Origin of the sequence: Mesorhizobium sp. LSHC412B00, assembly GCF_000503035.1 — a bacterium.
Classification (GTDB): domain Bacteria; phylum Pseudomonadota; class Alphaproteobacteria; order Rhizobiales; family Rhizobiaceae; genus Mesorhizobium.
This window is the reverse complement of record NZ_AYWB01000006.1, coordinates 230687-346029: the sequence shown is the minus strand read 5'-3', so window position 1 is coordinate 346029 and position 115343 is coordinate 230687. Positions and strand designations below refer to the sequence as shown.

Genomic DNA, 115343 nt, shown 5'->3' with positions numbered 1-115343 from the left:
ATTCCCCCGGGCTTCAACGTCATCACCGGCGCGCTCTATGAAAAGGACACCGCGCAGGTCTACGACGACATCCTGTCCGGCAAATAACCCAGACCTTCAACAGTCGCGGCCGCAGCCGCGGTCGCGACTGTCTTTTCGCCGAACCTTTCGCACGACGTGCGAGGTTTCAGCCTTTCCCTTCCTGTCGCGGGTTATCAGTGGAAAACCGTTCGCTCATCCAACGCCTGATCGCGAGGCCGGAATTCGGGCCCTTCGTTCTGCTCATCGTCGAAATCGCGGTGTTCTGGAGCATCAACCACGATTTCCTGTCGCCGCAGAACATCTCCAACACGCTGGCCTTCACCGTCGAGCTCGGGCTGATCGCGCTGGCGATGACGCTGTTGATGACATCGGGTGAATTCGATCTGTCGGTCGGCTCGCTGTTCGGCTTTTCGCCGGTGCTGATGTGGACGCTGTTCAACAGCGGCCTGACCTCGCTGGAGGTCGGCTTCCTCGCGGCGCTGCTGATCGCCGCCTTCATCGGCCTGGTCAATGGCTGGTTCGTCACGCAGTTGAAAATCCCATCCTTCCTGGTGACGCTCGGCATGCTGCTGGTGGTGCGCGGCACCGCGCTGTTCGTCACCGACGGCTTTCCGCAGCGGACGTGGAGCGCCGAGGGCAGCTGGCTGGCCGAAGCGCTGGTCGGTGATTTCTTCATCGGCCCGTTCCGCATCTACATGTCGCTCTTCTGGTTCATCGCGGCGGCCATCGCACTGGGCTACGTGCTGACGCAAAGCCGGACCGGCAACTGGATCCAGGCAGCCGGCGGCAATCCAGGCGCCGCAAGGGCGCGCGGCGTCAACGTCAGCGGCGTCAAGATCGGCCTGTTCGTGCTGTCGTCGGTGATGGCTTCGCTTGCCGGCGTCATCTCGTCGCTGCGCACGTCGGCCGCCAACCCCAACAGCGGCACCGGCTACGAGCTGGAAGTCATCGCCATGGTGGTGATCGGCGGCACGGCGCTGACCGGTGGGCGCGGCACCATCATCGGCACCGTGCTCGGCATCCTCATCCTGCGCGTCATGCGCAACGGCATCGTGCTGATCGGCGTGCCCGGGCTGGCCTACAACATCTTCATCGGCGCCATCATCCTCGGCATGATGGCGCTGCATTCATGGCTGGAACGCCGGCATCAGGCAGGGACCTAGAACCATGGCTGAACCGCTCATCCGCATGACCAACATCAAAAAGTCCTACGGGCGCGTGCAGGCGCTCGAAGACGCCAATTTTCATGTCAACGAAAGGGAGATCGTCGGCCTGCTCGGTGACAATGGCGCCGGCAAATCAACGCTGATCAAGGTGTTGTCGGGGGCGGTGCCGCTGACCAGCGGCGACATTTTCATCCGCGGCAAGAAGGTCAATCTGCGCAGCACCAGCGACGCCATCGCGCACGGCATCGAGACGATCTACCAGGATTCGGCACTGGTGACGCAGCTGTCGATCGCGCGCAACCTGTTCCTCGGCCGCGAGCCGGTCAAGCCGCCGCGCTTTTTGAACCGCATGGACCAGGAGGCGATGAACAATGTCGCCCGCGACCTGTTGAAACAGGTCGGCATCTCCAAGAACATCCCGCCGACGACGCCGATCGGCTCCCTGTCCGGCGGCGAGCGGCAGGCCGTCGCCATCGCGCGCGCCATGCACTTCGACAGCGACCTGATCATCCTCGACGAGCCGACCAACAATCTCGGCGTCGCCGAGACGCAAGGCGTGCTGAGCTTCGTGCGCAACGCGCGCGATTCCGGGCATTCCTGCATCTTCATCGCCCACAACATCCATCACGTCTTCCAGGTGGTTGACCGCATCGTCGTCATGCGCCGGGGCAAGGTGGTGGCCGACGACATCGACCCGAAGAAGACCAGCGTGGCCGAGGTCGAACGCATCATCACCGGGATGTCGGACAAGGAGATCCGCGACGCCATCATCGAAGGCGGGCCATCGCACGGCTGAACCGTCTTCGCGCCGTCTGGCACGGAAACGCATCCGCTCTAACTCGTTGTAGAGCATGACCTTTTGACAAAACGGTTCCCGTTTGTCCGAGAAAACCGGTTCCCACTTTTCGGGATCATGCTCTATGACTGCAGCCATGAAAGCCACCGTTGCCGACATAGCCAGGAGCTGCGGCCTGTCGACCGCGACCGTCGACCGGGTTCTGAACAACCGGGCCGGCGCGAGCGCCGCCAACCGCCAACGGGTGATGGAGGCGGCCAAGCAGCTCGGCTATTTGCCGGTGGTCGATCAGGTGACGCTGCCGTCGCGGCCGGCGCATCTTGAATTCTTCCTGCCGATCGGCGCCAACGGTTTCATGATCGACCTCGCCGGGCACATCGAGGACTATGCGGGGCGCCTGCCGCTGGTCGCCTCGTGCCGGATCCACAATCTCGGCGGCATCTCGCCGGCAGCGCTGCAGGCGGCGGTTGAAAATCTGTCGCTGAAGGCCAATGGCGTCGGCGTCATTGCCGTCGATCATCCGCGAACGCGCAACATATTGCGCGATGTGGTCGAGGCAGGCATCCGCCTTGTCACGCTGGTCTCCGACGTTCCAGCCGCCCCGCGTTCGGCCTATGTCGGCATCGACAACCGGGTTGCCGGACGCACGGCGGCGCTGTTGATGGGGCGCTTCCTCAACGGCCGCCAGGGTCATCTGGCGATGGTCGTCGGCTCGCGTTCCTATCGCGGGCACGAGGAGCGCGAAATGGGTTTTCGGTCGGTACTGACAGAGGAGTTCCCCAATCTCACCGTCTCGAGTGCGGTCGAGATCAATGACGAACCCGAGGGCAGCTACACCGCAACGATGCAGGCGCTGCACAACGAGCCGGAACTGCTCGGCATCTATTGCGTCGGCGCCGGGCGCTCAGGTGTGGCGAGAGCGCTGCTCGAGGCCAAGCCAAAGAAGAAGCCGGTCTTCATCTGCCACGACCTGACCAAGGAAACGCGCGGCTATCTCGTTGACGACCTCGCCGATGTCGTCATCGACCAGAATGCGCGGCTGATCGCGGAGCAATCTGTGATCCGCCTGCTCGGCTCGATCGCGTCCGCCGCGCCCTACCTGACGAAGAAGTTCATCGAGCCACGGCTGATCTTCAAGGAAAACGTACCGGTGCAGTGATTTCGCGCCGTGGCGGTTTTTCCGATTTGTATGACAAGTCGGGCAGATGCCGCAAATCTGCACAGCAGCCATGCAACTTTCATTGTTGCCGAATCATTGGGCAACCCTTACTCATCTGGGTGTCGGCCATCTACTCCTCCCAGATGCGATGCCGACGCTGAGCGCGGTGCACCTCCTCCCGCATCTCGTTCGAAATCGAGCCCGCTGCCACCTCCTCCCGGCAGCGGGCTTTTTTCATTCTCAAATGAATCTAAATTAGAGTTGACGGGCAAGTTCGGAGAATAGCCAGGAGCCCCGCCGGATGATGGGGACTCCTCAACTCCGAAAGCTGGAATTCAGCGCGCCCTGAAAGAGCTGATCAGGCCTTCAGCCATGCGCACGAACTGCGTGCTGGGGCCCTGGCAGCCCATGGTCTGCACGCTGACGCGCGCCCCTTCGAACAGCAGCGACAGCGTATCGGCCAGAAGCTCGGCCTGACCGATGCCCGCATCCCGGCACAGCGCAACGAGGCGATCGCGCTGAGCGCTCTTGAGCTCCTTGATCACGCTCCTGGCGGGATGGTCCGGCTCGGTCAATTCGGCGGCGGCATTGGCCATGTCGCAGCCGCGACCGTCAGCCGCCAGGCAAGCAGCGGCCATGCGAATCCAGGCATGCAACTGGGCGAGCTTGTCGCCGGGATGCTCAGCCTCGAATTGGTCCCACATCGCGGCGCCTTTAGCCGCCGACGCGCGCAGGCATTGAACGATCAGTTCGTCCTTCGACTCAAAATGACGGTAGAGCGTCATCTTGTTGGTGCCGGCGGCTTCCGTGATTGCGTCGACACCGACGCCCTTGATGCCATGCTTGTGAAACATGTCCTGCGCCGTCTCCAGGATTCGGTCCCGGGGGCGCACGCGATCGGTAATGCCGTCTGCCATCGCAGTCTCCTTGTCTCCCTAAAAATTCGGTTCACCTCTTGACTAGGGTGTTACCGGTCTGTAACTATCCGAATGTTACTTACTGGTAACACCTATGTGGCCTTCCGTCAATAACAAGGCCGTGAACTGGTCCTGCCAGATCACAAAGGGTGAAAATTGCAGGTCATGCGGCTCCGGCCGGTGAAGAGATGAAAACCGGTTCGCGATCATCCGATGCGGGCCGCTGGAATGGAGACGCTCCAATGTCGCAGCGCAAGGATTTGACCATCGATGAAGCCATCCGGGATCCGATGATCCGGCTGGTGATGAAAGCGGACCGCGTCAACCCGCGCGCCTTCGAAGCGATGCTGAGGACCGTTGCCGATGAGCAGGGCCTCAGCGGCGCGGCGCCGTCTTCGTATTTTTTGCAGGACCCGGGTTCGGTGCGCAGCAGGCGGCTGTCCCGGTCTGCCCATTCATTTAACGAGGCCAGTTCTTTTAAAGAGGCCCGTTCTTCTAAAGAGGCATGCGTGTCGTGGTAAATTATTTCATCCATCGTCCGATCTTCGCCTCGGCCATCGCCATCATCATGGTGCTCGCCGGGACGATTTGTTATTTCCTTTTGCCGGTTTCGCAGTTTCCCGACATCACGCCGCCGCAGGTCGTGGTCAGCGCCCATTATCCGGGCGCCAGCGCGCAAGTGGTCGCCGATACGGTGACGACGCCGCTGGAGCAGCAGATCAACGGCGTCGAAGGTATGACCTACATGTCGTCGTCGAGCTCCAATGACGGCTCCTCGACCATCACCATCACCTTCGATGTCGGCTATTCCTTGAGCACCGCGGCCGTCGACGTCCAGAACCGCGTCTCGCAAGCGGCCTCGTCGCTGCCGGCGATCGTCAACCAGGGCGGCGTGACGATCAAGAAGCAGAACCCGAATTTCGTCCTCATCGTCAACCTGACCTCGCCCGACAGTTCGGTCGATCCGGTGGCGCTGAGCAACCTCGCCTATCTGCAGGTCGTCGATCCGCTGAAGCGGCTGCCTGGCGTCGGCGACGTCCAGATATTCGGCGAGCGCCGCTACTCGATGCGCGTCTGGCTCGACCCGGACAAGCTCGCCAATCTCGGCATCACCGCTGTCGACGTCCAGAACGCCATCTCAGAGCAGAACGTCCAGGTGGCGGCCGGCAAGATCGGCCAGTCGCCGGCGCCCGCCGGCACCGCCTTCGAGATGCAGGTCAACGCCGTCGGCCGCCTGAGCGACCCCAAGGAGTTCGGCGACATCGTCGTGCGCGCCAACACCGGCACCGGCTCGCTGGTGCGACTGCGCGACGTCGCCCGCATCGAGCTCGGCGCGCTGCAATATTCGTCGTCGGCCTTCTTCGGCAAGGACCCGACGGTGGTGCTCGCCGTTTACCAGATGCCCGGTTCCAACGCGCTCGATCTGCAGCAGCACGTCAAGGACAAGATGCAGGAACTGTCGGCCCGTTTCCCCAAGGGCGTCAGCTACGCCATGCACTACGACACCACGCGCTTCGTGTCGGCATCGATGCATGACGTGCTGATCACGCTTGGCGAAGCGCTGGTGCTGGTCGTGGCCGTGGTGTTCATCTTCCTGCAGAGCTGGCGCACGACGATCATCCCGACCATCGCCATTCCGGTGTCGCTGGTGGCGACGATGGTCGTCATGGAAATGATGGGCTTCTCGCTCAACATGCTCTCCCTGCTCGGCATGGTGCTGGCCATCGGCCTCGTCGTCGACGACGCCATCGTGGTGGTCGAAAATGTCGAGCGACAATTGGAGGCGGGCCTCAAACCGCTGGCGGCGACCAAGGCCGCGATGGCCGAGGTCACCGGACCGATCATCGCCACCACCGCGGTGCTGATGGCCGTCTTCGTGCCCGTCGCCTTCATTCCCGGCGTCTCCGGCAAGCTCTACAATCAGTTCGCGTTGACGGTGGCGATTTCGGTCGGCATATCCGCCTTCAACTCGCTGACGCTCAGCCCGGCGCTGAGCGCCGCCTTCCTGCGCCATCGCGGCGAGACGCAGTTCGCCCCGTTCCGCTGGTTCAACACGGGCTTCGACAGACTGTCGCATGCCTATGCCCATGGCGTGCGCATCCTCATCCGGCTGCGCTGGATCATGCTCGGTCTGTTCGCGGCCGGCCTGGTCGCCACCTACTTCGTCTGGCAGAAGCTGCCCTCGACCTTCCTTCCGGTCGAGGACCAGGGTTACTTCTTCGTCGTCATCCAGCTGCCTGACGGCGCCTCGCTGGAACGCACTGACGCGGTGGCCCAGAAGGCGCGCGACATCCTCCAAGCTACGCCCGGCGTCGAGATTGTCGGCTCGATCAGCGGCCTGAACTTCCTGACCAGTGCCGCGCAGTCGAACTCGGCTGTCGAGTTCGCCATCCTGAAGCCGTGGGAAGAGCGCGGCCCCGACCAGAGCGCGTCGAAGCTCGTCGCCGACGTGCGCGGCAAGCTGATGCAGATTCCGGAAGCCTTCGCGCTGTCCTTCGATCCGCCTTCGATCCCGGGTATCGGCACCACGGGCGGCTTCGAATTCGTCGTCGAGGATCTCACCGGGCGCGGCAGTTCAGCCCTCAACGACGCGACGCAAGCCGTGATCGCCGAGGCGCGCAAGCAGCCGGAAATCAATCCGCAGCAGCTGTTCTCGCCGTTCTCGACCTCGACGCCGCAGTTCAACTACGACCTCGACCGCAGCAAGGCCAAACTGCTCGGCCTCAACCTGCCCGACGTCTTCAACACGCTGCAGATCTATCTCGGCTCGCTCTACGTCAACGACTTCAACCTGTTCGGCCGCACCTTCCGGGTGACCATCCAGGCCGACAAGGATGCACGTGCCGACGCAGGCGACCTTTCGCGGCTCTATGTGCGCAACGCCTCCGGCGGCATGGTGCCGCTGAGCACACTGGGCAAACTGGTGCCGTTCGTCGGCCCGGAAACCGTGCCGCACTACAACAACAACGCCTCGGCCACGATCAATGGCGGCGCAGCCCCCGGCTTCTCGTCGGGCCAGGCGGTTGCCGCGATGGAACGGGCCGCCGCCACCGCTTTGCCCAGGGATTTCGGTTTCGAATGGACCGGCATCACCTTCCAGGAGCTCAAGGCAGGATCGATAGCGTCGGTCGTCTTCGGCCTCGCCATCGTCTTCGTCTTCCTGATCCTGGCGATGCAGTATGAGAGCTGGGCGATGCCGTTCATGGTGCTGCTGGCGGTGCCACTGGCCCTGTTCGGCGCCTTCGCAGCCCTGTTCTTGCGCGGCATGCAGATCGACGTCTACTCGCAGATCGGCTTCGTCATGCTGATCGGCCTCGCCGCCAAGAACGCGATCCTGATCGTCGAGTTTGCAAGGCGGCGGCGCGAGGAGGGACTGAGCATTGTCGACGCGGCAATGGAAGCCGCGCGGCTGAGGCTGCGGCCGATCCTGATGACGGCCTTCGCCTTCATCCTCGGCGTGCTGCCGCTGATGTTTGCGACGGGTGCGGGTGCGGCAAGCCGGCAGTCGATCGGCACCACCGTGTTTGGCGGCATGGTCGCGGCGACCATCCTGTCGCTGGTGTTCGTGCCAGTCTTCTACGCGGTCATCGAACAGCTGCGCGAAGGCCGCGTGCGCAGCGAACCGAACGCTGCTCATGACCAGGACAATAATGAACCGACTGCCGAACCAGCGCCGATGCGCCTGGCCGAAGCAGCCGAATAGAATTGGAGACCAAAATGCGTAAATGGAAAATAGCTTTGGGAACGGCCGTCGCCCTGGGAGCGATCTCGGTGGCAAGCGTCCACTTCCTCGACATGGGCAATCTCAGCCTCAATGCCGGCACGGCGGCAGCGACGGCAGCACCTGCGGCATTCGTTATGCCGGTGCCGGTGACGAGCGTGGTCAAGAAGACGATCCCGATCTATCTCGACTACGCCGCCCGCATCGAGGCGATCCGCAGCGTCACCTTGCAGGCCCGCGTGCCCGGTTATCTGCAGGAGCAGACGGCTGAGGACGGCGCGGATGTGCGCCAGGGTGATCTGCTCTACAAGATCTCGCCCGACGACTTCAAGGCGGCTCTCGACCAGGCCAAGGCCGAAGTGCAGCGCGACCAGGCGAGCCTCGACTATGCACGCTCCAATCTCGGCCGCGGCTCCGAACTCGCCAAGAGCGGTTATCTGGCCAAGGATGGGTTCGACCAGCGCACGAGCACCTTGCGTCAGGCCGAAGCGTCGCTTGCCGTCAACCAGGCGGCGGTGCGGACGGCCGAGCTCAATTTGAGCTACGCCGAAATCCACGCTCCGTTTGCCGGCCGCGTCGGCCGCAACCAGGCTTCGGTCGGCACGCTGGTCAGCGTCGCCGGGACGGTGCTGAACACGCTGGTGCAGCTCGACCCGATCTACGTCACCTTCAATCCGAGCGAGACGGACCTGGCCGAAATCGAACGGGCCCGGGCCGCCGGCCCGATCGAGGTCGAGGTGCTGCTGCCCGGCGAGACCGAAGCCAGCCAGAAGGGCGAACTCACCTTCATCGACAACACGGTCGACCACTCGACCGGCACGATTACGGCGCGCGCCACCATCGGCAATGCGAAGTTCTCGCTGCTGCCGGGCCAGTATGTCCGCGTGCGGCTGCACATCAAGCAGCTGCCCGACGCGCTGATGGTGCCGCAGGTGGCGCTGGGTTCGAGCCAGCTCGGCAAATATGTCTATGTCGTCGGCAAGGGCAACACGGTCGACCAGCGCATCGTCTCGCTTGGCGCGACCAGCGGCGACCTTGTGGCGGTCCTCAGCGGCGTTGCCGAAGGCGACCAGGTGATAACGGGCAATCTGCAGAAGATCGGACCAGGAATGCCGATCTCGCCGTTGCCCCAGGAGAAACCGGCCAGCTGATAACCCCCATCAGCCCCGGTCCTGCGGCGCCTTCGGCTTCCACGCCGAGGGCGCCGTTTTTTTATGGAGCGCCGCACGCCGTTTTTGGAGTAACCGCAAGGCACAAGAATCCGGAACAGACATATTGTAGGATTGTCGACAATCTGCTTGTCTGTTTCCGGCTCTCACTGGAGTGACGGAATGGCCAAGCTGGACTTCAATCCGATCGCGGATACGACACGCCGAGCCGAGATCGTTGCGCTGTTGCGGCGGGCGATCCTGATCGGCCAGCTGGAACCCGGCCAAAAGCTGAGCGAGCTGAGGATCGCCGAGCAGATGCGGGTCAGCCGCGCGCCTTTGCGCGAAGCTATGCGCGAGCTGGTGCAGGAAGGCATCCTGACCAGCATTCCCTATGCCGGCACCTTCGTCATCGATGTCACCGCCAAGGACATTGACGACGCCTACTCGCTGAACAAGGTGCTCGATGAATTCGCCATCGAGCGGACATGGAAGCTGCGCGACCAGCGCTTCTTCGATGAACTCGACCGCCGCCACGAAGCGGTGAAGCAGGCAACGCGCGCGCGCGACACCACCCGCCAGATCGAGACCGCACTGCAATTGCACGGGCTGATCTATGAATGGGCCGACAATTCGGTGCTGCTGGAAACCTGGCAGCGGCTGACCAGCCGGCTGCAGATGTACTTTGCCCTGCACCAGCAGGCCCGCAACGAGCCGGTGCCGGCCGAAGATCTCCACGAAACCTATGTGCGGCTCTTGAAGGGCGCCGACATGCGCGCTGCCCAGCGCCATGCGCGCGAGCATATCGACCTCGATTTCGAAGAGCTGCTTGCCTATGCGCGTGGCCTCGATCAGCGGAACATCGAAGGGCTGACCCTCCTCAACGCCTAGAGACAACGGACAGACAAGTGCAGATCAAAACCATCAAGGCCTATCGCGTCGTGCAGCCCTTCGTGGACGGGCCCTACCGCATGTCCAAGGGGCGGGTTGCAGACTGCTTCGATGCGGTGATCGTCGCAATCACCTCCGACAGCGGCGTAACCGGCTGGGGCGAGATGGCGCCGCTCGGCAATTTCTATTCGGCCGCCTTTCCGGCGGGAACGCGCGCGGGCGTGGTCGAGATCGCGCCGCACCTGATCGGCCAGGACCCGCGTGGCCTCGCCGGCATCGGCCGATTGATGGATACGGTGTTCAAGGGCCATCCCTACATCAAGTCGGCGCTCGACATGGCCTGCTGGGATCTGGCGGCCCGGGCCGCCGACGTGCCGCTGGTGACCATGCTTGGCGGCCGCGAGAGCGACATGGCGGAGACCTACCGCGTCGTCACCCACGGCACGCTCGACCAGATGGCGGCACTGGCCAAAAGGATCATCGCGGAAGGCTGCCGGCGGCTGCAGGTCAAGGTGGGCGGCAATGTGCATGACGACATCGACCGGGTGAGCGCAGTCGCTTCGGCCGTGCCGAAAGGCACGGTGATTTTCTGCGACGCCAATGCCGGCTGGACACCCTACCAGGCGCGGCAGTTCGCCGATGCCACGCGCGGCATCGACTACACGTTCGAGCAGCCCTGCACGACGATCGAGGAGAACATGTCGGTGCGCCGCATGCTCGACAAGCCGATGGTGCTGGACGAGAGCGTCATCTCGCTCGAGGCGATGCTGGAAATCCATCGCCTCGGCGCCGCCGATGGGCTGACGCTGAAGATTTCGCGGCTGGGCGGCGTAACCAGGACAAGGCAAATCCGCGACGTCGCCGTCGATCTCGGTTTCATGATCACCGTCGAGGATACGGGCGGCGCCGAGATCGACACGGCGGCGATGGCGCATCTGTCGCTGTCGACGCCGGAAGAACGCCGGCTGCACGCCATCGCCTTCCATGAGTGGGTGACGGTGCGCACGGCCTCCAACGCCCCACCGGTCACCGGCAGCCACATGGGCATTCCCGACGGGCCCGGCCTCGGCATCGATGTCGTGCCCGACCTGCTCGGCAAGCCTTTCCTAGAGATCGGCTGAGATCAAGCGCAGCATGAAGCTGTCACCCCACGAATCCTCCGTGGGAGATTTGGTCCTGCAGCCATTCTCCGATTTGTGGGTTGAAATATTTTTCAGATGGAAATAGGAATGTTCAAAATGATGATTTGACGCTGCGGCGCGTCGTGACTGGAGGAAGCGATATGGCCCATCCGCAATTTGCAGCGGAACTTCTGCAGCGCGCTGAAGCCCAAGGGCCCATCACCATCGGACTCGCCGGCGCCGGGCAGATGGGCACCGACATCGTCGTCCAGGTGGCGCTGATGCCGGGCATGCGGATCGGTGCCATTTCCGAGGTGCGGCCGCAAGCGGCGATCGATGCCGCACTGCTCGCCGGCCATGACCGCTCCGACATCGTCCAGGCTGCGAACGCCTCTGCCATCGACCGCGCCATCGAGGCCGGCAAGATCGCTGTCACCGAAGATCTGCATGCGCTGGCCGCGGCCGGCCGCATTGATGTCATCATCGACGCGACAGGCAATCCCAACATCGGCACGCTGTTTGCGCTCGAAGTGATGAAGAACGGCAAGCACATCGTTATGCTCAATGTCGAGGCGGACATTACGATCGGCCGCTTCCTCAAGGAGGAAGCGCGCAAGGCCGGCGTGGTCTACACCGGTGCGGCCGGCGACGAACCCGCCTGCACGCTGGAGATCATCGGCTTCGCCAAGAGCCTCGGCTTCAACATCATCGCCGCCGGCAAGGGCAAAAACAACCCGCTCAAGATCGACGCCATGCCCGCCGACTACGAGAAGGAAGCGGCCGAGCGCAACATGAATGCGCGCATGCTGGTCGAGTTCGTCGACGGTTCCAAGACGGCGATCGAGATGGTGGCTATCGCCAACGCCACCGGGCTGGTGCCCGACGTGCCGGGCATGCACGGCCCGACGGCGACGCTGGAGGAACTGGCCAGCGTGCTTTGCCCGCGCGAGGATGGCGGCGTGCTGCACCGCAAGGGCGTGGTGGACTATTCTATCGGCAAGGGCGTGGCGCCCGGCGTGTTCTGCATCATCGAAACGAGGCATCCGCGCGTGCTGGAGCGCATGGTCGACCTCAAGGTCGGCAAGGGCCCCTATTTCACGATCTACCGTCCCTATCACCTGACAAGCCTTGAAGTGCCACTGTCGGCGGCGCGCGCCGTTGTCTACAAACGCGCCGACATGGAGCCCCTCGACCATCCGGTCGCCGAAGCGGTGGCGGTGGCCAAGAGCGATCTCGGCGCGGGCCAATCGCTCGGCATGATCGGCGAGAACGACTATCGCGGCTTCGCCATGACCTGGGAGGACGCCCGCGCCAAGGGCGCGCTGCCGCTCGGGATTGCCGAACGCGCCAAGGTGGTCAAGCCGGTCAAGACCGGCGACTTCCTTACCTATGAAAATTGTGTACCCGACGATTCGATGGTGATAACGCAGATCCGCCGCCGTCTAGACCAGTCGGATGGACAGTTTGTGACCAACGCCGCCTGAACCTTCGGGATCTCCCTGTGATGGACGATGTCGTTATCGGGATCGATGCCTCGACGACGGCGGTGAAGGCGATCGCCTTCACCGGCGACGGCGCGGAGCTGTTCCAGGCGCGCGAGGCCTATCCGCTGGCCAATCCTAAGCCCGGCCATTTCGAGCAGGATGCCGAACATTGGTGGGCAGCCCTTATCAGTGCGCTGAAGCAGGTTGCCGACAAGGTCGGCGCCGCGCGCGTGGCGGCAATTGCCATAGCCCATCAGCGCGAGACCTTCACCCTGATCGATCAGGCCGGCACGCCGCTCATCCCGGCGATCCTGTGGCTTGACGAGCGCGCCCGGCCTCAAGTCGCCAAGCTGTCGGCCGAGCTTGGCCGCGAGACGATCCGCGACTGGAGCGGCAAGCCGCCGGATCCGACGCCGGCGCTCTATGCCATCGCCTGGCTGGCGGAACACCAGCCGCAGGTGCTGGCCAACGCCGCCGCCCTGGTCGATGTTCATGGCTTCTTCGTTCACCGGCTGACCGCACGGCTGGTAACCAGCACGGCAAGTGCCGACCCGCTCGGCTTGCTCGATGTCACGACAGGCGAATGGCACCCTGAGCTTGTCTCGGCTGCAGGGTTGCAGCCACGGCAGTTGCCGGCGCTGATCGGCCCAGGCGAAATCTGCGGCGGCCTTGCCGAAAGCATTGCCCAGCTGACTGGCCTCAAAGCGGGCACGCCAATTGTCGCCGGCGCCGGCGATGGCCAGGCCATGGGTCTCGGCATGGGCGTCTATGGTGCCGGCAGGAGCTATCTCTCGCTCGGCTCCGGCGTCGTCAGCGGCTGCTATTCCGGCACGGTCACCACTTCGGATGCGTTTCGCACGCTGGTCTCGCCGACCGGCTCCGGCTTCATGCTGGAAACCGTGCTGCGCTCGGGCATGCAACTGGTCGACTGGATCGTGCGCACCACCGGCGCGTCTTCCGCGGCAGAACTGGAGAAGGGTGCGGTCGATGTTGCGGCCGGCGGCGACGGTCTTTTGGTCATGCCCTATTGGGCCGGCGTCATGAGCCCCTATTGGGATGGCGCGGCGCGCGGCGCCGTTGTTGGCCTGTCGCTCGACCATGAGCCCAGGCATCTCTTCCGCGCCACGCTGGAAGGCATCGCTTTGGAGCAGGCCATCGCCAGCGAGGCGATGGAGGCCGAAAGCGGCGGCAAGTCGGGAGAGATGATTTCCGCCGGCGGCGGCACCAATTCGGCGCTGCTGATGAAGATCATGGCCAGCGTGCTGGAGCGGCCGCTGTTCGTGTCGCCGGTCAACGAGGCGGCGGCCCTTGGCGCGGCCATGCTGGCTGCTTCGGCGATCGGCTGGTTCGCCTCGGCGGAAGACGCCGCCAAGGCAATGGCGGCGGCGCCGGCCAGGCGTGTCGATCCGGATATGACGCTGGTGCCGGCTTACCGGGCGCGCAAGGCGATCTACCGCGACCTCTATCACGCGACACGCGACATCCACGCGCGGCTCGGTGCGATCTGAGTTCAAGCGCAGCTTGCCTGCGTGAGGCTCCCATGCCCAACCTGCCCAGCTTGCCGATTTTGCGTCCTGCCCGGCCAATGCTAGACTCATCGGGCTCATGAAAGCAGTATTTCACCTTGCCGCCCTGCCCTGGATTGTCGCGCTTGCGGCAGCTCCGATGACGGCGCGTGCGCAGGACGAGCCGCCCTTCGAGGTCACGCTCGACATGGACAATGACGGCAGGATGGATCGGGCCGCGATCGCGGCGGATTCCGACACCGGGCTGGCGGATCTCTCGATCTATCTGGCTGCCGGCGAAGGAAAGCTCGATCCTTCGCGCAAGCCTGACTTTGTCAAAAAGGCGCTGACGCAGGACCGTATTCTCGGGCTCGAAAGCAAGGGCAAGGGATCGCTTGTCGTCACCTCGTGCTTCGGCTGCGGCGCCAACAAATCATGGGATACAACGCTGACCATCGTCTGGCGCGGCGGTAAATTCCTTGTCGCCGGCTACAGTCGCGACTGGGACTGGAATGTGCAGAAAGCCGACGGCTCGGTCGAGACGACGCTGGGCGGTTGCGACATCAATTTTCTCACCGGCAGAGGCGTTGCCTCAAAGGACCTGGACGACGGCAAACCGGTCGCGGGAAAATTCGTGCCGATCGCACTGGCCGACTGGTCGGACGACAATCGTCCGGAGCCCTGCGAATTCTGACCGACGCCGGACAGCGCTCAACGGTTGAGCAGGCCTTTGGCCGCATCTTCATCGGTAATGAGCACCGAAATCCTGGTGTTGGCGAGCGCCGCGCGCATGACGGCGACCTTCTCCTGACCGCCTGACACCAGGATGATGCTCGGAATATCGGACAGATCCTGCAGCGGATAGGCGCAGACGCGGCGGTTGACCTCATGGTCGACAGGGTGGCCCTCGGCGTCGATGAAATGGCACAAGAGGTCGCCGACCGCGCCGGCCGCCTGCAATTCCTCGAGTTCGCTCGGTTTGATGAAGCCGTAATTGGCGATCGGGCTGTCCTTGGAAAACGAGCCGACGCTGAGCACGGCGATGTTGGCGCGGCGCGCGCGGAAGACCACATCCTGAACGCTGCGCTGGCTCATGAAGGCATCGCGCTGTTCCGGCTTGTCGGCATAGACCGGCACCGGCAGGAGGAAACATTCAGCGCCGATCTTTTCGGCGAACTCCCAGGCGCTTTCGGTCGGGTTGAGCGGCTGCGCGTGGGTGAGGCCGCCGAGCATCGAGACGACCGTCGTCCTGGCGATCGGCCGCCTCGGCAATTCGTTGATGGCGAATTTCAGCGTGCGGCCCCAGCCCAGCGCAATGACGTCGCCGGCATTCACATTGTCGGCGAGATAGGCGGCAGCCGCGTGGCCGATCATCAGCGGCGCGTTGCTGCGGTCGGCGGCCGACGGCACCACGACCGCCTGGCTTAGCCCAAAGCGCTGCTTCAGGCTCTCCTCGAGCTGCACGCATTCGACGACACTGTCGCGAATTCGGAACTGCACGATGCCCTCCTCGCGGGCAGCGGAGAGAATGCGGTGCACCTTGATGCGGCCGACGCCGAGGATCTCGGAGATGCGCTCCTGCGTCAGACCCTCGACATAGTAGTGCCAGGCGGCGCGGGCCTTGAGCTCGGCATCGGGGAAGCGCGAAGCCTTCTCGTTTTCGACGGTCGCCATCTTTTGCCCTCCCGCGGCAGATTTCGGAAATCTTTTCCGCAAAGCGCCGCCCCCTGGCCTTCCCTAGGACAAACCGCCCGGTGGCGCAAACCACCGCCGAATGGCGCAACGGCTCTTGACAATTTTCTAATGAACAGTTTAGCTGAACAAAATTGCATATCAAAGATAAATTGTTCACAGGGAGGTGCCTGGTGAACAAGAGCGGACGGCAGGCCATCGCCGTTTCGCTGACGGAGGAGACGAAGTGGCCGTGAGTAATGATGCAAGCGAGTCGAAGGCTGGCGAGTTGAAAGCCGCGCCCGGCACTCAAGGTGCGACGGCCGCGAAGCTTTCGGCACTGTTTGCCGGAACCATGGGACCGCTGATCGGACTGCTGCTGCTCTGCCTGGCGCTGACACTGACCACCGACACGTTCCTCACCGTGCGCAACATCCTCAACGTGCTCGACCAGATCACCGTGCTCGGCATCATGTCAATCGGCATGACGCTGGTGATCCTGATCGGCGGCATCGATCTCTCGGTCGGCTCGGTGCTGGCGCTGGCCGCCATGGTGATGGGCTTTGTCTCCCACCCCGACTATCTCAATCTCGGCCTTGCGGCCGGCGTCGTTGCAGCACTGGTCGTCGCCGGCCTTTGCGGACTGGTGTCCGGCCTGCTGGTGACCGTCACCCGGCTGCCGCCGTTCATCGCGACGCTGGCGATGATGTCGGTGGCGCGCGGTCTTGCCAATATGATCACCGACGGTTCGCAGATCGTCGGCTTTCCCGACTGGTTCACCAGCCTGTCGATCATCCGCCATTTCGGCTTCCTGTCGGTCACAGTCGGGGTGATGATGGTGCTGGCGATCGTCTTCGCCATCTTCCTCAACTACCGCGCCACCGGCCGCAGCCTTTACGCCATCGGCGGCAGCGCCGAGGTGGCGCGGCTCTCCGGCATTCCGGTGAAGTCACTGACCAACTGGGTCTACGCCATCTGCGGCGTACTTGCGGGTCTTGCCGGCATCGTGCTCGCCGCGCGGCTGGATTCGGTGCAGCCGAGTTCCGGCCTCGGCTATGAGCTCGACACCATCGCGGCGGTGGTGATCGGCGGCGCCAGCCTGTCGGGCGGCATCGGCTCGATCGGCGGCACCGCGGTCGGCGTACTCATCATCGGCGTGCTGCGCAACGGGCTCAATCTGCTCGGCGTCTCGCCCTTCATCCAGCAGGTGGTGATCGGCGTGGTGATCGCGCTGGCGGTCGCCAGCGATACCTGGCGGCGCAGGGCGCGATAGAGAACGGGCACAATTGAGAATTCGCCCGGAACGTCCGGGCGATAGACGGATCGGTCGATCCGAAACTGGGATGTTCCAAGGGGCGCGATGCGCTGGCGGGACAGTTTGACTATCAACGGAGGAAACACATGCTCACCAAACGTTCACTGCTGCTCGCCGCTGCCGCAATCATTCCTATGCTCGGGCTGACCGACATGGCCTCGGCCAAGGAGGCCAAGAAACTCGGCCTCGCCGTGGCCAATTTGCAGGCCGACTTCTTCAACCAGATCAAGCAGTCGGTCGAAGCCTACGGCAAGGAGAAGGGCATCGAGATCGTCACCGTCGACGCCAAGGGCGATTCAGCGACCCAGGTCAGCCAGGTGCAGGATCTGATCACGCAGAACATCGACGCGCTGATCTACATTCCGGCCGGCGCCACAGCCGCCACCGTGCCGACCAAGACCGCCAAGGCTGCCGGCATCCCGGTCGTCAATGTCGACCGCAACGCCGACGGCGCGCCCGGCGACACCTTCATCGCCACCAACAGTGTCGCCTCGGCGCAGGCGGTGTGCGACTACATCGCCAAGCAGGCCGGCGGCAAAGGCGAACTGATCATCATCCACGGCCAGAAGGGCACCACGCCGGAAGTGGATCGCTCGAAGGGCTGCGGCGAAGCGCTCAAGGCCTATCCCGATATCAAGGTGGTCGGCGAATTGTGGAGCGAAGGCTGGCACCAGGACGAAGGCTTCAAGCTGACGCAGGACCTGCTGCAGTCGCATCCCGATGTCTCCATCGTCATCGGCCAGGCCGATGCGCTGGCGCTGGGCGCGGCACAGGCGGTCAAGGTCGCCAATCCCGGCCACAAGGTCTGGGTCGCCGGCTTCGATGGCGACGTGGCCGCGCTCAAGGCGCTGAAGGACGGCGTGTTCGACGTCACCGCGACGCAGCAGACGCAAGGCATGGGCCGTCTCGCCGTCGATGCGGCGATCAAGCTGGTGGCCGGCGAAAGCGTTCCGGCCGAGCAGCTGCAGGATGCGACGCTGACCACCAAGGACAATGTCGAGCAGTTCATCGCCAAGCATCCGTAACGACCGGCACCGCTTAAGAGAGCACCACGATGTCTCCTGATCCTCGCCACAGCGAAAGCCCGCACAACGGGCTCTTCGTCAACGGCCTTTGCAAGAGCTACGGACCGGTCCAGGTCCTGGCCGATGCAAGCTTTGAGGTGCGGCCGGGCGAGGTTGTGGCGCTGCTCGGCGAAAACGGCGCCGGCAAGTCGACGGTGTCCAATATCATCGCCGGCTCGACCCGGCCCGACGCGGGCACCATCATCTGGCGGGGGAAGCCCTATTCCCCCGCCTCGCCCGCCGCCGCCATCGATGCCGGTGTGGGCATGATCCATCAGGAACTGAAGCTGCTGCCGGATCTGTCGGTGGCGGAAAACGTCTATGTCGGGCGCCTGCCGATGCGCGGCGGCCGCATCGACCGCGCCGAGATGAACGCCAAGGCCTCGGCGCAGTTGAAGCGGCTTGGCCTCGACGTCTCGCCCGAGCGCAAGGTGGGCACGCTGCGCATCGCCGCCCAGCAACAGGTCGAGATCGCCAAGGCGTTGACGCTCAATGCCGAATTGCTGATCTTCGACGAACCCACCGCAGCGCTCGGCGGCGAGGAAACGGAGCTTTTGTTCCAGCAGATCCGCAAGCTCAAGGCGGAGGGCATGTCCTTCATCTACATCAGCCATCGTCTCGACGAGATCGCGCAGATTGCCGACCGCGTGGTTGTGATGCGCGACGGACGCATCGTCGCCCGCCACGAGCGCGCCGATATTCCCGTGCGCACAGTGGTGGAGCAGATGGTCGGCCGCTCGGTCGAACGGATGTTCCCGCATCTGTCGCCGCCGCGCGAGGAGACGCTGCTCGAGGTCGACAACCTGTCCTCGCCGGAGAAGAGCTTCAACAACGTTTCCTTCTCGGTCAAAGCAGGCGAGATCCTCGGCATTGCCGGGTTGATCGGCGCCGGCCGCACCGAACTGGTGCGGGCGATCGCCGGCGCCGATCCGATCTCGTCGGGCTCGGTGCGCGTTGCCGGCAAACCGGTGCATCTCAGCGGGCCGGCGGCAGCCATCAAGGCCGGCGTCGTGCTGGTGCCGGAAGACCGCAAGGCGCAAGGCGTCGTTCTCGACCAGACCATCGGCGAGAATTTGGCGTTCGGCAATTTCGACCATGTCGCGCCGAAAGGCTGGGTGTTTCCGAAAGCGGTGCAGAAATTCGCCGAAGCCGGCATCGCAAGGCTCGGGGTCAAGGGCAAACCTGGCCAGGCGGTCAGCAAGCTTTCCGGCGGCAACCAGCAGAAGGTGATCATCGCCAAATGGGTGTCGCGACCGCCGAAGGTGTTCATCCTCGATGAGCCGACGCGCGGCATCGATGTCGGTGCGCGTGCGGCAATCTACGACGTCATTGCCGACCTCGCCCGTTCCGGCATGGCGGTGGTGGTGGTGAGCTCCGACCTCGAGGAGGTGCTGGGTCTGTCGCACCGCGTGCTGGTGCTGAGCCGCGGCCGCCAGCGCGGCATTCTCGGCCGCAGCGAGGCCAGCAATGTCGCGGTGATGGAACTCGCCACGAGCTGAGGACAGGAGTCGGAACAAAGCGCAGCAGGTGGTATCCTCCCAAGGACCGGACCGCGCGGGGCGCCAGCAAAGACTGGCGCCCCTTCATTTCAGGCGGCCGGCAGTTGGAGCAGAGGGACCGACGATGAAACTATTCGATCTTCACGGAGACGTGGCACTGGTGACCGGCGCCGGCAGCGGCATCGGGCAAGCGATCGCCATTGGACTGGCCGAAGCCGGCGCCGATGTCGTGTGTTTCGGCCACACCTCAAAGGGCGGGCTGGACGAGACCGCGCACAGGATTTCGGCACTTGGCCGCAAGGCACTGGTGCTAACCGGCACGGTGACGTCTGAGGCTGACCTTGCAGCGGCGATCGAGCGCACCGAAAAAGAACTCGGCGCGCTGACCATCGCCGTCAACAATGCCGGCATTGCAGGAGCCGAGGCCGCCGAGACGCTGTCGCTGGAGAAGTGGCAGAAAATCTACGACGTGAATGTCAGCGGCGTGTTCCTGTCCTGCCAGGCCGAAGCGCGCGCCATGCTGACGCGGCGCAAGGGCTCGATCATCAACATCGCCTCCATGTCGGGTTCGATCGTCAATCGCGGCCTGACCCAGGCGCATTACAATTCGTCGAAGGCGGCGGTCATCCACATGTCGAAAAGCCTCGCCATGGAATGGGCCGATCGCGGCCTGCGCGTCAATGTGGTGAGCCCAGGCTACACGCTGACGCCGATGAACAAGCGGCCGGAGGTCGCCGAACAGATCAAGATCTTCGAACGCGACACGCCCATGGGGCGCATGGCGACGCCGGAAGAGATGGTCGGCCCGACCGTGTTCCTGGCCAGCCGCGCCGCGAGTTACGTCACCGGCATCGACCTGATCGTCGATGGCGGTTTTGTCTGCTGGTAAGGAGAAAAGATGCAGAAGCGTTTTGAAGGCAAGACTGCGGTCATCACCGGCGCGAGCGGTGGCATCGGCGCGGCGATGGCGAAGCGCTTCGCCGAGGAAGGTGCCGCGGTGGTGGTCAGCGCCATCGATACCCGCGTCGAGGACGTCGCCGCCGGCCTGAAAGCGGCAGGCGCCAAGGTCGCGTCGATGCGCATGGACGTTACCAGGAAGGATGAGGTCACCGCGCTTTACGACCTCGCCGAGAAGGAATTCGGCCGTGTCGACATTTCGGTGCAGAATGCCGGCGTCATCACCATCGCCCGGATCGAGGCGATGACCGAGGCCGAGTGGGACAAGGTGATGGCGGTCAACACCAAGGGCGTGTTCCTGTGCTGTCAGGAAGCGATCGCCCGCATCCGCAAGCATGGCGATGGCGGCCGGCTGATCAACACGGCATCGGGCCAGGCGCGGCAGGGTTTCATCTACACGCCGCATTATGCGGCGTCGAAGTTCGGCGTCGTCGGCATTACCCAGAGCCTGGCCAAGGAAGTGGCCAAGGAAAAGATCACCGTCAACGCCATCTGCCCCGGCATTATCGACACCGACATGTGGGCCTATAATGACGCAGCGTGGGGCAAGCTGATGGGTGACTACAAGCCCGGCGAGCTGATGGCCGAATGGGTGAAGAACATCCCGATGGGCCGCGCCGGCAGCGGCGAGGACGTGTCCGGCCTGGTCAGCTTTCTCGCCAGCGACGACGCCACCTACATCACCGGCCAAACCATCAATGTCGATGGCGGCCTGATCATGTCGTGAACGTCAGCTCTGGCGGTTGGCAATCGACCAGTCTGAAATTCCGCAGTGCACAGGGCATCAGCCGTTGCGCCGCATGAACGTTGGTATATATAATTTCAGCTCATGAAACGGCCTTGGCGGGGATGGGGCTCGCCGGCCGAGACCATGGGACCTTGATGGCTCGCACGTCTGAGAGCGCCGCTGGAGCGGCGATCGATCTGTTGACGATTGCTCACGCAGCAATCCATCCGATGCCATGACGCGGGCCCGCCCGGCATCACATAAACACCAAGTCGAGCAACCATTTCGCCTGCGCAAGTTGCGGCCGCGGCACTGGCTTGGTGCGAACGAGCTTGCGTAACGACCCGCCTTTCCAACACAATCAAGAAAAGACGCAAGAAGGGAACGATCAAGAAATTTCCACATGGTTTGACAGGAGAACAAGCATGTCATTTCGCAGTGTGATTTCGAACCTATCAATGGGAGCCCTTGCACTTGCCGCCGCAAGTGCGCTTACATCACCGGTCCACGCAGCAGCACCCGAATCCAACGACCCGATCAAGATCGCGCTCTTCGACTGGACCAGCGTCAACCTCAACGCCAAGATCCTTGGCGGTATCCTCGAAAAGCTCGGCTATACCGTCGAATATCCGACCGCCGACTACCTCTCCAGCCTGACCACCGGTCTCACCAATGGCGACCTCGATGTCGGCCTGGAGTTCTGGGACACGACGGCCGGCGAGGCGATGAAGGCTTCAGACGCCACCAGCCAGACCGAGCGGCTCGGCAAGCTCGGGCCGAAGGCCAAGGAGGAATGGTGGTTTCCCGAATATATGAAGGAGAAATGCCCCGGCCTGCCCAATTGGGAAGCGCTAAAGGACCCGAAATGCGCCGAGGCGTTCTCGACAGCGGAGACGGCGCCGAAGGGCCGCTATCTCGGCGGCCCGGTAACCTGGGAGGGTTTTGACGACGAGCGCGTCGAGGCGCTGAAGCTGCCCTTCACCGTCATCCATGCCGGCACCGACGCGGCGATGTTCGCCGAGTTGGACTCGGCCTATCAGCGCAAGGCGCCGATCATGCTGTGGATCTATTCGCCGCACTGGGCGCCGGCCAAGTACAAGGGCGAGTGGGTTGAATTCCCGGAGTATACGCCCGAATGCTACACCGATCCGAAATGGGGCACCAACCCGGATGCCAAATATGATTGCGGCAAGCCGCATGGCGAGATCTGGAAATACTCCTGGTCCGGCATGAAGGACAAATGGCCGATCGCCTACAAGGTGGCCAAGGCCTACACGATCNCCCGGCCGTAACGGCCGGGTCCATATCTTCATTTTCCAGAAGGGCCATTGGATGACGGAAGCGACTGAACCGCAGGCGGCTGGCACGCCCAAAGATGTGCGGCCGATAAAGCTTGCCTGCCGCAATGTCTGGAAATTGTTCGGATCGAACGCGGCCAGCTTCATCCGCGAGCGTGACGGCAAGGCCAGCATGGCCGATGTCGCTGCCGCAGGACTGGTCGGCGCGGTGCGCGCCGTCGATCTCGAAATACGCCAGGGCGAGATTTTCATCATCATGGGGCTATCCGGCTCCGGCAAGTCGACGCTGGTGCGCTGCATGTCGCGGCTGGTCGAGCCGACCCACGGCAAGGTCGAATTCGAAGGCAACGACCTGCTCAAGATTTCCGATGCGGCGCTGATCGAACTGCGGCGTCATCGCATGGGTATGGTGTTCCAGAATTTTGCGCTGCTGCCGCATCTTAACGTGCTCGACAACATTGCCTTTCCCCTGAGCATCCAGGGCCAGGACCGACCGACGCGCGAAACGAGAGCGCGGGAGGTGATCGATCTCGTGGGCTTACGCGGCCGCGAGCATTTCTATCCGCGCGAACTCTCCGGCGGCCAGCAGCAGCGCGTCGGCATTGCCCGCAGCCTCGCGACCAAGCCGGAGATCTGGTTCCTCGACGAGCCGTTCTCGGCGCTCGACCCGCTGATCCGCCGCGAGATGCAGGACGAACTGATGCGGCTGCAGACCATGCTGCACAAGACCATCGTCTTCATCACCCATGATTTCGACGAGGCGATAAGGCTTGCCGACCGCATCGCCATCATGAAGGATGGAGAGGTCATCCAGACCGGCACGCCGGAACAGCTGGTTGTCAACCCGGCGACCGACTATGTCGCCGAATTCACCCGCGATGTCGACCGCGCCAAGGTGATTTCGGCGCGCAGCCTGATGCGTGCCTGCGATGGCGCCGAGCACGGCGGCACGGTTTTGCCCGACGCCAGGATCGCCAGCTTCTCGGCCAGCATTGTCGCGTCGGGTAAGCCCTTCGCCGTGGTCAACGGCACCGGCAGGCCGATCGGCGAGGTGACGCCGCAATCGGTGATCGAGTTGCTGGCCGGTATCGAGCATACGAGAGCCGGCGCATGACGGTGACGGCAAGCGCCAGCCAAACGAGGCCACCGGTTCAGCGCTGGCTGCTGGTCTGGGCGCTCGCGCTGGCCGCCGTGCTGGTGGTATTCCTGCTGCAGGAGAGGCTGCCATGGGCGGTCGACTATCCGGCCGATGCGGTCGTTCCCGTCGCCGACTGGGTCAGTGCGCTGATGCGCTGGATCAAGTCGAACTTGTCCTGGCTGACCCGCTCGATCACCGCGGTGCTCGGCGTTCCCCTCGATTTCGCGCTCGACCTGCTGGCCAAGAATTTCAAGATTGGTCACGGTGCCGATGCCTATGTCCTGCCGCGCCTGTCCTGGATCGGCGTCTGCGTAGCCGCCTTCATCGCCGGGCACGCCGTGGGCGGTAGAAAACTCGGCATGCTGGTCGGCGGCTGCTTCCTCTACACCGCGCTGTTCGGCCAATGGACCAGCGCCATGCTGACACTGGCACTGATTTCCATCGCGGTGCCGTTCTGCATCGTCACCGGCCTGTTCGCCGGCATCTGGGCGTGGCGCAAGCCATGGGCCGAGCGGCTGATCATCTCCCCTGCCCTCGATTTGATGCAGACCATCCCGACCTTCGCCTATCTCATCCCGATGCTGCTCCTGTTCGGCAACAGCCCGGTCTCGGCGATGATCGCCACCGCCATCTTCGCCACGCCGCCCATGGTGCGAGCAACGATGCTGGGTCTGTCGCGGGTGCCCTCCGAGATCGACGATTTCTCAGAGATGGCCGGCTGCACGGCGCGGCAGAAATTGTGGCGCGTGCTGCTGCCGTCGGCGCGGCCGACACTGATGATCGGCGTCAACCAGGTGATCATGCTGGCGCTGAACATGGTGATCATCGCCTCGATGATCGGCGCCGGCGGCCTCGGCTATGATGTGCTGCTGGCGCTGCGTGCGCTGAAGGTCGGCGAAGCGATGGAAGCCGGGCTCGCCATTGTGGCGCTCGCAATCGCGCTCGACCGGCTGAGCCAGGCGATCGCGCATAAGCAGGCAAAAGGCCACGTTCAACGGCAGGCGAACCAGAGCGTTTGGCGGCGCTATCCCAATCTGTCGCTGGCCATCGCCATCCTGGTCGTGACGACGCTGCTCGGCCTGTTCGTACCGGCCTTCGCGGCGGTGCCGAAGGCGATCACCTTCACCACTGCGCCACTGTGGAAGGCGGCGGTGAGCTGGGTGACGATCAACTTCTTCGACGTGATCGAAGCGTTTCGCGTGGCGCTCATCCTCAATGTACTGAACCCGCTGCGCGCCTTCTGCGAAGGCTTTCCGTGGCTCGGCGCGGTGGCCCTGCTCGGCCTCGCCGGCTATCAGCTCAGTGGCCTGCGTTTGGCCGCCCTTGTCGCGGCGCTGACCGCCTTCTGCGCCGTCACCGGCCTTTGGGAAAAGACTATGGCCACAGTCTATCTCTGCGGCATCTCGGCCTTCATCGCCTGCCTGATCGGCATTCCGATCGGTCTCGCGGCCGCCCGCAGCGACCGCTTCGAAAAGATCGTCACGCCCATCATCGACACGCTGCAGGTGCTGCCGTCCTTCTGCTTCATCATTCCCGTGGTGATGCTGTTCCGGGTCGGCGACGTCACCGCCATGATCGCAACGGTCGCGTTCGCCGTGGTGCCAGCGATCCGCTACACCAATCACGGCATCCGGCAAGTGCCGCCGGCGCTGATCGAGGCGGCGAAGGTTTCCGGCTGCACGCCGCGCCAGACCTTCTTTCGCGTGCAATTGCCGCTGGCGCTTCCCGAAATCATGCTGGGCGTCAACCAGACGATCCTGATGGCGCTGGCGATGATCATCATCTGCGCCATGGTCGGCACACGCGACCTCGGCCAGGAAGTCTTCATCGCGCTGTCCAAGGCCGATTCCGGACGCGGCATTGTCGCGGGTCTCGCCATCGCTTTCATCGGCATCGTCGCAGACCGGCTGTTCAATGCCTGGACGGCGAAGGCGCGGGCAAGACTAGGATAATTGTTGAATGTCCAATCCCGGCGAACCGCCTTTTGCCGTACTCGTCTTCGACATGGCCAAGACCGGCGAGCCGGACGGGGAGCACGTAGTTTCGGGGTTTGAGACGCTGGAGGCGGCGACGTCCTACGCCATTGCGCGGGTTCGCGCCTCGGTGGAGGAGTTGCGCAAGCCCGGCATCGCCACTGCTGAGCTTCGCCAGCTCTGGCACCTCTATGGCGAAGACTGTTCGGTGCTGAACGCCGGAGTGCGCGGCAGCGATCTACTCGACGATTTCATTGCGACGCCGTCGATGCCGGCCGAATGCAACTGGCAAGTTCTCGCGCCAAGGCTGCGCCGCTTCCGCGCCTCGCTGCTGATTTCCAACGGCAACAACGAATCCGTCTGGGCGGGCGGCTTCTTTCGCTCGACCTACAGGCTGACGCGAGACGGCCTCCTCGAGCGCTTTGGCGACGACGCCATTGCCGCCTTCAAGGCCAAGGGGATCGAGCCGGCGGAGCCGACGAAGCTCATGGTCGCCAATTACTTCGAGCTTCCCGACCCGCCCTACCCGCCGCCAGGCGTGACGCTGCGATCCTGGAAGGTCGAGGTCGGTTTTGTCTGCCATGACGTGAAGTTCGGCGGCGACGCCGCCGGAATCTTCGCCTGGCCGCAAGAGCCCACCGACTGGGCGCTCAGAACCATGCAGTTCCTGCTGATGGCCGACATGATGGCCATGCGCGGCGATGGCCCCGACTGGGCCAACGACTGCGAGATACTAACCGCCAAGGTGACCGAGACGGAGGCGCCTCCCGACTATCCGCTGGATTGAAGTGATGATCATCACCTGCCCCGTGGCCGGCACACGCGATCTCGGCCAGGAAGTGTTGGTCGCACTGTCCAAAGTCGCGGCATTGTCGCGGGCTGGCAACAACCTGCCATCGACATCATCGCGGTCGGTCTTCGACCCCTGAGCCGCGAAAGCTCAAGCACGGCTCGGATAGACGGTTTCGCCTCTTCTGGAGTTCGCCTCTTCTGGAAATGGCAGGCCGCGCTCCAGCTCTTGACTTTGACGCATTTTCGCGCGGAAAGCTGCTTCATCCTCGACCAGCCTGAGCTTGCTGCCGAATGCCCGATCAGCGCAAACCGCCTTTTACTGTCGTCGTCTTCGACATGGCCAAAACCAGCGAGCATGTGGTTTCGGGGTTTGAGACGTTGGATGCGGCTACGTCCTACGCGATTGCTCGGGTTCGCGCCTCGGTGGAAGAGCTGCGCAAGCCTGGCATCGCAGCAGCCGAGCTCCGGCGGCACTGGCATATCCATGGTGAGGATTGCACGGTGCTGAACGCCAATGTGCGCGGCAGCGATCTGCTTAACGATTTCATCGCGACGCCGGGGACACCGGCCGAATGCGACTGGCGGGCGCTGGCGCCACGACTGCGCCGTTTCTACGCCGCTGTGAACGTCTTCAACAACGATGGCAAATCTATCCGGGTCAGCGGCTTTTTCCGCGCGACCTACCGGTTATGGCACGCTGGCCTGCTCGCACGATTTGGCGACGACGCCATCGCCTCCTTCAAAGCCAAAGGCATCACGCCGGCAGTGCCGACGAGAGTCTCGGTCGACCATCACTTCGAGCAGCCCGATCCGCCGCGCCCGCCGCTCAGCGATATCAGGCCGTTGCTGTCGTGGAAGGTCGAGATCGATTTCGGATGCACCGATGTGAGGTTCGGCGCCAAAACCGACGGCGTCTTCGCCTGGCCCGAGGAGCCGACCGGCCGGGCACTCAACGACATGACACATCTGCTGATGGCTGACAGGCTGTCTATGTACGGCACCGGCCCGGAGGGTGCCTATTATAGCGAATTGGTGTGGGTCAAGGTGACGGAGACCGATGCGGCTCCCGACTACCCTCTGAATTGAAACTGGGCCGGTGCCGGCGCATTGTTTTGCATCACGCCGACCTATTCCGCCGCCACGCCCTTCACCTGGAGATAGCTTTCCATCGAGTCGTCCAGCGCCTGCAGCCAGGGCGTATGGTGCAATGGCGCCATGGTGCCGGTCATCAGCGAGCGGTAGGCGTGGTCGCGAAAGCTCATAATGTCTTCCGCCTTGTGGTGCTCCCATTCCATGAAGGTCTGGTTGACCGCCTCGACGTCGAAGCCGGGATAGTCGGTCTGGTCCATCAGTTCCTTGGTGTAGTCGCCCTGGAACCAGATCATCTGCTCGGCGTCTTCCAGTGTCTCTTCGCGTGCCCGCCACTTGGCGCCGTGCTCGGCCATCGCCTGTCCCGACGGCAGCTTGATGCGGCCCATGATGACGTCACGGGCGAACCAGGCCTGGGCGTCGAACATGTTGAAAGTGTAGAACTGGTCCTGCATGCCGATATAGGACAGTTTCGGGTTCTTCTCCCACACGACGCCCTCATAGAGCCCGTCCGGCCACATGCGGTTGGCGGTCTTCAGCTTCAGCTCTTCCGTGAGGAACGGGAAGGAATGCAGATAGCCGGTGCACAGGATGATGGCGTCGACATCTTTTGTGGTGCCGTCCTTGAAGTGCGCCGTCTTGCCGACGACCTTCTGCAGCAGCGGCACTTCCTTCCAGTTCTCCGGCCATTTGAACCCCATCGGCTTGGAGCGGTAGCTGGAGGTGATCGATCTGGCGCCGTATTTGTAGCATTGCGAGCCGATGTCCTCGGCAGAATAGGAGCGGCCGATGATCAGTATGTCCTTGCCCTTGAACTCCATGGCGTCGCGAAAATCATGGCTGTGCAGGATACGGCCGTTGAAGGTCGAAAAGCCTTCGAAATAGGGAACGTTGGGAACCGAGAAATGCCCGGAAGCGACGACGACATTGTCGAACTCTTCGGAGTAGGTGACGTCGTTGGTGCGGTCATGCGCGGTGACAGTGAATTTCCTGCTCTCGTCCGAGAAGGTGACCATGCGCACCGGGCTGTTGAAGCGCACCCATTTGCGCAGGCCTGATTTCTCGACGCGACCCTTGATGTAATCCCACAAAACGGCGCGCGGCGGGTAGGATCCGATCGGGCGGCCGAAATGCTCCTCGAACGTATAGTCGGCGAATTCCAGGCATTCCTTCGGTCCGTTCGACCAGAGGTAGCGGTACATCGAGCCGTGGACGGGGTCGCCATGCTCGTCGAGGCCGGTGCGCCAGGTGTAGTTCCACAGGCCGCCCCAGTCCGACTGCTTTTCGAAGCAGACGATTTCGGGGATCTCGGCGCCCTTGTCGGCAGCCGACTTGAAGGCCCTGAGCTGGGCCAGACCGGATGGCCCCGCTCCAATGACGGCAACGCGCGTTTTCATGGCAGGCCTCCCGGTGTCATTCGATTTTTGGAATTGCTCTTACGAAACAAATTTCACTCACAGGACAGTAATTGCCTCTTGGATGCTGTCAACAGGCCTTGTGGAGAAACCGCGTTTCGCCCCAGCGGATTTCCGGAAAAACGGATGACGGCGTAAATCCTGTTCGGACACCATTCGACTTAAGGGGCTTGCTGCGCGGTTGCGTTTCTGTATCGGCACCGAATATGTTCACCTGGAGTGAAATAATCATGGGGATTCGGAGGCGAGATGGCGAAGACAAGTTCCGATTCCAAGACTGCTTCGACAAGGGCAAAGCCACCGGCAAAGGCCTCCGTGGACGGAAAAACCATCCGCGCGCCGCTGACGCAGAATCCGCACGCCATTCGCGACACGCGCGAAAAAGTGCTGGAGGTGGCGATCGGGCGCGAGGTGCGCGCCTTCCGCAAGAAGCTCGGCATCACCGTCGCCGATCTCGCCGTCGCCACCGATATTTCGCTGGGCATGCTGTCGAAGATCGAGAACGGCATCACCTCGCCGTCGCTGACCACACTGCAGGCGCTGTCGAGGGCGCTCGGCGTTCCCGTCACCGCCTTCTTCCGCCGATTCGAGGAAGAGCGCAGCGCCGTCTTCGTCAAGGCCGGCGAAGGGCTAGATGTCGAACGCCGCGGCACCCGCGCCGGCCATCAATACAATCTGCTCGGCCATATCGGCTCCAACACCAGCGGCGTCGTCGTCGAGCCCTATCTGATTACGCTGACCGAGGATTCGGATGTGTTCCCGACCTTCCAGCATGAGGGCATGGAATTCCTCTATATGCTGGAGGGCGAGGTGGTGTACCGGCACGGCAGCAACCTCTATCCGATGAAGCCGGGCGACAGCCTGTTCTTCGACGCCGACGCGCCGCACGGGCCGGAGCAACTGACGAAACTTCCGATGCGGTATCTGTCGATTATTTGCTATCCGCAGAGCGCGGGGTAGTCGGACCGCCGCAGCCCGCTCACCCGGATTGCCCCGAGGGGAGAGGAGTCTGGCGTCAGCGCTGGCGATCTCTTCTCCGCTCGGGGAGAAGGTGGCCGCGCAGCGGCCGGATGAGGGGGCCTTTAGTCCGGCCCGAACCCCGGTGACGTCGCACTGCCATCATCCAGCTTCGACAGCCATTCCACCAATGTCGGCCGATACCGCGTCAGGCCCTTGTAGGTGGCCAGCTCTTCCGGCAAATCCCGGATCACCCGGTGCAGTCGCCTTGCCCATTTCGGCTGTGTCACCAGTTCGTCCATCTTGATCAGATAGCAGCGGATCGGGAAGACGATGCCGTTCGAGCGCGGCAGGCGCCAGAAGCTTTGCAGTTCGACGCGCAGATGCACCTTGTCGCCGACATTTTCGGGCGTCACCGTCGCGCGGTCCGGGCCCCATTTGTGGTAATTCTCCGGACTGGTGTCGAGGCGCGGGTTGATGGTCATCGTCCAGTTGAGACGCCGCGCCGGCTTGCCCTGCTGGATGTTGGTGAGGAACTTCAGCGCCCTGACGAAAATCCCCTTCTCATGCGCCAGCGGCACCGGCGCGTGCCATTCGAAGAAATTCATGCCGATGTCGAAATCGAGCGACCAGTCGGCCTGAGTGGTGACCATGCCGGCGTCCATCCAAAGATTGCCGTCGCGCTGATCGAGAATGCAGAAATCACCCTGGCTCTGGCGGGTGATGTACTCCATCGGCCCGTAAGGCAGTGTCGAGGTGTCGCCGAAGGTGAAGGTGTCGTCGATGCCGAGCGGCCGGTTGATCCAGCGCCAGCGGTCGCCGTCGCGGGTCAGGGTGAAATGCTCGGGATAGCCAAGTGCCTGTTGCTCCATCAAAAGTTCGAGCAGGTCCCAGCCGGCCAGCGTCATATGCGGCAGCGACTGGCAGCGCAGCGGATCGTCGGCCAGCACCAGTGCACGGTCCTGCATCTCGGCGACATAGTGCTCGTCGACGTCGATCAGGTTTTCCAGAACGCTGCCCTTGGGGCCAACCACATGCGGCTCGATGTTGACCGCATACATGTAGGCGTCTTCGTGGAACGGGAACGGAAACCGCCTGATGTGTTCCGGGCTGTTCCTGAAGGTGAAATCGTCGCGAAACGTTTCCTTGCGAAAGGTGATGCCCAAGCTGGCCTCCTATCTTTCCAGGACCAGCGACTTGCCTTCGAAGCGCGACACGCACGGCATGATCTTGCAGCCGGAACGATGGTCTTCCTCGCTGAGCCAGTGGTCGTTGTGGATGAACTTGCCGTCATACGAGACGACGTTGGTCTCGCACTGGCCGCAGACACCGCCGCGGCAGAGATAGGGCGGATCGACGCCGGCGGCCTCGATCGCTTCGAGCAGGCTCTGCTGCTCGCCGACGCGGATGGTCTTGCCGCTAACGGCAAGTGTGACGTCGAACGGCAGGCCGGGCTGGGGTGCCGCGAAATGCTCGTAGTGCACGGTCTCCGCCGGCCAGCCGAGAGCCGCAGCGCGCTCGCGCACCCAGTTGATCATGCCGGCCGGGCCGCAGACATAGAGATGGGTGCCGAGCGGCTGCGAGGACAAGAGACGGTCGAGTTCGATGCGCTCGTCGCGGTCGTCGTGATAGAGCCGGACGCGACGGCCATAGCGCTCCTGCAGCACATCGGCATAGGTGCCGAGCGAGGCGGTGCGGCAGGTGTAGTGCAGCTCGAAATTGCCGCCGGACCCGGCGAGCTGCGCGGTCTGCGCCATGAACGGCGTGATCCCGATGCCGCCGGCAAGCATCAGATGCTTCTTTGCCCTGAGGTCGAGCGAGAACAGATTGACGGGGTAGCTGACCACCATCTCCAGGCCAGGCTTGACGCTCCGGTGCATGAACAACGAGCCGCCGCGGCCGACATCGTCGCGGCGCACCGAGATGGTGTATTCGCGGGTGTCGAGCGGCGATCCCATCAGCGAATAGGGATTGAGCCTTGTGCGGTCGCCATCGCGCATCTCGACCACGACATGGGCGCCGCCGGAAAAGGTCGGCAAAAGCTCACCGTCACGGCGGCGGAAATGGAAGCGCGTCACCAGTTCGTTGACCGGGACGACGTCGCTGACGACGACATCGAGCTTGGTGGTGCCGGTGCTCATGGGAAGACCTCCTCTATGGGAGGGATCTCCGAGCGATCCTCGGCATTTATGCAGACGCCCTGGAATGCTGCCAGCCGTCGCGAATAATGATCGCGCACCAGAAGCAGCAGGCCGCAATGCGCGCAGGTGGCCGGCTGCGTCGTCACATTTTCGGTGATGCCTTTGCAATGCACGCACTGCATGCGCCGCGCCAATGAGCCGCGATGCTCGGTCTGCGTGGAGGTATGATCGATGCCGGCTTCGAGCGCCACCTGCATGGCCTGGCCGATCAGCCCTTCGGTGCCGGCGAGATAGAGGCGCAGGCCCATATGCGCGTTGGCAAGCGTCTGCTTCAGCCGGGGCAGCAGGCTGGCGAAGGTTGGCGCGACATGAAATTGCGCGGACTTCAGTGCCTCAAGAGCGGCAACGTGCTTGCCGTCGGCCCCGGGAATGAAGACGATTTCGGCGCCGTCGAAGAAGCCGGGGGGCGCCGTCCTTGCCATATCGACGATCGCCAGCGCGCCTTCCGCATCCGCCACGAAAAGATGATGCTTGCCGGGCTGCGGGGACAGGGTTCCGTAAATGGGCCGGCTGATGATCGTTTTGGCTGCCATTCTCTACTTCGTACCTCGAAACCCCTCGCTGTCGATTGTGCCTCAGCCTTTCGCCGTGCGCTTGGTCTTTTTGGGATCGTCGAAGGGCAGAGGCTGCGCCGTCGCCCTGATCGAACCGCTCTTGTTGCGGATCTCGAGCTTGGTGTCCTTGACCGCGCAGTCGACGTCGAGGCGGGCGATGCCCATCGATTTCTCGACCAGCGGCGAATACATGGCGCAGGTGACCACGCCCACCTTTTTGCCGTCGCGATAGACCGGCGCGCCCTCATCCGCGGGTTGCTTGCCGTCGAGCAGCACGCCGTAGATCTTGAAGCGCTCCTTGCCCTTGAGGCGGTAATGCTCTTCGGCGCCGCGAAAGCCGGTCTTGCCGGGGCTGACGGTGAAGTCGAGGCCGAGCTCCCACAGCGTGTCGCCGGGGCCTTCGTTCTCGAACGGATATTTCTGCGAGTTGTCATAGGGATAAAACAGCAAATAACTTTCGACGCGCAGCATATCGAGCGTGGTGAAGCGGCACGGAATGATGCCGGCGCTCTTGCCCTCGTCGAGGATCCTGTCCCAGATCGTGCCGGCGTCCTGGCCGCGGCAGAATATCTCGTAGCCGCGCTCGCCGGTATAGCCGGTGCGCGAGATCATGACGGGAAAGCCGAACAGCTGCGTCTGCATATGATGGAAATAGTTGAGGTCGCGAATGCCCGGCACATGCTTTGAGAGATAGTCGACCGCGGTCGGTCCCTGCAGCGACAGGTCGTGCAGATTGTCGTCGAAGCGCAGCGATACGTCGCGGCCGACGGAAGCGCGCTGCAATTCCTCATGGCCGGTGCCGGAGCCGTGCACCACCATCCAGGCGTTCGGCCCGGTGCGGTAGAGGATGCAGTCGTCGGTGAATTTTCCGGCCTCGTTCAGCATGCAGGCATAGGCCGACTTGCCGGGATAGATCTTCTCCACGTCGCGCGTCGTTGCCAGGTCGATGAGGTGTGAGGCGTGCGGCCCGGTGATGTGAACCTTCTTCAGGCCCGACACATCCATCAGCCCGGCCCTGGTGCGGATGGCGGTGTATTCCTCGTCGGCGTCCTTGTCGTAGGTCCAGGCGGTGCCCATGCCGCTCCAGTCTTCGAGCTTCGAGCCTAACGCGCGATGGCGATCCGCCAGGGTCGAAAATCTCCAGGATGCCGTCATCCGCAAATCCTCCGTTCGAAAATTCTATTGTGTTCCCGGCTCCCTGCGCGAGGCGGGAGCATTTGGTCGAATATTGATCGCAAACGTCCTGATGCCGCAATCCCCGGAAGCAAATAATTTCATTGTCAGGCAAAATTCGCGGCTGGGGACAAACGGTTAACCCAACGTAAAATCGGCTTGACAATTGCTGGATTCGGCCCGAATTTATGAAAAAAATTTCACTCTGTTGAAAGAGGGCAGCGGGCGGCCAATTCGGGGTCGGGCGCTGGAAAAGGGGAAACCGATGTCAGACCTGCAGCAGCGCATCGAAGCGCTGTACCGTTCCGACCTGCGCGGATCCGCGCTCCTGATCATCTGCCTTTGGGCGACGATCCTCTTCGTGCTTGTCATGACATGGCCCTACATCCCGGACACCGGGATCAAGATCGTCGTCGCTATCGCTGCCGCCGCCGTGCTGATCTTCAATACGGCCGCCATCCTGGCGATGGTCAATCACTACAAGGAAGACAAGGACTTCATCTACGGTCTCGACATCAAGAACGCCGACGCGGCCCGCAACCGCAAGTCCTGAAAACAGAACGTCCTGAGGGGTAGAAGTCATGTCGCGCTACACGCCGCCGGAACAAGGCAAGGCCGGGCAGATTTTCGATATCGTGGTCGTCGTGGTCGCCATTTTCGTGGCGCTGTGGCTGCCATTGAAACTCGGCCTGGCGGGTGCGGCGAAATCCATCGACGCGCTCGATGCCAAAACCTGGGAAGCGTTGGGACAGAACCCGACCATGGCCTCGATCTGGGAAAAGCTCGGCTATACGCCGGAGACCGCGCACGACATCATCCAGAACCGCTTCCACTACATCATCGACTGGCCGACGCTGATCATCATGGCGGCGGTGCTGATCGGCTATTTCGTCTTCCTGTTCCGCGCCTCCGACCGCGAATATCGCGACGTCATCAACGAAAAGTTCGACGACAAGTAACGCCAGAGATTTTGGGGAAGCACGCTCATGTGGGTCGCACTCTCTTACGCATCGTGGGGCATCTCGGTCGTGCTTGCGCTGTGGATGCTCTACGACTGGTTCAAGATCGACACGACCTATTCCGAGGAGGTGCTGACTTCCTCGCGCGAAGGCGAGCTTGAAGCCGCTTCCGAAAAACACCGGATCTGAGTGGGGATTGAACAATGACGATCACGCTTGAACCGGCAATACACGGCGACAGGGTTTCACTGCTACGCGTGCTCGGCCCGGCCCATGTCTGGGCGCTTGGCGTCGGCATCGTGCTGGTCGGCGAATTCACCGGCTGGAATTTCTCGGCCGACAAGGGCGGCGCACTGGCGGCGCTGATCGTCTGCTGGGTGGTCGGGCTCTTGTACACTTCGGTCGCCATGATCGACTCCGAGGTGACATCGACGGTTGCCGCCGCCGGCGGCCAATACGCGCAGGCCAAGCACATTGTCGGGCCGCTGATGGCCTTCAACGTCGCGCTGTTCCTGGTCTTTGCCTACACCATGCTGGAGGTTTCGGACGCCATCCTGCTCGGCGACACCATCGTCGCCAAGGCCGGCGTCGAAGGGCTCACCCACAACTCCTTCATTGCCGCCACCATCGTCGTGCTGGCATGGCTGAACTATCGCGGCGTGCTGATGACGCTCAACGTCAACTTCGTCATCACGGCGATAGCCTATGTCTCGATCGTTATCCTGTTCTTCTCGGTCAGCCCCTGGACGCAGGGTGCTGTGCTGAAGCTCAACGAACTGGTCACCCCCGGCAATGCGCTGCCCTATGGCTGGATCGGCGTCATCGCGGCCTTCCAGTTCGGCATCTGGTACTATCTCGGCATCGAAGGCACCACGCAGGCCGCCGAGGAAGTGCGCTCGCCGGCGCGTTCGCTGCCTTACGGCACCATGGCCGGCATGATCACGCTTTTGATCGCCGCCGCCATGACCTGGTATGTCTGCGCCTCGCTGATGCCCTGGGAGTACCTCGGTATCACCTATTATCCCTTGTGGGACGCCGGCAAGCTGACCGGCAGCCCGCTGCTGGAAAACCTGTTGTTCGTCGCCACGCTGCTCGCGGCACTGGCGTCGGCCAATGGCTGTATCAACGATGCGGCCCGCGCGTGGTTCTCGCTTGGACGCGACCGCTATCTGCCGACATGGTTCTCGGCCGTGCACCCGAAATACCGCACGCCCTATCGCTCGATCCTGTTCCTGTTGCCGATCGCGCTCGCCTTCGCCTTCATCGCCGACCTCAACCAGGCGATCACCTTCTCAATCCTGTCGGGCGTGCTGCAATACACCTTCATGAGCATAAACATCATGATGTTCCGCAAAAAGTGGCCGCTGGGCACGATCCGCCGCGGCTATACGCACCCGTTCCACCCGATCCCGGCGATCGTGCTGTTTTGCCTCTGCGTGGTGACCTTCTTTGCGATCTTCCTCGGCTACGGCACGCAGCTGATCGCCATGGTCGCCTTCTACTTCCTGATCTCGCTGTGGTTCCACTTCTACCGTTACCGCTATGTGCGCCGCGGCGACCAGTTCACCATGCCGTGGCCGAAGCCGCAGGGCTATTGACAGGAGAGGGCCTGCCGGTCTGGGCGGGCATGGCGTGACGAGGTGTCTGACGTGACGACAGCATTGCTGGCCGGGGCGGTCGCCGTGGCTCTCGTCCTGCACCTCGCCTGGCATACGCGCGCCAGCCGCAAAAAGGCCAAGGCTGATCTTGCAGCCGAGGCAGCCAGCATCCGGACCGTCATCACAGATGCCGTTGATGTCTCCGATGGCACAGCCGGCGTTGTCACCTGGGCCGGCACATGGAACGGACAGCGCGTGCAGCTGCGCACCATCGTCGACACGCTGGCAACGCGAAAGCTGCCGGCGCGATGGTTGAGTGTCACGATCACAGAGCCGGTTGCGGTGCCGGCGACCTTCGACATGATGATGCGGCCGGGCTCGCCGACGACCTTCTCCAATTTCGATCATCTTCAGCATACGCTGCCGAAGGCTCCGGGATTTCCGGCTGAAGCCGTGCTGCGAACCGACCTCAGGGCGGCGCGCTTTCCGCAGAACCTGATCGCCAGCCATCTCGACATCTTTGCCGAAGGCCGCGCCAAGGAACTCTTGATCACCCCGAACGGCGTGCGCATCGTCTGGCTGCTGGCCGAGGCCGAGCGGGCGCGCTACGGCGTGTTCCGGCAGGCCGCATTCGGCGGCGCAAGGCTGGATCCAACGCTGGTCGAGAGACTGCTGACCTCGGCCTCAGTGCTGCGCGATGCCATCAACCGACAGGAAAGGCAGGTCGCATGAGCGCACCCGCACCGACAAACCCGTATCTGGTGCTCGGCGCTGCCATCGTCTTACCGGCCAGCGGCCACGTCATTCTGGGCGTGCCCGTGCGCGGCCTGCAGTTCCTGTTCTTCATGGTGATCCTCGCCTGGGTGACGGCCAAGATCGCGCCGGCCGATGCCAGCTTCGTCGGCCGCCACGCCGGCGGCTTCCTGATCTATGCGCTGTCGATCCTCGATGCCTACAGAATAGCCCGCATCCGCACCGCCACATGGATTCACAGCGCCCGCGACGGCGGCGATAGTTCACAAGGCCGCATCGAGCCGGATACGTAACTACAGGAATATTTTTTTCATACGATTGAATTCGCACGACGCATTCGATACATCATCGTCTAGTGGTAACGTCGGGAGGCTGACATGTGTGGAATCGTCGGACTTTTTCTGAAAGACAAGTCGCTTGAGCCGCAGCTCGGCTCGATGCTGTCGCAGATGCTGATATCGCTCAGCGATCGCGGCCCCGACAGCGCCGGCATTGCCATCTATGGCGCGCCTTCCAGGAATGAAGCCAAGATCACCATCCAGTCCGCGAAGCCCGAGCGCGATTTCCGCGGCCTCGACGCCGAACTCGCGAAGGCCATCGGCGCGCCGGTGAGCATAGCGGTGAAGTCCACCCATGCAGTGTTGAGAACCGCGCCCGACAAGGTCGATGCCGCGCGCGAAGCGCTGCAGTCAATCCGCCCCGACGTGCGCATCATGGGCGCCGGCGAAGCGGTGGAAATCTACAAGGAAGTCGGTCTGCCGGAAGCGGTCGTCGACCGCTTCGACGTCCGCTCGATGACCGGCACGCATGGCATCGGCCATACCCGCATGGCGACGGAATCGGCCGTCACCACTATGGGCGCGCATCCGTTCTCGACCGGCGCCGACCAGTGCCTGGTGCACAATGGCTCGCTGTCCAACCACAACAATGTGCGGCGTGAGCTGGTGCGGGAGGGCATGAAATTCGAGACCGAGAACGACACCGAGGTCGCCGCCGCCTATCTCTCCTCGCAGATGGCGCATGGCAAGAACCTCGGCGAGGCGCTGGAAGGCACGCTGTCCGACCTCGACGGCTTCTTCACCTTCGTCGTCGGCACCAAGAACGGTTTCGGCGTGGTGCGCGATCCGATCGCCTGCAAGCCCGCCGTCATGGCCGAGACCGACCAGTATGTCGCCTTTGGCTCGGAATATCGGGCGCTGACCAAGCTGCCCGGCATAGACAATGCGAGGGTCTGGGAGCCGGAACCCGCAACCGTCTATTTCTGGGAGCATTGAGCCCATGCCGGCAACCAAACTTTCGAAGGCGGCGCAAGACCAGGCGTCCCGGGTCTTCGATCTTGATGTGTCGTCGCTGCGCGAGCTCAACCAGGCGCTTCACAATCTGACGCCCGGCTCCAACGAAACGGCGTGGGAAGTGCTGCACCCGAAGGGCAGCCATTCGGTTGCGGTCGGCGTCGACCAGCCTGTCAGCATCGATGTGCGCGGCAGCGTCGGCTACTACTGCGCCGGGATGAATGACGGCGCTGCCATCACCGTGCACGGCTCGGCCGGACCTGGCGTCGGCGAAAACATGATGTCGGGCTCGATCGTCATCAAGGGCGACGCCAGCCAGTATGCCGGCGCCACCGGCAAGGGCGGGCTGCTCGTCATCGAGGGCAACGCATCCTCGCGCTGCGGCATCTCGATGAAGGGCATCGACATCGTCGTGCACGGCAATATCGGCCACATGTCGGCCTTCATGGCGCAGTCCGGCAATCTGGTGGTGCTGGGCGATGCCGGCGACGCACTTGGCGATTCCATCTATGAGGCGCGGCTGTTCGTGCGCGGCAAGGTCGAGAGCCTGGGTGCCGACTGTATCGCCAAGGAGATGCGGCCCGAGCATATCGAACTGCTGCAAGGCCTGCTCGACCGCGCCGGCGTGACTGGCGTCAAGCCGTCGGAGTTCAAGCGCTACGGCTCGGCGCGCACGCTCTATAATTTCAATATCGACAACGCCGACGCGTATTGAGGCAGCATGACCTACAAGAACCCGCCGACGACGACGCGCAAATCCGCGACCTTCGACGACTACACACTCTCCGAAATCCGCCGTGCGGCTGCGACCGGCATCTATGACATCAGGGGCGCCGGCGCCAAGCGCAAGCTGCCGCATTTCGACGACCTCTTGTTCCTCGGCGCCTCGATCTCGCGCTATCCACTGGAAGGCTATCGCGAGCGCTGCGACACGTCGGTGGTGCTGGGCTCGCGCTATGCCAAGAAGCCGATCGAGCTGAAAATCCCGATCACCGTTGCCGGCATGAGCTTCGGGTCGCTGTCCGGCCCGGCCAAGGAAGCGCTCGGCCGTGGCGCCACACTCTCAGGCACGTCGACCACCACCGGCGACGGCGGCATGACCGAGGAAGAGCGCGGCCATTCCAAGCAACTGGTCTACCAGTACCTGCCGTCACGCTACGGCATGAACCCCAGGGATTTGCGCCGCGCCGACGCCATCGAAGTGGTCGTCGGCCAAGGCGCCAAGCCCGGCGGTGGCGGCATGCTGTTGGGACAAAAGATTTCGGACCGCGTCGCCGAGATGCGTACGCTGCCGAAAGGCATCGACCAGCGCTCGGCCTCGCGCCATCCGGACTGGACCGGGCCCGACGATCTCGAGATCAAGATCCTCGAACTGCGCGAGATCACCGACTGGGAAAAGCCGATCTACGTCAAGGTCGGCGGCGCCCGCCCCTATTACGACACAGCACTTGCGGTGAAGGCCGGCGCCGATGTCGTCGTCGTCGACGGCATGCAGGGCGGCACGGCGGCCACCCAGGAAGTATTCATCGAAAATGTCGGCCAGCCGACGCTTGCCTGCATCAGGCCGGCGGTGCAGGCGCTGCAGGATCTCGGCATGCACCGCAAGGTGCAGCTGATCGTGTCGGGCGGCATCCGCAATGGCGCCGACGTCGCCAAGGCGCTGGCGCTCGGCGTCGACGCGGTGTCGATCGGCACGGCAGCGCTCGTCGCGCTCGGCGACAACGACCCGCGCTGGGAGGCCGAATACAATGCGCTCGGCACCACCGCCGGGGCCTATGACGACTGGCACGAGGGTCGCGACCCCGCGGGCATCACCACGCAGGACCCCGAACTGATGAAGCGGGTTGATCCGGTCGCCGCCGGACGGCGGCTGGCGAACTACCTCAAGGTGATGACGCTGGAGGCGCAGACCATTGCGCGTGCCTGCGGCAAGAACAGCCTGCACAATCTCGAGCCCGAGGATCTCGTAGCCCTCACCATCGAAGCCGCCGCCATGGCCGGCGTGCCGCTGGCCGGCACCAACTGGATACCGGGGAAAAACGGCTTCTAAAAAACACATCAAAATAAGCGAGGAACTATAATGGGGAACGATCTCGCCGCATTCGCCAAAGAGAACGGCGTCAAATATTTCATGATTTCCTACACCGACCTGTTCGGCGGCCAGCGCGCCAAGCTGGTGCCGGCGCAGGCGATCGCCGACATGCAGAAGGACGGCGCCGGCTTCGCCGGTTTCGCCACCTGGCTCGACCTCACGCCGGCGCATCCTGATATGCTGGCGGTGCCGGATCCGGATTCGGTGATCCAGCTGCCGTGGAAGCCCGAGGTCGCCTGGGTCGCCGCCAACTGCATCATGGACGACAAGGAGGTCGAGCAGGCGCCGCGCAACACGCTGCGCCGGCTGATTGCGGAAGCCGCCACTGACGGTATGCATGTCAAGACCGGCGTCGAGGCTGAGTTCTTCCTGATCTCGCCGGACGGCAGCGTCATCTCCGACAAATACGACACGGCTTCAAAACCCTGCTACGACCAGCAAGCGGTGATGCGCCGCTACGATGTCATCGCCGAGATCTGCGATCATATGCTGGCGCTGGGCTGGAGCCCCTACCAGAACGACCATGAGGACGCCAACGGCCAGTTCGAGATGAACTGGGCCTTCGACGATGTGCTGGCGACCGCCGACAAGCACTCGTTCTTCAAGTTTATGGTCAAGTCGGTGGCGGAAAAGCACGGCCTGCGCGCGACCTTTATGCCTAAGCCCTTCCAGGGCCTGACCGGCAATGGCTGCCACGCCCATATTTCGGTGTGGGACAAGGCCGGCAAGGTCAACGTCTTTGCCGATAATGCGATGGAGCTCGGCCTGTCGGCCAAGGGCAAGAATTTCCTTGGCGGCATCATGAAACATGCCTCGGCCCTGGCCGCCATCACCAACCCGACGGTGAACTCCTACAAACGCATCAACGCGCCGCGCACCATTTCGGGCGCCACCTGGGCGCCGAACACGGTGACCTGGACCGGAAACAACCGCACCCACATGGTGCGCGTGCCCGGCCCCGGCCGCTTCGAGCTGCGGTTGCCGGACGGCGCCGCAAACCCTTATCTGCTGCAGGCCGTCATCATTGCCGCCGGTCTCGACGGCATCCGCTCCAAGGCCGATCCCGGCAAGCGCTACGACATCGACATGTACCAGAACGGCCACACGGTGAAAGGCGCGCCGAAGCTGCCGCTCAATCTGCTCGACGCGCTTCGCGAATACGACAAGGACAAATCGCTCAAGGCGGCGCTGGGTGAGGAATTCTCGTCGGCTTACCTAAAGCTGAAGCACCAGGAATGGAATTCCTATGCTTCGCACTTCACGCAATGGGAGCGCGACCACACGCTGGACATATAATCGTCCTAGCGGTGCGAGCGACCTCGGAATGACCTGATGAAATATTCGATCTTCTCGCTCGCCCGTGCTGCCCTTTCCGGCCACAAGAACTGGCAGCGCACCTGGCGCGATGCGGCGCCCAAGGACCACTACGATGTGGTTATCATCGGCGGCGGCGGCCATGGGCTCGCCACCGCCTGGTTCCTCGCCAGCGAGTTCGGCATCAGAAACGTCGCCGTGCTGGAAAAGGGCTGGATCGGCTCCGGCAATGCCGGTCGCAACACCACCATCATCCGTTCCAATTACGGCCTGCCCGGCAATACCGGCTTCTACGAGCTTTCGATGAAGCTTTGGGAGCGGATGGAGCAGGACCTCAACTATAACGCCATGGTCAGCCAGCGCGGCGTCCTCAACCTCTATCATTCCGACGCGCAGCGCGACGCTTATGCGCGGCGCGGCAACACCATGCGCATCAATGGCATCGATGCCGAACTGCTCGACCAGGCGGCGCTGAAGAAGATGCTGCCGTTCCTGAATTTCGACCATGCGCGCTTTCCCGTGCAGGGCGGCCTCCTGCAGCGCCGCGGCGGCACCGCGCGGCATGACGCGGTGGTCTGGGGCTATGCCCATGCGGCGAGCGAACTCGGCGTCGACATTATCCAGAACTGCGAGGTCACCGGCTTTGTCCGGGATGGCAACGGCAAGGTGGCCGGTGTCGAGACCTCGCGCGGCAAGATTGGCGCCGGCAAGGTCGGCATGGCGGTTGCGGGTTCCTCCTCGCGCGTCGCCGCAATGGCTGGCCTGCGCCTCCCGATCGAAAGCCATGTGCTGCAAGCCTTCGTCTCGGAGGCGATCAAGCCGCTCATTCCCGGCGTCATGACCTTCGGCGCCGGCCATTTCTATGTCAGCCAGTCGGACAAGGGCGGGCTGGTCTTCGGCGGCGACATCGACGGCTATAATTCCTATGCCCAGCGCGGCAATCTGCCTGTCATGGAGGATGTCTGCGAGGGCGGCATGGCGCTGATCCCGATGATCGGTCGCGTGCGGCTGTTGCGCCAATGGGGCGGCATCATGGACATGTCGATGGACGGCTCGCCGATCATCGACAAGACGCCGGTCGACGGACTCTATCTCAATGCCGGCTGGTGCTATGGCGGCTTCAAGGCGACGCCGGGGTCGGGCTTGGTCTTTGCCCATCTGCTGGCGCGTGACGAAACGCACAAGGAGGCGGCTCGTTTCCGCCTCGACCGCTTCCGGACTGGCGCCATGATCGACGAAAAGGGCCAGGGCGCCCAACCGAACCTGCACTGAGGCTGGCGAGATGCGTATTGTCTGTCCCTTCTGCGGCGAACGCGAACTCGGCGAGTTCAGCTATCTCGGCGACGCCAAGCCGGCGCGGCCGGCGGCGGGTGCCGGCGAGGATGCTGTCTACGACTACGTCTATCTGCGCGACAATGTCGCCGGCGTGATGGCTGAGAACTGGTATCACGGCGGTGGCTGCCGGGCCTGGCTGAAGGTCACCCGCAACACGCTGACGCACGAGATCTCGGCGGTGGAGCCGGCGGCGGGCGCCGGGGCGAGGCAGGTGGCGAAATGAGCTATCCTGTCGAGACCACAGCCGTCGCGAAAAGCGCCAGCCCCCTACCTCCCCCTTGTGGGGAGGTCGGACCGCAGGTCCGGGTGGGGGTCGGTGCCGCACCCCCCCCCCCCCCCCCCCCCGCGGCCCCCCCCCCCCCCNTACCCTCCCCCTTGTGGGGAGGGTCGCTGCGAAGCAGCGGGGTGGGGGTAGTGTCCCGCCGCCCTACGGATCCAACGGAAGAGCAGGCATGACCCCTGGCATTCGCAATCATGGCACCGACGCCCTACCTCTCCCTTGCGGGGAGGTCGGACCGCAGGTCCGGGTGGGAGGCCGGCGCCGCACCCCCACCCCGCTGCTGCGCAGCGACCCTCCCCACAAGGGGGAGGGTAAGGGGCGGCGCCATCCTTCGCCATGACACCATATGGATCAGAGGCTGGACATCGTGACCTCTCATCGTCTCTCATCCGGCGGTCTCATCGACCGTTCCACCCCCCTCACCTTCCGCTTCGACGGCACGACATTTTCCGGCTTCCAGGGCGACACGCTGGCGTCGGCGCTGGTCGCCAATGGCGTCAAGCTGGTCGGCCGCTCGTTCAAATACCATCGTCCGCGCGGCATTCTGACTGCGGGCTCGGAAGAACCCAACGCGCTGGTCGAACTGCGCACCGGCGCACGGCGCGAGGCCAACACCAAGGCCACGACGGCCGAACTGTATGAAGGCCTCGAAGCGGCAAGCCAGAACCGCTGGCCCTCGCTGCGCCACGATGTGATGTCGGTGAACCAGCTGTTCGCACCGATCTTCGTCGCCGGCTTCTACTACAAGACCTTCATGTGGCCGGCAAAATTCTGGGAAATGGTCTACGAGCCGGCGATCCGACGCGCCGCGGGTCTGGGTCGCGCGGCGGTCACCCCCGATCCGGATCACTACGACAAGGCCTGGGCGCATTGCGATGTGGTGATCGCCGGCTCCGGTCCGGCCGGTCTCGCCACCGCACTCGCTGCAGGCCGCAGCGGTGCGCGCGTCATCCTGTGCGAAGAAGATTTTGCGCCCGGCGGCCGTCTGTTGTCGGATGGCGGCACGATCGACGGTCTGCCGGCCGCGGAGTGGCTGTCGCGCACACTGGCCGAGCTCAGCTCGATGCCGGATGTCCGCATCATGACCCGCACGACCCTGTTCGGCGTCTATGACGGCGGTACCTATGGCGCGATCGAGCGGGTCAACGATCATCTGCCGGTGCCGCCCGAGCATCAGGTGCGCCAGCGCCTGTGGCGCATCGTGGCCAAGCGCTGCGTCGTCGCCGCCGGCGCGATTGAGCGTCCCATCGTCTTTGCCGGCAATGACACGCCCGGCGTGATGATGGCTTCGGCGATGCGCACCTATGTCGCGCGCTATGCCGCCACACCGGCAAAGCGGATCGCGCTGTTCACCAACAATGAGGATGGCTGGCGCACGGTCGAGACCGCACTCGACGCCGGGCTGCAGATCGCGGCGGTGATCGACGCGCGGCCTGACGTCTCGCCTGCCCATCGTTCTCTCGCTTCCAGGAACGGCTTCACCGTGCTGCATGGTTCGGTCAGCGGCGTCGATGGCGGCAAGGACGGCGTAAGAAAAATAGCGGTGTCGCTGACCGGCGGCGCGCGCGCCGAGGTCGAGGCCGACGGGCTTGCCGTTTCCGGCGGCTGGAATCCGGCGGTCGGGCTCACCTCTTACCATCGCGGCCGGCCGAAATGGCGAGACGACATCGCCGCCTTCGTGCCGGACGGCGCGCCGCCCGGTATGGTCGCCGCAGGTGCGGCTAACGGCGACTTCGGGCTAGGCGCCTGCCTGCGCGCAGGTTTCGAGGCCGGCGCCGCAGCGGCGCGGGACGCGGGACGCAATGGCAATCCGGGCTCTGCAGCTGTTGCCGGCGACGAGTCCTTCTCACTGACCCCGCTCTGGCACGTCGCCGGCAAAGGCAAGGCTTTCGTCGACCAGCAGCATGACGTCACCGCGTCCGACATCGAGCTGGCGCAGCGCGAGGGTTTTGAATCGGTCGAGCATCTGAAGCGCTACACCACGCTCGGCATGGCGACCGACCAGGGCAAGACGTCCAATGTCGCCGGCCTCGCCATCATGGCGGCGGTGTCGGGCAAATCCATTCCCGAGACCGGCACGACCATCTATCGCCCGCCGTACGTGCCGGTCGCCATCGGCGCCTTTGCCGGCCACCATCGCGACGAAAATTTCCATGCGACGCGGCTGACGCCGTCGCATCACTGGGCGGCCGAACAAGGCGCGATCTTTGTCGACACCGGCCTGTGGAAGCGCGCGCAATGGTATCCGCGCGCGGGCGAGAAGGACTGGCTGGAATCGGTCACCCGCGAGGTCAAGGCGGTGCGCTCGGGCGTCGGCTTCTGCGATGTCTCGACGCTGGGCAAGATCGATGTGCACGGCCCCGATGCCGGCGCCTTCCTCGACCGCGTCTACATCAACACCTTCTCAAACCTTGCCGTGGGAAAAGCCCGCTACGGGCTGATGCTGCGCGAGGACGGCCTCGTCTATGATGACGGCACGACCTCGCGGCTGGCCGAGGACCATTATTTCCTCACCACGACCACGGCGAAGGCCGGGCTGGTGATGCAGCATCTCGAATTCTGCCGGCAGGTGCTATTCCCCGAACTCGACGTGCAACTGACCTCGGTCTCCGACCAGTGGGCGCAGTTCTCGATTGCCGGGCCAAGGACGCGAGACCTGTTGAAGGAAATCGTCGACCCTGCCGAGGACCTTTCGAACGAAGGTTTTCCCTTCATGGGCGTGCGCGAAGTCGCTTTGCGCGGCGGCATCAAGGCGCGGCTGTTCCGCATCTCCTTCTCCGGCGAGATGGCGTTCGAGATTTCGGTGCCGGCGCGTTACGGTGAAGCGATGGCACGCAATTTGATGCTGGCGGGAAAACCGTTCGGCGTGACGCCGTATGGCACAGAAGCCCTCGGCGTCATGCGCGTTGAAAAGGGCCATGTCGCCGGACCGGAACTGAGCGGCATGACGACCGCCGCCGATCTCGGCCTCGGCAAGATGATGTCGACCAAGAAGGATTTCATCGGTCGCGTCATGGCCGGCCGCGAGGCGCTGGTGGCGCCGGACCGGCAGGTCGTGGTCGGCATCAAGCCGATCGACAAGGCGCGCCGCCTGCGCTCCGGCGCGCACATCATCCCGAAGGGCCAGACGCCCGGGCCTGATAACGACCAAGGCTACGTCACCTCGGTCTGCTTCTCGCCGACGCTCGACCAGTGGATCGGTCTCGGCCTTGTCGAGCGCGGCCGCGAACGCATCGGCGAGATCGTCCACGCGCATGATCCGCTGCGCGGTGAAGACTATGATGTCGAGCTCTGCAATCCCGTCTTCTACGATCCCGATGGAGGGCGCCAGCGTGGCTGATTTTTCCTGGGATGTTCGTAGCCCGCTCGAGCGGGCACTTGTTGTCGGGCCTTACGGCGCGAACGGCAATGTCGGCGTGTTGCTGACCGAAATCCGCAATTTCGACCTGATCCAGGTGATGGCGCGGCGCGGCAAGGCGGGAGATTTGGCCAACGCTGCGAAGGCAAGCTTCGGTGTTGCGGCTCCTGAGACACCCAAGGCGGTGCAGACTTCGGATGCGACGCTGATCTGGTCGGGACCGGACCAGTTCTTCGTGCTGTTGAAGGGCGGCAAGCATGGGACTGAAGCACTCGCCCAGACGTTCGCGTCTTCCGCTTCGCTATCGGACCAGTCGCATGCGCGAGTGCTGATCAGTATCTCCGGTACCAAGGCGCGGGCGATGCTGGGCAAGCTGTCGTCGATCGATCTGCATCCCGATGCATTTCTGGTTGGGGCGGCTGCCGCGACCTCGATGGATCACACCAGCGTCACGCTCTGGCGCGGGAATGACCGGCCGGATGGGCAGGCGGTGTTCAACGTGCTGATGTTTGCGACATTTGCTGAAAGTCTGTGGCACACGATGCTGGATTCGGCGGCGGAGTATGGTGTCGAGATCGGGCATTCCGAGGATTTGGCGTAGCGCTTGTGCGCTTCTTCCTTCTCCCCTTGTGGGAGAAGGAAGATCGGCGCGTTAGTGCCGAGACGGATGAGGGGTGTTCCAGGGTACGCCAACGTCTCACCGCTGGAACACCCCTCATCCGTCGCCTGCGGCGACACCTTCTCCCACAGAGGGAGGAGGGGGAGCCAGCCTTGCCAAACGCAACTGCGCTGCTATTCTTGCAGCTAAAGTAATTTTACACACAGGCAAACTTGTTTCTCGAACCGCAAGGCTGAGATGAGCCAGTCGCCCTACCCTTCAGTGACAGCCGGGCCGCCCCGGCCAAGCCTCATCCTGCGGCCCGGCCAGATCGCGCTGCCGCCGGGCATGGAGCGGTATGCGGCCCCCGGTAACGGCGCGGTGCTGATCGATATCGAGGCCGGCGATACATTTGCCATCCGCAATGTCGAGGGCGGCCAGGCCTGCGAGCTTTTGGCCTGGGACAAGTCAGGCGCCACCGACCCCGCCATCTTCGGCGAAAAGTCCAATAGCAATGCCGCCGGGATCAAGGCGCTATTGGCCGAGGGCGACGATAGCCTCGCTTCCGTGCGTCGCGGCCTTGAGCGCCGCCAGGTGCAGCTCGATCAGCCCAAGGCGGTGCGCGTCTTCGGCGGCGCCACGCCGGCCGGCAGCGAACAGGCATTCACCGTTGCGCGCGACGGCGCGATGCTGATTGCAGCGCCCGGCGGGCCGATGCTCGTCGACGGCCATGATACGGCAACGCCGCTCACCGTCATGGTGCGCCGCGCCACCGTGCGCCTCAAGACAAAGTCGCAGCTGACCGATCCGCTTGCCGATCCGGTGCTCGACCTGCGCGTTCATTCGGCGACGGCTGAATCCTACTTCGTCAAGGCCGGCGACTATCTGCAGATCATCGATGTCGACGGCCGCCAGTGCACCGACTTCCAGTGCTTTTCGGCGCGCAAGCTGGACAAGGGTCTCGACCATCCGCTCGATGTGACGACCACCCGCACGCTGATGGGGTCGAGCTATCCGATGCCCGGCCTTCACTCGAAATATTACGACCAGGACATGGAGCCGCTGGTCGAGGTGGTGCAGGACACATGCGGCCGGCACGACGCCTTCGCGCTCGCCTGTGCCGCAAAATATTACGACGACATCGGTTATCCCGGCCACACCAACTGCTCGGAGAATTTCAACCGCGCGCTGGCCGACAAGGGTGTTACCCCACGTGCCGGCTGGATGGCGATCAACTTCTTCTTCAACACGGCGATCGACGCGCATGGCGTCATGGTGTCGGATGAACCATGGTCGCGGGCGGGCGACTATGTGCTGCTGCGCGCGCTCACCGACATCGTCTGCGTGTCCTCGGCCTGCCCAGACGACACGACGCCGGCCAATGGCTGGAACCCGACCGACATCCATGTGCGAACCTATTCCGGCCAGCACAAATTCTCGCGAGCGATCGCCAGACGCATGACGCCCGATTCGGAACCGAAAATGACCCGCGAGACAGCTTTTCATTCATCCTTCGCCAAGCACACCCGCAACTTCGTGGAGTACCGGGGCTATTGGCTGGCCAACTCTTTCGCCAAAGAGGGACCGATCGCCGAATACTGGGCCTGCAGGCAGGACGCCGTGATCATGGACCTGTCGCCGCTGCGCAAATTCGAAGTCACCGGCCCGGACTCCGAAGTGCTGCTGCAGTACACGCTGACCCGCGACGTCAAGAAGCTCGGCGTCGGCCAGGTCGTCTATTCCGCCATGTGCTACGAGCATGGCGGCATGATCGACGACGGCACGCTGCTGCGGCTCGGCAAGGACAATTTCCGCTGGGTCGGCGGCGACGATCTGTCGGGCGAATGGCTGCGCGACACCGCGAAAAAACTTGGCCTCAACGTGCTGGTGCGCTCGTCGACCGACCAGATGCACAATGTCGCCGTGCAAGGGCCGAAGAGCCGTGACATTTTGCGAGAGGTGGTCTGGACCTCGCCGTTGCAGCCGTCGTTCGACGAGCTCGAATGGTTCCGGTTTGCGGTCGGCCGCATCGGCGGCGGCAATGGCATTCCGGTCGTGGTATCGCGCACCGGCTACACCGGCGAACTCGGCTATGAGATCTGGTGCCATCCGCGCGACGCCGAAAAAGTGTTCGATGCGATCTGGGAGGCCGGCCAGCCGCACGGGCTGAAGCCGATGGGCCTGCAGGCGCTCGACATGGTGCGCATCGAGGCCGGGCTGATCTTCGCCGGTTACGAATTTTCCGACCAGACCGATCCGTTCGAGGCCGGCATTGGCTTCACCGTGCCGTTGAAAAGCAAGACCGACGATTTCATCGGCCGCGAGGCGCTGATCCGGCGCAAGGAGCACCCGCAGACGAAGCTGGTCGGCCTCGACATCGACAGCAATGTCGCCGTCGGCCATGGCGACTGCGTGCATGTCGGCCGCGCCCAGGTCGGCGTCGTCACCTCCGCCATGCGCTCGCCGGTGCTGAACAAGAACATCGCGCTGGCAAGGCTCGACGTCACCCATGCGGCCATCGGCACAGAGGTCGAGATCGGCAAGCTCGACGGCCATGCCAAGCGGCTGCCGGCGCGGGTCGTCGCCTTCGCCCACTACGATCCGCAAAAGACCAGGCCGCGTTCCTGACGGCGTCGTGGCCAAGCCATGGTGATGGACAATTGACGGCAGTTATGGTATTGATTTGGCCATGGTGCTGATTTGCGCCGCGACCCGCCTCAGGCGGGTTTTTTCGTTTCAGGCCACCCGGCAGCGCTGCAAAAGCGAGCGTTTCGCAAGCGTGATGTGCACGACATCACAAATCGCTTGACGCGAAAGCGCGCCGGATCAATCTTCACTGTTAAGAAAAAAATGCGACTGAGTGGAAACACTGGAGTCGTGCGATCATGTGCCGGGGAACAAGCTTCGCGAAGCCGAGGCATCGCCGGCCGGGAACACAAAATGGGGAATTCAGACAGATGAGCACGATTACCACTGCCCTGGAGCAGCCTGCTGAAGGCAAGCTGCACCGCAACATCGACTGGCGCGGCGCCTTCTGGGTGGCGAGCGGCGTTCCGGCGCTGGTCCTGTTTTCGATCGGCGGCATTGCCGGCACCACCGGCACGCTGGCCTTCGGGATCTGGATCGCCTCCATGATCATGGGCTTCCTGCAATCCTTCACCTATGCCGAGATCGCCGGCCTGTTCCCGAACAAGTCCGGAGGCGCCTCGATCTACGGCGCCACCGCCTGGCTGCGTTATTCGAAATTCATCGCGCCGCTGTCGGTGTGGTGCAACTGGTTTGCCTGGTCGCCGGTGCTGTCGCTCGGCTGCTCGATCGCCGCCGCCTACATCCTCAACGCGCTGGCGCCGGTGCCGCTGTTCACCGAGACCTCGCCGGAAGTGGTCGCCTATATCGCCGCGCATGTCGGCACGGCGCCCGCAGACGCCCTCGCCGCAGTGGCCGCTGCCGCAACGCCGGCGATCCGCAACTGGACCTTGTTCAGCCATACGCTGGGTCCGGTCTCGTTCACGCTCAACGCCACTTTCTTCATCGGCGCGGTGCTGATGCTGATCATCTTCTCGATCCAGCATCGCGGCATTCTCGGCACCGCCAATGTGCAGAAGTATATCGGCCTGCTGGTTATCATCCCGATGCTGATCGTCGGCGTCGTGCCGATCGTCACCGGCCAGATCAACTGGGCGAACTTTTCGCCGCTGGTGCCGCTGGCCGCCGCCTACGCGCCGGAGCCCGGCTCGTGGAACATTGCCGGCTGGACGCTGGTGCTCGGCGGCATGTTCATCGCCGCATGGTCGACCTACGGTTTCGAGACCGCGGTCTGCTATACCTCCGAGTTCAAGAACCCGGGCACCGACACGTTCAAGGCGATTTTCTATTCCGGCCTGCTCTGCATGCTTCTGTTCATCCTGGTGCCCTTCACCTTCCAGGGCGTGCTGGGCCTCAACGGCATGCTGGCGACGCCGATCGTCGACGGCTCGGGTGTCGCCGATGCACTGGCCGGCATGGTCGGGGGTGGCGCATTGATCCACAGCCTCTTGGTGATGCTGATGATCCTGGCGCTGGTGCTGTGCATCATGACGGCAATGGCCGGCTCGTCGCGCACGCTCTACCAGGGCTCGGTCGATGGCTGGCTGCCGCGCTATCTCAGCCACGTCAACGAGCATGGCGCGCCGACGCGCGCCATGTGGACCGATCTCGTCTTCAACCTGATCGTGCTGGCCATCGCCTCGGCCGACGCGACGAGCTTCTTCTTCATCCTCGCCGTGTCGAACTGCGGCTACATCATCTTCAACTTCCTCAACCTCAATGCCGGCTGGATCCACCGCATCGACAACGGCCACATCAACCGGCCTTGGAAGGCGCCGAGCTGGCTGCTCGGCCTCGGCGCCATCTTCGCCTATGTAAACGCCATCTTCATGGGCGCCGGCGCCAAGGTGTGGAACCCGATGGCGCTCTGGGCCGGCCTGATCACAGCCGCCTTGATCATCCCGGTGTTCTGCTACCGGCACTACGTCCAAGACAAGGGCAAGTTCCCCGACCACATGCTGGCCGACCTCGGCATGGCGGGCGCAGACCTCTCGGTCAAAAAGGCAGGCATGCTGCCCTACCTGACGCTGGTCGCCGGCGTGGTGGTGATGCTGCTCGCCAACTGGTACTTCGTCATCTGAAAGTGATGGCTTGAAAAGAATGGGCGCGCTTCGGCGCGCCTGTTTCTTTTTATGGCAGGACGTCAGCCGGCCTTGCGAATGGCCCCTTCGGAGCCTTCGAAGAACCGGTTCGGCGGCCGCTTCAGGCCGAGATTCTCGCGCAAGGTGGTGCCCTCATACTCGCGCCGGAAGAGCTTTCGCCGCTGCAGCTCGGGCACCACCTTCTCGGCGAAGTCGTCGAGCCCGGCTGGCAGATAGGGGAACATGACGTTGAAGCCGTCTGACCCTTCGGCAAACAGCCATTCCTCCATCGAATCGGCGATGGTTTTCGGCGTGCCGACGAAAGCAAGGCCGGAATAGCCGCCGAGCCGCTGCGCCAGCTGGCGGACGGTCAAAGTCTCTCGGCGCGCCAGCTCGATGACGCGCTCACGGCCGCTCTTGGAGGCATTGGTCTCGGGGATTTCGGGCAAGGGCGCGTCGGGATCGAAGCCGGATGCGTCGTGCCCCAGCGCGATCGACAGCGAGGCAATGCCGCTCTCGTAATAGACCAGGCTGTCGAGCTTGGCGCGTTTGGCCTGTGCTTCCTCGACGCTGTCGCCGACGATGACGAAGGCGCCGGGCAGGATCTTGATGTCGTCGCGCGAACGGCCGAGCTTCTCGGCCCGGCTTTTGACATCGGCAAAGAAGCGCTGCCCGGACGCCAGATCGGAATGGGCGGCGAAGATCACCTCCGCCGTTTCGGCTGCCAGCTGCCGCCCGGCCTCAGATGCGCCGGCCTGGACGATGACCGGCCAGCCCTGCACCGGCCGCGCAATGTTGAGCGGGCCGCGCACCGAGAGATGCTCGCCCTTATGGTCGAGCACATGCAGCTTCGCGGGATCGAAATAGAGCCCGCTCTCGGCGTCGCGGATGAAGGCGTCGTCGGCAAAGCTGTCCCAGAGGCCGGTCACCACATCGTAGAATTCCCGCGCATTGTGATAGCGCTCGTCGTGCTCGACATGCTCGTCGAGGCCGAAGTTCAGCGCGGCGTCGGGATTGGATGTGGTGACGATGTTCCAGCCGGCGCGGCCGCCGCTGATATGGTCGAGCGAGGCGAAGCGACGGGCAATGTGATAGGGCGCGTCGAAGGTCGTCGATGCGGTGGCGACAAGGCCGATATGATCAGTGACGGCGGCGAGCGCCGACAGCAGCGTGAACGGCTCGAACGAGGTCACCGTGTGGCTGCGCCGTAGCGCCTCGATCGGCATGTTGAGAACGGCCAGATGGTCGGCCATGAAGAAGGCGTCGAACTTCGCCGCCTCAAGCGTCTGCGCAAAGCGCTTCAGATGGGCGAAGTTGAAGTTGGCATCGGGATATGAGCCGGGATAGCGCCAGGCCCCGGTGTGAAGACTGACCGGACGCATGAAGGCGCCGAGCCGCAATTGCTTATTGTCTACCATGGGATGATCACCTGATGCGAACGAGGGTTGCCGCTCCGATATGTAAGCAGGATCGGACGGCTTTGCCGTCCTGGGAAGGAATTCTGTTTTGCAAAACCGGCGCCGCGAAGCATTTTCATACAGGTGGCCGTTCAACCTATTTTGATGAACCCGCCTGGTGTTGAGATACTTGCCTGGGTGCTCGGTGCCACCGGCAAGGAGAAAGCCAGAACGCCGCACGTCAAGCGTACGGCGTTCCAGCATTTTCCAAGGAAGATCCTGTGCCCCAGCAGCGCCTACTCGGCGGCCAGCGCCAGTGGCGGCCTGTCATTGTCCTGCACGGCCTCATCAGCCGGCTTCCTGCCTTTCTTCGGCTCGCGGCCGAAGAACAGCGCGTAGCCTGCCGGCAGCACCAGGATGGTGAGTACGGTGGCGACGAGGATGCCGCCCATCATGGCGTAGGCGAGCGGTCCCCAGAACACCGCACGCGAGATCGGGATCAGCGCCAGCACCGCCGTCATCGCCGTCAGCACGATCGGCCGGAAACGGCGCACGGCCGAGCCGATGATGGCCTCCGATCGGTCCATCCCCCTGGCGATGTCCTGATCGATCTGGTCGACCAGGATGATCGAGTTGCGCATGATGATTCCGAGCAGCGCGATGACACCAAGGATGGCGACGAAGCCGAACGGCGCGCCGCTGATCAACAGAGCCGCCGCCGCACCGATGATGCCGAGCGGACCGGTGGCCAGCACGAGCATCGCCTTGCCGAAATGCTGCAGCTGGATCATCAGGAGCACGACGATGACGGCCAGCATGATCGGCGCCTTGGCGGCAATCGAGGCCTGGCTTTCGGCGGAATCTTCCGCACCGCCCTGGATCTCGATCTTGTAGCCGGGCGCCAGGCCGGCGCGCATGCCCTGCATGTCATTGTAGAGCTTGGTGACGACGTCGTTCGACTGCACGCCATCCGGCAGCGTGGCGCGCACCGAGATGGTCGGCAGGCGGTCGCGCCGCCATTCGACGCCCTGCTCGAGCACCGGCACCACCTTGGCCACCTGCGACAGCGGCACGAAGCCGCCGAAATCGGTCGGGATATAGACCGAGTCGACCGAGGACAGCAGGCTGCGGCTGGCGTCCGGTTCGCGGGCGACGATGGAAACCGTCTCCTCGCCATCACGGAAGTCATCGAGCGGCGCGCCGGACATCGCTGCCTGCAGCATCTGGCGGATGCGCTGCGAGGTGACGCCAAGCGCACGGGCGCGGTCCTGGTCGATGACCAGCTTCATCGCCGGTACCGGCTCCAGCCAGTCGTCATGGAGGGCGCCGAGCAGCGGATTTTCGGCGAATTTCGCCTTCACCTGGTCGGCGATGCGGCGCACCTCCTGGCGGTCCGGACCCATGATGCGCATCTGCACCGGCCAGCCGGTCGGCGGGCCGAGGAACAGACGGTCGACCTTGGAGCGGATCGAAGGGAAATCCTGCGCCAGGACTGAGCGCAGCTTGAGGATCAGCCGCTCACGCGCCGGCTCGTCATTGGCCATCACCAGAAGCTGCGCATAGTTCGGATTGCGCAATTGCTGGTCGAGCGGCAGGAAGAAGCGCGGCGCGCCTTCGCCGATATAGGTGGCGATGAAGCGCTTGTCCTTGTTGTCCATCATCCGGGCTTCCAGCGCCTTGGCCTGCGTCTCGACTTCCTTGATCGAGGTTCCCTCAGGCAACCAGAGATCGACGAGGATTTCCGGCCGCGAGGATTGCGGGAAGAAGTTTTGTGGGATGAACTGGAACGCCCACAGGCTGGTGGCGAAGGTGACCAGCGTCATCACCAGAACGATGATGCGGTGGCGCACCGCCCAGCCGACCGTGGCGCGCAGCCGCCGGTAGAAGCCGGTGTCGAAGGCGTCATGATGGTTGCCGGCATGCTTGCGCTGCTTGAGGATCATGTAGCCCAGCCACGGCGTGAAATAGACGGCGACGAACCACGACACGACGAGCGCGATGCCGACGACATAGAACAGCGTGCGCACATATTCGCCTGCGGTCGAGGCGGCGAAGCCAACCGGGATGAAGCCGGCGATAGTGATCAGCGTGCCGCTCAGCATCGGGAAGGCGGTCGAGGAATAGGCGAAGCTCGCCGCCTCGATCTTGACCAGCCCCTCCTCCAGCTTGCGCTCCATCATCTCGACGACGATCATGGCGTCGTCGACCAACAGCCCGAGCGCGATGATCAGGGCGCCGAGCGAAATGCGCTGCAGATCGATGCCGAGCTCGTACATGATGGCGAAGGTGGCGGCCAGCACCAGCGGAATGGCAATGGCGATGACCAGGCCGGAACGCCAGCCGATCGACAGCAGCGAGACAGCAAGCACGATCAGCAGCGCCTCGCCGAGCGCCTCCATGAACTCGTTGACGGCGTCCTTGACAACCTCGGGCTGGTTGGAGATCTGGTCAACCGCAACGCCGTAGGGCAGCGCTTCCTCAAAGCGCTTGTAGGTCGCCTCGACATCCGTGCCGACGTCCCTGACGTTAAAACCCTTGGCCATGACGACGCCGACCTGGACGCTTTCGTGGCCGTTGAAGCGGTACTTGCGCTGATAGGGATCTTCGAGACCGGAACTCACGGTGGCGATGTCGCCAAGACGTGTCACCTGACCACCGGCGCGCAGGCGCAATTCCCTGATGTCGGCAGCCCTGGTGACATCGCCCTCGACCGAGATGCGCACCGAGCGCAGGCCGGTGTCGACGGAGCCCGCCGGATCGACATTGTTCTGGCCCTTGATGGCGTTCTGCAGGTCGGTCAGCGTCAGGCCGCGTTCGGCCAGGGCCTTGGACGAGACGTCGATATAAAGCTTCTCCGGCTGGTCGCCGATGATGACGGCCTTCTCGACGCCCGGCGTCGTCAGCAGCATGTCGCGAGCCTGGGTGGCGAATTTCTTCAGCTCCGGATAGCTGTAGCCGTCGCCGCCGATCGAGTGCAGGGTGATGAAGGTGTCGCCGAACTCGTCGTTGAAATAGGGCCCGAGCAGGCCTTGCGGCAGGTCGCCGGAGATGTCGCCAACCTTCTTGCGCACCTGGTAGAAGGCGTCCTTCACCTCCTCTGCATTGGTGTCGCCCTTGATCTGGACGGTGATGATGGCGCTGCCGGCGCGGGTGTAGGAACGGACGAAGTCGAGGTGCGGCGTTTCCTGCAGCTTGCGCTCGATCTTGTTGACGACCTGGTCTTCCATCTCCTGGATCGAGGAGCCCGGCCAGATCGCCTGGACGACCATGACGCGGAAAGTGAAATCGGGGTCTTCCTTCTGGCCCATGCGCATTAGGCCGAGCGCGCCGGCAATGATGATCAGACCGAACAGGAAGCGCGCGATCGAGGGATGGCCGATGGCCCAGCGCGAAAGATTGAAAGGCTGCTTTTCAGTGCTGTCGGTGGTGGTCATCGGCGTCAGTCCAATTCGTTGATCGTGCGCGCATACGCTTTGCATGCAGCTAGGATATTCCGATGCTGGCTTCCGGGCGGCGAGGCTTTCCGAGCGGAGAGACACTCATCGCGGTGGGACGCGCGGATCGATGCGGGGGAACTCGATCTTGGCGTCTCGACCATCGGGCGCTCGCCGCCCGGAAACCCTGAATTCGCTTGCCCAGCCCTTTCGCCGAAGCGACGATCAAGCCGGCTTCATGCCTGCGGTCAGCGCAGGGCCTTTGCGGCATCGCCTTCCGCAGAGGCGGCCTGGACCGCATCGCCGGTCAGCTTGACCTTGAGATTCTCGGTCATGAACTGGGTGCCGGCGGCAACGACGACATCCCCCGGCTTGAGCCCGTCGGCGACGCTGACGCCGTCGGCGGTGAACTCCGCAACCTTGACCAGGCGCTCGTGCACCGTCTCGCCGGCGCGGTCGACGGTCCAGACAATCTTGCGACCATCCTTTTCCGCAAGCGCGCTGAGCGGGATCGACACCATCTCCTGCTTCTTGGCCACCGAGGCCTCGATGTTGGCGGTCATGCCGAGCAGCACGCGCGGGTCGTCGGGCAGCGAGACGCGGACGGCAAAGGTGCGCGACTGCTGGTCGGCGCTGCCGGCGACTTCACGCACTTTGCCGGAGAGCGCCAGCGCGTCATCGGACCAGAAGCTGGCCTTGACGTCCTTTCCCGGCTTGAAGGCGGCGATGTCCATTTCGGGAACCGCGATCAGCACTTCCTTTTCGCCGTCGACGGCAACGGTCATCACAGGCGTTCCGGCGCCGACCACCTGGCCGACATCGGCCGAGACCGCCGTGACGATGCCGTTCTCGCTCGCCTTGAGATCGGTGTAGACGACCTGGTTCTGCGCCTGGGCAAGGGTAGAGCGGGCGGCATCGCGCGTCGCTACCGCCTGGTTGTAGCTCAGCGTCGCCTGTTCGAGCTGCGACTTGGAGGTGAAGTTCTTGGCAAAAAGCTGTTCGGCGCGCTTGCGGGACAGATCGACCGTCTCGACCTGCCGCTCGGCGGCGTCGAGGCTGGCCTTGGCGCTCTTGACCGACAACTCATAGTCCGTGGGATCGATACGGGCTAGCACATCGCCTGTCGTCACATGCTGGCCGATGTCGACCAGACGCTCAGTGACCTTGCCCGAGATGCGAAAGCCGAGGTTCATTTCGGTACGGGCTCGCACCGAGCCGGAATAGGTGAGTTCGCGACTCTTTTCGGCCTGGCCGATCTCGACCACCTTGACCGGACGGATGATGTCCTGGACCTCGGTCTTCTCCTGGCTGCAGGCGGCGAGCCCGAGCGTGGCGACGATCAGGCCGGCGACCGGCAGCTTGCGGATGATGGAACTGGACAAAGACACTTTCGTACTCCCGACTGGAGATGAACGGTCGACGCCGGCGCCCGGCGGGCGGCGGCTATTACTTCAGAGCCTTGATCGCGTAATCGATGAGATCGTCGGGCATCGCCCGATTGGTCTTGGCAAGGCACTGCGCCACCATTTGCGGGTGGCACAGAATGACGGTGGCGGCGCCGAAGCAGCGCGATGCGATGACCGGATCCTGGTCGGCAAACTCGCCGGCCTCGATGCCCTCGCGGATGACCTCGGCAAACAGGTCGTGAATGCTGTCGATATGCTTGTCGATGACGCCCCAGTCGCGCTCGAGCGCGACGATGACCATTTCGTGGACCTTCTGGTCGTCGAGCATGACTTCCAGCGTCATCTTGTACTGCGCATGCACGTAGCGGCGCAGCCGCTCCTCGGCGCTGATCGGCAACCGGGAAATCTCGTAGGCCATGTTGTAGCTGGCGAGGAGCATGCGGCCGCAGACGGCCTGGTGGATTTCGACCTTGGAGGCGAAGAAACGGTAGATGTTGGCCGGCGACATGCCGAGTTCGCGGGCGATGTCGGCGACATTGGTCTTGCCGTAACCATAGTGCCGGAACAGGCGTTCGGCACAGTCGAGAATGCGGGTGACATTCTCCTGGCGGGTGGAGTCGGCCATTATGCTGGCGGCTTCGGACATGGCTCTCTGTCGATTTATGAGTGACGAATTTAAACTTTCGTCAGTCGTAAATCGAAAAGAGGGAAGTGTCAATGCGAATTCGACGTACGCGTATAATTTGGTGACAGATGGTGACAGAGGGTGTGCGCGAACTCGACCTTGCGTGCCGTTGCGCTCTGGAACTAAGATCCCTTCGCCATTTCCCGCAGCTGAAACTTCTGGATCTTCCCCGTCGATGTCTTCGGGATCTCGGCAAAAATCACCGCCTTCGGCACCTTGAAGCGGGCGAGCAGCGCGCGGCAGTGTTCGATGATCTCGGCCTCGCTTGCCACCTTGCCGGGCTTCAGCTCGACATAGGCGACCGGCACCTCGCCCCATTTGTCGTCTGCCTTGGCGACGACGCCGCAGGACGCCACGGACGGGTGTTTGTAGAGGGCCTCCTCGACCTCGATCGATGAAATGTTCTCGCCGCCGGAGATGATGATGTCCTTGGAGCGGTCCTTGAGCTGGATGTAGCCGTCGGGATGCATGACGCCGAGGTCGCCGGAGTGGAACCAGCCGCCGGCAAAGGCCTCTTCGGTCGCCTTCCTGTTCTTCAGATAGCCCTTCATGACGATGTTGCCGCGAAACATGACCTCACCGATCGTCTCGCCGTCGGCCGGCGTCTTCTGCATCGTCTCCGGGTCCATCACGGTCAGGCCTTCGAGTGCGGCATAGCGCACGCCCTGCCTTGCCTTCTTCTGCGCCTTCGATCCCTTGTCTAGATCGTCCCAGGCGCCGTGCCATTCGTTGACGACCGCCGGGCCATAGGTCTCGGTCAGCCCGTAGAGATGGGTGACGGCAAAGCCGGCATCGGCCATGCCCGACAGCACCGCTTCCGGCGGAGGTGCTGCCGCCGTATTGAAGGTCACCGTCTGGGGGAACGTCCGCTTGTCCTCGTCCCTGGCGTTGATCAGCACCGACATGACGACCGGCGCACCGCACAGATGCGTCACGCCGTGGTCGGCGATGGCATCATAGATCGGCTTCGGCCGCACCCAGCGCAGGCAGACATGGGTGCCGGCCTGGACGGCCATTGTCCATGGGAAGCACCAACCATTGCAGTGGAACATCGGCAGCGTCCACAGATAGACGGCGTGCTTGGCCATGCCGGCATGGATGGTGTTGGTGTAAGCCATCAGGGCAGCGCCGCGATGGTGGTAGACGACGCCCTTCGGATTGCCTGTCGTGCCGGAGGTGTAGTTGAGCGAGATGGCGTCCCATTCGTCGTCGGGCATCGACCAGGCGTAGCCCTGGTCACCGCCGGCGACGAACGCCTCATAGTCGATCGCGCCGATGCGCTCGCCCTTGGGATAGGGTGCATCGGCGGCATAGTCGGGATCGTCATAGTCGATGACCAGCGGCTTCACCTTGGCCAGTGCCAGTGCCTGTTTGACGACAGCGGAAAATTCGCGGTCGACGATGAGCACCTTGGTCTCGGCATGGTCGAGCTGGAACGCGATGACGGCGGCATCGAGCCTTGTGTTGAGCGAATGCAGCACCGCTTTGGCCATCGGCACGCCGAAATGCGCCTCCAGCATGGGGGGCGTGTTGGACAGCATGACGGTCACCGTATCACCCTTGCCGATGCCGCGCTTCGACAGCGCCGAGGCCAGCTTCAGCGAGCGCCGCCAGAAGGTGCGATAGGTGATGCGCTGGCTGCCATGGATGATGGCGACATGATCGGGATAGGTGCTTGCCGCCCGCTCCAGATAAGTGAGCGGCGTCAGCGGCTGATGGTTGGCGGCGTTCTTGCCGAGATCCTGCTCGTAGGGACTGCCCATCCCGTGCTCCCCGAATTTTCATTGTTGAGAACTTCTAACCACAGGTTCCCGCCACGTCACCATCGGCGATTCCCGACCGGGCACATTTGGCGCAATGATCGTCCAGATTCGATGGGCAAAGAGGTATCGTGTACCCACGCCAGTTTGACTTTTGTCGAGAGCCGTGAATAATGTCAGCCGAGGAGACGGCATGGCGATCCGACCGGCAGAACAGCTTATCCACAAGGCCGCATGGCTCTATTATGCCCATGGTCTGCGCCAGGACCAGGTCGCCAGCCAGCTTAACATTTCCCGCGCCTCGGTCGCCATGTATTTGCGCAAGGCGCGCGAGACCGGCATCGTCAACATCTCGACCTCGACGCAGCTGTTCACCGACGACGTGCTTGCGCGCCAGCTCGAGGACGCGCTCAAGCTTGATGCGGTGTGGATCGCGCCGGAGAATGCCTATGTCGTCGACCCTTCGACGGACGTTGCGGTGCTGGCGGCGGGCGTCTTTCTCGAACTGGTCAAGAAGGGCGACCGGATCGGCGTCGCCTGGGGCCGCACCGTCTACACTATCGCCGACGTCATGTCCTATGCCGACCTGCAGGACGTCACCGTTGTGCAGCTCTGCGGCAATCTCGGCGCGCCCTACTCCTACCGTCCCGACCAGTGCACGATGGAGATCGCCCGGCGGCTCAACGCCAAGGGCCTCAATTTCTACGCGCCGCTGGTGCTGACGACGGAATTGCTGGCGCATGGGCTGCGCGCCGAACCGGTGATCCGCGAACAACTGGCCGATATTGCCAACTGCGATCTGGCGCTCTATTCGGTCGGCACGGTCGATGGCGACAGCCATGTCGTCAAATGCGGCGCGCTCAGCCCCGGCGAGATGGGGCTGTTGCGAGAAGCGGGCGCCGCCGGAGTCGTTGCCGGCCAGATCATCGATGCCACCGGCAAGGCGCTCGACTGCAGCTACAACCGCCGCGTCATCTCGGCCTCGCTGTCGTCACTGCGCCAGATCGAAAAGCGGCTGATGGTGGTCCAGGAAGACAGCAAGTTCGAACCGCTGCTCGCAGCACTCGCCGGCGGACTCTGCACGCATCTGGTCGTCGGCGCCGGCATGGCGCGGCGGCTGCTCGAATATGCCGGAGCCAGCGCGGGGGCAAAAAAGGCTTCCTGACAAACGAAATCCTTGCAGCGGCGCATTGTCATCAAGGCGTCGCGGCACTCCTGTTCACAGCAACATCAAAGACAGCAAAGCGGACATAGCGACATGAAGAACCTTTGGAATGACGACGACGCGGAAAGACTGGTGGGCGATTATGCGAAAAAGGGCGTGGCCCGCGACCTCGCGTTGCGCGTCTACACCACCCGGCTGCTCGGCGGCGAGCCGCGGCTGGTGCTGCATGGCGGCGGCAACACTTCCTGCAAGACCAAGGCCATAGACCTCGTCGGCGACGAATGGGACGTGCTGTGCGTCAAGGGCAGCGGCTGGGACATGGGTGTGATCGAGCCGCAAGGCCTGCCGGCGGTCAAGCTCGGCGCGCTGCTGAAGGCGCGTGCGCTGGCCAGCCTCGCCGACGAGGACATGGTGGCGCTGCAGCGGGCGAACCTCATCGACCCCGCCTCCCCCAATCCATCGGTCGAGACGCTGCTGCACGCCTTCCTGCCGCATAAATTCGTCGACCACACGCATTCGACCGCGATCCTCGCCATCGTCGACCAGCCGGACAGCAAGCCGCTGATCAAGACCGTGTTCGGCGACAAGATGGGGTACGTGCCCTACATCAAGCCGGGCTTCGACCTCGCCAAGGTGGCCGCCGATGTCTACGACGCCGACCCCAGCGTCGAAGGCCTGATCCTCGACAAGCATGGCATCTTCACCTTCGGCGACGATGCGAAGCAGGCCTATGACCGCATGATCCATTATGTGAACGTGGCCGAAGACTATGTGGCGAAGAACGGCAAGCCGAAGACAGCGAAAGCCGCACTGCCGGCCAAGCTCGCAACGCCGGCAGCGATCGCGCCGATGCTGCGTGGCGCGGTCGCCGTGGCGCGTGGCGAAGGCCGCTTCGACCGCATGATCAGCGATTTCCGCACTTCGGACGCCATCGTCGATTTCATCAACTCGGCCGGCATTGCAGACTATGCCGGACGCGGCGTGTCGACGCCCGATCTGTCGATCCGCATCAAGACCGGACCGATGGCGGTTCCGGCGCCAGACGCCGACAAGGCCGGCGACTACAAGGCCGTCATCAAGAGCCATGTCGACGCCTTCGCCAACGACTACCGCGCCTATTTCGAAACCAATGACGCGCTGGACGACGTCGAGCGCACCATGCTCGACCCGATGCCACGGCTGACGCTGGTGCCGGGCCTCGGCATGTTCGGCCATGGCCGCACGCTGAAGGATGCGAAGATCGCATCTGATGTCGGCGAGATGTGGATCGAGGCGGTGCGCGGCGCCGAGGCCGTCGGCAGTTTCCATCCTCTATCGAAGGCCGATCTCTTCCCGCTGGAGTACTGGTCGCTCGAGCAGGCCAAGCTCGCCTCCAACAAGCCGAAGCCGCTGACCGGCCAGGTGGTGCTGATCACTGGCGGCGCCGGCGCGATCGGTGCTGCGACGGCAAAACTGTTCGCCGCCAATGGCGCGCATGCCGTCGTCGTCGATCTCGATGCGGCCAGGGCGGCCGAGGCGGCAAAGGCAGCCGGCAACAATTCGATCGGCGTCGGCGCCGACATCACCAACCCGGCCGAGCTGCGCGCCGCCTTCGACAAAGCTGTCGCTGTCTATGGCGGCGTCGACATTCTGGTCTCCAACGCCGGTGCCGCCTGGGAAGGCCGCATCGGCGAGCTCGACGATGCCCTGCTGCGCAAGAGTTTCGAGCTCAACTTCTTCGCCCACCAGTCGGCGGCGCAGAACGCGGTGCGCATCATGCTGGAACAGGGCACCGGCGGTGTGTTGTTGTTCAACACCTCCAAGCAGGCGGTCAACCCGGGTCCGAAATTCGGCGCCTATGGTGTGCCGAAGGCGGCGACGCTATTCCTGTCCCGGCAATATGCGCTCGACTACGGCGCGCACGGCATCCGCTCCAATGCGGTCAACGCCGACCGCATCCGCTCCGGCCTGTTGACCGACGCCATGATCGCCAGCCGTTCCGGCGCGCGCGGCGTGTCGGAGAAGGAATACATGTCGGGCAATCTGCTCGGACAGGAGGTGACGGCAGAAGACGTGGCGCAGGCCTTCCTGCACCAAGCATTGGCCGAGCGCACCACCGCCGATGTCACCACGGTCGACGGCGGCAATATCGCGGCGGCGCTGCGTTGAGCTTGCAGAAGCTGGATATTGTAGCTACATTGTGGCTCCATAGAAGGAGGCAGGATATGGCTACTGATTCAGTAGTTCGCGCTCGGATAGATGCCGCGACAAAAGATCAGGCGACTGAGGCATTGGCGGCGATGGGTTTGTCCGTGTCCGATGCCATTCGCCTGCTTCTGGTACGCGTGGCCGCTGACAAGGAATTTCCCTTTCCCGTGAAAGTGCCTAACGCAACCACGCGAAAGGCCATGGCAGAGTTGGAGAAGGGCAAAGGCAAGCGCTTCGCGTCCGCTGACGAATTGTTTGGGGATTTGGGTCTCTAGGCATGCCGGATGTTGTTCGCTCCGGGCAATTTCGCCGGGACGTGAAGCGCATGGAGAAGCGCGGCAAGAACCTTGGGAAATTGCGCGATCTGTTAAGCCTGCTTATCGCCGGGAACGAACTGCCGGCGGCGTATAAGGACCATCCTCTGAAAGGCGACTGGAAAGGCTTTCGGGATGCCCATATCGAACCGGACTGGCTGTTGATATACCGCGTTGTCGGCGACGAATTGCAGCTTGCCCGTACCGGTTCGCATTCCGACCTGTTCAACGAGTGAACTTACGGAAAAGCCGCCCGACGATGTGGCACAAGCCTTCTTGCACTAGGCGCTGGCCGAGCGCGCCACCGTCGATGTGACGACATTCGACGGCGGCAACGTCGGAGCGGTTCCAGACGAAAACCGCTTTCGCACGTCGTGCAGAAAAACTGCTCGAACCGGTCAAAATCCCACTCCAATCCTTTGTCTATTGCTCGACCAAGGGGCGTCTCGTGTTTCGCATGCGAGCTCCAACCCCGATCCTTGGTGGAGTTGTCGATGGCCGCGAAAAGACTTCGTATCGGCGTGCTCTTCGGCGGGCGCTCCGCCGAACATGAGGTTTCGCTGCTCTCAGCGACCAACGTCATGGCCGCTCTGGATCCAGCGAAATACGACGCCGTTCCCATCTTCGTCACCCGCGAAGGACAGTGGCTGCTAAGCCAATTCAAGGACGGCGCACTGGCGACACCATGCGACGGCACGCAGCTTTGCCTAGTGCCCGGTGGACATGGGCGGATGCTGGCGATCCCCAGCAAGGACGCGCCTCACGACCTGCCTGATCTCGATATGCTGTTCCCAGTGTTGCACGGCCTGCATGGCGAGGACGGGGCGGTGCAAGGGCTGGCCGAGGTGGCGCGCGTGCCGCTCGCCGGCTGCGGCATCCTCGGTTCCGCCGCCGCGCTCGACAAGGACGTCGCTAGGCGGTTGCTGAAAGCGGCAGGCGTGCCTGTCGCGCGCTCTGTGACGATCGAGGAGGGTGCAGTACCTTCGCTGACCGTTCTGGAAGACCAGCTTGGCCTGCCGCTGTTCATCAAGCCGGCGCGACAGGGCTCGTCGGTCGGAGTGGCAAAGGTCAATGGCAGCCAGGAATTCGAGCGGGCGCTGGCAGAGGCTTTCCAGCATGATCGCAAGCTGCTGGCCGAGGAATTCATTCGCGGTCGCGAGATCGAATTCAGTGTGCTGGAAAGCCCGGCAGGCGAACTCTTCGTCTCGCGGCCGGGCGAGATCGTGCCGGCGGATAGCCACGGCTTCTACAACTACAATGCCAAATACATCGACGAGGATGGCGCGGCGTTGGTGGTGCCGGCCGAGCTGCCGCCGGAGGTCGAGGCCGCCATGCGCGACGTGGCCGCAAGGGCGTTCAGGGCCGTCGGTTGCGATGCGATGGCGCGTGTCGACTTTTTCCTGATGCCGGACATGACATTCGTGATCAACGAGCTCAACACCATCCCGGGCTTCACCGACATCAGCATGTACGCCAAGGCGATGGCGGCAAGCGGCGTCAGCTATGCCGAAGTCATCGACCGGCTGGTGGCGTATGGGCTGGCGCGTGCCGGACGGTCGTGATGCAGAGGTCATATTCCTAACAAATATTGTTAGAGCTTGTTGGATGCATTATAGTGTGGGGATGAAAAACGAACCCATGCGCACGTTGACCATATCCCTTACCCCGCAGCAGGCGGCGCGCCTGCAGAGCGCCATCGAAGGTGGCGGTTATGCGTCCAACAGCGAGATTGTCCGCGACGCCCTGCGCCTGTGGGAGCAGCGCGAGGAATTGCGCACACTCGAACTCGAGCACTTGAAGCGGGCCTATGCCGACGGCATGGCCAGCGGCAAGCCGGTGGATGTCGACCCCGCCGAGTTCATTCGCAGCCTGAAGACAGAACGCCGCGCCCGTGGCTAGCTATCGGCTCACACCGCGCGGCTGTCCGATCCAAATCCTCCCTGGAATAAATTGGCTATAATAAGTTGTAGAGTTCTTCGGCGATCTCCTTCACCGTTTTTAGCGACGTGTTGAAGGCGACTTTGTCTGCAAGTATCGGACTGTACCGAGCAACTTCATCCTTGGAGACTTTATGCCAGATCGGCAGAATCCGGGTCTGGCCTCCCACCTCGAGCGCAGTGAGACCATCAAGCTCCCGGGCTGGCCATTCTTTGCTAAAGAATGCACTTGAGAGAACAACAATCCCGAAACGGGAATTTCGGAGCCCTGCATCTATGTTTCGTCTCAAACTATCGCCAATTTTAAGCGTAGCTTCATCGTAGAAGACTTCAGCCCCAAGCGCGGACAGATCCGATGCTAACGCGCGGACAAAGGCGTCCTTATCTTCGCTGGCGTGAGAAATAAAGAAATCAAATTTTCGGTCTGCGCTAAGCGAGGCTGCAGGTGTGTTCGCAATTCGGCGCATCTGCTCACTGATTTGCCTTACCTTGTTTTCCTGTTGGAGCAGTAGCCGTTTCTGCTCATCAGCTACTTTCTTTCGGGATCGCTCATCCTCAGTGGCCTGCTTTGTGATGTAGCTGTTCAAATCCTTCGTCTTCGATGCGATCTTTCCGGATAGTTCAGCTCGCTTCTTGCCTATGGATGCGAGATCGTTTGACCCTCGCTCAATCTCCTTCAGTTTGGATGTGATAGTTGAGACTGTCTTCGTGCGACCGATAGCTTCCCTCGCGCTGTGAACTTTCTTTAATGCGGCCGCTTCCTTCGACAGAAGGGCTGCATCTTCCTTCTGAAAACGGGCAAGTTCATTCTGTAGATGATTGATGTTGGAATGATATGACGGCATTTCCCCTCCCGCTCTGTGCGGAAGAAGGAACAGCGATACTAGCTCTCCCCGCAAACGACCTTCCATGCACGGAGACATCTTCGACAAAAAAACCGCCTGCAACAAGCTGCTGCAGGCGGTCTCGTATTTAGTTTAGAGGTTAGCCCGCTCTTCGGCGGGGAATTACTTCGCGTTCGGGTTCGGCATCCAGGCCGGCATGGCGACATCGGCATGGGCGAATTGCGGCAGCTTGGCCGACAGGTCCTCCATGTTCTTGATGTCCTTGTCGATCAGGTCCTTCTGGGTGATCAGCGTCGGCGGCACGATGACGTTGTGGCCGGGATCTTCACCGGCGAGCAACTGCGCCAGCGCGCGCACCGAGACCTGGCCGACGACGGCAGGGTTGGTGGCGGCGGTGGCGGCCCAGGCGCTGTCGGTCTCGCGCATGGCCGCGATGTCCGAGGTAGAGATGTCGGCGGAGTAGATCTTGATCTTCTTGTTCAGCCCCGCCTCGTCGACGGCGATCTTCACACCCTTGGCGAACTCGTCATAGGGCGCGAACATCACATTGATGTCGGGATGCGCCTGCAGCACCGAGCGCGCCTGGTTGGCGACCGAGTTGGCGATCGGGTTGTCGAGCGTGCCGAACATCGCGACTTCCTTGATGCCGGCATGTTTCTTCTTCACGTCGACCCAGGTCTCGTTGCGGCGGTCGAGCGGCGCGATGCCAGCGACATAGACATAGCCGGCGTTCCAGCTCTCGCCATTGTCCTTGACCGCCTGCTCGAGCGCCAGGCGCGCAAGGTCCTTGTCGGACTGTTCGATCTGCGGGATCTTGGGGTTTTCGACATTGACGTCGAAGGCGACGACCTTGATGCCGGCATCGACCGCGCGCTGGGCGGCGTCCTTCATCGATTCCGTCAGGCCGTGCTGGATGATGATGCCCTGCACGCCGAGTGCGATGGCCTGGTCGACCATGTCGGATTGAAGGGCGGCGTCCTGGCGGCTGTCGAGCACGCGCAGATCGATGCCGAGCGCCTTGGACTGGGACTCGACGCCCGAGAGATAGGCCTGGAAGAAATCGCCGGTCGAGAGATAGCGCACCAGCGCGATCTTGACGCCGGGCTTGTCGAACGGCGCCGGCTTGTCGGCGGCAAAGGCCGGGACCTGCATCAGCATTGTTGCGCCGGCCAATCCGAGCGCGACCTTCCCCAAAAGTCGTCTTGTGATGTTCACGTTCTTTCCTCCGTTTGTTGAACCCAAAACTGTCCCGGCAGCCATTCTATCTCCTGCCCCGGCCGGAAAGGGCGAAGGTAAAGACAAGGGCGACGACGAGAACCACGCCCTTGACGAAATCCTGCGTGTAGTAAGGCGCGTTCATCATCGTCAGGCCTTGCAGCAGGATGCCGACGAACAGCGCGCCGATGGCGGTGCCGAAGGCGTTCGGCTTGGCGGCGCCGAGCACCGCGTAGCCGATCAGCGCCGCGGCAACCGCATCGAGCAGCAGATTATTACCCGACGCGATGTCACCGCGTCCAAGCCGTGCGGCCAGCAAAATCCCGCCGATCGAGGCAAAAACTCCTGAAATGACGTAGGCCCAGATCTTGTATGCCTTGACAGGCGCGCCGGCGAGTTCGGCGGCCCGTTCATTGCTGCCCACGGCATACATCATGCGGCCGAAGCGTGTGTATTCGAGGAAGAACCAGATCAGCACGGCGAGCACGATCAGCACGACCACCGAGACCGGAATGAGGTTCGGGATGAAGAAGTCGAAGCGGTGGCGGCCGAGCGCCAGGAAGGCGTCGGAGAATTTGCCGTTGGCGACCGAGCCGTCCGGCATTGTCATACCGGTGGCGATGGAGCGTCCTTCAGTCGGGATGCGCTGCAAGCCGACGAGCAGGAACATCATGCCGAGCGTCGCCAGCAGATCGGGCACGCGCATATAGACGATCAGCCAGCCATTGATGAGGCCGACAAGGGCGCCGATGAGCAGGCAGATGAGGACAGCGACGACAACGTTCTGCTCCAGCACCACCATGACATAGGCAGCCGCCATCATGGCCGATGTGGCGACCGAGCCGATCGAGAGATCGAAGCCGCCGACAACCAGTGTGGCGGTGACGCCCAGCGCCAGCACGCCGGTGATGGCGACCGACTGGAAAATGAAGACGGCACTTTGCGGCGAGACGAACCCGTCGGCGGCGATGGCGAAATACGCGATCAGCCCGAACAGAAGCACGATGAACCCGTAGCGGATAGCGTAATCGCGCAGCGTCATTCAGCGCCCGCCGTCAATACCCAACTCAAACCCGTGCACTCCATTCCAACCCTCAGTTCTTCAATCATCGTGGCTCAGGCCGCACTGTGCAACGGCCCGCCCGCGACTTCGGCCAGCAGACGGTCGAGATCGACATCGGCGTTGCGGTGTTCGCCGACGATGGTCTGCTCGGACATCACCAATATGCGATCGGCCGTCTCCAGTGCCTCGTCGAGTTCGGTGACGAACAGCAGCGTGGCGCGGCCATTGGCGCTGGCCCTCAGCTTGGCGGCGATGTCGCGCCTGGCGGAGATATCGACGCCTTGGAACGGTTCGTCGAGAATGAACAATCGGGCGTCCTGCGCCATCCAGCGGGCCACCATCACCTTCTGCTGGTTGCCGCCCGACAGAGTGGTCATCTCGTCCTTCTCCGAGCGGCAGACGATGCCGAGATCCTCGATCTGCCGGCGGGCAATAGTGCGTTCAAGGCCGCGTTTGAGAACTGAAAAGCGCGACATGCGCTTGTGGAAGGGCAGGCTGATGTTTTCCTGGATGTTGAAGCCGCCGACGATGCCGTTTTCGCCACGGTCCTTGGCGACCAGAAACACGCCGGCGGCGATGGCTTCGCCGGTCGACGCGGGCGCATAGGGCTTGCCATATAAAGTCATCGTGCCGGACAGCGGTTTGCGCAAGCCGAACAGCGTCTCGGCGAGCGCGGTCTTGCCGACGCCGACGAGGCCGGTAATGGCAACGACCTCGCCGTCGCCGAGAGTCAGCGAGAATGGCCGGGCACCAGGGGCGATGCGGAAGGCATCGACGGTCAGGATCGGCTCGGCAGAACTCCTGGCTTCGATGCGGTCAAGATGGATCTTGCGGCCGAGCATGGCGTTAACGGCGCCCTCATAGTCGAGAGGCTTGCTGTCGAAGACGCCTGAGATGACGCCATCGCGCATCGAGACGATGCGGTCGGCCAGCCGCCTGATATCCGACATGCGATGCGAGATGTAGAGGATGGCGACGCCCTGCTCGCGCAAGCGGTCGAGCAGCGCAAACAGCCGGTCGGCCTCGGCGCTGGACAGCGACGAGGTCGGCTCGTCGAGGATCAGCACTTTCGGCTGGTGCGCCATGGCGCGCGCGATGGCCACCATCTGGCGATCGGCCAGCGACAGGTCGCTGATGCGGGCCTTGAGGTCAATGGCGAGCCCCATGCGGTCGGCCACCGCTTTGGCTTCGCGGCGCACCCGGCCGGGGTTGAACAGCAGCGGCGCGCCCTTGCCGCTCAGCCGGTCGAGCGTCAGATTGGTGGCGACATCGAGATCGGCGACGACGCCGTCATTGATGTTTTGGTGCACGGTAACGACACCGGCGCGGATCGCCTCTGCCGGCGTGTTCGGCACAAAGTTGCCGCCAGCGAGGTGCATGATGCCGCCGTCATGGTCGTAGACGCCGCTGATGATCTTGACGAGGGTGGACTTGCCGGCGCCGTTGGCGCCCATCAGCACGGTGATCTCACCGGCATGCAGTTCGAGCGAGACGCCGCCAAGCACCTCGATATGGCCGAAGGATTTCCTCAGCCCGTCCACGCGGAACACGGCATCATTGCCCATTCGTTCCTCCCTGAAGATGACGCTATGGGCTACGTCATCAATTGTCAACTCGATTGACAATTGCCAGTCAGCTTCCTAGCTTGGCCTCACCGCCATCGCTCCACTATGATTGGAGCGAGCAAGCGGGAGGGTGAGGAATGACTGCGAAATTGCCGTTTGAAGCACTGTCGGTGGAGACGCTTGCAACGCGCCTCGGTACGAACGAAGCGCTGTGCGCCAAAATCGGCAAGGGCCCTTGGAAGGTGCGCGAGGTCGGCGACGGCAATCTGAACCTCGTCTTCATCGTCGAAGGCGGCTCGGGTGCGGCGGTCGTCAAGCAAGCCCTGCCCTATGTTCGCCTCGTCGGCGACAGCTGGCCGCTGCCCTTGAAACGTTCCTTCTTCGAATATCACGCGCTGACGCGGCAAGAGGCGCGCGCGCCGGGTTCGGTGCCGGCGATCCTCCATTTCGACGAAGCCCAGGCGCTGATCATCATGGAATATCTGGCGCCGCCGCACATCATCCTGCGCCGTGCCCTGATCGACGGCCGCGAGTTGCCAAATATCGCCCGCGACATCGGCCTGTTCATGGCCCGCACTTTGTTCCGCGGCTCTGATCTCTCCATGCCCACCAAGGACCGCAAGGCCGACCTGGCGCTGTTTGCCGACAATGTCGAGCTCTGCGGCATCACCGAAGACCTGGTGTTTTCCGACCCATATTTCGATGCCAAGCTGAACCGGCATACGTCGCCGCAACTGGACGGCCTGGTTGCCGAACTGCGTGCCGACCGCGACCTCAAGGTCGAAGCGCAGCGGCTGAAGCATATCTTCGCCGCCAATGCCGAGACGCTGCTGCATGGCGACCTGCATTCGGGCTCGATCATGGTCACCGACACCGAGACGCGGATGATCGATCCGGAATTCGCCTTCTACGGTCCGATGGCCTTCGACGTCGGCATGCTGCTCGCCAATTTCTGGATGTCCTACTTCTCGCAGCGCGGCCATGAACAGAAGGGCAAGCGTGACGCCATGCGTGCCTATCTGCTCGGGGTGACCAACGACACCTGGACGGTGTTCCGCGCCGAGTTCTCGCATCTATGGCGCACCGAGCGCACCGGCATGCTTTACCAGAAGAGCCTGTTCGAGGATCAGGGCGACATTCTCGCCTCGGAGCAGGCGCTCGACCATGTGCTGCACCAGATCTGGACCGACCTCTTGGGCTTTGCCGGCATCGAGGTGCACCGGCGCATCCTCGGCCTCGCCCACAATGCCGATTTCGAGACCATCGAGGACGAGGATCTGCGAGCCTCCTGCGAGGCCAAGGCGCTGAAATTCGGCCGTCACATCGCCGTCAACCGGCGCCAGATTCACGGCATGGACGAGGTTAATAATCTGGCCGCTTTGATCGAACGGGAGAGCAGGATTTGAACGTCGGCGAGCGCCACTACCGCACCATCTGGCTGAGCGACGACCAGCGTTCGGTCGAGATCATCGACCAGCGCTGGCTGCCGCACGAGTTCCGGGTCGAGACGATCGGGAGCGTTGCCGGCATCGCCACCGCGATCCGCGACATGTGGGTTCGTGGCGCGCCGCTGATCGGCGTCACCGCGGCCTACGGCGTCGCCATCCAGATGGCGGACGATCCGTCTGACGAAGCGCTCGACGCGGTCTGGGAGACGCTGCACAAGACGCGGCCGACTGCGATCAATCTACGCTGGGCGCTGGACGAGATGCGGCGGTTCCTCAGGCCGATCGTATTGGGACAGCGCGCGGAGGCGGCCTATAAGCGCGCTGCCGAAATCGCCGACGAGGATGTCGATCTCAATCGCGCCATCGGCGAGAACGGGCTTGCCATCATCAAGGAGATCGCGGCACGCAAGAAGCCGGGCGAGCCGGTCAACATCCTCACCCACTGCAACGCCGGTTGGCTGGCGACGGTCGATTACGGCACCGCCACGTCGCCGATCTATCTCGCCGTCGAGGCCGGCATTCCGGTCCATGTCTATGTCGACGAGACGCGCCCGCGCAACCAGGGCGCCCAGCTGACCGCCTGGGAGATGGCCGGCCACGGCGTGCCGCACACGCTGATCGTCGACAATGCCGGCGGCCATCTGATGCAGCGTGGCGCGGTCGACATGGTGATCGTGGGCACCGACCGCACCACGGCCAATGGCGACGTCTGCAACAAGATCGGCACCTATCTCAAGGCGCTCGCCGCCTCCGATAATGAGGTGCCCTTCTACGTCGCTCTGCCCTCGCCGACCATCGACTGGACGGTGGGTGATGGCCTGACCGAAATCCCGATCGAGGAACGCTCCGGTGACGAGGTGTCGCTGGTCTGGGGCAAGACGGCGGACGGCAAGATTGCGCAGGTGCGGGTTTCGCCCGAAGCGACGCCGGCGGCCAATCCGGCGTTCGATGTGACGCCGGCACGGCTCGTGACGGGGCTGATCACCGAGCGCGGTGTGGCCAAGGCTTCGCGCGAAGGGTTGAAGGCGATGTTCCCCGAACGCGGATAATCTCCCCCCTTGAGGGGGAGATGTCGCCAAAGGCGACAGAGGGGGTCGGCGCGTCCTGACGCGACCTCCCAGCACCGACAGATGATGCTAGCGCTCCAGTCGAACCGCCCCCCTCTGGCCTGCCGGCCATCTCCCCCTCATGGGGGGAGATTAGCGCCTCACCGGCTGGCTACCGAATTTCGGCCATGCAACAAGAATTGCGGCCTCGATGGCCGCTGACGGTTGCGGTTCTGGCGAAATCCGGCCAGAAGCATCTGGCCGGCAACCGGCCGGCCCGCGACGTTGCGCTTGAAACCAGATACGGGAGACTATTGGGTGGCTCGCATAACACTGAGACAATTGCTCGATCACGCCGCCGAGTACGGCTACGGCGTACCCGCTTTCAACATGAACAATATGGAACAGGGCCTCGCCATCATGGAGGCGGCCGAGGAGACCAAGTCGCCGGTCATCCTGCAGGCAAGCCGCGGCGCCCGCGCCTACGCCAATGATGTGGTGCTGGCCAAGCTGATCGACGCGCTGGTCGAAATCCACCCCGACATCCCGGTCTGCATGCATCTCGACCATGGCAACAACGAAGCCACCTGCGTCACCGCCATCCAGTACGGCTTCACCTCGGTGATGATGGACGGCTCGCTGAAAGAGGACGGCAAGACGCCGGCCGACTATGCCTACAATTCCGGAATCACCCGGCGCGTCGTCGACATGGCGCATTGGGGCGGCGTGTCGGTGGAAGGCGAGATCGGTGTGCTCGGTTCGCTTGAGAGCGGCGGCGGCGAGCAGGAAGACGGCCACGGCGTCGAAGGCGCCATCAGCCACGACCAGCTCTTGACCGACCCAGTGCAGGCGGTCGAATTCGTCAAGGACACCCATGTCGATGCGCTGGCTGTCGCCATGGGCACCAGCCACGGCGCCTACAAATTCTCGCGCAAGCCGGACGGCGCGGTGCTGGCGATGAATGTCATCGAGGAAATCCACCGCCGCCTGCCCAACATGCATCTGGTCATGCACGGCTCGTCCTCGGTGCCCGAGGACCTGCAGGAGATCATCAACAAATATGGCGGCCAGATGAAGCCGACCTGGGGCGTGCCGGTGGAAGAGATCCAGCGCGGCATCAAGCACGGCGTGCGCAAGATCAACATCGACACCGACAACCGCATGGCGCTGACCGGCGCCATCCGCAAGGTGCTGACCGAAAACCCGAGCGAGTTCGATCCGCGCAAATATCTGACGCCGGCGATGGCGGCGATGCGCAAGCTGTGCAAGGAGCGCTTCGAGCAGTTCGGCACCGCCGGCAATGCCCAGAAGATCAAGCCGCTGCCGGTAGCCGAGATGGCCAAGCGGTACAAGTCGGGCAGCCTTGATCCGAAGTTTGGGTGAAGTACCTGGCGCCTCTTCCTTCTCCCCTTGTGGGGAAGAAAGAAGAGCTCTTGACATAAAAAAGGCCGGGCGCGAAAGCGGCCCGGCCAAAAGAAGGTCAAGAACCTTCAGAGGGGAACACCGCTCGGTGGAATGGGAGGAAACCGCCGAACGATAATTCCTATATGCGCGTATTCGCGGCAGATGGCGACGAACGGCTTTCTAAAACAACGCGAGATTCGGAAATTTCGTTCTCGTTTTGAAAGATTTCAGCCGGTGAGGCGTCGGTTTCCAGAAGATCGGCATAGTGCCGGCGCGCCACGTCGGGATGCGAGCGCAGGCGGCTCTTCAGCACATTGGTGCCGACATTGCGAAACAGCGGGTTGTCGGGGTCGCTGGCCGGCCCGCGCGCCTCGGCCGCCAGATTCTCGGGCAGGTCGAGCAGCGGAATCGTGGCGTCGAGCCGGGCGCTGAAGAAGAACGGGACCGAGACGCGCTCGACGCCGGCTGGCGGTGTCACCACACGGTGGACTGTCGCCCGGAGATAGCCGTTCGACGCCAGTTCGAGCAGTTCGCCGATGTTGACCACCAGCGTGTCGGGCAGCGGATCGACGTCGACCCAGGCACCGTCATATTCGACCTGCAGGCCCTTGCTCTCGTCCTGCAGCAGAAGCGTCAGGAAACCGCCATCCTTGTGCGCGCCGACGCCCTGGTCATCGCCGGTGGCGTCGCGACCGGGGTAGCGCACGATCTTCATGCGGTGGTTGGGCTCGGCCCGGTAGATCGGATCGAAGGCATCCTCGGTCTGGTCGAGCGACAAAGCGAAGGCCCTGAGCAGCCGGATCGCTACCGCTGTCGCCTTGGTCTGCCATGCCAGCAGAGCCGGCTTCAGCTCGGGCAGTGCCCCCGGCCACTGGTTCGGCCCTTGCAGCCGCGTCCAGGCGGGCACGCCGGGGCCTTGTTCGATGGCCGGGCGTTCGACGCCGATGTCGAGCTGTTCGCGCCAGTCGGCCTTGCCTTTGGTCAGCTCGCCGCCGGCGCGCGTGTAGCCGCGGAACTGCGAGGACTTCACCATTTCGATCGCCAGTTTGTCGGCTTCCGGCAAGGCAAAGAACCGGCGCGAGGCGTCGAGCACTTCTGCGGTATCCGCAGCCGATATGCCGTGGCCGGTCAAATAGAAGAAGCCGACATCGCGCGCGGCCGTGCGCAGGTCGAAGAGAAACGTTCGCCGTTCCGAAGCGCCCTGTTCGAGGCGGCCGAGATCAAGCACGGGTACGATCCTGGGCATGGTCAAGCTCCTTGTTCCGCTGTCACGGTGGCACGCAGGCCGGTCCGATCAAAGCAACGCGCAATCCAATCTCGGCGCCGATGGAGAAAGCCGGCGCTGCGTTTGGCAGCCTGCCGGCAAATAACGTTCGTGGCCGCTTATCCGCGCCGGTCCAGCCTGGCGACCAGCCGGTCGCCGACCCACTGGATGCCGCAAACGAGGATGATCAGCACAATGACCACGGCGACCATGACGCTGGTCTCAAAACGCTGGTAGCCGTAGCGGATGGCGAGGTCGCCAAGCCCGCCGGCACCGATGGCGCCGGCCATGGCCGAGGCGCCGATCAGCGTTACCAGCGTCACCGTGAAACCAGCAACGATGCCGGGCAAAGCTTCGGGCACCAGCACCTCGCGGATGATCGTCCAGCGATTGCCGCCCATGGCGCGTGCCGCCTCGATCAGGCCGCGATCGACCTCGCGCAGCGACACTTCGGCGATGCGGGCATAGTAGGGCGTCGCCGCAATCGACAACGGCACGATCGCCGCCCAGGTGCCGATCGAGGTGCCGACGATCAGCCGCGTCACCGGGATCAGCGCCACCAGAAGGATGATGAAAGGCACCGAGCGGAAGCCGTTGATGACGGCGCCGAGCGCGCGGTTCACCCACAGGCTTTCGGCAATGCCGCCGCGCTCGGTGGCAATCAATGCCAGGCCGAGCGGCAGCCCGAAGACGAGCGAGATGAGGCCCGATGCCGCCGTCATCAGGACCGTCTCCCAGATCGAACGCAGCAGAAGTTCAAACAGAACCGGCGACATGGCCAAGCACCTCCACCCGCGCGTCGCGGGCCTTCAGGAATGCGATTACTTTCGACAGATGTTTCGGATCGTTGCCCGCGACCGCAAGGAACAGCGTGCCGACCGGCTGCTGTTGGACATGGTCGATGCCACCATGGACGAGGCGGAAAGGCCCCGGCACCGCCACCGCAAGATCGGACAGCAGCGGACCGCGCGCGGCCTCACCGGCGACGTCGACCCTGAGGATGAGCTCGGCGCCGCCTCCGGGAGCAAGCCGGCCGGCAATCTCGGCCGGCAGTTGCGGGCGGATGCCGCCGAGCAGGCTCCTGGTGATTTCGGAACGCGGCTCGGCAAAGACCGACCACACCGGGCCTTGCTCGACGATGCGCCCGGCATCGATCACCGCGACGCGGTCGGCGATCGAGCGGATCACCTCCATCTCGTGGGTGATGAGCAGGATGGTCAGGCCGAGCTGCCGGTTGATGTCTTTCAGCAAGGCCAGGATGGAGCGCGTCGTCTCCGGATCGAGCGCTGAGGTCGCCTCGTCGGACAGCAGCAGCGCTGGCCGCGCGGCCAGCGCCCTGGCGATGCCGACGCGCTGCTTCTGGCCGCCCGACAGCGAGGACGGATAGGCCTTCGCCTTCTCCGACAGGCCGACGAGGTGGAGCAATTCGGCGGCGCGCGCCAGCCGTTCGGCCTTTGGGCGGCCCTCGATCTTCAGCGGCAGCGCGACATTGTCCTCCACGGTCTTGGCCGACAGCAGATTGAAGTGCTGGAAGATCATGCCGATGCGACGCCGCAACGGCTGCAATTCACGCTCGCCGAGCCGGCCGATCTCGCGGCCCTCGATGAAGACGTCGCCGGAGTCCGGCCGCTCCAGCCCGTTGAGGCAGCGGATCAGCGTCGACTTGCCGGCGCCGCTGCGGCCGATGATGCCGAGGATCTCGCCCTTCTTCACCGTCAGCGAGACGCCGTCGAGCGCAGGCGTCGCGCCAAAGCGGCGCTTGAGGTCGACGAGGCGTACGACATCTTCTTGCCCGGCCGATATATTGACCGGACCGGATGCCTCGGCCGTGACGTGCTGGTTCATCTCACTGTCCGTTTCAACGCTCGACAAATGCGACAGCGGCCCGCTCAACAGCGGGCCGCCTGCTCCTGACAACCAGGCGCCAATCAATAGGCGCTGATCCCGGTGCCCTTGTAGACCTTGTCGAACTCGGCCTTGACCGCCTCGTTCTGGTAGGACGCGACCAGCGTCTTCACCCACGCCTCGTTCTCGTTGCCGGATTTCACGGCGATGAAGTTGCGGTAGGGGTTGTCGGCCACCGGCTCCTGGGCGATGCGGTTATCCGGGCCGAGACCGCTCTTCAGCGCCCAGTCGGTGTTGACGACGGCCGCATCGAGATCCTCGACCGAACGCCCGACAATGCCGGCGTCCAGTTCCTTGATGACGACCTTCTTAGGGTTCTCGGCAATGTCGGCGGTGGTCGCCAGGATGCCGGTGCCGTCCTTCAGCTTGATCACGCCTTCGTTCTGCAGAACGCGCAACGCGCGACCCTCATTCGAGGGGTCGTTGGGCAGGCCGATGACGGCGCCTTCGGGCAGGTCGGCAACCTTGGTGTATTTCTTGGAGTAGAGGCCGATCGGCCAGACGCCGGTGTAGCCGACGCGCACGATGTGGTACCCTTGGGTCTTGATCTGGTTGTCGAGATAGGGCTGGTGCTGGAAGGCGTTGGCGTCGATCTCGCCGCGCTCGAGCGCCTCGTTGGGCTGGGTGTAGTCGTTGAACACCACGGTCTCGACGGTCAGGCCTTTTTCGGCGGCCTGGGCGACGACGACGCGCCAGACATCCTCATCCTCGCCGCTGATGATGCCGACCTTGATAGACTTCTTGTCCTCGGCGAAGGACGGCGTCGGCTGAGCCAGACCGGCAAGCGTGACGGCCGAGGCAAAAAGTGCCGCAAGGGCAGCTCGCCGGCTGATGGCTGAAAAAAGAAGAGAGCTGGAAGCGTTTCCGCGTTCGGACATTGTCGATCCCTCGTAATCCTGAAGTCATTGCGGCGAGGTGGAATACCAAGCCTTGACGACATCATCGGCAATGCTGCTTGCCGGATCAAAGAACCGCATTTCTTCTCAAACACGAAGCCGGGAATATTCTCTCAAAGATTTCGCAATTGCGAGAACGGTCACGCCGGACCGGTCAGAATGTCTCGACAAAGGGCCGCAGCTCGACCTCGAAGCTCCAGGCGCTGCGATGCTGGCGATGGGTCGCGAGATAGGTCTGCGCGATCGCATCGGGCGACAGCTGGCTGTCCGGTCGCTCGGGTTTCGTCCCGACCGGCTCGATCTGGCCGTCGATAATGAAATGGGCGACATGGATGTTCTTCGGGAAGAGTTCGCGCGCCATCGACTGAGCCAGACCGCGCAGGCCGAATTTCGGCATGGCAAAGCCGGCGGAGTTGGGAAAGCCCTTGATGCTGGCGGAGGCGCCGGTGAAAAGAATCGAACCGGAGCCGCGCGCAAGCAGCCGCCGCGCCGCTTGCTGGCCGACCAGGAAGCCGCCATAGGCGCCGACAAGCAAGGCTTGTTTGACCGCATCGGGATCGACCTCGGCGATCGGGCCGCGCGTGCGGCCGCTGGCATTGAAGACGGCAAGGGCCAGCGGGCCTTGCTTGTCGGCGGCGTCAAACAGGCCGGCGACGGAGGCCGGATCGGCGACGTCGGTTTCGACGGCCAGCGCGCCGGTTTCCCCGACCAGCGCCGCGAGCTTGGCCGTGTTGCGGGCGGCCAGCACCACACGATAGCCTTCCGTGGTGAGAAGGCGTGCCAAAGAGGCGCTCAGGCCCGCACCCGCGCCGGCGATCACTGCGACTTCGGATGCCATGTCGTTTCTCCTTGGCGATGACGTGTTCGTCTCATAGCTGGCGTCTTGAGCGGCGAGACGCAAGAACGGCGTTGCTCGATTTTCGCTGTTCGGTGAAAAACTCTGCCGGCAGGTTCGGAGCAATCGACCGCGGCCAGGGTCTTGCCTGGCGAGACAATCCGTCCGACAGGTGATTGCGTTGGAATCGCAAACGGTGTCGCAAGGGAGTCGACCGTGGAACCAATCTGGGCCGTCGGCCTGATGACCGGCACCGTGCTTGACGGCAATATCGACGTGGCGCTGATCAAGACCGATGGCGAGCGGATCGCCGATTTCGGCACCTATACGCTGGCCCCCTACCCCGCAGCGATCCGTGCCTTGCTGGAGGAGACGCTGCGTCAGGCCCGGGTGTGGAATTTCGACGGGCCGGAGCCGGCGATCTTTGCCGAAGCCGAGGAGGCGCTGACGCGGGCGCAGTCGGCGGCGGTGAAGGACCTTGTCGAAAGCTACGGCCTAACCANCCGAAGCCGAGGAGGCGCTGACGCGGGCGCAGTCGGCGGCGGTGAAGGACCTTGTCGAAAGCTACGGCCTAACCATGGGCGATATCGGCGTGGTCGGTTTCCACGGCCAGACCGTACTGCATCGCGCCCCGCAACCCGGACGCCTCGGCGCCACGCGCCAGCTTGGCGACGGCGAGCTGATGCATTCGATCCTGGGCGCCAAGGTCGCCTATGATTTCCGCTCGGCCGATGTGCGCGCCGGCGGCCAGGGCGCACCGCTGGCAGCCGCCTATCACGCGGCGCTTTTGAGGGAAGCCGACGCCAGCGGCGACACGGCGGTGCTCAATCTCGGCGGTGTCGGCAACGTCACCTGGTGGGACGGCAAGGACAACATCGTCGCCTTCGACACCGGCCCGGCCAACGCGCCGCTCAACGATTTCATCAAGGCAAACGGACTCGGCGAGATGGACCGCGACGGCGCACTGGGCGCGGCCGGCACCGTCGATGAAGTGCGGCTGGCCAAATTGCTTCAGCATCCGTATCTGACCAAGCCCTATCCGAAATCGCTCGACCGTTTCGACTTCGGCGCCGCCATGGCCGACGGCCTCAGCGCAGAGGATGGGGCGGCGACGCTGACGGCCTTCACCGTCTCGGCCGTCGGCAAGGCGCTCGATTTGTTGCCGCGCCGGCCGAAGCGCCTGGCGGTCAGTGGCGGCGGCCGCCGCAACCCGACGATGATGGCGATGCTGGCGAGGCGCGCCAACGTCGAGGTGGTGCAGGCCGAGACACTGGGCTGGAAAGGCGATGCGGTGGAGGCCGAATGCTTTGCCTTCCTTGCCGTGCGCGTGCTGCGCGGCCTGCCGATCAGCTTTCCCAGCACCACCGGCGTGCCGCAGCCGATGCAAGGCGGGCGGCTGGCAGGTTAGAGCTTCTTCTGCAGGAAGATGCGGCTGCGGCCGGTGGGAAAGTCAGGCAGTTCGCCGAAGCGCCGGTAGCCTTGCCGCTCATAGACTTTGGCCGCTGTCGGATTGAACGTGTCGATCCAGGCGTTCTGGCAGCCCCGGGCGACTGCTTCGCGCTCGGCAGCGTCCAGCATGTCGCCGGCCATATGCTGGCCGCGCAGGCGTTCGTCGACCCACAGCCATTGCACATAGAGCCAGCCCCAGGCGGTGTATCCCGAAATGCCAGCGACGACAGCGCCGTGCTCGTCACGAACGAAGACCGCGATCGGCTTGCGGCCGGAGGGGCCGACATCGCCGTCATTGAACGCCGTCAGCCGCTCGGCCAGGAAGGCGAGGTCGTCTGACGAGGGGTCGGCAGTGGTTTCAAGCGTCGTCTTCATCCGGGCGGGGCTCGCATGGCAAGCCAAGCTCTAGCGAAGGACGGGATGAGGACGCAAGCTTTACGGCTTGATGGGCGGAGGCGACCGCCATGACCCCGCTGCTGCCGCAACCAGCATCAGCACGGCGGCGACGATCGCGCAGATGGCAAAGCCGAACGATGAATAAAGCGGCCCGAAGCTGGTGGTGCCGATGAAGACGGCGAGGTAGGTGACCGAACTGTTCAGGCCCATGATGGTGCCACGGCGCGACGGATCGAGCGCGGTAAGGCGCATCACCAGCACGTTCAGGCCGAAATGATTGGCAAGGCCCCATATGGCGATCATAGCCAGGATCAGCACAAAATTGCTGCTTGCGAGCGCGATGGCGACATAGACGACGGCGACCAGCAGATAGGCGAAGGGCATGACGCGCCGCGCGCCGATGCGGTCGATGACGCCGTCGAGGAAGGCCGCGGCGCCGAAGCCGGCGCCATAGGCGAGCGCGGCCAGCGCATTGGCGCTGACGGGCTCGCCCAGATCCTGGTGCAGATGATCGCCGAGATAGCCGTAGACGCCGTAAAAAGCGGTCATGAAGGCGGTGCAGGCGATGAGCAGCGGCACGATCCCCGGAATGGCCAGCGCAACGAACGGCGACGGTGCCGGGCCGCTCTTCCTGACGTCGCTGAGCGAGGTCATCGACAAGGCAGCAAGCGCAATGGCGGAAAGCACCGCGACGGCGGCGAAGACGGCGCGCCAGTGCACGAGATCGGCAAGCACGGCCGACAGCGACACGCCGGCCACCATGGAGACCGTCCAGCCGGTCAGCACGACGCCGATCGTGCCGCTTTCGCGGCCGGGCGGCGCAATTGCCGCTGCACTGGCATAGATGGCCGGCATGGCGACGCCGGCGGCGATGCCGGCGACGGCCTGGGCCGCGACCAGCATGATCACCGTCGGCGCCAGCGCGCTGGCGAGAAGCCCGACGGCCAGAAGAAGCAGCGCGCCCTGCAGCATGCGGCGGGCGCCGACGCCGTCGATATAGCGGGCGAGGAACAACGCGCTGGCCGAAGTGCCGAGGCCGAAGGCGGCCGACGCGGCCATCACCGCCGGCACGCTGGTGCCGAAGGATGCGGCGACTGCCGGAGCAATTGGACCCAGGACCAGCGAGTTCGAGCCGATGACGGCGATGCAGCCGGTCAGGAGATAGGCCAGCGCCGGGATCGGCTGATGGAGCGTTGCAGCTTGATGCGCGTTCGTCATCGGGTCATAATGGCCGAACTGAATTCCGCGACAACAAGGAATTTCGATATGGACGAAGAAACAGATGGGGTTCTGCAGAACAAGGTAGCTCCCCGCGAGCTCGACGCAATCGACCGAAAAATATTAGGCGTGCTGGTCGAGGATGCGACGATCAGCTACGCCGAACTTGGCGAACGCGTCTGCCTTTCGCCGCCGGCGGCGCATGAGCGGGTCAAGCGCCTGCGGCGCAGCGGCGCCATCCGCGGCACGGCTGTGATCATCGACCCGAAGGCGGTGAAGAAGCCGCTGCTCACCTTCGTGCATATCGATACCAAGGGCTGGGGCAAGACACCGGAGCTGATGGCCGTCTCCCAATATCCTGAGGTCGAGGAAATCCATTCGGTGGCCGGCGACACCTGCATGCTTCTCAAGGTCCGCACCGAGGACACCAGGGCGCTCGAAGGCCTGCTGGCGCGTCTCTACGAAACGCCCGGCGTCACCTCGACGCGAAGCTATGTCGTGCTGTCGACCTATCTCGAGCGCCCGGTGCAGCCCGAGATCACGGCGCAATGGCCGACGCCCCGGCATATGGCCACGCCGTTGTACTGATCTGCGCTATCTTCGTCTTGCCGGGGCCACAACAATCCTTCACAAACGGCACCCTATATTGATGCCAGGCATTGATTTGGGGTGACGAGAGGCGCGGCTTGGAATTCGAACTGAAAACCATCGAGGCGCTGGCCCCCGATCAGGCGTCGCTAAGCGCCGCCTCGAAGCTCACCAAGCGCTCGAACTGGCCGCGGCTGGAGAAGAACGAGCAGCAGGCGCTGATCTGGGGCGAATGCCAGGGCTCGGGATCCAACCCCTATCGCACCGTCGTCGACACCGGCGACCACGGCTACAAATGCACCTGCCCGTCGCGAAAATTTCCCTGCAAGCACACGCTGGCGCTGATGTGGATCGCCGCCACGGCGCCGGCCAGCTTCACATCAGCCGAAACAACGCCGGAATGGGTCAATGACTGGCTTGGCCGGCGCAGGAAGACTGCGCCCCCGCCGGTCGATGCAAAGCCTGGCAGGGGCGCGTCTGGCAAGAGCATTGGCGAGGCCTCGCAGGCGGAGGAAAGCACCGTCGATGACGCCGCCGCGACGGAGCGCCGCGAGACGGCGCAGCGCAAGCGGGCGGAAGATACGCGCACCGCGGTGGCAGGCGCGCTGGACGAACTCGACCAGTGGATTGCCGACCAGCTGCGGCTCGGCCTTTCCGCCTTTGCCGACGCCAGCAGCGAGCGCTGCCGCCGCATTGCCGCGCGGCTTGTCGACATGAAGGCGACGGCGCTTGCCGGACGCATCGACGAAATCCCGGCCCGGCTAATGGCGCTGCGCAGCGAGGAACGGCCGGACGCGGCGATCCGCGAACTCGGCAAGCTGGTGCTGCTGGCCAAAGCCTGGCGCTCGGCGCCCGACGATCCCGAGCTGAAGCGACTGGTGTCGGCGTCCGAAACCCGCGACCAGGTTCTGTCCAGTCCCGACGCGAAGCAGGTCGACAGCCATTGGGAGGTCGTCGGCGAGAAGATCGAGACCCGCCGCGACGGTCTCGTCAGCCATTCGACCTGGCTGCTCGATCTGAAAAGCCCGACGCCGCAGTTTGGGCTGCTGCTCGATTTCTTTCCGGCTTCGGCCGGCCGCCGCTCGGCGGCGTTCACGCCCGGTGACCGGTTCCACGCCCGCCTGGTATTCTACCCGTCGCGCCAGCCACTGCGGGCCTTGGTGGCGGAGCGCAAGGGCGACGTCGTGTCGGGCGCCTGGCCGGATTTCGGCCTCGACGCTGTCAAGGACCCGCTCGCGGCGCATGCGGCGCACCAGGACGCAGCGCCCTGGTCGACCGATAGCCCGCTGATGCTGCCTGCCGGCGCGATCCTGCTCGATGAGCGCGGCACCGCCTGGTGGCAAGCGGCGCACGACCCGCAAGGGATCGCCCTGCCTGTTAGCGGGACCGTCGATCAGACCGTGCTTGGCCTCGACCTCGCGGCCACGGCAGCGCTTTGGAACGGCGCGCGGCTCGATCTGCTGGCCGCGCAAAGCGGCTTCGGGAGGCTCGATCTGTCATGAACGAGCTCGAACTAACCGGCCTGGCGACGATGCGCGACTGCTGGATCACCGGCGGAACCGCGTTCGATCTGGCGCCAACCGCATGGAAGGAGATCGCGCGTGGCGCAAGCCCGGACGAACGGGAGCGACGTCTGCTGGCGATCGCGGCGCAGGCGCTCGATGTCGGCCTGCGGCCGTCGGCGCCGAAGACGCTGAAGCGGCGCCCGCCGCTGCCGAGGCTTGGCCTGCCGCTGCTGCCGGAGCGGTTGCGGCCGCTGTTGCGGGCGGCCCTGAAGAACGCCGCCGATGCGCGGCGCAAGTCGCGCGTCGCGACGCTCGTCGCCAGCCGCGGCTACGTGCTGCATCCGATGGACTGGATGCCGTCGGCATCAGACCAGAACAGCCCTGACATCTATGCGCCGTGGATCGACTGGCAGGCCAGCGTCGAGGGGCTGAAGATTGCCCCGCAGGAGCAGCTGACGGCGCAGAACTGGGATGACTTTTACCCCGCCGCGCGCCGTATCGCGTTGGCCGAGATGCGCCGTCGCGATCCGGCCACGGCCCGCAGCCTGATGGAAGCCAAGGCGACGGGCGAGCCGGCTGAAGTCCGGCTGGCGCTCATCGAACTCATGCATTTCAACCTGACGCCCACGGACGCGCCATTCCTGAAAAGCCTGGCCACCGACCGCTCCGGCAAGGTGCGGGAGCTGGCGGGCCGGCTGCTGGCAAGGCTGGGCGAGCATGGCTGGCCGGGCAACGACGGAGCCGACGACCCCGTTGCCGAACTCGCCGCCTTCATTACAGAAGGCAAATCCGGCTTCATCCGCCGCCGCACCACCTACACGCCGGCAAAGCTCAAATCGCCGGCGCAGGAAAAGCGCCGCGCCGAATTGTTCGAGACCTGCAACCTGGTCGACCTCGCTTCCCGATTTGGGGTCAGCGAACCCGATTTCATTGCAGCCTGGCAATTCGGTGCCGACAAAAATGCGGACATCCAGATCTCACGAATGGTCGCAGCGTCGGGCAGCGACGCTGCCGTAACGCAGATGGCCGACACACTAGTCGCCGGGGGAGGCAAGCCGGCACTATTCGTGCTGCACCTGATACCGCGCCTGGATAGCCGCAGGAAGCGTGTCCTGGTCAGACTGATCCTGAAAGATACGCCGCAGTATATTGGCGCGCTCACCCTTGCCGAGGGCTTCGAAGCCAACTGGCTGGAATGGCCCGACCTGACGAACGGCCAGGGCTTGGCGGCATTGCGTTCGGCTGTCGCCCGCGATGATGACGCTATGAAGCGAACCGCCGACGACCTGCTGGAAACGATGGGCTTTCTGGCCACTGCGGCGACAGCGGAAAAATTGATCGAGCATGTCGTTGCGGCTGGCATGCCGCCGGCGGCAGCCTCGCTCGCTTTCCTGCGCCTCAACGCGGCCCTGACGGGAACCAACACATGACAATCCGGAGAACAGCACCATGAAGGCAGCCATCCGCCTCCCTGTCGAGCAGGCCTATGCCGCTGAACTGCAGGCGCTGGCGCGCAATGACGAACGCCAGAAGCCGGCCGGATGGAGCCTGTCGCCGAAGGCCGTGCTGACCTATCTGCTCGGCGGCAAGGCAAGCGACGGCACCGTGATATCGCCGAAATATGTTGGCCGCCGCCGGCTGATGGAAACCGCGGTGGCGACACTCGCTACCGACCGCGCGCTGCTGTTGCTCGGCGTTCCCGGCACCGCCAAGTCCTGGGTGTCGGAACATCTCGCCGCCGCCATCATGGGCAACTCGACGCTGATCGTGCAGTGCACGGCCGGCACCGACGAGAACCAGATCCGCTACGGCTGGAACTATGCGCAGCTTTTGGCCAAAGGGCCGAGCCAGGAGGCGCTGGTGCCGACGCCGCTCTACCGCGCCATGGAGAGCGGCAAGCTATGCCGCCTGGAAGAGTTGACGCGCATGGGCTCCGATGTACAGGATACGCTGATCACCGTGCTGTCGGAAAAGATGATGCCGATCCCGGAACTCAACACGTCGCTCTATGCCCAGCGCGGCTTCAACATCATCGCCACCGCAAACAACCGCGACAAGGGCGTCAACGAGCTGTCCTCGGCGCTGAAACGCCGCTTCAATGTGGTGGTGCTGCCGCTGCCCGAGGACATGGCGGAAGAGGTGGCGATCGTCTCCAAGCGGGTCGACGAGATGGCCGGCGGGCTCGACCTGCCGGTGCCGAAAAATGTCGGCGAGGAGATCGCTCGAGTGTTGACCATTTTCCGCGAGCTGCGCTCGGGCGCAACCGCCGACGGCAAGGTGACGCTGAAGACGCCTTCGGGTTCGCTCTCGACCGCCGAGGCGATCGCCACCATGGTCGGCGGCCTCAGCCAGGCGGCGTGGTTCGACAGCGGCAAGCTCGGCGCCGAAGGCCTCGCCGCCAGCCTTGTCGGCGCCATCGTCAAGGACCCGGTGCAGGACAAGGTGGTGCTGGAGGAATATCTCGAAACGGTGCTCAAGAAGCGGCCGGACTATGCCGGCTATTACGCGGCGCTGAACGCAGCGATCTGAGGTCATGAGCGACGTCGCCTATTTCGGCATCCGCCATCACGGGCCGGGCTCCGCCGACAGCCTGGTGCAGGCGCTGCGGGACTTGCAGCCGGTCGCGGTGCTGATCGAAGGGCCGAGCGACGCGTCCGCCCTGCTGCCATTGCTGGCGCGCCCGCAGATGCAGCCGCCGGTGGCGCTGCTCTGCTACCCCGAGGACGATCCGGCCGCGACAAGTTTCTGGCCGTTCGCCGAGTTCTCGCCGGAATACCAGGCGGCGGTGTGGGCGGTGGCGAACAAGGCGGCATTGCGGTTCATCGACCTGCCGTCATCGGCACGGTTCGCGGCACCGGCAACCGACGACCCCGACAAAACGGCTGACGCCGACAAGCCCGAACCCAAGGACGAAACCGGTGAGGATGGCGAGCCCGCATCGCATCGCGACCCGATCGGCACGCTGGCTGCGGCCGCCGGCTATGAAGATGGCGAAAGCTGGTGGGCCGACATTATCGAGCAGAATCCGCAGCCGGGTCCAATCTTCGCTGCCATCACCGATGCGATGACGACGCTGCGCGACGGCGAAGGTGCGATCGCGCCGTTCGAGGCCAAGCGTGAAGCGCATATGCGATTGGAAATCGCCGCCGCGCGCAAGGAATTCGCCGGACCGATCGCCGTCGTCTGCGGCGCATGGCATGTGCCGGCCCTGCAGGCCGCGCACACGCAGAAGAACGACCAGGCGCTGATCAAGGGAATTGCCCGGCGCAAAAGCATCATGACATGGGCGCCATGGACCGGGCCGCGTCTTGCGCTGGGCTATGGTTATGGCGCTGGCGTCGTCGCGCCCGGCTGGTGCAAGCATCTGTGGCGCACACGAGGGCGGCGCGACGCCGCGACGCTGTGGCTGGCGACGATCGCGGCGGTGCTGCGGGCGAAGGGCCATCTGGTGTCGACCGCGTCGCTGATCGAGGCCGAGCGGCTTGCGCGCACACTGGCTGCCATTCGCGAGCGGCCGAAGCCCGGCTTGGAGGAATTGCGCGATGCCGCGATCGCGGCGCTGTTCAACGGCGAAGCGGTGCTGTGGGCGCTGGTCGAGGCCGAGCTGCTTTTGGGCGCGGATGTCGGCGAGATTCCGCCCGACACGCCGCTGGCGCCGCTGATCGAGGACCTGCAGCGCAACCAGAAGGCGGCGCGGCTGAAGCCGGAGGCGCTGGAACGCGAGCTGTCGGTCGATCTGCGCAGCGAAAGCGGACTGTTTCGTTCGACATTGCTGCACCGGCTGGACGTGCTTGGCGTGCAATGGGGCAGGCTGGCCGACGCCGGCCGCAGCCGCGGCACCTTTCGCGAAAAATGGACGCTGGCCTGGGAGCCGGAATATGCCGTGCGCCTGGTCGAGAACCTGATCTACGGCCCGACTATCGAAAAGGCCGCCAATGGCCGCCTGATCCAGATGCTCGGTGCGGCCGCGAGCCTCGACACGCTTGCCGCCCTTGTCCAGAGCGCCATTACGGCGGATCTGTCGGAGGCCGCGAGCGCCGGCCTTGTAGCGTTGGAGGCGCGCGCAGCGCACAGCAGCGAATGCCTGGAGATGCTGGCCTCGGTGCCGCCGCTTGCCGACATCATCCGTTACGGCGAGGCGCGCAAGACCGAAACCAACCGGCTGTCCGGTTTGTTGGAACGGTTGATCGTCGAAGGCGCGATCGCGCTGCCCTATGCGGTGCGCGACCTGGACGAGCAGGCCGCCACCACGCTGGTCGGTGCTGTGCGCAAGGCCGACACGGCCATCCGGCTGGTCGAGCCCGGCGAAGGCGTGCTCGATGCATGGCGCAACGGCCTGACCGGCGTGCTGGAAGGTCCGGGCTCGACGGCGCTGCTCGCCGGCTGCGCCGCGCATCTGCTCTATGAAGCCGGCCAACTGTCGGCAGAGGACGCCGCCGGGCTGCTCGGACGCAGGCTGTCGCCGGGGACGCCGGTCGCCCAGGCAGCGGGGTTCTTCGAAGGTTTCTTCAGCACTGCCGGCCAGCGGCTGATCTACGACGAGGGCCTGCGCGGCGCCGTCGATGGGTGGCTGAAATCGCTCGACGAGGACGCTTTCATCGCGCATCTGCCATTGCTGCGCCGCGTCTTCTCCAATCTGGACTCGATGGAGCGGCAGCGGTTGATCGAGGCCGTGCTCGGCCGCACCGCAAGGTTGCCGGCCGGCCTGACCCCGGCGCCGGATGGCGGCGAAGGCTGGCGCCGTCACCTGGAGCAGCTTGGGCCATTGCTGGCGGGCGGAGTGTGACAATGGATGACGAAGCCGAAGTGCCCGAACCCGGCCCAGCATCCTCCGATAGCGGGCGCGAGCGCCGCTGGCGGCTGGCGATCGGCGCCGATGACGAGGCTTCCTCCGCCCTTTCCAGTGATGACAAAAAACTGTCTTCGGCGCTCGATGCGCTTTACGGCGACGGCGCCAATGCCGATGCCGACCCGCGCAAGCGGCGCGGCGGGCTCGGCCGCTCGGCGCCACGCGTGGCGCAATGGATGGGCGATATCCGCTCCTTCTTTCCCGCCCAGGTGGTCCAGATCGTCCAGAAGGATGCCTTCGAGCGGCTGAACCTGAAGCAGATGCTGATGGAGCCGGAATTCCTCAAGGCGATCGAGGCCGACGTCAACCTCGTCGCCGACCTGATCTCGCTGCGTTCGGTGATGCCGGCCAAGACCAAGGACATTGCCCGCACCATCATCGCCGACATCGTCGCCAAGCTGATGCAGCGGCTGGAGCAGAAGACCGCCGAGGCGATCCGTGGCGCGCTCGACAAGTCGCGACGCACCAACCGGCCGCGCCAACGCGACATCGACTGGCCGCGCACCATCTCGGCCAATCTTCGCCACTACCAGCCTGAGCACAAAACCGTCGTGCCGGAAAAACTGGTCGGCTTCATGCGCAAGCAACGCCGGCTAGTCGATCTCGACGAAGTGGTGCTGTGCGTCGACCAGTCCGGCTCGATGGCGAGTTCGGTGATCTACGCCTCGATTTTCGCCGCGGTGATGGCGTCGCTGCCGGTCGTGCGCACCAAGCTGGTCTGTTTCGACACGGCCATCGTCGACCTGACCGAAGAGCTCAGCGACCCGGTCGAGGTGCTGTTTGGCGTGCAGCTCGGCGGCGGCACCGACATCAACCAGGCGGTCGCCTATTGCGCCGACCGCATCGAGCGGCCGACCAAATCCCACTTCGTGCTGATCACCGACCTCTATGAGGGCGGCAACGGCCAGGACTTGCTGCGGCGGCTTGCGGCGCTGGTCCGGTCCGGCGTCAATGTCATCGTGCTGCTGGCGCTGACCGATCAGGGCCGGCCGGGCTATGATCCGGCGATGTCGGCTTCGGTCGCGGCACTTGGCATACCGGTCTTCGCCTGCACGCCGGACCTGTTTCCCGACATGATGGCGGCGGCGTTGCGGCGCGAGGATATCGGCGCCTGGGCAGCCGGCGCCGACATCAAGCTGATCCGCGCCGAGACGGAGCCGAGCAGTCAGGCCTGACTATTCGAACGAATAGGCAAACCCGTCAGTGGAAGCGCTGACGGTCACCTTGGTCATCTTCTCGCCGTCGAGCGACCGGTTCAGCACGCCGCGGCTGAGTTCCGGCAACAGCGTGTTGGTGAGGATGGCGTCGATCATGCGGCCACCGGACTCGATTTCGGTGCAGCGCGCCTTGACCAGCGCCATGACGCCGTCGCCGATCACCAGTTCGGCGTCGTGGCTGGCGCGCAGCCGCCGCGCGATCTTGCCGAACTGATGGCGGGTGATGGCCTCGATCATCGAATCCGAAAGCGGATAGTAAGGGATGGTCACGACGCGGCCGAGGAAGGCCGCTGGAAACACCTTCAGCAGTGGAGCGCGCAGGGCAGCATCGAGGCCGTCGAGCCCTGCCCTCACCGTGCCGTTGCCGGTCCGCTCCATGATGACTTCGGACCCGACATTGGACGTCAGCAGGATCAGCGTGTTCTTGAAGTCGATGCGCCTTCCCTCGCTGTCATCCATCATGCCCTTGTCGAAGACCTGGAAAAAGATCTCGTGGACGTCGGGATGCGCCTTCTCGACCTCGTCGAGCAGGATCACCGAATAGGGTTTTCGGCGCACGGCCTCGGTGAGAATGCCACCCTTGCCGTAGCCGACATAGCCGGGCGGTGCGCCCTTGAGCGTCGAGACGGTGTGCGCCTCCTGGAATTCGGACATGTTGATCGAGATCAGGTTCTGCTCGCCGCCATAGAGCGTCTCGGCCAGCGCCAGGGCCGTCTCGGTCTTGCCCACACCGGAGGGGCCGCAGAGCAGGAACACGCCGACCGGCTTTTCCGGCGCTCCGAGCCCGGCGCGGCTGGTCTGCACGCGCTTGGCGATCATCTCCATGGCGTGATCCTGGCCGACGACTCGTTCGGACAAAGTGTCGGCGAGCTTGAGCGCCTTTTCGGTCTGGCTGGACAGCATCCGTCCCGTCGGGATGCCGGTCCAGTCCTGGACCACGGCAGCGACCGCATTGCGGTCGACCGACGGCAGGATCAGCGGCGTCTCGCCTTGCGCGGTGGCAAGCTCGGCCATGAGTTCACGCAGCCGCGCCAGATCGGCGACAGGATCTGACGGCGCAGCCTCGGCAGCCGGCGCTTCGGTCTCGGACGCTTCGGCCTTGGGCGTCTCGGCCTTGGGCACCTTGGTCTTTTCTTCGTCCGGCGCTGCCGGTTCGGCATCGGCCTCAGCTGTCGCCACCGCATCGAGCGGGACGCCGTCGCCGCGCAGCCGCGCGCGCAGTTCGAGGATCTCGGCAACCAGCGCCTTTTCGCGCTCCCAGCGCTCCTCGGCGGCGGCGAGCATGGTCCCCGTCTCAGTGAGCCCGGCCTCGACCCGCGCCTGCCGGTCAGTTACTTCGATGCCGATCGCTGCCTCGCGGCCGATGATGCCGCTTTCGACCTCGAGCGCCTGGCGGCGCCGCAAAATGTCCTCGACCTCGGCCGGCGTCGCATGCTGCGAGATCGCCACCCTGGCGCAAGCGGTGTCGAGCAGGCTGACCGCCTTGTCGGGCAATTGCCGCGCCGGGATGTAACGATGCGACAGGCCGACCGCCGCCTCGATCGCCTCGTCCAGGATCTGCACTTCGTGATGCTGTTCGAGCACGCCGGCTACACCGCGCAGCATGAGCACGGCGACCGCTTCCGACGGCTCGTCGATCTTGACCACCTGGAAACGGCGGGTCAGCGCCGGGTCCTTTTCGATGTGCTGCTTGTACTCGGCCCAGGTCGTTGCCGCGATGGTGCGCAGTTCGCCGCGCGCCAGCGCCGGCTTCAAGAGATTGGCGGCATCGCCGGTTCCCGCCGCACCGCCGGCGCCGATCAGCGTGTGCGCCTCGTCGATGAACAGGATGACCGGCGTTTCGGAGGATTGCACCTCGTCGATCACCGCCTTCAGGCGCTTCTCGAACTCGCCCTTGACGCTGGCGCCGGCCTGCATCAGGCCGACGTCGAGCATACGCACGCTGATGCCTTGCAGCGGCGGCGGCACGTCGCCCTGGGCGATGCGCAGGGCAAAGCCCTCGACCACCGCGGTCTTGCCGACACCGGCCTCGCCGGTCAGGATCGGGTTGTTCTGCCGGCGGCGCATCAGGATATCGATGATCTGCCGGATCTCCGGGTCGCGGCCGACGACCGGGTCGATCTTGCCGTCATGGGCGCGCTGGGTGAGGTCGGTGGCGTATTTGGCCAGCGCGGAGTCCCCGCCCGGAGCTCGCCGCGGCGCCTCCGCGGTGGGAGCCACTGCTGCCATGGCGCCGGCTTCGAGCGAGCCCTCCACCACCTCGGCAAAGCGGGCGATGACCCCGTCGGCGTCGATCTTGTCGAATTCGCCGCTGATCTTCGCCATCAGGCCTTCCAGCACCGGCGTCTTCAGGCAGGCGAGCACGATATGGGCGCTGCGGACCTCCTCCATGCCAAATTCCAGCGTCGCCAGGTTCCAGGCTTCCTGGATGGCGTGGAAAATGTGGTCGGAAAATTCCTCGATCGAGGTGGCGCCGTAGGGCAGCTTGTCGACGGCGCGGGTCATTTCGCTGGTAAGCCGGCTGGCATCGACGCCGGCATCGGCAATGATCATCTGCACATCCGAACGCTCGGACAGCACCAGTTGTTCTATGAAATGGACGAGTTCGACGTAAGGATTGCCGCGCAGCTTGGCGCTGTCGGCGGCGGCCTTGAAGGCGCGCAGGCAGACCGGATTGAGCTTGCCAACCAGTTCCTTGCGTTTGAACCCCTGCGACGACCGGCGCTGTTCCATCGAACGTGCTCCTGCAATCTGCCCGTCGACAGCCTGCCACATAAGCAGCCGCTTGACAAAGCGCTTGATGCAGCCGGCCTTTTCCCTTTGTGGAGAGTCCCGCGCCGCCAAATGCAGACAACCACGATTTTTTCTAATCCTATGCGATGCGCTTCACATACGAGGTTGGCCAAGCACGCCATGAATTGCGCCATCCGAGACGCAGTTGCACCGACATTCATTAGCGCTCGTTAACTTTTGAGCGGATGGCGAATTGTGGGAATATGCAACCGTGTGCTAACGTTGGGTCACGTACGGTTTTAGAGCCGGTCGCCGGGGGTATCTGTGATCGATCTCGCACTCTGGCTTGCTCCGCTGGACGGTGAAAATCCGTCAGGCGAAGACTTGCGCAACGATCCGGCTTTTCATGAGCTGGAGCGGCTCACGGAGCCGCAGGTCAAGGTCGTCCATGACGGGCGCAACAAGCCAGCCGCGCAATCGACCATTCCGGTCGACTGGCCTGCCGTGCTCGGCAAGGCCGAGGAGTTGCGTTCGCATGGCCGCGACCTGCGCCTGCTCGTCATTGTCGCCCGGGCGCTGGCCAATGAAGAGGGATTGGCCGGACTGGCACAGGGCCTGACCCTGATTGCAAGGACCTTCGAGACGCATTGGGAGACGATGCACCCGGCGCTGCGGGCCAGCCCCCAACCACGCGAGGCCGCCTTGCGCCGCCTCAACGCGCTGGCCGACCTGCAGAACGGCCAGGAAGGCCTGCTGGCGAACCTCAGGCAGATGGTCTTCTTCGCGCCGCGTCCCATCGGGCCGATCAGCGGACGCGATCTCGAACAGGGTGCGCTCGACGATCGCGTCATGCTTCAGGAAGCGGCGTCGGGATTGAATGCCACGGAGAAGGCAGCACTGGTCAGCGCGCACGGACAGCTCCTGAACCGGGTGGGCAGCGGTTGTGCCGCCCATCAGGACCAGGCCGGTGAACAGATGACGGCGCTCATCGCCGGGGCGCACGCAGCGATCGAGGCGCTCGACGCGGTCGATGCGGCGCTGAATGCCCGCCTTGACAGCAACGGGGCTGCCGTCCCGGACCTGAAGCGGTTTTTGCAGCGCGTGCTGACGACGCTGGAACGCAACACGGCGGTCGAGACCACGGAAGAGGCAGCGACGAAGGGGGCTGCCAGCCCGGCTGCTCCCCCGGCAAGCCCGGCCGCGCCGGTCAGAAACGGTCATGGAGCCGAGACGATGGCAAGCTACGCGGAGACCGGTGCGGGGCTCCCGGACAGGATTTCCTCGCGCGACGATGTGGTGAAGTGCCTCGACCTTGTGGTCGCGTTCTACGACCGCACCGAGCCGTCGAGTCCGATCCCGCATCTCGCCCGCCGGGTGCGCAGGATGGTGCACATGGATTTCGTTGAACTGATGGAAGACCTCGCCCCGTCGGGGCTCAAGGAATTCCGGCTGCTCGCCGGCGTTCCCGACGCCAAGAAGACTGCCCAGAAGGATGAAAGGTAGCAACACATGCCAGCCGAAAGCAAAGCGAAGGTCATCGAGCGAAATCGCGCCCCGCGCGTGCAGATCGCCTACGATGTCGAAACCTACGGCAGCCCGACGACGATCGAACTGCCGTTCGTCATGGGCGTGATGGCCGACCTGTCGGGCGCATCGCAGACCAGGGAAGCGTCCAAGACGGTGCTCGACCGTTCCTTTGTCGAGACCGATGCCAACCGCTTCCCCAAATTCATGGAAGCGCTGGGACCCAGGGTCAAGGCGCGGGTGAAGAACACGCTGCCGCAGGCCGAGGGACAGGAGCGCGACGAAGAACTGGCGCTCGACCTGACCTTCACCAAGATGGGCGATTTCGCCCCCGACAAGATCGCCGAACAGGTCCCGCAACTGGCCGAAATCCTCAAGATGCGGCGCCAGCTCGAGGAGCTGCTCGGCTTCATGGACGGCCGCGTCGATGCCGAAAAGCGCATCGCCCAATTGCTGAACAACCAGCCGCTGCTTGGCCAGATCGCCGCCCAGGCGCTGTCCGACGACAAGGGTGAGGAATAGATCATGGCCGAACAGCAAAAGACCGCAGCATCCGTCGCCGAGGCCGAGGCCGTCGATCTCGGCGAATTCAGCCAGCTCTTGGAGAAGGACTTCAAGGTCAAGAAGGACGACAGCGAGAAGCTGCAGCAGCTGGTTCGCAACCTGGCGCTGGCGGCGCAGTCGCGCTCCGAGACGACGACGATTTCGTCCAACTCGATCAAGTCGATCAAGTCGTTGATCGCCGGCATCGACAAGATGCTGACGACCCAGGTCAACGAAATCCTGCACGCGCCGGAAGTGCGGCAGATGGAAGGCACCTGGCGCGGCCTCTGGTATCTCATCAATAACACCGAGACGGATCAGAAGCTGAAGATCCGGGTGATGAACATTTCCAAGGAGCAGCTGGCCGATACGCTCGAAGACTATGAAGGGCAGATGTGGGACCAGAGCCCGATCTTCAAGAAGGTCTACACCGACGAGTATTCGATGCTCGGCGGCGAACCGATCGGCTGCGTCATCGGCGCCTACGAGTTCTCCAACCACCCGCGCGACGTCGGCCTGTTGCGCAACATCTCCGGCATCTGCGCCTCGGCGCACACGCCGTTCATCGCCGCCGCCTCGCCACGGCTGTTCCGCATGGACAGCTGGCAGGAACTGCCCAACCCGCAGGACCTGCAGCAGATCGTCTCCAACCCGGCCTACGCCTCGTGGCAATCGCTGCGCGAGAGCGAGGATGCGCGCTATATCGGGCTGACCATGCCGCGCGTGCTGGCGCGGCTGCCCTACGGCTCGGAGACAGTCCCGGTCAAGGGCTTCTCCTTCGAGGAGGAAGTGCAGGGCGATCACAACAAATATGTCTGGATGAACGCTGCCTTCCCGATGGGCGTCAACATCAACCGCAGCCACAAGCTCTATGGCTGGGGCACCCAGATCCGCGGCGTCGAAAATGGCGGCACTGTGCTTAACCTGCCGGTGCACTCCTTCCCGACCGATGACGGCTCGATCGCGATGAAATGCCCGACGGAAGTCGCCATCGACGACCGGCGCGAGGCGGAACTGGCCAAGCTCGGGCTGATGCCGATCCTGCACCGCAAGAACACCGATCTCGCGGCCTTTATCGGCGCCCATTCGCTGCAGGATGACGAGACGCGGGCGGGCCGCCTGGTCGACCCCGACGCCCAATCCAACGAGCGGCTCTCAGCCAACCTGCCCTATCTGTTCCCGGTCTCGCGCTTCGCCCACTACCTCAAGGCGATTGCGCGCGACAAGGTCGGATCGTTCAAGGAACGCACCGACATGCAGATCTGGTTGACCGAATGGATCAACCGGTACGTGCTGGCCAACCCGGCCTTCGCCGACGACAAGGCACGCGCCAAGCGTCCGCTTGCCGCCGCCGAGGTGCAGGTCGACAGCGTGGAGGGCCGGCCGGGCTACTACAACGCCCGCTTCTATCTGCGCCCGCACTACCAGCTGGAGGGCATCAACGCCTCGCTCAGGCTGGTGTCGGAATTGCCGTCCGTGAAGACCTGATTGCAGCAACCAAACCTTTGTTTGAAAGCGGTGGAGAACGAAAATGCCCACAATGAAGATCGACGGTTTTCTGAAAGTTCCGGATATCAAGGGGCCTAGCACACGCGACGGCCATGACGACGAGATCGAAATCCATGGCGTCGATTACAAGATGGTCGCGCCCTACGACCCCAATTCCCTCTCGCGCCGAGGCCGCGTGTCGATGGGCATGATCAAGTTCACCAAGCACTATGACAAGGCCTCACCCTATCTGGCCAAGGCCCTGTTCGAAAACAAGGCGCTGGACGAGGTCAAATTCTCCGCGCGGCGGACCATCGACGGCGAGAGCAAGGACTATCTGGTCGTTACCCTGACCGACGCCTCGATCATGGAATACGACATGTCGCAGGCCGATGATGAAGCCGACCTGATCCAGGAGGAAGTCTCCTTCGCCTACAAGAAGATCAAGTTCGTCTATGACGACAATGACGAAGCCGAAATGGATGTCTATGTCGGCAAGTGAGGGGCGAGCAAAGCGCCCTGCCGCCGACAAGGTACAGGCGGGCGGTTCACGGGCCAAGCGCGAGGCGGTACAGCCTTCGCTGTGGGACCGCCTCGTCAACGATCTGCCGGGCCTGAGCTCGGAGATAGACGGGCTCAGGCAGGCTCTGCAGGAGGAGCTTGGCGCAGAGCGCCTGGACGAGCTGCTGGCAGACGGACCGAGGCGCATCGACGCCGATGACGCATTGAACCCCGATCAGAAGCGCCGGCTGCACCGGCTGGCGTTTCAGAACCGGCACCGTGGCGAGCTTGAAAGCCGAGGCATCGTGGTGTCGCCCGATGTGCTGCGCGAGGCCGTGCGGCGCGACATCGAGGCGCTGTTCAACACCGAGCGTTTCGAATCCGCGCCGCTGCTATCCGATCTCGAGGCCGAGCAGATGACCGACAGTCCGACATCGCTGGCCGACTTTCCGGAGGTGCGCCGCAGCGTTGTCAATTATGGCGTGCCGTCCTTCTCCGGCCGGTCGTCGCGCGACTTCGATCGCGATGTTCTGGCACGCGAGATCCGCGCCGTGCTCGCCACTTTCGAGCCGCGGCTGAAGGAGAGCGCGACCAAAGTCACGGTCAACCTCGGCGACAAGACCGGCCTGAAGATCGAGATCGACGCCGTGCTGATCATGACGCCGACGCCCGAGCGCATGCGCCTGCGCACGACGATCAATCTCGACAACGGATTGGCGCGCACCGAGTTCAGGGAAGCCTGAGAGATGGACCGGGTCTTCGTAGAATATTACGAGGAGGAACTGTCCCACATACGCGGGCTGGCGGCGGAGTTCGCCGACATGCATCCGGCGGTCGCCCGCAATTTGTCGCTGGATACGGTGCCGTGTCCCGACCCTTATGTCGAGCGGCTGCTCGACGGCGTCGCCTTCCTCGCCGCGCGCACGCGCCTGAAGGTGGATGCCGAGCGCTCGCGGTTTTCGCGCAGCATCCTCGACGTGCTCTATCCCGATCTCGTCACGCCGGGGCCGGCAACCGCCATGGTGGTGCTGAAGCCCGGCCAGCAGGTGCAGACGATGCTTGCCGGCCATGTCGTCAAGCGCGGCACGCGGCTGGTCTCCAGCCTGCAGGCCGGCCTGTCGACGCGCTGCACCTTCACCACCGCGCAGGACATGACGCTGTTTCCGATCGCGATCAGTTCGGTCGGCTATTTCCAGGACCGCAGCGCGCTTGCCGCCGCCGGCATCGGCCCGATCGCCGGGAAGGCCGGCGAAGCGGCACTTCGCATCACGCTGGCGCGGACCGGCAAAGGCAAGCTCGACGAACTGGCGCTCGACCGGCTCGACTTCTATTTCGCCAACCGCACCAAGGCGCCGCTAATCTTCGACGCCATCTTCGGAGTCTGCTCTGGTGTCGGCGCTCGACCGGAAGGCAAGACCAATCCATTGTCGCCGCTACCGCCGCCGGAGATGGTCGGCATTGCCGATGCCGAGGCGCTGATGCCGCGCACGCGGCCGACCTTCGAAGGCTACCGCCTGCTGCGCGAATATTTCATGATGCCCGAGCGCTTCCATTATGCGCGCGTCACCGGCTTGCTGCCGGTCGTGCGTAAATGCCAGGCCGGGCTCGAAATCGTCTTTTTGTTCAGGCGTCCCGTGCCCGAGCTCGCCGACCTGACGCCGGCGGATTTCGATCTGTTCGCGACGCCGATCATCAATCTCTTCGAGCGCGAGTGCAACGTCATCGAGCTCGACCAGCGCAAGACGCGGCAGGTGTTGCATGCCGACCGTACGCGGGCGCGCGACTTTGAAATCTACCGGGTCATCCGCGTCGAGGACGCCGATGCCGAGGGGCCCGATGCCGAGATACCGGAGCTGTTCAGCCTTGGGCAAAACCGCGGCAGCGGCTGGGTCTATTCGACCGAGCGGCGGCCGCGCCGGCCAACCGAGGACGAGCGGCGCCAGGGGGTGACCCGCACCTCCTATGCCGGCGACGACGTCTTCCTGGCGATCTCGCGCCCGGTCCACAGCCAGGCCAACAGGCCGCTCAAGCGCGTCGATATCATGGCGCTTTGCACCAATCGCGACCTGGCCATCCTCGACGACACGCCGACCCTGACGCTGGAAGCCGGCGACCCTGTGGAGACGGTCCGGCTGCTCGGCGCATTGCGTTCGCCGCAGCCGGCGATCCCGGCAGCGCTGCCGACCGGCGCCGACGGCGAGTCGCGCGCCGACGACCTGGCCTGGCGACTGGTGTCACAGCTGGCGCTCAACTTCCTCAGCCTGGCCAAGGAAGGCCGCGGCGTCGATCCGCTGCACGCGCTGCTCGATCTCTATGCCGAGCGCGGCGACCCCGGGCTCGCCCGCAATGTGCGCTCGATCGTGCGCATCGACTCGCGCGCGGNTCTCTATGCCGAGCGCGGCGACCCCGGGCTCGCCCGCAATGTGCGCTCGATCGTGCGCATCGACTCGCGCGCGGTGATCGAAAGGCTGGCGATCGAAGGGCCGATGTGCTTCGGCCGCGGCACGGAAGTGACGCTGCATGTCGACCAGTCGGTGCTGGCGGGACAGAGCACTCTGCTGCTGTCGGGCCTGCTGTCGCGGCTGTTTGCCCGCCATGCCGGCATTAACGGGTTCGTGCGCACGCGCACGCGGTTGCTCCAGAAACAGGAGGATGTGCCATGGCCGATGACGCCCGGCAATCGCTACCTGATCTAGAGCGAGCCGCAACCCTGTCCGAGAGTTTCGACTTTTTCGAACTGCTGCGCCGGCTCGAACGGCAAGGCGGCCTGTTCGGCCATTCCGGCCGGCCGGACCGCGAGCCGGCAAGGCTCGGCCAGAATGTGCGGCTGTCCTTCGCAGTGCAGGACGTGGTGGATTTCCGCGAGCCGACGGACAAGTCGCCGGCACGCGTCACGGTCAACAATCTCGGCCTGCTCGGACCCGAAGGGCCGATGCCACTGCATCTGACGCGCTGGGTGCTCGATCGCCTGTCGCAACGCTGGTATGCCGGCGCCGAGGCGCGGCAGACGAGCGACACGACCTTCGTCGATTTTGTCAATATCCTGCAGCACAGGATGATCGCGCTCTACTATCGGGCCTGGGCGGATGCGCATCCGGCTGTGCAGGTCGAACGCGGTGTCGGCGGCCGCGTCCGTTCCATGCTGGAAGCGATGGCCGGCATCGGGCTGCCGGGCACGCAGGATGCCGAACTCGATACAGTAAAACTTCGCCAGGCCGCCTCGCTCGCTGCCCAAGTCGACGGCCCCGAGCGACTGACGCTGTTCCTGGCCGAAGCCTTCAAAGTGCCGGTGGTGCTGAAGGAGTTCGTCGCGGCCTGGATGACCATCCCCAAGGCGCTGCAGACGCGGCTTGCCGGCAGCTATGCCACGCTCGGCCGCAGCGCCACCATCGGCCCGCGCAGCTTCAGCCGGCAGAGCCGCATCGAGCTGCGCATCGGCGCGCTCAGCTATATCGATTACAAGGCCTTCCTGCCGGGCGGTGAGCGGCTGAAGCTGTTGAAGCAGGCGGTGCGCGACCTGATCGGCGAGACCATCGATGTCGATCTCAGGATCGTGCTTGCGGCAAAGGCAGTGCCGCCGGCGAAGCTCGGCACCGTCCAGCTTGCCCGCACCACCTGGCTGGCGCGACCGGTCGAAAAGGGGGACGCCGACGACATGCGGTTGCGGACCATCGTCGGCTGGCGGGAAGAGGTGGCGGCATGAGCCTGCTTCTGATTCTCGAACAGGGACCACGCGCGCAAGTCACGCGGCAGGCGCGGCTGGACGAGGGCGAGCTGGTAATCGGCCGCAGCGCCGACGCCGACTGGCAGATCAACGATCCCGACATGTTCGTCTCGCGCGCCCACTGCAAGATCACCAGCAAGCAGGGCGGCTATTTCGTCACCGATACCTCCAGCAGCGGGTTGTTCATCGACGATGCCGCCAGCCCGCTCGGCGCGGGAAATACCGCGCGCCTGCAAAGCGGCATGCGACTGCGACTGGGCGACTATGTGGTGTGGGTCGATTTGCAGACGGCGAAGACCGAGGCGCCGGCCTCCAGGCCTTCAGCGCCTGCCAGTAAGCCGGCGGCGTCGCGGGCGCCGGTCAGCCTCGGCGGCGACGATTTCTTTTCGTCCACCACGGAAGAAGAGCCGGGACGGCCACGCCCTGCCAACCTGCCCGATCCATTCGAAAAGCCGGTGCCCGGCGCATTCGCGCGTGCGCGGTCCGATGAACGCAGCTCGCAGGCGTTCGACGATCCGTTCAGCCTCGACCCTGTGGCAACGCCGGTGGCCGAGCCCACTGACAGAAACGGCGCCAAGCCATCGTTCGACGATCCCTTCGGCCTCGACTCCGCGCCGCGGTCGAGAGAGCCGAGCAGATCCAATCCTGAGAAGCTGCCGGCCTACGATGACGGGTTTGGTTTCGGCCCTGCCGGGTCCACCAGCCTCGACGCCGGCGTGACGGATGGCGGTGCAACCGATGCGCCCTCGCCTGCCCCCTCTGCAGCGCCCTGGGATCTGCCAGTCCGCGCGGTCGAGCCATCGCCACCGCAGCCACCGCCTCCCCCGTCTCCACCGCCACCACGCGCTCCTGTCCGCCAATCCGCGGCGCGGCCGTCAGCCGGACCGTCGGACGCGGAATTGCGCGCCGCTTTCCTGCGCGGCATGGGCATGGACGAGGCCGATTTTCCCGGCGGCGATCCGGTGGCCGACATGGAAAAATTCGGCCGCGAGTACCGGCTGATGATGGAAGGGCTGATGCAGCTTTTGCGCAAGCGCGCCGAAGAGAAGGGCAACGCTCGCGTCGCTCAAACGGTGGTTGGCGCATCCGAAGTCAACCCGCTCAAATTCCTGCCCTCGGTCGACGATGCGCTGGTAACCATCCTGGCCGAGCGCAGCCCCGGTTTCCTCGGCGCCGAGGCGGCGATCAAGGACGCGGTGCGCGATCTGGCGCAGCATCACGTTCGCGCCTGGCGCGGCGTGCAAGGCGCGCTCAAGCGCATGATCGACCGCTTCGATCCGGCGGCGATCGAGCAGGAACTGAAGTCGAGTTCGGCGATCGGCAATCTGCTGACCGGCGGGCGCGGAGCCAAGCTCTGGGAGTTGTACCAGAAACGCCACCGTGAAATCGCTCACAGCGCCGAGACGCGTTTTCTGGGCGAGATCGGCGCTGATTTTCGTGATGCATATGAGGAGGACTGAGACATGATCGACAGACGCGAATTTATCCTTGCCATCGGGGCGACGGGACTGCTGACGGCTTGCCAGAGCGGCCCGCCGAAACCATCCGTCATCACAGTGAATCTTGCCGGCGGCGCCGGCATGAACCCGGGACCGGGCGGCGGCGACAGGCCGGTGACGGTGATGATCTTGCGCCTGAAGAGCACCGGCGCCTTCAACTCGGCCGACTATTTCGCCCTGCAGGGCGGTGCCGGCGCGGCACTTGGCGGCGATCTCATCGGCTCCGACACGGTTTCCGTCGGACCCGGCAAGACCGCATCGAAGACCATCACGGTCGAGCCAGAAGTGGCAGCACTCGGCTTCGTCGCGCTGATCAGGGAACCCGGCGGACGCAACTGGCGCACGACCAAATCGGTTTCGCCGGGATCGAAGTTCACGGTCAATGTGAAGCTCGGCAGCGGCGGGATTTCCGCCTAAAGCGCGTCGCGTTTGAACGGATCCAGGCGACGCGCTTTAGATCTTTATTTTTATGCATGTCGTTCTCTCAAAACCGTGACCACTTTTGAGCGACATGCATGGGCGGCAAAAGTCCGCAAGCCGCGCAACATGATGAGCAGGAAGCAGAGAGTGCCGGCATGAGCGATGCAAACAGGGTGCTGTGGTCGGAGGGACTGTTCCTCCGCACCCAGCATTTCCAGCAACAGGACCGCTTCTTCGAAGCGACGGTGCGCGGCGCCTTGCAGGCCGGGCATCTGCATACGTTCGGCTTTCGAACGCTGACGCTCGATCAGGCACAGCTCGATGCCGGCCAGATCTCGGTGCTCTCGGCACGCGGCATCTTTCCAGACGGGACGCCGTTCGCGATCCCCGAGACGATGGATGCGCCGCGGCCGCTGGCGGTGACGCCGGAGATGGGCGCTGGACCGGTGCTGATAGCGCTGCCGCTCGAACCGCCCGGCGGCGTCGGCTTCGACCCCGCTCACGCCGAGCCGTCAGGCGCACGCTATCGCGGCCGGATCGTGTCGGTGCGCGACGCCGTGCATGGCGGCTCCGACCCCGAGGAAATCGAGATTGCGCGGCCGCAGGCGCTGTTGCTGGCGCCGGGCACGGCCGTCGGCGGTTACACCGCGCTGCCGGTGGCCGAGCTCAAGGGCGTGCGCGCCGATGGCGGCGTGGCGCTCGACGACACCTTCCTGCCGCCGACCTTGGTCATCGGCGCGGCGTCCTGGTACAGCCGCCTGCTGCAGGAAGTGGTCACCGGCCTCGACCAGATCGCCGAGGCGCATGGCAAGATGGTGCTGGGCGGCCCCGGCCGCAGCGTCGAGGATCTTCTGATCCTGAACCTGGTCAACGCCGCGCGGCCGCGGCTGGCGCACATGCTGGCGCAGGACGTTTTCCATCCGGCTGAGGTCTACATGGAACTTGCCGGCCTTGCCGGCTCGATGGCGACCTACGGTTCGAGCGCAAGGCGGCTCGGCGAACTGCCTGTCTACGACCACATGGCGCCCGGACCCGCCTATTCGGCGCTGGCCGACGCGCTGCGTTCGCTGATCCTCAGCCTGCGCTACATCGAGCCGAAATCGCGCGCCCTGCCGGTCATGCGCCATGCCACCAATGTGTGGAAGATCCGCATCGACAACCCGAAACTTCTGGTGGCGAGCCGCATCGTGGTGCGGATCGGCTCCGAACTGTCGGAGGATGCCTTGCGCAAGATTTTCGTCAACCAGGCGACGGTCGGCTCGGCCAGCGAATTCGAAGGGCTGTGGAAATCACGCCTGCCCGGCATTCCNCATTCCGCTGAAGCCCCTTCATTCGCAGCCGCGCGAAATTCCCTATGACGGCGACCGGCTGTGTCTCGAACTGGACCAGAAAAGCGAGCACTGGGCCTCGCTGCTCGAAGCGCCGGGTTTTGTGATCGGCGTTTCGGGCGTGCTGCCCAGCGAACCGCAGGTCGACTGCTACTCGGTCAACAGGTGAGATGATGAGCAGGGACGATCCGTTCGGACTGTCCGAGGATCGCGAGCGGACGCGCATCCGCCTGAGCGGAGCGCCAACACCCCGCGCCATGCCGCTGCCGGCGTCGGGCGTCACCGCGAAGCGCTCCGCGCGCGCGCATCCGAACGTGCTCGTCAATGCGTTCTCGCCGCTGCTGGAGTTTGCACCCGAACTGGAAAACGCGCAGCCGCCGGAGAACCCGGAAGCCCTGCGCACCAGGCTGCTGGAGGAACTCGTGCGCTGCCGCGACGCCACGATGGTGCAGGGCTCCTCGCTCGAGCGAGCCGACCAGGCGGCATGGCTGGTGGCTGCGTTGCTCGACGATCTGGCGCTGAATACGCCGTGGGGCGGAGCCAGCGCATGGCCACGCCAGCCGCTGGTGGTGATGCTGCGCGGCGACGTCGATGCCGGCGCGCAGTTCTTCGCCCGGCTCGAAGAGCTTGAACGCCATCCCAATCGCGACCGCGAAATGCTGGAGTTGCAATATCATTGCATGGCGCTCGGCTTCCGCGGCAAATATCGCGTGCCTGGCCGCTCCGGCGACCGTTCGCTCAATGCGGTGCGGGTGGCCGCGGCGCGTTTCCTGCGCGACAGCGACGCCGAAGGCGCACCGCTTTCGCCCAACTGGAAGGGCGTGATCGCCTCCGACGAACCGCAGCGCTTCATCGTGCCGATCTGGGTGATGGTTGCGGCGGCGGCGGTGATCGCCACCGCCATCCATATCGGCCTGTCGATGAGCCTGAGCAGCCAGGCGGTCGAGCTTTCGGCGCTGGTTCGCGCCTTGCCGCCGCCGACGCGTACGGATGTCGCCCGCGCTTCGCCGAAGGTCGACGCGCCGCCGCCGGTGGCGGTGGATTTCGCGCTGCTGCCGGAATTCCAGGCGGCGGCGCCGGACGAGCTCAAGAGAGCGCTGAGCGGCACGGAGAGCGTGTCGCTGGCGCGGCTGGTCATCCAGGCCTCCAATCCCGAACTCTTCCAGTCGTCGCGCGCGCAGCTGACAGACGGCTTCGATCCGCTCATCGCCTCGGTCGCCAAGGTGATCCTCGAGAACCAGGAGCTGATCGGCGATATCACCGTGGTCGGCCACACCGACGGCGTTCCCTTGCAAAAGACCAACCCACTGTCCACCAACCAGCGGCTGTCGGAAGCCCGCGCCGCGGAAATTGCCGATATCCTGATTCAGAACGGCGTGCCGAAGGAGCGCGTGCGCTCCGAAGGCCGGGCCGCCACCGATCCGGTGGCCGACGACGGCACACGCGAAGGCCGGGCCTTGAACCGCCGCGTCGAAGTGCTGGTCGAAAAGAGGCTGTGACATGTTCATCCTGCGCTTCCTCTGGGCGGTCCTGACTTCGCGTTTCCTGTGGACGCTGATCGGCCTGGCGCTGCTGTCGCTGATCATCTGGGTATTCGGCCCGATCGTACGGGTCGGCGACTATGTGCCGATGGCGTCGGAGACGGTGCGCATCGTCATCATCGCTCTTCTGGTGATCTTCTGGCTGATCTGGCTGATCGTCGCGCAGCGCCGCGCGATCCGCGCCAACCGCATGTTCGTCGCCGAGATTTCCGCCCCGGTCGAGGAAAAGCGGCTCAGCCCGGGCGAGGAAAACGTCGCCGCGGTCGGCGCCAAGTTCCAGGACGTCATGGTCGAGTTGAAGCGTGGCAAGCTCGGCGGCCGCAAGTTCCTGCGCGAGATGCCGTGGTATGTGATCGTCGGCCCCCCGGCGACCGGCAAGACGACGGCCTTGCGCCAATCCGGCCTCAACTTTCCGATCGACCTCACCGACGATCTGCAGGGCATCGGCGGTACGCGCAACTGCGACTGGTTCTTCTCCGAAAACGCAGTGATGATCGACACCGCCGGGCGCTATGTCCAGCAGGAAAGCCAGCCCGATGTCGACGCCGTGGAATGGCTGGGTTTCCTCGATCTGTTGAAGAAGCATCGTGGCCGTCGTGCGCTGAACGGCGTCATCGTTGCGCTTGGGATCGACGCGCTGTCCGAGGGCGACGAAGCCGTCAAGGCGCATGGCCGCCAGATCCGCAGGCGCATGGCCGAGCTCGAAGAGCGGCTGGAAATCCGCCTGCCAGTCTATCTGATGCTGACCAAGGCCGATCTGATCAGAGGCTTCGAGGCCTTCTTCGGCGGCCTGTCGACGGTGGCGCGCGAACAGGTATGGGGGACGACCTTCCCGCTCGATGCACGCGTCGACGCCAAGACGATCGCGGGCGAAATCACGACTCTGTCGAGGGAGCTGGAAAAGCGACTGGTGCCGCGGCTGGAAGACGAGGACAAGCTGGCCGAACGGGCCGAGATCTTCCGCTTTCCCGCACAGCTGCAAAGCCTGTCCGAGCCGATCCAGGTGCTGGTCGAGGCGATGTTCGGCGAGAGCCGCTACGAGGAGGCAGCCTGGCTGCGCGGCCTCTATCTGACCTCGGCCACCCAGGAAGGCGCGCCAATCGACCGGCTGACCGCGGCGCTCGCCTCCTCCTTCGGGCTGCCGGCACGACGCACGATGCCGGCGCAGCGCTTCGAGAAGCGCAGCTTCTTCCTCAAGAACCTTTTGACCGAGGTGATCTTCAAGGAGGCCGGGCTCGGCACCTTCGATCCGCTGGCGCAGCGCCGCCGCAGCTGGATCTGGCGCGGTGCCGCCGCTGCCTGCGCGGCTGCGGCCATACTCGCCGGCGGCCTGTTCACCTGGTCCTACTACGACAACCGCAACGCCATCGCCGCGCAAGCCGGCCAGTTCGAAGCACTGCAGGCGCCGCTGACGTCGACCGCCGCGACGCCCGCCTCGGTGCTGCAGCCGGCTATGGACGTTGCCCTGACCGCCATGGACGAAGTCGTCAATGCCAGGACTGCGCCTCCGAACAAGGCACAGGACCTGCTCGGACCATCGGCTTCGGCCGAGATGATGCGGGCGCAGACCGACACCTATGACCACGCTCTGCGCAACGTGCTGGAGCCGCGGATGGTGGCGCTGCTCGAAGCGACCATGTGGCGGCAGATCCGCGATCCGGACTTCATGCTGGGGGCGCTCAAGACCTACCGCATGATGACCGGCCTGTCTCAGATGGACTCCGACTTCGTCGAGAATTGGTGGGTGAACGACCTGCCCGAATTCGCGCCGGCCGCGCCCTTCCCGACAGCCGATGCGGAAGAACACCAGCTGGCAGCGATCCGCCGCATGGCGGTCGACGACAGCTACATCGCGCCCGACCAGGCGCTGGTCGCCGAAGCGCTGAAAACGGTCTGCACGATCTCGCTGCCGGCGCGGGCCTACAAGCAATTGCTGGCCGATCCGGCGGTGGCCGGATTGAAGGAATGGATCCCCGCCAATTTCGCCGGGCCGAACGGCGCCAAGGTGTTTTCGCGACGCTCCGACAAGACGCTGCGCGTCGGCATATCAGGCGCCTTCACCTATGACGGCTTCCACGATGCGATCCTCGACCGGGTCGAGGATGTCGCCGCCCAGGCGGCACTCGACCGCGCCGTGTTTGCCGGCGGCTGCTCGGAAAATTCCGAGACGTCGGTGTCGGCGCTGTCGGAAGATATCCTGAAGCTCTACTATGACGACTATATCGCGCAGTGGGACAGTTTTTTGCGCGACATGCGGCTGGCGCCGCTCAGCGACCTCAACATTGCCAGCGAGAATCTGAAAGACCTTTCCAGTGCCGATTCCGCGTTGAAGCGGCTGTTGACGGCGGTGGTCCAGGAGGTCGACCTCACCCGCTCGGACGACGCGCCGGCCGGTGACGACAAGGCGGCGGCGAAGGGCGGCTCGAAACTGCTGGGCAAACTCGGCAAGCTTGGCAAGATCGTCAAGACCGGCGCCAAGCTGCTGCCGCGCGCAGGATCGGCCAGCGAAGTCGACCTGACCGGCACGTTGGTGGCCGAGCACTTCAAGCCGCTCAAGAGCACGATTGCGGAGGTCGACGGCCAGCCGCCGGCGCTCGATGCCGCGGTCGTTGCGCTGACGGCGCTGTCCAATGTGCTGCAGACGGTGACCGCCAATCCCGACCCGCAGGACGCGATCAAGAAACAGGGCGGGCTGGCCGAACTGACCGGCGCCGTCGCCCGCCAGGCACAGATCCTGCCCGACCCCGTGAACACCTGGCTGAGCGGCATTGCCGGCGACACCAGCGGGTTGACGCAGAAGGCCGTCGCTTCCGAGCTCAACGCCATCTGGCGCGCCGACATCCTGCCCTTCTGCCAGGCCGCGCTCAACGACCGCTATCCGTTCAGCCCCGACAGCGCGGTCGACGTCAATGTGCGCGACTTCGCCCGCCTGTTCGGACCGGCAGGCATGATCGACGGCTTCATCAACGACCATCTGATCAGCTATGTCGACACCTCGGCGCAGCCTTGGAAATGGCGTGCCGATTTCGGCCTCGACCCATCCGCACTTGCCGCCTTCGAGCAGGCGCGGCGCATCCGCGACGATCTCTTTCCCGGCGGTCAGGGCCCGGTGATGGCCTTCACGCTCGAGCCGACCGACCTGTCGCCCAACGTGACCCGCGTCACGCTCAACCTCGACGGCCAGAACCTGGTCTATTTCAACAATGCGACGCGACCGCAACCGATGACCTGGCCCGGCAAGGACGGCACCGGCGTCATCTCGCTCGCCTTCCAGCCGATCGACGGCTCGCCCGAAATCATGCTCAACGAGACCGGCAGCTGGGCGTGGCTGAGGATGCTGCGCGGCGGCCGCTTCACCGGGACGTCGCTGTCCGATGTCTACAGCCTGCGGCTGGGGACGAAAGGCATGTACGCCGATTTCAAGCTCAAGGCGGCGAGTGTCGAAAATCCCTACAACCTCCAGATGTTCAAGAAATTCTCATGTCCGCCGCAGATCTGATCCTGCCTGGCTTCTACGGCAAAATGCCCGCCACCGGCGACTTCGTCAGCCGGCGGCTGACGGGCGAGTTCGTGCGGCTTTGGGACCGCTGGCTGGCGCAGCATCTGGTGCCGCTGTTTGGCCAGGACATCTGGCCGCCGGCCACGGCGCTGCGGTTTCTGGCCGGCCCGAACTCCTTCGGCGCGTCGGCGGGCATCATCCTGCAGAGCGCCGACAAGGTGGGCCGGAAATTCCCCTTGAGCGTCGTTGCCCTGCTACCCGAAGCGCCTGTCGCGCTGACGCATGCCGAGGCATGGTTTGCCGGAATCGAGGAGGCCGCCACCGCCGCCCAGCAGGGCGAGCTGACGCCCGAAGAACTGGATGCAGCTTTGACGGCACTGCCGATGCCACAGGCCGAGCCGGGCGAAGAGCTGATCGCCGACATGGTGATGTGGACGGCGCACTCCGACATTTTCGATATCGGTCCGCACGCGCCGCAACCGACGCTGGAGACAATCCTCGCCGGCAGCTGGGAGACCAGCTGATGGGAGCGCAACTCTGATGTTCGTCAGCCAGAACACCACCCCGTTTCTCGCCGAGACTTTTCCCTATCAGGACAAGCATTGCGTGAAGCATTGCGTGGCCGTGATCAGGGCGACGTACGACGTCGATGAACAAGGCAACTGCACTCCCAGCAAGGAACAGTCACCTTTCGTCTACGCCGATACCCACTACGGCGATCCGGAAGTCACCTCCATCCGCGTCGAGACCGACTTTGCCCCTGTCAAACCGAAATGCGAGGTTCTGCTCGATGCCATGGCGGTCGCGCCGAAGGGGCGGCAGGTGGAAGCGATCGAAGTGCGCCTGGTTGGGCCGGGACTGGACAAGCGCGCGGTGGTCACTGGCCAAAGGCGCTGGTTCAGAGGTGGCTTAGGTATCCAGCCCTCGCGCCCGACCCCCTTTGTTTCAATGCCGTTGGCGTGGCATCTCGCATTTGGCGGCACTGACCGATCCGATCCTGATCCTGCTAAGCATCGTGGCGACGCCGTCAACCCGATCGGCAGCGGCTACCTTGTCGGCCAGGGTAATATTGACGGCACGCCGCTGCCTTGTGTCGAGCACCCGCAATCGCGCATGGCGATCTGGAACGACAGGCCCAGGCCGATCGGCTTTGGTCCTGTACCACGCTTCGCCAAGGAGCGGGCGAGATATGCCGGCACCTATGACAAGCATTGGATGGACAACGTGCTGCCCTTCCTGCCGCAGGATTTCGACGACCGCTACTTCCAGGCGGCGCCCCAGGACCAATGGCTCGACAGATTGGACGAGGGCATGGTCTTCGGCTGCATCGGCATGAACGAAAGAGGTCGGTTCGGGGTAAAACTGCCGAGACTGTCCGTGCCGGTGCGCTTCGTGTTCGACGACCATTTGGAACGAAAAACGATGGTGCCTGATACGCTCATCATCGTTCCGCACGAGAGCAGAATCGTGCTGGTGGGCCGGGTAAGCACGAAGCTGCCGCGCAAGTTCGTGAGACTTGAGGAGGTTCAAGTCGGCAACGACCTCATCCCCCGCGACGGCGAGAAGCCGCACTATGCGGGGCTGAAAGTCGCAGTTGCCGCCCTGAAGGAAATAAGGCGGCTAAAATGACGGTCATTTCCTGCCTCAGCCTCGTGTCGCCGGTCGGCTATTCGGCGGGGAGTACGGCGGCCGCGATGCGGGCAAATATAGCGGCGTTCGCCGAACTCTCCTATCGCGACGCCGACGGCGAGCCAATACGTGGCGCGTCAGTGGATGCCCTGCCGGCGACGATGCGCGGCCGCGATCGCGTTGCCGCCCTGACGCGTCTGGCCGCCGATCAGGTGGACCCAAAACAGGCGGACCGGCTGCCCTGGGGCGAGATGCCGATCATCTTGTGTACGCGTGAACCGCAGTTTCCGGGCGCGCGCCTCAACGGCATTGTGGGCGGGCTGGCGCTGCCCAATGGGGCATCTCTTGTCGGACCGCATTCCGTGCATGTGACGGAAGGGGCAGTGTCCACCTTCGTCGGCATCTGGCACGCGCGCAAACTGCTCGCCGAACGCAAAGTTCCCGCCTGTATCATCGTGGCCGTGGATACGCTCATCGATTCGCGCACCCTCGGCTGGCTCGACAAGGCGGGCCGTCTAAAAACGAGCATCGTCACGGATGGCCTCATTCCTGGCGAGGCGGCGAGCATCTCCGTCGTCAGCGCTCGTCCGCTGCTCGAATCACATGTGACGGTGCATGGCCTCGGCTTGGCGCGCGAGACCGCGACAGTGCTCAACGAGGAGCCGTTTCGCGCAGATGGCCTGGCCTCTGCGCTGCGGACGGCCCTGGCGGAAGCCAGGGTGGAGATTCACGATGTTGCCTTCCGCCTGTCCGACGTCGCCGGCGAATCCTATGCTTTCGAGGAGTTGGTGGTGGCGCAAATGCGGGTGATGCGCACAGTCAGGCCGCAACAACTGGTCTGGCTGGCGGCGGGCTGCATCGGCGACTGCGGAGCGGCTGCCGGTTCCATCCAGTTCGCATGGGCCGAGCAAGCCTTCCGGCGCGGCTATGCACCGGGGCCTTCCGCGGTGCTCTACGGCAGTTCGACGTTTGGTAACCGCGCAGCGGCGATCGTTACAGCATAGGGTCGAGAGAGATGACCAAGAACGTCTTCGCGGAAAAATGGGAGATTGCCGGAAATAACGGCATGAACAAGTCGATCGCGCGGTTTCCGGATGTCTGCCTTTCGCCGCCATCCCCACCGGCCGGGCCCATCCCAATTCCCTACCCGGACACGTCGTTCTCCAACAATCTGAAGGAAGGCTCCGAGACCGTGCTGATCGGCGGCAAGCCCGCCGCGCTGGCGCAGAAATCCTACTACAAGGAGCCGATGCTCGGAAACGAGGCCGCAACCCGCACGTTCGGATCTTCGGTCGTGACCCACCAGATCACCGGCAAAACATACTTTCAGGCCTGGTGCATGTCGGTGAAGTTCGAAGGCAAGAACGTCTGCCGGCATTTTGACATCACGACAAGCAACCACACGTCCTACGTTGGCGCGACCCCGCCGGCGCCGGCGCTCGAGTCGCTGAATGCAAAGGATGCCAAGGCGGCCGTGAAGGCCGGGAAGTGCCCGTGCTGCGGTGGCCCGCTGCACGAATGGCAGAAGGATGCTTCCGGCAAGCCATATCCCGTGGTTAAGGAAAAGACGTTCTGGACGAACAAGATCAAGCAAATGAAGACTGGGACCGCCGACCAGATCGCCAAAAAGGGTGAGTTCGAGGTCAAGCTAAAAAAGATGCTCAAGCTGAAGGCGAAGCATCGGCGCTTGCGAAAGGCTGGCAAGCCGGCGTGCCCAAACGTCCACAACAATGACAATCAGGGCTGCGCCATGTATTTCGACATTCCAAAGGGCGCGAGAACCTCTGGCGGAGTCAATACTCCGGCGCAAGAAGCCAAGTTGGCCTTCGACTCTGGAGTGAAGGCCGGTTGTATTCTGGCCTGGGAAACGGCAAGTGGTTCAGCCATCAGAAGAGGGCCAAACGCTAACCCCGCCAAGAAGCCCTACCATTCCTTGAACCATACAACGCCTCACATGGCCGGTGGGTGCAATGAGCCGTCAAATGTAGTCCCCCAAGACATTATGGATTCGGGAGAATGCCAGGAAATCGAAGATTTGCAGAGCGACCTTGAGAAGGTCAATGACTCAATCCCGTAAGGTCTTTCTATGGCAAGATACACATCAATTCCCGATACCAAACTCAAACAGCTCTCTCTGGGATTCTATGTTCCTGGTGTAGACTTGAGCTCTTATGATCCAGCGCGTCTTCTTCAAAGCGACGAGATATGGGAACAGATCGCTGGTCTTTTTCTGGCCTGCGAAGTGGGCGACTTGTCCGCGCTGCACCGCATTCCCTCAATCATAAAGGAAAGCGATGCCTATCTCGTCTGGCAGGCGGGCACCAATCTAGCTGGACTGGCTGGCAACCTCAGTTCTGTAAAGGACGTCTTCAAGCCGTTCGAAAAAGACGGCTCTGGTACGGAATATTTCATGACAATTGCGTTGGGCCAGACGCTGGACCCTGACGCGATCGAGATGTTGCTGACGCTGCACAATGATGCATCGGACGAAGAGACCCGCTATCAGATTGAGAGGGAGTTGTCGTATCTGCTCGAGGACACCAACGGACCGATAATCAGGGGCGCAGACGAGTCCATCGAGTCCGAGGATGAAGAGACTGTTCACATCATCAATCGGCAGGACTACTTTCCCAAGGTGACGGCGGCGTTGTCGCTGGTGCGAGCGCAGCTTCCGGTCCCCAATACCCCCATCCTAGGCGGCAAGGTTTTCGATGTGGTCAAGCTTGCAAGGCGGCTGCTTGAACGGGTGGGCAGCGCAGCGCCGGAGATAGGCCGCATCCACCGTCATCGTCTCATTTTCGAGGCCGCCACCGGCGTGAACTGTGCCGCCTTCTTTGACAGCCCGGTCAAACTCAATTCGCTTCAGGCGACGGCAATACTGGAGACGTTCCTCGATAGCGACGACGTCAAAAGATTTGTCCCGGGGCAGAGGTATTTCTTTGGCCATCCCGTCGGCGCCTGATCCGACCGGAAATGAGAGCTGTAACATCGTTTCAGTCGCGCAGGACACCGGCCGTCTTGCCCCATTCAGCAACCTTATCGGCGAGCGGCACCCGTACAATGCTGTCGCTGAAGTAGTCGATGAAGTCCGGGCCAACCTCTTCCATGTAGGCGGAAGACAGTTCATCCCAGGGAGCTTCTGGAAACAATTCCGCAAATGATGCGCCCGCTGCGATCGATACCGGCGGCTCGCGCATCCTCTCAACAAGCCAGGCAAGCCGGCCGCGATCGCCCAACATGCCGATGCTGCGAACCGCGATTGAGGCGGTCTGGGGCGACTGCATTAATCCGCCGAGCCATGCCCGAACTTCCGTTTCAGGCCCGCTCTTGATCGCGGCACGGAGCGCTATCAGCCTGTCCTTCCCCGGCGCTTCAACCGCTGCCCTCAATGCGTTTTGCGCCAACCGGGCATGACCCAGTTCAACCAGCGACCATGCCGACCAGAATCGCGCATCTTCGTCGGAATCGTTGAGCGCAGCGTTCGCCTCGCCGGCAAGATCGGTTCGTTTGAGAACGCCCACCAGCCGTAAGCCCGCCGCACGAACGCGGGGATCGGGATCGCGGGCTAGCCGCGGCAGCAGGTTCTTTGGATCGACCGAATGCACCAGACATGCCGAAACGCCGAGAAAGCGTTTGAAGGCGTCGGCATCGGTGATCCAGTCCCTCACATGCGGTCCGATTCGGTCGGCCGCGTGCCACCGCAGGGCGCCGATGAACCCGTCCGGGCTCGGTGTCAGCTCGCGGGCATGCCCCACCGCTTCTGAAAGCCTGACTGGATCGTTGAACTCGATCGCGGTCCAGGCAAAGGCAAACAGTTCCCCACTGTCAGGATAGTCTTGCAGTTGCTGGAGCAGGCTCGGCCACGCGGCCTGGCCTGCGATGCGCAGTCCGTCCAAGTTGGCTTCGATACGGTCGTCGATATC

96 protein-coding genes and 2 pseudogenes (2 of these 98 running past the window's edge) are annotated in these 115343 nt (G+C 63.9%); 73 read left to right on the top strand and 25 right to left on the bottom strand.

Annotation, left to right across the window (positions count from 1 at the left end; translation table 11 throughout):
* The 4 genes from X757_RS150460 to X757_RS150475 form a co-directional block, all read left to right on the top strand.
* Positions 1-87 carry the 3' portion of a substrate-binding domain-containing protein gene (locus tag X757_RS150460; protein WP_031251313.1) on the top strand. It extends 846 nt beyond the left edge of the window, so 87 of the gene's 933 nt are visible here — the last part of the coding sequence; its start codon lies beyond the left edge, outside the window; it ends in the stop codon at positions 85-87.
* Between the two features lie 110 nt (positions 88-197).
* On the top strand, positions 198-1184 hold the full coding sequence (locus X757_RS150465) for an ABC transporter permease (protein WP_023668514.1): 987 nt from the start codon (positions 198-200) through the stop codon (positions 1182-1184).
* A gap of 4 nt (positions 1185-1188) precedes the next feature.
* Complete coding sequence (locus X757_RS150470; RefSeq protein ID WP_023726378.1) at positions 1189-1983, top strand: ATP-binding cassette domain-containing protein; 795 nt, start codon at positions 1189-1191, stop codon at positions 1981-1983.
* 136 nt (positions 1984-2119) lie between these two features.
* Positions 2120-3142, top strand: coding sequence for a LacI family DNA-binding transcriptional regulator (locus tag X757_RS150475; RefSeq protein WP_023668516.1), 1023 nt, complete (start codon positions 2120-2122; stop codon positions 3140-3142).
* A 335-nt stretch (positions 3143-3477) separates the two neighbouring features.
* Here the strand turns inward: X757_RS150475 and X757_RS150480 are convergent, their stop codons facing one another.
* Positions 3478-4059 carry a TetR/AcrR family transcriptional regulator gene (locus X757_RS150480; RefSeq protein WP_023668517.1) on the bottom strand — a complete coding sequence of 194 codons (582 nt, stop codon included), beginning with the start codon at positions 4057-4059 and terminating at the stop codon, positions 3478-3480.
* 242 nt (positions 4060-4301) lie between these two features.
* Here X757_RS150480 and X757_RS150485 point away from each other — a divergent pair, with 242 nt between their 5' ends.
* The 8 genes from X757_RS150485 (at position 4302) to X757_RS150520 (ending at position 14623) form a co-directional block, all read left to right on the top strand.
* Positions 4302-4580, top strand: coding sequence for a hypothetical protein (locus X757_RS150485; RefSeq protein ID WP_023726376.1), 279 nt, complete (start codon positions 4302-4304; stop codon positions 4578-4580).
* Positions 4565-7762, top strand: a complete 3198-nt coding sequence (locus tag X757_RS150490; RefSeq protein ID WP_023726375.1) for an efflux RND transporter permease subunit — start codon at positions 4565-4567, stop codon at positions 7760-7762. The genes X757_RS150485 and X757_RS150490 overlap by 16 nt, the downstream gene beginning before the upstream one ends.
* Positions 7763-7776: 14 nt before the next feature.
* Positions 7777-8931 (top strand): efflux RND transporter periplasmic adaptor subunit, encoded by a 1155-nt coding sequence (locus tag X757_RS150495; protein ID WP_023804343.1) that lies wholly within the window; start codon positions 7777-7779, stop codon positions 8929-8931.
* Positions 8932-9111: 180 nt separating this feature from the next.
* Positions 9112-9819 carry a GntR family transcriptional regulator gene (locus X757_RS150500; protein ID WP_023726374.1) on the top strand — a complete coding sequence of 236 codons (708 nt, stop codon included), beginning with the start codon at positions 9112-9114 and terminating at the stop codon, positions 9817-9819.
* A 17-nt stretch (positions 9820-9836) separates the two neighbouring features.
* On the top strand, positions 9837-10940 hold the full coding sequence (locus X757_RS150505) for a mandelate racemase/muconate lactonizing enzyme family protein (protein WP_023726373.1): 1104 nt from the start codon (positions 9837-9839) through the stop codon (positions 10938-10940).
* A 161-nt stretch (positions 10941-11101) separates the two neighbouring features.
* Entirely contained in the window at positions 11102-12424 is a 1323-nt protein-coding gene (locus tag X757_RS150510; RefSeq protein ID WP_023668524.1) for an NAD(P)H-dependent oxidoreductase, read from the top strand.
* Positions 12425-12444: 20 nt separating this feature from the next.
* Positions 12445-13932 carry an FGGY-family carbohydrate kinase gene (locus tag X757_RS150515; protein WP_023668525.1) on the top strand — a complete coding sequence of 496 codons (1488 nt, stop codon included), beginning with the start codon at positions 12445-12447 and terminating at the stop codon, positions 13930-13932.
* 97 nt (positions 13933-14029) lie between these two features.
* Positions 14030-14623 (top strand): hypothetical protein, encoded by a 594-nt coding sequence (locus X757_RS150520; protein WP_023726372.1) that lies wholly within the window; start codon positions 14030-14032, stop codon positions 14621-14623.
* A gap of 17 nt (positions 14624-14640) precedes the next feature.
* Here X757_RS150520 and X757_RS150525 read toward each other — a convergent pair whose 3' ends face one another.
* Positions 14641-15603, bottom strand: a complete 963-nt coding sequence (locus tag X757_RS150525; protein ID WP_023668527.1) for a sugar-binding transcriptional regulator — start codon at positions 15601-15603, stop codon at positions 14641-14643.
* A 286-nt stretch (positions 15604-15889) separates the two neighbouring features.
* Here X757_RS150525 and X757_RS150530 point away from each other — a divergent pair, with 286 nt between their 5' ends.
* The 11 genes from X757_RS150530 (at position 15890) to X757_RS1000000165740 (ending at position 27449) form a co-directional block, all read left to right on the top strand.
* On the top strand, positions 15890-16873 hold the full coding sequence (locus X757_RS150530; protein ID WP_050590357.1) for an ABC transporter permease: 984 nt from the start codon (positions 15890-15892) through the stop codon (positions 16871-16873).
* Between the two features lie 128 nt (positions 16874-17001).
* The gene (locus X757_RS150535) at positions 17002-17940 is read left to right on the top strand and encodes a sugar ABC transporter substrate-binding protein (protein WP_023668529.1); all 939 of its coding nucleotides are present in this window, start codon (positions 17002-17004) and stop codon (positions 17938-17940) included.
* 29 nt (positions 17941-17969) lie between these two features.
* Positions 17970-19478: a sugar ABC transporter ATP-binding protein gene (locus X757_RS150540; protein ID WP_023726370.1), complete on the top strand. Its 1509-nt coding sequence runs from the start codon at positions 17970-17972 to the stop codon at positions 19476-19478.
* Positions 19479-19602: 124 nt separating this feature from the next.
* Positions 19603-20367 carry an SDR family oxidoreductase gene (locus tag X757_RS150545; protein ID WP_023726369.1) on the top strand — a complete coding sequence of 255 codons (765 nt, stop codon included), beginning with the start codon at positions 19603-19605 and terminating at the stop codon, positions 20365-20367.
* 9 nt (positions 20368-20376) lie between these two features.
* The gene (locus tag X757_RS150550; RefSeq protein ID WP_023696617.1) at positions 20377-21162 is read left to right on the top strand and encodes a glucose 1-dehydrogenase; all 786 of its coding nucleotides are present in this window, start codon (positions 20377-20379) and stop codon (positions 21160-21162) included.
* A 425-nt stretch (positions 21163-21587) separates the two neighbouring features.
* Complete coding sequence (locus tag X757_RS150555) at positions 21588-22454, top strand: ABC transporter substrate-binding protein (protein ID WP_023726368.1); 867 nt, start codon at positions 21588-21590, stop codon at positions 22452-22454.
* Positions 22455-22494: 40 nt separating this feature from the next.
* Entirely contained in the window at positions 22495-23574 is a 1080-nt protein-coding gene (locus X757_RS150560) for a glycine betaine/L-proline ABC transporter ATP-binding protein (RefSeq protein WP_023726367.1), read from the top strand.
* The gene (locus X757_RS150565; RefSeq protein WP_023726366.1) at positions 23571-25550 is read left to right on the top strand and encodes a proline/glycine betaine ABC transporter permease; all 1980 of its coding nucleotides are present in this window, start codon (positions 23571-23573) and stop codon (positions 25548-25550) included. The genes X757_RS150560 and X757_RS150565 overlap by 4 nt, the downstream gene beginning before the upstream one ends.
* Positions 25551-25557: 7 nt before the next feature.
* Complete coding sequence (locus tag X757_RS1000000165745; RefSeq protein ID WP_023726365.1) at positions 25558-26358, top strand: hypothetical protein; 801 nt, start codon at positions 25558-25560, stop codon at positions 26356-26358.
* Between the two features lie 4 nt (positions 26359-26362).
* A complete protein-coding gene (locus X757_RS1000000167955; protein ID WP_023726364.1) occupies positions 26363-26500 on the top strand; it encodes a hypothetical protein in 138 nt (45 codons plus the stop codon).
* Between the two features lie 154 nt (positions 26501-26654).
* Entirely contained in the window at positions 26655-27449 is a 795-nt protein-coding gene (locus X757_RS1000000165740) for a hypothetical protein (RefSeq protein ID WP_023726363.1), read from the top strand.
* A gap of 41 nt (positions 27450-27490) precedes the next feature.
* Here the strand turns inward: X757_RS1000000165740 and X757_RS150570 are convergent, their stop codons facing one another.
* Positions 27491-28849 (bottom strand): NAD(P)-binding domain-containing protein, encoded by a 1359-nt coding sequence (locus X757_RS150570; protein WP_023709929.1) that lies wholly within the window; start codon positions 28847-28849, stop codon positions 27491-27493.
* A gap of 267 nt (positions 28850-29116) precedes the next feature.
* On the opposite strand from X757_RS150570, the gene X757_RS150575 reads away from it, so the two are divergent.
* Positions 29117-29827: an XRE family transcriptional regulator gene (locus tag X757_RS150575; RefSeq protein ID WP_023687066.1), complete on the top strand. Its 711-nt coding sequence runs from the start codon at positions 29117-29119 to the stop codon at positions 29825-29827.
* Positions 29828-29949: 122 nt separating this feature from the next.
* Here the strand turns inward: X757_RS150575 and X757_RS150580 are convergent, their stop codons facing one another.
* The 4 genes from X757_RS150580 to X757_RS150595 are packed head-to-tail and all read right to left on the bottom strand — an operon-like array spanning position 29950 to position 33734.
* Positions 29950-30990 carry a DUF3445 domain-containing protein gene (locus X757_RS150580; RefSeq protein ID WP_023687065.1) on the bottom strand — a complete coding sequence of 347 codons (1041 nt, stop codon included), beginning with the start codon at positions 30988-30990 and terminating at the stop codon, positions 29950-29952.
* Between the two features lie 9 nt (positions 30991-30999).
* Entirely contained in the window at positions 31000-31965 is a 966-nt protein-coding gene (locus X757_RS150585) for a PDR/VanB family oxidoreductase (protein ID WP_023687064.1), read from the bottom strand.
* Positions 31962-32558 (bottom strand): dimethylamine monooxygenase subunit DmmA family protein, encoded by a 597-nt coding sequence (locus X757_RS150590; RefSeq protein ID WP_023726362.1) that lies wholly within the window; start codon positions 32556-32558, stop codon positions 31962-31964. Before X757_RS150590 ends, X757_RS150585 begins: the two co-directional genes overlap by 4 nt.
* 42 nt (positions 32559-32600) lie before the next feature.
* A complete protein-coding gene (locus tag X757_RS150595) occupies positions 32601-33734 on the bottom strand; it encodes an aminomethyltransferase family protein (protein ID WP_023668543.1) in 1134 nt (377 codons plus the stop codon).
* Between the two features lie 283 nt (positions 33735-34017).
* On the opposite strand from X757_RS150595, the gene X757_RS150600 reads away from it, so the two are divergent.
* From X757_RS150600 to X757_RS150675, 16 genes are all read left to right on the top strand, one after another.
* A complete protein-coding gene (locus X757_RS150600; RefSeq protein WP_023668544.1) occupies positions 34018-34305 on the top strand; it encodes a hypothetical protein in 288 nt (95 codons plus the stop codon).
* A 28-nt stretch (positions 34306-34333) separates the two neighbouring features.
* Positions 34334-34711 (top strand): hypothetical protein, encoded by a 378-nt coding sequence (locus tag X757_RS150605; RefSeq protein ID WP_023668545.1) that lies wholly within the window; start codon positions 34334-34336, stop codon positions 34709-34711.
* Positions 34712-34738: 27 nt separating this feature from the next.
* The gene (locus X757_RS1000000166560; RefSeq protein ID WP_023668546.1) at positions 34739-34900 is read left to right on the top strand and encodes a hypothetical protein; all 162 of its coding nucleotides are present in this window, start codon (positions 34739-34741) and stop codon (positions 34898-34900) included.
* Between the two features lie 14 nt (positions 34901-34914).
* Complete coding sequence (locus X757_RS150615) at positions 34915-36309, top strand: APC family permease (RefSeq protein ID WP_023668547.1); 1395 nt, start codon at positions 34915-34917, stop codon at positions 36307-36309.
* A gap of 42 nt (positions 36310-36351) precedes the next feature.
* Positions 36352-37041 carry a hypothetical protein gene (locus X757_RS150620; RefSeq protein WP_023704841.1) on the top strand — a complete coding sequence of 230 codons (690 nt, stop codon included), beginning with the start codon at positions 36352-36354 and terminating at the stop codon, positions 37039-37041.
* Positions 37038-37355 (top strand): hypothetical protein, encoded by a 318-nt coding sequence (locus X757_RS150625; protein WP_023668549.1) that lies wholly within the window; start codon positions 37038-37040, stop codon positions 37353-37355. Before X757_RS150620 ends, X757_RS150625 begins: the two co-directional genes overlap by 4 nt.
* Positions 37356-37439: 84 nt before the next feature.
* Positions 37440-38336: a glutamine amidotransferase family protein gene (locus X757_RS150630; RefSeq protein ID WP_023668550.1), complete on the top strand. Its 897-nt coding sequence runs from the start codon at positions 37440-37442 to the stop codon at positions 38334-38336.
* 4 nt (positions 38337-38340) lie between these two features.
* The gene (locus tag X757_RS150635; protein ID WP_023668551.1) at positions 38341-39069 is read left to right on the top strand and encodes a GXGXG domain-containing protein; all 729 of its coding nucleotides are present in this window, start codon (positions 38341-38343) and stop codon (positions 39067-39069) included.
* Between the two features lie 6 nt (positions 39070-39075).
* Positions 39076-40404 carry an FMN-binding glutamate synthase family protein gene (locus X757_RS150640; RefSeq protein ID WP_023726361.1) on the top strand — a complete coding sequence of 443 codons (1329 nt, stop codon included), beginning with the start codon at positions 39076-39078 and terminating at the stop codon, positions 40402-40404.
* 30 nt (positions 40405-40434) lie between these two features.
* A complete protein-coding gene (gene glnT, locus X757_RS150645) occupies positions 40435-41742 on the top strand; it encodes a type III glutamate--ammonia ligase (RefSeq protein ID WP_023726360.1) in 1308 nt (435 codons plus the stop codon).
* A 36-nt stretch (positions 41743-41778) separates the two neighbouring features.
* Positions 41779-43032, top strand: coding sequence for a sarcosine oxidase subunit beta family protein (locus X757_RS150650; protein WP_023692159.1), 1254 nt, complete (start codon positions 41779-41781; stop codon positions 43030-43032).
* A 10-nt stretch (positions 43033-43042) separates the two neighbouring features.
* The gene (locus X757_RS150655; RefSeq protein ID WP_023692160.1) at positions 43043-43318 is read left to right on the top strand and encodes a sarcosine oxidase subunit delta; all 276 of its coding nucleotides are present in this window, start codon (positions 43043-43045) and stop codon (positions 43316-43318) included.
* Positions 43319-43721: 403 nt separating this feature from the next.
* Complete coding sequence (locus X757_RS150660; protein WP_023726359.1) at positions 43722-46715, top strand: sarcosine oxidase subunit alpha; 2994 nt, start codon at positions 43722-43724, stop codon at positions 46713-46715.
* Positions 46708-47334 (top strand): sarcosine oxidase subunit gamma, encoded by a 627-nt coding sequence (locus X757_RS150665; protein ID WP_023687059.1) that lies wholly within the window; start codon positions 46708-46710, stop codon positions 47332-47334. Before X757_RS150660 ends, X757_RS150665 begins: the two co-directional genes overlap by 8 nt.
* Before the next feature lie 255 nt (positions 47335-47589).
* Entirely contained in the window at positions 47590-49959 is a 2370-nt protein-coding gene (locus X757_RS150670) for a DUF1989 domain-containing protein (RefSeq protein ID WP_023726358.1), read from the top strand.
* 329 nt (positions 49960-50288) lie between these two features.
* Positions 50289-51998: an APC family permease gene (locus X757_RS150675; RefSeq protein WP_023726357.1), complete on the top strand. Its 1710-nt coding sequence runs from the start codon at positions 50289-50291 to the stop codon at positions 51996-51998.
* Positions 51999-52060: 62 nt separating this feature from the next.
* On the opposite strand, the gene X757_RS150680 is transcribed toward X757_RS150675, so the two are convergent.
* From X757_RS150680 to X757_RS150700, 5 genes are all read right to left on the bottom strand, one after another.
* On the bottom strand, positions 52061-53416 hold the full coding sequence (locus X757_RS150680) for an LLM class flavin-dependent oxidoreductase (RefSeq protein WP_023704836.1): 1356 nt from the start codon (positions 53414-53416) through the stop codon (positions 52061-52063).
* 275 nt (positions 53417-53691) lie between these two features.
* The gene (locus X757_RS150685) at positions 53692-56829 is read right to left on the bottom strand and encodes an efflux RND transporter permease subunit (RefSeq protein ID WP_023704835.1); all 3138 of its coding nucleotides are present in this window, start codon (positions 56827-56829) and stop codon (positions 53692-53694) included.
* A gap of 248 nt (positions 56830-57077) precedes the next feature.
* On the bottom strand, positions 57078-58217 hold the full coding sequence (locus X757_RS150690) for an efflux RND transporter periplasmic adaptor subunit (RefSeq protein ID WP_023692166.1): 1140 nt from the start codon (positions 58215-58217) through the stop codon (positions 57078-57080).
* Between the two features lie 58 nt (positions 58218-58275).
* Complete coding sequence (locus X757_RS150695) at positions 58276-58881, bottom strand: TetR family transcriptional regulator (protein ID WP_023668564.1); 606 nt, start codon at positions 58879-58881, stop codon at positions 58276-58278.
* A gap of 161 nt (positions 58882-59042) precedes the next feature.
* Positions 59043-60683: an acyl-CoA synthetase gene (locus X757_RS150700; RefSeq protein WP_023709942.1), complete on the bottom strand. Its 1641-nt coding sequence runs from the start codon at positions 60681-60683 to the stop codon at positions 59043-59045.
* Between the two features lie 190 nt (positions 60684-60873).
* On the opposite strand from X757_RS150700, the gene X757_RS150705 reads away from it, so the two are divergent.
* The 6 genes from X757_RS150705 (at position 60874) to X757_RS150730 (ending at position 66245) form a co-directional block, all read left to right on the top strand.
* Positions 60874-61845, top strand: a complete 972-nt coding sequence (locus X757_RS150705; protein ID WP_023709943.1) for a sugar-binding transcriptional regulator — start codon at positions 60874-60876, stop codon at positions 61843-61845.
* A gap of 93 nt (positions 61846-61938) precedes the next feature.
* Positions 61939-63993 carry a bifunctional aldolase/short-chain dehydrogenase gene (locus tag X757_RS150710; protein WP_023726356.1) on the top strand — a complete coding sequence of 685 codons (2055 nt, stop codon included), beginning with the start codon at positions 61939-61941 and terminating at the stop codon, positions 63991-63993.
* 56 nt (positions 63994-64049) lie between these two features.
* Entirely contained in the window at positions 64050-64307 is a 258-nt protein-coding gene (locus tag X757_RS150715; RefSeq protein ID WP_031251311.1) for a type II toxin-antitoxin system RelB/DinJ family antitoxin, read from the top strand.
* Positions 64308-64309: 2 nt separating this feature from the next.
* Positions 64310-64582, top strand: a complete 273-nt coding sequence (locus X757_RS150720; RefSeq protein ID WP_031251310.1) for a type II toxin-antitoxin system mRNA interferase toxin, RelE/StbE family — start codon at positions 64310-64312, stop codon at positions 64580-64582.
* A gap of 258 nt (positions 64583-64840) precedes the next feature.
* Complete coding sequence (locus tag X757_RS150725; protein WP_023726353.1) at positions 64841-65908, top strand: D-alanine--D-alanine ligase family protein; 1068 nt, start codon at positions 64841-64843, stop codon at positions 65906-65908.
* A 76-nt stretch (positions 65909-65984) separates the two neighbouring features.
* Complete coding sequence (locus X757_RS150730; RefSeq protein ID WP_023726352.1) at positions 65985-66245, top strand: type II toxin-antitoxin system ParD family antitoxin; 261 nt, start codon at positions 65985-65987, stop codon at positions 66243-66245.
* 55 nt (positions 66246-66300) lie between these two features.
* On the opposite strand, the gene X757_RS150735 is transcribed toward X757_RS150730, so the two are convergent.
* From X757_RS150735 to X757_RS150750, 4 genes are all read right to left on the bottom strand, one after another.
* Entirely contained in the window at positions 66301-67128 is an 828-nt protein-coding gene (locus X757_RS150735; protein WP_023726351.1) for a toll/interleukin-1 receptor domain-containing protein, read from the bottom strand.
* A gap of 162 nt (positions 67129-67290) precedes the next feature.
* Positions 67291-68343 carry a substrate-binding domain-containing protein gene (locus X757_RS150740; RefSeq protein WP_023692173.1) on the bottom strand — a complete coding sequence of 351 codons (1053 nt, stop codon included), beginning with the start codon at positions 68341-68343 and terminating at the stop codon, positions 67291-67293.
* 46 nt (positions 68344-68389) lie between these two features.
* Entirely contained in the window at positions 68390-69385 is a 996-nt protein-coding gene (locus X757_RS150745) for an ABC transporter permease (protein WP_023668572.1), read from the bottom strand.
* Between the two features lie 74 nt (positions 69386-69459).
* Complete coding sequence (locus X757_RS150750) at positions 69460-70971, bottom strand: sugar ABC transporter ATP-binding protein (protein WP_023701522.1); 1512 nt, start codon at positions 70969-70971, stop codon at positions 69460-69462.
* 137 nt (positions 70972-71108) lie between these two features.
* Between X757_RS150750 and mtnK the strand changes: the two genes are divergently transcribed.
* From mtnK to fba, 3 genes are all read left to right on the top strand, one after another.
* Positions 71109-72377 (top strand): S-methyl-5-thioribose kinase, encoded by a 1269-nt coding sequence (gene mtnK / locus X757_RS150755; RefSeq protein WP_023668574.1) that lies wholly within the window; start codon positions 71109-71111, stop codon positions 72375-72377.
* Positions 72374-73468, top strand: coding sequence for an S-methyl-5-thioribose-1-phosphate isomerase (gene mtnA, locus X757_RS150760; RefSeq protein WP_023668575.1), 1095 nt, complete (start codon positions 72374-72376; stop codon positions 73466-73468). Before mtnK ends, mtnA begins: the two co-directional genes overlap by 4 nt.
* A gap of 315 nt (positions 73469-73783) precedes the next feature.
* Entirely contained in the window at positions 73784-74848 is a 1065-nt protein-coding gene (gene fba, locus X757_RS150765; RefSeq protein ID WP_023729260.1) for a class II fructose-bisphosphate aldolase, read from the top strand.
* Positions 74849-75008: 160 nt separating this feature from the next.
* On the opposite strand, the gene X757_RS150770 is transcribed toward fba, so the two are convergent.
* The 5 genes from X757_RS150770 to X757_RS150790 all read right to left on the bottom strand — a co-directional run bounded on the left by X757_RS150770 (position 75009) and on the right by X757_RS150790 (position 79772).
* Positions 75009-76115: an isopenicillin N synthase family oxygenase gene (locus tag X757_RS150770; RefSeq protein ID WP_023726348.1), complete on the bottom strand. Its 1107-nt coding sequence runs from the start codon at positions 76113-76115 to the stop codon at positions 75009-75011.
* 137 nt (positions 76116-76252) lie between these two features.
* A complete protein-coding gene (locus tag X757_RS150775) occupies positions 76253-76909 on the bottom strand; it encodes a methionine ABC transporter permease (protein ID WP_023668578.1) in 657 nt (218 codons plus the stop codon).
* Positions 76890-77978 (bottom strand): methionine ABC transporter ATP-binding protein, encoded by a 1089-nt coding sequence (locus X757_RS150780; RefSeq protein ID WP_023704825.1) that lies wholly within the window; start codon positions 77976-77978, stop codon positions 76890-76892. The genes X757_RS150775 and X757_RS150780 overlap by 20 nt, the downstream gene beginning before the upstream one ends.
* Before the next feature lie 83 nt (positions 77979-78061).
* Positions 78062-78916, bottom strand: a complete 855-nt coding sequence (locus X757_RS150785; protein WP_023668580.1) for a MetQ/NlpA family lipoprotein — start codon at positions 78914-78916, stop codon at positions 78062-78064.
* A gap of 172 nt (positions 78917-79088) precedes the next feature.
* A complete protein-coding gene (locus tag X757_RS150790) occupies positions 79089-79772 on the bottom strand; it encodes an SDR family NAD(P)-dependent oxidoreductase (RefSeq protein WP_023668581.1) in 684 nt (227 codons plus the stop codon).
* A gap of 213 nt (positions 79773-79985) precedes the next feature.
* Here X757_RS150790 and X757_RS01000000164820 point away from each other — a divergent pair.
* Positions 79986-81177: pseudogene (locus X757_RS01000000164820) on the top strand (anhydro-N-acetylmuramic acid kinase).
* Here the strand turns inward: X757_RS01000000164820 and X757_RS150795 are convergent.
* Positions 81174-81593, bottom strand: coding sequence for an N-acetyltransferase (locus X757_RS150795; RefSeq protein ID WP_023726346.1), 420 nt, complete (start codon positions 81591-81593; stop codon positions 81174-81176). The pseudogene X757_RS01000000164820 and the gene X757_RS150795 sit on opposite strands and share 4 nt — an antisense overlap.
* Before the next feature lie 60 nt (positions 81594-81653).
* Complete coding sequence (locus X757_RS150800; RefSeq protein WP_023726345.1) at positions 81654-82832, bottom strand: MFS transporter; 1179 nt, start codon at positions 82830-82832, stop codon at positions 81654-81656.
* A 48-nt stretch (positions 82833-82880) separates the two neighbouring features.
* On the opposite strand from X757_RS150800, the gene X757_RS150805 reads away from it, so the two are divergent.
* From X757_RS150805 to X757_RS150830, 6 genes are all read left to right on the top strand, one after another.
* Positions 82881-83420 (top strand): Lrp/AsnC family transcriptional regulator, encoded by a 540-nt coding sequence (locus tag X757_RS150805; protein WP_023687041.1) that lies wholly within the window; start codon positions 82881-82883, stop codon positions 83418-83420.
* Between the two features lie 98 nt (positions 83421-83518).
* Positions 83519-84922 (top strand): SWIM zinc finger domain-containing protein, encoded by a 1404-nt coding sequence (locus tag X757_RS150810; RefSeq protein ID WP_023709952.1) that lies wholly within the window; start codon positions 83519-83521, stop codon positions 84920-84922.
* Entirely contained in the window at positions 84919-86355 is a 1437-nt protein-coding gene (locus X757_RS150815; protein ID WP_023726344.1) for a DUF5691 domain-containing protein, read from the top strand. Before X757_RS150810 ends, X757_RS150815 begins: the two co-directional genes overlap by 4 nt.
* Positions 86356-86374: 19 nt before the next feature.
* Positions 86375-87454: an AAA family ATPase gene (locus X757_RS150820; RefSeq protein WP_023726343.1), complete on the top strand. Its 1080-nt coding sequence runs from the start codon at positions 86375-86377 to the stop codon at positions 87452-87454.
* A 4-nt stretch (positions 87455-87458) separates the two neighbouring features.
* Positions 87459-89711, top strand: coding sequence for a DUF5682 family protein (locus X757_RS150825; protein WP_023726342.1), 2253 nt, complete (start codon positions 87459-87461; stop codon positions 89709-89711).
* A gap of 2 nt (positions 89712-89713) precedes the next feature.
* Positions 89714-90949, top strand: a complete 1236-nt coding sequence (locus X757_RS150830) for a VWA domain-containing protein (RefSeq protein ID WP_023687036.1) — start codon at positions 89714-89716, stop codon at positions 90947-90949.
* Here X757_RS150830 and tssH read toward each other — a convergent pair whose 3' ends face one another.
* Entirely contained in the window at positions 90950-93724 is a 2775-nt protein-coding gene (gene tssH, locus X757_RS150835) for a type VI secretion system ATPase TssH (RefSeq protein WP_023726341.1), read from the bottom strand.
* Positions 93725-94048: 324 nt separating this feature from the next.
* Here tssH and tssA point away from each other — a divergent pair, with 324 nt between their 5' ends.
* From tssA to X757_RS150905, 17 genes and pseudogenes are all read left to right on the top strand, one after another.
* A complete protein-coding gene (tssA, locus tag X757_RS150840; protein ID WP_023687034.1) occupies positions 94049-95227 on the top strand; it encodes a type VI secretion system protein TssA in 1179 nt (392 codons plus the stop codon).
* 6 nt (positions 95228-95233) lie between these two features.
* Complete coding sequence (gene tssB / locus X757_RS150845) at positions 95234-95770, top strand: type VI secretion system contractile sheath small subunit (protein WP_023673718.1); 537 nt, start codon at positions 95234-95236, stop codon at positions 95768-95770.
* A 3-nt stretch (positions 95771-95773) separates the two neighbouring features.
* Positions 95774-97279: a type VI secretion system contractile sheath large subunit gene (gene tssC / locus X757_RS150850; protein ID WP_023682611.1), complete on the top strand. Its 1506-nt coding sequence runs from the start codon at positions 95774-95776 to the stop codon at positions 97277-97279.
* 52 nt (positions 97280-97331) lie between these two features.
* On the top strand, positions 97332-97781 hold the full coding sequence (locus X757_RS150855; RefSeq protein WP_023673716.1) for an Hcp family type VI secretion system effector: 450 nt from the start codon (positions 97332-97334) through the stop codon (positions 97779-97781).
* Positions 97768-98523: a type VI secretion system baseplate subunit TssE gene (tssE, locus tag X757_RS150860; RefSeq protein ID WP_023682612.1), complete on the top strand. Its 756-nt coding sequence runs from the start codon at positions 97768-97770 to the stop codon at positions 98521-98523. Before X757_RS150855 ends, tssE begins: the two co-directional genes overlap by 14 nt.
* Positions 98524-98526: 3 nt before the next feature.
* Positions 98527-100476, top strand: coding sequence for a type VI secretion system baseplate subunit TssF (tssF, locus tag X757_RS150865; protein ID WP_023726340.1), 1950 nt, complete (start codon positions 98527-98529; stop codon positions 100474-100476).
* Positions 100440-101483, top strand: a complete 1044-nt coding sequence (gene tssG, locus X757_RS150870) for a type VI secretion system baseplate subunit TssG (protein ID WP_023673712.1) — start codon at positions 100440-100442, stop codon at positions 101481-101483. The genes tssF and tssG overlap by 37 nt, the downstream gene beginning before the upstream one ends.
* Complete coding sequence (gene tagH, locus X757_RS150875; RefSeq protein ID WP_023673711.1) at positions 101480-102964, top strand: type VI secretion system-associated FHA domain protein TagH; 1485 nt, start codon at positions 101480-101482, stop codon at positions 102962-102964. The genes tssG and tagH overlap by 4 nt, the downstream gene beginning before the upstream one ends.
* Before the next feature lie 3 nt (positions 102965-102967).
* Positions 102968-103420: a type VI secretion system lipoprotein TssJ gene (gene tssJ / locus X757_RS150880; RefSeq protein ID WP_023673710.1), complete on the top strand. Its 453-nt coding sequence runs from the start codon at positions 102968-102970 to the stop codon at positions 103418-103420.
* Positions 103421-103578: 158 nt separating this feature from the next.
* Positions 103579-104920: pseudogene (gene tssK / locus X757_RS15505) on the top strand (type VI secretion system baseplate subunit TssK).
* Between the two features lie 4 nt (positions 104921-104924).
* Positions 104925-106250, top strand: coding sequence for a type IVB secretion system protein IcmH/DotU (gene icmH / locus X757_RS150885; RefSeq protein WP_023726338.1), 1326 nt, complete (start codon positions 104925-104927; stop codon positions 106248-106250).
* Between the two features lies 1 nt (position 106251).
* Positions 106252-109791, top strand: a complete 3540-nt coding sequence (tssM, locus tag X757_RS150890) for a type VI secretion system membrane subunit TssM (RefSeq protein WP_023726337.1) — start codon at positions 106252-106254, stop codon at positions 109789-109791.
* The gene (tagF, locus tag X757_RS150895; RefSeq protein ID WP_023726336.1) at positions 109773-110315 is read left to right on the top strand and encodes a type VI secretion system-associated protein TagF; all 543 of its coding nucleotides are present in this window, start codon (positions 109773-109775) and stop codon (positions 110313-110315) included. The genes tssM and tagF overlap by 19 nt, the downstream gene beginning before the upstream one ends.
* 16 nt (positions 110316-110331) lie before the next feature.
* Positions 110332-111420 carry a DUF2169 domain-containing protein gene (locus tag X757_RS1000000165735; protein ID WP_023695286.1) on the top strand — a complete coding sequence of 363 codons (1089 nt, stop codon included), beginning with the start codon at positions 110332-110334 and terminating at the stop codon, positions 111418-111420.
* Entirely contained in the window at positions 111417-112424 is a 1008-nt protein-coding gene (locus X757_RS150900) for a hypothetical protein (RefSeq protein WP_023709964.1), read from the top strand. The genes X757_RS1000000165735 and X757_RS150900 overlap by 4 nt, the downstream gene beginning before the upstream one ends.
* Before the next feature lie 11 nt (positions 112425-112435).
* A complete protein-coding gene (locus X757_RS1000000165730) occupies positions 112436-113497 on the top strand; it encodes a PAAR-like domain-containing protein (RefSeq protein ID WP_023726335.1) in 1062 nt (353 codons plus the stop codon).
* 9 nt (positions 113498-113506) lie between these two features.
* On the top strand, positions 113507-114382 hold the full coding sequence (locus tag X757_RS150905) for a hypothetical protein (RefSeq protein WP_023726334.1): 876 nt from the start codon (positions 113507-113509) through the stop codon (positions 114380-114382).
* 31 nt (positions 114383-114413) lie between these two features.
* Here X757_RS150905 and X757_RS150910 read toward each other — a convergent pair whose 3' ends face one another.
* On the bottom strand, positions 114414-115343 hold the 3' portion of the coding sequence (locus X757_RS150910; protein WP_156933430.1) for a HEAT repeat domain-containing protein. Its footprint extends 138 nt past the window's final position; the window shows 930 of its 1068 coding nt (coding positions 139-1068); its start codon lies off the right edge, out of view; it ends in the stop codon at positions 114414-114416.

Bases quoted from the DNA above. Each gene is read 5' to 3' on its own strand.
- X757_RS150695 (WP_023668564.1), bottom strand. From the start codon at position 58,881: ATGTCCGAAGCCGCCAGCATAATGGCCGACTCCACCCGCCAGGAGAAT.
- X757_RS150725 (WP_023726353.1), top strand. From the start codon at position 64,841: ATGGCCGCGAAAAGACTTCGTATCGGCGTGCTCTTCGGCGGGCGCTCC.
- X757_RS150800 (WP_023726345.1), bottom strand. From the start codon at position 82,832: ATGACGAACGCGCATCAAGCTGCAACGCTCCATCAGCCGATCCCGGCG.
- tssC (WP_023682611.1), top strand. From the start codon at position 95,774: ATGGCCGAACAGCAAAAGACCGCAGCATCCGTCGCCGAGGCCGAGGCC.
- X757_RS150825 (WP_023726342.1), top strand. From the start codon at position 87,459: ATGAGCGACGTCGCCTATTTCGGCATCCGCCATCACGGGCCGGGCTCC.
- X757_RS150600 (WP_023668544.1), top strand. From the start codon at position 34,018: ATGTCAGACCTGCAGCAGCGCATCGAAGCGCTGTACCGTTCCGACCTG.
- X757_RS150780 (WP_023704825.1), bottom strand. From the start codon at position 77,978: ATGAACCAGCACGTCACGGCCGAGGCATCCGGTCCGGTCAATATATCG.
- X757_RS150700 (WP_023709942.1), bottom strand. From the start codon at position 60,683: ATGGGCAGTCCCTACGAGCAGGATCTCGGCAAGAACGCCGCCAACCAT.
- X757_RS150520 (WP_023726372.1), top strand. From the start codon at position 14,030: ATGAAAGCAGTATTTCACCTTGCCGCCCTGCCCTGGATTGTCGCGCTT.
- X757_RS150625 (WP_023668549.1), top strand. From the start codon at position 37,038: ATGAGCGCACCCGCACCGACAAACCCGTATCTGGTGCTCGGCGCTGCC.
- tagH (WP_023673711.1), top strand. From the start codon at position 101,480: ATGAGCCTGCTTCTGATTCTCGAACAGGGACCACGCGCGCAAGTCACG.
- X757_RS150575 (WP_023687066.1), top strand. From the start codon at position 29,117: ATGGCGAAGACAAGTTCCGATTCCAAGACTGCTTCGACAAGGGCAAAG.
- X757_RS150595 (WP_023668543.1), bottom strand. From the start codon at position 33,734: ATGACGGCATCCTGGAGATTTTCGACCCTGGCGGATCGCCATCGCGCG.
- X757_RS150705 (WP_023709943.1), top strand. From the start codon at position 60,874: ATGGCGATCCGACCGGCAGAACAGCTTATCCACAAGGCCGCATGGCTC.
- X757_RS1000000165735 (WP_023695286.1), top strand. From the start codon at position 110,332: ATGTTCGTCAGCCAGAACACCACCCCGTTTCTCGCCGAGACTTTTCCC.
- X757_RS150805 (WP_023687041.1), top strand. From the start codon at position 82,881: ATGGACGAAGAAACAGATGGGGTTCTGCAGAACAAGGTAGCTCCCCGC.
- X757_RS150475 (WP_023668516.1), top strand. From the start codon at position 2,120: ATGAAAGCCACCGTTGCCGACATAGCCAGGAGCTGCGGCCTGTCGACC.
- X757_RS150795 (WP_023726346.1), bottom strand. From the start codon at position 81,593: ATGAAGACGACGCTTGAAACCACTGCCGACCCCTCGTCAGACGACCTC.
- X757_RS150815 (WP_023726344.1), top strand. From the start codon at position 84,919: ATGAACGAGCTCGAACTAACCGGCCTGGCGACGATGCGCGACTGCTGG.
- X757_RS150550 (WP_023696617.1), top strand. From the start codon at position 20,377: ATGCAGAAGCGTTTTGAAGGCAAGACTGCGGTCATCACCGGCGCGAGC.
- X757_RS150650 (WP_023692159.1), top strand. From the start codon at position 41,779: ATGAAATATTCGATCTTCTCGCTCGCCCGTGCTGCCCTTTCCGGCCAC.
- X757_RS150855 (WP_023673716.1), top strand. From the start codon at position 97,332: ATGAAGATCGACGGTTTTCTGAAAGTTCCGGATATCAAGGGGCCTAGC.
- X757_RS150785 (WP_023668580.1), bottom strand. From the start codon at position 78,916: ATGTCCGAACGCGGAAACGCTTCCAGCTCTCTTCTTTTTTCAGCCATC.
- X757_RS150635 (WP_023668551.1), top strand. From the start codon at position 38,341: ATGCCGGCAACCAAACTTTCGAAGGCGGCGCAAGACCAGGCGTCCCGG.
- X757_RS150660 (WP_023726359.1), top strand. From the start codon at position 43,722: ATGGATCAGAGGCTGGACATCGTGACCTCTCATCGTCTCTCATCCGGC.
- X757_RS150750 (WP_023701522.1), bottom strand. From the start codon at position 70,971: ATGGGCAATGATGCCGTGTTCCGCGTGGACGGGCTGAGGAAATCCTTC.
- X757_RS150900 (WP_023709964.1), top strand. From the start codon at position 111,417: ATGACGGTCATTTCCTGCCTCAGCCTCGTGTCGCCGGTCGGCTATTCG.
- X757_RS1000000166560 (WP_023668546.1), top strand. From the start codon at position 34,739: ATGTGGGTCGCACTCTCTTACGCATCGTGGGGCATCTCGGTCGTGCTT.
- X757_RS150715 (WP_031251311.1), top strand. From the start codon at position 64,050: ATGGCTACTGATTCAGTAGTTCGCGCTCGGATAGATGCCGCGACAAAA.
- tagF (WP_023726336.1), top strand. From the start codon at position 109,773: ATGTCCGCCGCAGATCTGATCCTGCCTGGCTTCTACGGCAAAATGCCC.
- X757_RS150560 (WP_023726367.1), top strand. From the start codon at position 22,495: ATGACGGAAGCGACTGAACCGCAGGCGGCTGGCACGCCCAAAGATGTG.
- X757_RS150605 (WP_023668545.1), top strand. From the start codon at position 34,334: ATGTCGCGCTACACGCCGCCGGAACAAGGCAAGGCCGGGCAGATTTTC.
- X757_RS150830 (WP_023687036.1), top strand. From the start codon at position 89,714: ATGGATGACGAAGCCGAAGTGCCCGAACCCGGCCCAGCATCCTCCGAT.
- X757_RS150720 (WP_031251310.1), top strand. From the start codon at position 64,310: ATGCCGGATGTTGTTCGCTCCGGGCAATTTCGCCGGGACGTGAAGCGC.
- X757_RS150565 (WP_023726366.1), top strand. From the start codon at position 23,571: ATGACGGTGACGGCAAGCGCCAGCCAAACGAGGCCACCGGTTCAGCGC.
- X757_RS150500 (WP_023726374.1), top strand. From the start codon at position 9,112: ATGGCCAAGCTGGACTTCAATCCGATCGCGGATACGACACGCCGAGCC.
- X757_RS150640 (WP_023726361.1), top strand. From the start codon at position 39,076: ATGACCTACAAGAACCCGCCGACGACGACGCGCAAATCCGCGACCTTC.
- X757_RS150510 (WP_023668524.1), top strand. From the start codon at position 11,102: ATGGCCCATCCGCAATTTGCAGCGGAACTTCTGCAGCGCGCTGAAGCC.
- X757_RS150770 (WP_023726348.1), bottom strand. From the start codon at position 76,115: ATGCCCAGGATCGTACCCGTGCTTGATCTCGGCCGCCTCGAACAGGGC.
- X757_RS150735 (WP_023726351.1), bottom strand. From the start codon at position 67,128: ATGCCGTCATATCATTCCAACATCAATCATCTACAGAATGAACTTGCC.
- icmH (WP_023726338.1), top strand. From the start codon at position 104,925: ATGAGCAGGGACGATCCGTTCGGACTGTCCGAGGATCGCGAGCGGACG.
- X757_RS150905 (WP_023726334.1), top strand. From the start codon at position 113,507: ATGGCAAGATACACATCAATTCCCGATACCAAACTCAAACAGCTCTCT.
- X757_RS150775 (WP_023668578.1), bottom strand. From the start codon at position 76,909: ATGTCGCCGGTTCTGTTTGAACTTCTGCTGCGTTCGATCTGGGAGACG.
- X757_RS150685 (WP_023704835.1), bottom strand. From the start codon at position 56,829: ATGACCACCACCGACAGCACTGAAAAGCAGCCTTTCAATCTTTCGCGC.
- X757_RS1000000167955 (WP_023726364.1), top strand. From the start codon at position 26,363: ATGATCATCACCTGCCCCGTGGCCGGCACACGCGATCTCGGCCAGGAA.
- X757_RS1000000165730 (WP_023726335.1), top strand. From the start codon at position 112,436: ATGACCAAGAACGTCTTCGCGGAAAAATGGGAGATTGCCGGAAATAAC.
- tssG (WP_023673712.1), top strand. From the start codon at position 100,440: ATGGCCGATGACGCCCGGCAATCGCTACCTGATCTAGAGCGAGCCGCA.
- X757_RS150570 (WP_023709929.1), bottom strand. From the start codon at position 28,849: ATGAAAACGCGCGTTGCCGTCATTGGAGCGGGGCCATCCGGTCTGGCC.
- X757_RS150480 (WP_023668517.1), bottom strand. From the start codon at position 4,059: ATGGCAGACGGCATTACCGATCGCGTGCGCCCCCGGGACCGAATCCTG.
- X757_RS150490 (WP_023726375.1), top strand. From the start codon at position 4,565: ATGCGTGTCGTGGTAAATTATTTCATCCATCGTCCGATCTTCGCCTCG.
- X757_RS150680 (WP_023704836.1), bottom strand. From the start codon at position 53,416: ATGGTAGACAATAAGCAATTGCGGCTCGGCGCCTTCATGCGTCCGGTC.
- glnT (WP_023726360.1), top strand. From the start codon at position 40,435: ATGGGGAACGATCTCGCCGCATTCGCCAAAGAGAACGGCGTCAAATAT.
- X757_RS1000000165745 (WP_023726365.1), top strand. From the start codon at position 25,558: ATGTCCAATCCCGGCGAACCGCCTTTTGCCGTACTCGTCTTCGACATG.
- X757_RS150615 (WP_023668547.1), top strand. From the start codon at position 34,915: ATGACGATCACGCTTGAACCGGCAATACACGGCGACAGGGTTTCACTG.
- X757_RS150630 (WP_023668550.1), top strand. From the start codon at position 37,440: ATGTGTGGAATCGTCGGACTTTTTCTGAAAGACAAGTCGCTTGAGCCG.
- X757_RS150515 (WP_023668525.1), top strand. From the start codon at position 12,445: ATGGACGATGTCGTTATCGGGATCGATGCCTCGACGACGGCGGTGAAG.
- X757_RS150590 (WP_023726362.1), bottom strand. From the start codon at position 32,558: ATGGCAGCCAAAACGATCATCAGCCGGCCCATTTACGGAACCCTGTCC.
- X757_RS150670 (WP_023726358.1), top strand. From the start codon at position 47,590: ATGAGCCAGTCGCCCTACCCTTCAGTGACAGCCGGGCCGCCCCGGCCA.
- X757_RS150485 (WP_023726376.1), top strand. From the start codon at position 4,302: ATGTCGCAGCGCAAGGATTTGACCATCGATGAAGCCATCCGGGATCCG.
- tssM (WP_023726337.1), top strand. From the start codon at position 106,252: ATGTTCATCCTGCGCTTCCTCTGGGCGGTCCTGACTTCGCGTTTCCTG.
- X757_RS150745 (WP_023668572.1), bottom strand. From the start codon at position 69,385: ATGACGCTGCGCGATTACGCTATCCGCTACGGGTTCATCGTGCTTCTG.
- X757_RS150585 (WP_023687064.1), bottom strand. From the start codon at position 31,965: ATGAGCACCGGCACCACCAAGCTCGATGTCGTCGTCAGCGACGTCGTC.
- X757_RS150525 (WP_023668527.1), bottom strand. From the start codon at position 15,603: ATGGCGACCGTCGAAAACGAGAAGGCTTCGCGCTTCCCCGATGCCGAG.
- tssB (WP_023673718.1), top strand. From the start codon at position 95,234: ATGCCAGCCGAAAGCAAAGCGAAGGTCATCGAGCGAAATCGCGCCCCG.
- X757_RS150820 (WP_023726343.1), top strand. From the start codon at position 86,375: ATGAAGGCAGCCATCCGCCTCCCTGTCGAGCAGGCCTATGCCGCTGAA.
- X757_RS150535 (WP_023668529.1), top strand. From the start codon at position 17,002: ATGCTCACCAAACGTTCACTGCTGCTCGCCGCTGCCGCAATCATTCCT.
- tssJ (WP_023673710.1), top strand. From the start codon at position 102,968: ATGATCGACAGACGCGAATTTATCCTTGCCATCGGGGCGACGGGACTG.
- X757_RS1000000165740 (WP_023726363.1), top strand. From the start codon at position 26,655: ATGCCCGATCAGCGCAAACCGCCTTTTACTGTCGTCGTCTTCGACATG.
- X757_RS150655 (WP_023692160.1), top strand. From the start codon at position 43,043: ATGCGTATTGTCTGTCCCTTCTGCGGCGAACGCGAACTCGGCGAGTTC.
- X757_RS150675 (WP_023726357.1), top strand. From the start codon at position 50,289: ATGAGCACGATTACCACTGCCCTGGAGCAGCCTGCTGAAGGCAAGCTG.
- X757_RS150495 (WP_023804343.1), top strand. From the start codon at position 7,777: ATGCGTAAATGGAAAATAGCTTTGGGAACGGCCGTCGCCCTGGGAGCG.
- mtnK (WP_023668574.1), top strand. From the start codon at position 71,109: ATGACTGCGAAATTGCCGTTTGAAGCACTGTCGGTGGAGACGCTTGCA.
- X757_RS150790 (WP_023668581.1), bottom strand. From the start codon at position 79,772: ATGGCATCCGAAGTCGCAGTGATCGCCGGCGCGGGTGCGGGCCTGAGC.
- X757_RS150710 (WP_023726356.1), top strand. From the start codon at position 61,939: ATGAAGAACCTTTGGAATGACGACGACGCGGAAAGACTGGTGGGCGAT.
- tssE (WP_023682612.1), top strand. From the start codon at position 97,768: ATGTCGGCAAGTGAGGGGCGAGCAAAGCGCCCTGCCGCCGACAAGGTA.
- X757_RS150730 (WP_023726352.1), top strand. From the start codon at position 65,985: ATGCGCACGTTGACCATATCCCTTACCCCGCAGCAGGCGGCGCGCCTG.
- tssH (WP_023726341.1), bottom strand. From the start codon at position 93,724: ATGGAACAGCGCCGGTCGTCGCAGGGGTTCAAACGCAAGGAACTGGTT.
- X757_RS150470 (WP_023726378.1), top strand. From the start codon at position 1,189: ATGGCTGAACCGCTCATCCGCATGACCAACATCAAAAAGTCCTACGGG.
- X757_RS150545 (WP_023726369.1), top strand. From the start codon at position 19,603: ATGAAACTATTCGATCTTCACGGAGACGTGGCACTGGTGACCGGCGCC.
- X757_RS150540 (WP_023726370.1), top strand. From the start codon at position 17,970: ATGTCTCCTGATCCTCGCCACAGCGAAAGCCCGCACAACGGGCTCTTC.